The organism is Paeniglutamicibacter sp. ORCA_105 (genome assembly GCF_045798545.1).
GTDB classification, from domain to species: Bacteria; Actinomycetota; Actinomycetes; order Actinomycetales; family Micrococcaceae; genus Paeniglutamicibacter; species Paeniglutamicibacter sulfureus.
The window spans coordinates 1-89,925 of the sequence record NZ_JBIXLM010000016.1; the positions used below are offsets into that span (position 1 = coordinate 1).

The window sequence follows — 89,925 nt, forward strand, 5'->3', positions numbered from 1 at the left end:
CGCCCCCCTGGGGGGGCCCCCCCCCCCCCCCGGGAGCTGAACTCCTGGCCAAGGAACTTCCCCGGGGCGCCAAGGTCCTGGTGGTGGGCAGCGCCCACCTGCGCGATTGCGTCAGCTCCTTCGGAATGGAAATCGTCTCCAGCCACCACGACGGCCCCCAGGGTGTCATCCAGGGCTTCGACCCCGCCGTCGGCTGGAAGGACCTGGCCGAAGCTGCATTCGCCATTAATGGCGGTGCCATTTGGGTCGCCACGAATACCGACCTGACCATCCCGCGGGCCGAGGGCATAGCCCCGGGCAACGGTGCCCTGGTCGAGGCCGTCGCAGCCGCCACCAAGGCCAAGCCGCTGGTGGCGGGCAAGCCCGAGCCACTGCTCTTCCGCCGCGCGGCCGAAACCTTCCAGGCCACCCGACCGCTGGTTGTGGGGGACCGGCTCGATACGGACATCCTTGGCGGAAACAACGCCGCATTCAACACCGCGCTGGTGCTTACCGGAGTCGACACGGTGCGCACGGCCCTGGCCGCCCGCACTGCCGAACGCCCCGATTATCTCCTTGCCGACCTCTCCGGGCTCTACGAGCCTTACCCGGTTGTTGAGGTCACCGGGTTCGGCGTCCGTTGCGGATCCGCCATGGCCTCGGTCAACGGCGACACAATCACCATCGATGGCGATGAAGCCGACCTGGATTCCTGGCGTGCGGCATGTGCGGCCTGGTGGCTCGCCCACCCGCGGCAGGAACACGCCGTGGAACCTAAGCTGAGCTTTTCCCAAATCGTCGGCATCAAGCCATAGGCTCGATGATGATGATGAGCAGCAACCACACCCCACTTCCCAACATCGGCCCCGGCGCAGCGGTCCCCGGGCCACGCCCGGCCGCCCCCGCTGAATCACGCGCATCGACGACAGACCTCGAAATCCTGGAAACCCTGGCATCGACCCCCGTTGCCGAGCACCTGGCCATCTTCGAGGAGCTGCAGGCGTCGTTGACCGCCGATCTGGATGCCACCTCGCAGGAGCAGGCATGAGCCGCCTCGACCAGGAACTGGTCACCAGGTCCCTGGCCCGTTCGCGCACCGAGGCTGCCCGGCTGATCACCGAGCAACGGGTGCTGGTCGATGGCTTGATTGCCGCCAAGGCGGCAAAAAACGTCGACGAAACCTCCGCGATCACCGTCCGCGCCCCCGAGGGCGAGGAATTCGTGAGTCGCGCCGGGCACAAGCTGGCCGGTGCACTGGCCGAGTTTTCACCCATCGAGGTCGCCGGGAAACGTTGCCTTGACGCCGGGGCTTCGACCGGCGGATTCACCGACGTGCTGCTGCGCCGCGGTGCTGACCATGTCGAGGCCGTCGACGTTGGACACGGCCAGCTCGTCCCCGAGCTGCGGGCAGACGCCCGCGTCCACGTCCACGAGGGCATGAACGTCCGCTACCTGGATCCCGCGGACATCGGCGGAACCGTGTCCCTGGTCGTGGCCGACCTGTCCTTTATCTCGCTGACCATGGTCATGAATGCCCTGGCCAGGGCCACGGAGCCCAACGGCGACCTGGTCCTCATGGTCAAGCCCCAATTCGAGATCGGCCGCGAGCAGCTGTCCCGCACCGGGGTGGTCAGCAGCCCGACCCAGCGGCGCAAGGCGGTGGACGCCGTGATGTCCTGCGCGCACGACTCCGGACTGGCCGTTAAGGGGCTGGCCCGCAGCCCGCTCCCGGGCCAGGACGGCAATGTCGAGTTCTTCCTGTGGCTGGGCAAGGACACCGGACACAATCCAGGGGCTTTTGCACATCCCCGCGTCGGGACCGACGCCTGGCCGGACGTTGACTATTCTTAGACTGGTGGCATCTGAATCGATGTCCTAACCTTCGGTCCGCCGAGGAAGGAACTCATGCGCAGGATTTTGGTCCTCACCCACACCGGACGATACGATGCCCTGTCAGCAGCCGTGGACACCTGTTCCCGGCTGCGGGATGCCGGACTCATCCCGGTGATGCGGCGCCTGGAAATGCAGGCAGTGCGCAACACCGCGGAGGGCGAGGACCTCGAGGTTGAGATCCTCGACGAAGACACCAGCCTCGAGAACATTGACCTGGGGGTTGTGCTGGGCGGCGACGGCAGCGTGCTGCGGGCCGCCGAACTGGTCCGCAACGCCGGGGTCCCGCTGCTCGGGGTCAACCTGGGGCACGTAGGGTTCCTGGCGGAAAGCGAACGCACCGCCCTGCAGGAAACCGTGCAGTGGATCGTTGAGAGCCGCTTCACCGTCGAGGAACGCATGACCATCGACGTGCAGGTCTGGCTGGACAACCGCCGGATCGCCCACACCTGGGCGCTGAACGAGGCTGCCATCGAAAAGGCCAACCGCGAACGCATGATCGAAGTGGTCATGGAGGTCGACGGCCGCCCGCTAAGCACCTTCGGCTGTGACGGCGTGGTCATGGCCACCCCGACCGGCTCCACCGCCTACGCGTTTTCCGCCGGGGGACCGGTGGTCTGGCCCGAGGTCGAGGCGCTGGTGATGGTGCCGATCAGCGCCCACGCGCTCTTCGCCAAGCCGCTGGTCGTGGCCCCCACCTCCGTCCTGGCCATTGAGATCCTGACCCGCACCGATGCCGGGGCCGTGCTCTGGTGCGACGGCCGGCGCTCCATCGAGCTGCCGCCGGGCGCCCGAATCGAAGTCACCCGCTCCACCAAGCCGGTGCGCCTGGCGCGGGTGAACCAGACCCCGTTCTCCGAGCGGCTGGTCAACAAGTTCGAACTACCCATCCACGGCTGGCGCGGTCCGGTGGAACCCGGCGAACGCGAGACCGCCACGACCGCGCTGCCGGTCATCACCCCGGCGATGCAGGTCATCGAGCCGCGCCACCACGCGCCCAAGCCCGAACCGGAAACCCTCGCGGACAAAGATCATCGGAGGCAACTGTGATACAGGAAATACGCATCAGCGACCTGGGTGTCATCTCCCAGGCGACCCTGCCGCTGGGCCCGGGCTTCAGCGTCGTCACCGGCGAAACCGGTGCCGGCAAGACCATGGTCATCACCGCGCTCGGGCTGCTGCTCGGACGCCGCGCCGACGCCGGGGCCGTGCGCCACGGCGCCAAGCAGGCAGTGGCGGATGCGACGCTTGTGCTGCCCGCCGCCAGCAAGGTCCTGGACCGCGCCGAGGAAGCCGGCGCCCTGGTCGAACGCTATGAGGACCAGGCCGAACTGATCATCACCCGCACCCTGTCCGCCGAGGGACGCAGCCGCGCCTCCGTGGGCGGACGTGCGGCCCCGGTGGGAGTACTCGTGGAACTGGGCGAGGACCTGATCGCCATCCACGGACAGACCGACCAGTTGCGGCTCAAGGGAGCCGCGGCGCAGCGCGCCTCGCTGGACAAGTTTGCCGGCGCCCCGCTGGCCAAGCTGCTGGCCACCTACCAGGAGACCTTCGACAAGTGGGGCGGTGCCACCGCAGAGCTGGAGGAACTCGTCGCGGCATCCCGCGAACGCATCCGCGAGGCCGAGTCGCTGCAGGCGGCCCTGGAGGAAATCGACGCCGTCGACCCGCAGCCGGCCGAAGACGTGGACCTGAAGCACCAGTCGCTGAAGCTTTCAAACATCGAGTCGTTGCGTTCCAACGCCAACCTCGCCCACGAGTCGCTCAACAGCGAGGACTATGAGGCTCCCAGCGTCATCTCCTTGGTAGAGATCGCCAGGCATGCCCTGGAGCAGGTCGCCGCCGACGACGCGGACATCAAGTCCCTCTCCGAGCGACTCAACGAGATCGGCATCCTTGCCGCGGAGGTGTCGACCGACCTGGCCGCCTACCTCTCCGACCTGGACACTGAGGGTCCCGAGCAGCTTGCGGCGCTCGAGGAACGCCGCGCCGACCTGAACCGGCTGATCCGCAAGTATGCGCCGGACATCGACGAAGTGATCGCCTGGGCCAACACCTCTCGCGCGCGTCTGGCCGAGATCCAGGGCGACGACGGCCGCATCGAGGAGCTGCGTGCCGAAACCGAGGCGCTGCGCCTTGAGGTCGCCGACCTGGCTGCCAAGCTCTCGAAGCTGCGTGCCAAGGCGGCCAAGGACCTGGCAGCCCGGGTCACCGCCGAGCTCGCGGCCCTCGCCATGCCCGACGCGAAGTTCGTGGTCGAGCTCGAGAAACTCGCCGAACCCAACCGCTTCGGCATCGATGCGATCACCATGCTGCTGCAGCCCCACGCCGGGTCCTCCCCGCGGCCACTGGGCAAGGGGGCCTCGGGCGGCGAGCTCTCCCGGGTGATGCTGGCCATCGAGGTGGTCTTGGCTGCCGTGGACCCCGTTCCGACGTTCGTCTTCGACGAGGTGGACGCCGGCGTCGGCGGCAAGGCGGCCGTCGAGATCGGCAAGCGCCTGGCCATGCTGGCCAAGCACGTCCAGGTGATAGTTGTCACCCACCTGCCGCAGGTGGCAGCCTACGCCGACAGGCATGTCCGGGTCATCAAATCCTCAAATGCCAAGGCCGCCGACGGTGCGGGATTCACCGCCAGCGACGTGGTACTCCTGGACGAAGCCGAGCGCGTGCGCGAATTGGCGCGGATGCTGGCCGGCCAGGAAGACTCCAGCACAGCCCAGGCCCATGCCGAGGAATTGCTCGGCGAGGCGCAGCTGCTTGTGAGTTCGCTTTCCTGAACCCCGGATTCCGCCTGCCGCTTCCGGCAAGGCTGTAGAGTCTTTCCCAACCGTCCAACAACGAAAAGGTGATAGGGTAGAACCCCGTGGTGCAACGTAATCTTTCTCGTGATTCCCGGTCGTCTGAAACGACAAAGCATATCTTCGTCACTGGTGGCGTGGCCTCGTCCCTCGGAAAGGGATTGACGGCTTCCAGCCTCGGTCACCTTCTTCGCGCACGTGGTCTCTCCGTCACCATGCAGAAGCTAGACCCGTATCTCAATGTGGATCCGGGCACAATGAACCCCTTCCAGCACGGTGAAGTCTTTGTCACCGATGACGGCGCCGAAACCGATCTCGACATCGGACACTACGAGCGCTTCCTGGACGAAAACCTCACCGGCATGGCCAACGTGACAACCGGCCAGGTCTACTCCGAGGTCATCGAGAAGGAACGCCGCGGCGACTATCTCGGCGACACGGTGCAGGTCATCCCGCACATCACCGACGAAATCAAGCGCCGCATGCGCTTGCCGGCCACCGAGCCGGGCAAGGGCAAGAAGGCCCCGGACGTGATCATCACCGAAATCGGCGGCACCGTTGGCGACATCGAGTCCCAGCCGTTCCTCGAATCGGCGCGCCAGGTCCGCCAGGACATAGGCCGCGGCAATGTCTTCTTCGTCCACGTCTCCCTGGTGCCCTACATCGGCCCCAGCCAGGAACTGAAGACCAAGCCGACCCAGCACTCCGTGGCGGCGCTGCGCTCCATCGGCATCCAGCCCGACGCCCTGGTGATCCGCTCCGACCGGGATATCCCGGACGAGATGCGCGTGAAGATCGGCCGCACCTGTGACGTCGATCCGGAAGCAGTGATCAACTGCGCCGACGCTCCGAGCATCTACGACATCCCCGTCGTGCTGCACGCACAGGGCCTGGACGCGTACATCGTCCAGCACCTGGGCATGAAGTTCAAGGACGTGAACTGGTCCAAGTGGAACAGGCTCCTTGACGCCGTCCACAACCCCAAGCACCACCTGGAAATTGCGCTGGTGGGCAAGTACATTGACCTGCCCGACGCCTACCTCTCGGTCACCGAGGCGCTGCGCGCCGGCGGCTTCGCCAACAAGGCCAAGGTCCAGATCCGCTGGGTTCCCTCCGACGACTGCTCCACCACCGAAGGCGCCAAGAAGGCGCTTGCCGGCGTTGACGCCATTTGCGTGCCCGGAGGCTTCGGCATCCGCGGCCTGGAAGGCAAGCTCGGTGCCCTGAAGTTCGCCCGCGAAACCGGACTGCCGACCCTGGGCCTGTGCCTGGGCCTGCAGTCGATGGTCATCGAGTACGCACGGAACGTCGTGGGACTCGCAGACGCCTCGTCCACCGAGTTCGAACCGAATTCCACGCACCCGGTCATCGCGACGATGGCTGAGCAGCTGCACATTGTCGACGGCAAGGGCGACCTGGGCGGCACCATGCGCCTGGGCCTCTACGACGCGATCCTCACCGAGGGCTCCGTGATCGCCGAGACCTACGGCAAGACCGCCGTCGCCGAACGCCACCGCCACCGCTACGAGGTCAACAACGCCTACCGCGCCCAGATCGCGGAGGCTGGCTTGGTCTTCTCCGGCACCTCGCCGGACGGCAAGCTGGTCGAGTTCGTGGAATTGCCCAAGGACGTGCACCCGTACTACGTCTCCACGCAGGCCCACCCGGAGCTCTCCAGCCGTCCCACCCGCCCGCACCCGCTCTTTGCAGGGCTGGTCAAGGCCGGGTTGGCACACCAGAAGGCCGGCAAGTAACACCATGGCAACAAAAGACGGCGAGGCGCTGGGCGATTCGTTCAGCCCTCGCCGCCTGCTTAAGTCCGAGACCGTCTACGACGGGCGCATCTGGGACGTAGTGCAGGACACCTTTGAATTCGCGCCCGATGCCGCACCGCTGGTGCGGGACTACATCGAACACCCCGGGGCCGTTGCGGTGCTGGTGCTCAACGATGCCGACGAGGTGCTGATGATCAACCAGTACCGCCACCCGGTGCGCATGAACCTGTGGGAAATCCCCGCCGGGCTCATGGACATCGAGGACGAGGCGCCGCACCTTGCCGCCGCACGCGAACTTGCCGAGGAAGCCGACCTGGTCGCCGAGGACTGGGCCGTGCTGGTCGACCTGTTCCTTTCCCCCGGATCATCCTCGGAGGCGATCCGCATCTATCTGGCCCGCAACGCCCACGCGGTCCCTGAGCATGAACGCCACGAACGCACCGACGAGGAAGCCGACATGGAACTTGCCTGGGTTCCCCTGGACGAAGCCGTTGCCGGCGTCCTGGGCGGGCGGATCCACAACCCTTCCGCGGTTGCAGGCCTATTGGCGGCCGTCGCGGCACGCGCGGACGGATACGCATCGCTGCGCCCGGTCGACACCTCGTTCGAAGCCCACCCGCGACTGCGCTCCAACGAGCCAAGGCTCTAGGGGAGCGGCGAAATGTCTTCCGACACGATTGGGCCAGCCACGATCCGGTTGACCCCTGTCGGTTCGGTCCCGGCCACCATCCGGCTGACACCCGTCGAGCCGGCACCTGCCGCTCCGCCGACACCTGCCGCTCCGCCGGCACCTGCCGCTCCGCCGGCACCTGCAGCTCCGCCGGCACCTGCCGGACCAGACCCGGCAACCTTGCCCATGGGCAAGCACCTGGCGACCTACCTGCAGCATCTGGCCGTGGAACGCGGCATGGCCAAGAACACCGTCAGCGCCTATCGCCGGGACCTGTACCGCTACGTTTCCTTTCTGCACACCCAGGACGTGCACGAACCGTCCCAGGTGACCCTGGGCCACCTGACCTCCTTCGCGCAGGCCGTGCGCGACGGTGCCGACGGAGCTGCGCCCCTGAGCGCACGCTCGGCGGCGCGTACCATCGTCGCGGTGCGCGGGGTGCACAAGTTCTGGGAACTCGAGGGGCAGGCACCCACCAACCCCGCCGTCGACCTGCACCCGCCGGCACCCGGGCGCCGCCTGCCCAAGGCCATCAGCGTCGAGCAGGTGACCGCGATCCTGGATTCGGTCTCCATCGAGACCTCGGCGGGCCTGCGCGACAAGGCCATCCTCGAATTCCTCTACTCCACCGGCGCCCGCATCTCGGAGGCAGTGGGCTTGGATGTCGATGACCTGCACCTGGAACGCCCGGCCAGCGGGCCGGCGGTGGTGCGGCTCTTCGGCAAGGGCTCAAAGGAACGCATCGTGCCGCTGGGCTCCTACGCCATCGACGCACTGAACGCATACCTGGTCCGCGGGCGCCCCGAGCTCGTGGCGAAGGGCAAGGGCACTGCCGCCCTCTTCCTGAACCAGCGCGGCGGACGGCTCTCGCGCCAATCCGCCTGGTCGGTGCTCACCAAGGCCGCCGAACGCGCGGGCATCGAACAAGACGTCTCCCCGCACACCCTGCGCCATTCCTTCGCCACCCACCTGCTCGAGGGCGGTGCCGACGTGCGCGTGGTCCAGGAGCTGCTGGGCCATGCCTCGGTGACCACGACCCAGGTCTACACCCTGGTCACGGCCGATACGCTGCGTGAAATCTACGCGGCAGCCCACCCGCGGGCCCACAACTAAGGAAAAGAGCCGCCAGCCATGGAGCATGCATCAACGCAAACCCCCACCCGGGTCGTGTTGTGCCTGCCGGTGGAGCACGGGGCAAACGGCACCCAGGTGCTGCTGGGGCTGAAACAGCGCGGGTTCGGTGCCGGACGGGTCGTTGCCCCGGGGGGAAAGATCGAGCCGGGGGAGAGCCCCGAGGCCGCCGCGGTGCGCGAGCTGGTCGAGGAAACCTCGCTGGTCGCCGACATTGATTCGCTGCTGCCCGCAGCCCGGGTCTACTTCCGCTTCCCCGCGAACCCCGCCGCTGACATGGACTGCACCATCTACCTCACCTCGGCTTTCACCGGCATGGCCATGCCCTCGGCGGAGCTTGCCCCGGAATGGCATCGGGTGGAGAACCTGCCGTTGGAACGGATGTGGGACGATTCCGCGCTGTGGCTGGGGCGGATCCTGTCCGGTGAACGTTTCGACGCCCTGGTGCGCCTTGCCGCCGACAACGAATCGGTGGACGGCTTTTCCACCGTCAACTGGCCGGGAAATGGAATTCCCGCCGCTGATGCAACCGAAGCCGACTTCCCGGACATTACCTAGGCATAAGGGAGCATCCGACATCGGGTGCCGTGAGGGGGAGGGAACCCGTGGGAGCGAGAACCGCGTTGCATGTGGAAGAACTGCACCGGCAGTACTCCCAGCGCGTTTACGGATACGTGTACCGGCGCACCAGCGATGTGCAGTCCGCCCAGCAGATCACCAACGACGTTTTCCGCATCGCCTGGCAGCACCAGAAGGGGCCGTCGGAAGATGTGTTGCCGTGGCTGCTGGTGACAGCGCGGAACCTGGTCGCCAATGAATACAGGGCACAACGCCGCCAACGCAACCTCGTCGAGAAGCTGGGCAGCAGTGAACTGGCCCGCCGCCCGCAGCCGGAGAACGATCCCGGTGCCGCGGTCCGCGAAGTCCTGAACACCTTGCGCCCGCAGGAACGCGAAATCCTCATGCTCGCCTATTGGGATTCACTGAGCCTGGCCGAAATCGCGGCCATTCTCGATTGCTCGCCCGACTCGGCCAAGTCCCGGCTTTTCAGGGCGCGCAAGGCCTTCTCGAAGAAGGCACCGAACCAGATGTTGAAGGGTGGAACCTCAAATGGACAACATTGAACAGCTCCTGCGAGACGCCGACCCGCGCATGCACCGGGACTCCGCCGGGCCCCTTCCCCTGGACCTGGAAGAACCACGCCCGGTCTTTACCCAGCAAAAGGTGCGCGAAACACCCAAGCAGCGGCGCTCCTGGCGCCCCGTGGCAGTGGGCGGGATGCTCACCGCCGCAGCGGTGGCCGCGGTGATCGTCTGGTCGCCGTGGAACGCCCCGCTTCCGGACCCGCTACCGGCCATAACACCCACGCCAAGCCCCACGGCCCCCGTGCCGTCGGAAACCGGCGCGGCCGATCCGACCTCACAACCGGAATCATTGCAGTTGCCCAACGAACTGTTCCCCGCCTACGACGGCGCGCACTTCGCCGACGACGAGGCCTGCAGTGCCCTGTCGCTGCCCGAGATGCAGTTCGCCGACGCCAACGGCAAGCTCAGCAATCCGGGACTGGACGCCGAATCCTTCGCGCTCATTGGTTGCCTGGAGGGATTCGCGGCCTTCACGCCGTCGGATCGGTATCGCACCGAGCTTAACGTCGACGACGTTTCCGGTGGCATGCTGATAGCCAAGTGGGATCCTGAAGCGGGACACTGGGTCAGTTCGCCCCTGAAGATCGCCGAGGACGGCGTGGAGGTGCACCAGGAACACCTCAGCTGGCCCCTGCTGCGTGGCTACACCTACGAAGCGGATGAAACACCCGAGCAACGCATGGACCGGGCCATCAAGGACCAGAAAATACCCAGGCAGGTCGCCGCGACGCTCTTCGGGCCGAATGTGCCTTCGTGGATGGAAGCCGAGAACGGGGCCGAACACGTCGCCTACGGCAACTCCGTCCTGGAAGTCACCCACCCGTCATGGAGCATGTACGAAAACATGCGCGACGAGGACGGCAAGGCCATGGATCCTGCCACGGCGGATCCACGGGTCGCGGCAACCTACCAGTTGATGTTCTTCGATGCGCACGGCAAGGCCGTCTTCAACCTCGGTCTCTTCCCCGACGACCGTCCCGGCCAGGACGGTTCCGAAAGCTGCGGCGACCCGGAGGGGACCTACACGCTGCACGGCCTGAACCCCACCTCCGTGGAGGTCGACGAGGGGAAGCTGGGCCTGGGCCTGGTCACCCAGACCGACGTCTTCGGGATCGAGCGATCCGTGGTCTCGCTGGTCCCGGTCGACAGCGCCACGGAGGGCAAGCTCTGCGACCTGGCCACCACCTTCCACCACCGAGGCAAGATGGTCCAATCGGACGCCTGGACCGGACCCATGGGGTTCAAGGACGCGGCCGAGCGCGACGCTTACCAGGAATCCAGCGAGTACCTGCGGGCCATCGAGGTTGCCGAGTCGTTGAGACTCACGTAGGCACAGGCACAGGCACAGGCACGAACAAGAAAGCGAGGGAGCTGGCCGGCACCCATTTTGGGTCCCGGCCAACTCCCTCGCAACGTGCTGCGGTCCCGAATGATTACAGCGCGCGCTGCTCCGGGCCGTTGTATTCGGACAGCGGGCGGATCAGCGCGTTGGACGCGCGCTGTTCCATGATGTGTGCTGTCCAACCCGTGATGCGCGAGGCAATGAAGATCGGGGTGAACATCTCGGTGTCGAAGCCCATCAGGTGGTAGGTTGGGCCGGCCGGGTAATCGAGGTTCGGCTTGATGGCCTTGGCCTCGTCCATGGCCGCTTCGAGTCCGTCATACAGCCCGAGCATTTCGCTACGGCCGTAGTAGGCGATCATCTTGTCCAGCGCAGCCTTCATGGTCGGAACGCGGGAATCGCCGTGCTTGTAGACACGGTGGCCGAAGCCCATGACCTTTTTCTTGGCGGCCAGGGCCTCCTCCATCCACGTCTTGGCACGGGCCGCGGCATCCTGGCGGGATTCGTTCTTGTCGATGCCGATCTCGTGGAAGGTGTGCATCACTGCCTCGTTGGCGCCGCCGTGCAGCGGCCCCTTCAACGCGCCGATGGCCGCGGTGACGGCCGAGTGCAGGTCCGAGAGCGTGGAGGTGACCACACGGGCGGTGAACGTCGAGGCATTGAACGAGTGCTCCGCGTAGAGGACCATCGAAACGCGGAACGCGTCGACCACCTCCGGTGCGGCCTCTTCGCCGAAGGTCATCCACAGGAAGTTCTGCGAATAATCCAGGTCCTCGCGTGGGTCGATGACGCCCAGGCCGCGGCGGCGGCGCTGGTCGTAGGCGACAACTGCAGGGAACGCGGCAAAGAGTTCCTTGGCCTTGATGAGTTCGGCCTCGGGGGAGGAATCGTCGGCCAGTGCGTGGTTGGCGCCGATGACCGAGACCGCCGTGCGGCCCACGTCCATCGGGTGGCAATCCAGCGGCAGCAGGTCGATGGCGGCCTTGACGTTGGCGGCCAGGGCGCGCCCTGCCCGCTCGGCGGCGACGAAGTCGGTGAGCTCGATTTCAGTGGGCAGCTCGCCGGTCCACAGCAGCAGGGCCACTTCCTCGAAGCTCTTCCTGGCGGCCAGGTCCTGGACCGGGTATCCACGGTAGAGCAGCGAATTCGTCTCCGGATTTACCTTGGAGACCGCCGTGTAGTCGACGACGACGCCGGCGAGGCCCTTCTTGATCTCAGTTTCAGTCATCACTTCGCTCCTGATTCCTACAGATTCGCGTTGTTTGAGTGGATATCCAGATCCGGGACCTGGAAATTGAAGATCCCGGTGTCGAAGCGGTTGTACGCCTCGTAGTCAACCAGCTCGTAGAGACGCGCACGCGTCAACATTGAATCTACCCGAGACTCCTGGGTTCCGTCGGCGGCAATCACATCCAGGACGCGTTCCGCCTCTCCCATGGCGCTGCGCAGCAGCGTCACCGGGTAGATGACCATGGCCACGCCGACATCCGCCAGTTGCTGGCGGGTGAAGAGGTCGGACTTGCCGAACTCCGTCATGTTCGCCAGTACCGGGACGTCGACTGCCTTGCAGACTGCCTCGAACTCGGAAATGTCCTTCATGGCCTCCGGGAAGATGGCATCCGCGCCGGCATCCACCAGGGCCTTGGCGCGGTTGATTGCTGCATCGAGTCCCTCCACGGCGCGCACGTCGGTGCGGGCCATGATCAGGAAGTTCGAATCGCGGCGGGCATCCGCCGCCGCGGCGATGCGCTTGACCATGGTGTCCAGGTCCACGACGTTCTTGCCGTCGAGGTGGCCGCAGCGCTTGGGGTTGAACTGGTCCTCGATGTGGCAGCCGGCCAACCCCGCATGCTCGAGTTCCTGGATGCTGCGGGCCACGTTCATTGGCTCGCCGAATCCGGTGTCCGCATCGACCAACGAGGGCAGGTCTGTCATCCGGGCGATCTGCCCGGCACGGGTGGCCACCTCGGTGAGCGTGGTCAGCCCGATGTCCGGAAGGCCAAGGTCATTGGCCAACACGGCACCGGAGATGTAGACGCCGTCGAAGCCCTTTTCCTCGATCAACCGGGCCGAGAGCGGGTTGAAGGCCCCGGGGAACTGGCGTGCGGTTCCCGGAACGAGCATCTCGCGCAGTGCCGCGCGCTTCTGCTCCGGGGTGGTGGTGGAGTACAACATGTTAGAACAGTCCCTTCGGGGCTGCCGCGAGGTCGATGACGCCCGGGGCTGCAACGATGTTCAGCTGGTCGAGCTCGCCGGCTCCCAGTTTCTCCAGGTTTTCCGCGGCTGCAATGAACCGGTCGATTTCGTCTTCCTCGACCAGGCCGGTGGCCAGGGTGCGGAACTTGTTGATGTACTGCTCGCGGGCGAACGGCCGGGCTCCCAGCGGGTGGGCGTCGGCCACGGCGATCTCGTCGGTGATGACGGTGCCGTCGGCCAGGGTGATGACCACCGAGCCGCCGAAGGCCTTCTCGTTGATGTCCAGCGAGTGGTAGCGGCGGGTCCACTCCTTGTCTTCCTCGGTGGTGACCTTGTTCCACAGTTCCACGGTGTCGGCACGTCCCGCCCGCTCCGGGGAGTAGGAGTCCACGTGGTGCCAGGCGCCGTCCTGCAGGGCGACGGTGAAGATGTACGGGATCGAGTGGTCAAGGGTTTCGCGCGAGGCGGTCGGATCGTACTTCTGCGGGTCGTTGGCGCCGGAGCCGATCACGTAGTGCGTGTGGTGGGAAGTCTTGATCAGGACCGAGGCGACGTTCTTGGCGTCGGCGGCTTCCGGGTGTTCGCGGTTGAGCTTGCGGGCCAGGTCGATCCAGGCCTGTGCCTGGTACTCGGCCGAGTGCTCCTTGGTGTAGGTGTCCAGGATGGCGCGCTTGGCTTCGCCGGCCTCCGGAAGCGGAACCTCGTAGGCCGCGTCCGGCCCGTCCAGCAGCCAGGCGATGACGCCGTCTTCGCCTTCGTAAATCGGCACCGGGGAGGTCTGGCCGCGCATGGCGCGGTCCGCTGCCTCGACGGCCATCTTGCCGGCGAAGGCAGGTGCGTGGGCCTTCCAGGTGGAGATCTCGCCCTTGCGCGACTGGCGGGTGGCGGTGGTGGTGTGCAGGCCCTGGCCCACGGCCTGGAAAATGGTTTCGACATCCAGGCCGAGCAGGGTGCCGATGCCGGCGGAGGCCGACGGGCCCAGGTGTGCCACGTGGTCGATCTTGTGCTTGTGCAGGCAGATCGCCTTGACCAGGTCGACCTGGATCTCGTAGCCGGTGGCGATGCCGCGGATCAGGTCCTTGCCCGAAGCTCCGGTGTGCTGTGCCACCGCAAGGATCGGCGGGATGTTGTCGCCCGGGTGGGAGTACTCGGCGGCCAGGAAGGTGTCGTGGTAGTCGAGCTCGCGCACCGCCACGCCGTTGGCCCAGGCTGCCCATTCGGGGGACACCTTCTCGGTGATGCCGAAGACCGAGGCACCCTTGCCGCCGGTGGACGGGGCATGGGTCAGGGCCTGGGCACGTGCTGCAACGATCGGACCGCGGTTCAGCGAGGCAATGGCAACGGAGGCGTTGTCGATGATGCGGTTGATGATCATCTCGGTGACCTCTGCGGTGACCTCTACCGGGTCGGCTGCAACGGTAGCGATCTTGTGCGCGAGCTGATCCTCGCGGGCAAGGTTTTCTTCACTGCGGTACACGCGTACGGGGTGGTTGATCATGGGGTGTCCTCTCGGGGTCCAGCATGGGTTTTGATGTGTTCAAGACTGTGGTGCAGGTGCAATTGGGTGGCCGCCGCGGCGACCTCCGGGTTTCGGGCCGCGATGGCCTCGGCGATCGCCGCGTGTTCAAGCGCGGACCTCGCCAGTCTTTCGGGGTCGTCCTGGGCCAGGCGGCGGACCCGGGCCAGATGGACCCGCAGGGAGCGCAGGGCCTGCTCGATATAGGGGTTGCCCACTGCGGCATCGATGCAGCTGTCGAGTTCCCCGGCCAACAGGTAGTAAGCCTCGCGGCTTTCGGGACCGGTGGAGCGTCCCGCCTCCAGGAAGCGGGAGCGCAGCGACGCAAAGGTGGCCGGCTCGGCTTTTCGCGCCGCAATGCGGGCGGATTCGACCTCGAGGGCGCGGCGCAGGTCGAAAAGGTCGTCAACGTGCTCGCTTGAGACGTCGGAGACCACGGCACCGCGGCCGCGCTGCTGCACTGCCAGCCCGTCGGCGACCAGCCGGGCCAGGGCCTCACGCAGCGGGGTGCGTGAAACACCCAGGCGTTCGGCCTGTTCAACCTCGCCCAGCACGGCACCGGGACGCAACCGCCATTCGACGATGTCCGTTCGCAGTGCCTCATAAGCCTTGTCGCTTGCCCTCATGCCATCAATTGTATACAGAAAAGCCACAAAGTCACGCGAAGGACGAGAATTTATTCGAAAATATTGCGTTCGTGTATACATTAATCTTGAAATTGTGTGGCGGGAGTCATATGCTCGGTGGGACCCGATCAAGTACCTGATACGAATGGATGGACGGTTCGCATGGCACCGACCTACGCGCAGACCTTTGCCGAAGCCAAGAGCGACCCTGCAGCCTTTTGGCTCAATGCGGCCGCATCAATCGACTGGGAGCAACCGCCCACCGCCGGACTGGATGAGAGCCGCGCGCCGATCTATGCGTGGTACCCCGACGGGGTCCTCAACGTTTGCCACAACGCCCTGGACCGCCACGTTGCGGCGGGCCGCGGGGAGAACACCGCACTGGTCTACGACTCCGCGGTCCTGGGCATCCAGGAACGCTTCAGCTACGCCGAGCTGCTGGCCAAGGTCGAGACGTTTGCAGGTGTCCTGCGGGATGCGGGGATCGGGGTCGGTGACCGGGTGCTGATCTACCTCCCGATGATTCCGCAGGCACACATCGCCATGCTGGCCTGCGCCCGCATCGGCGCGGTGCACTCGGTGGTCTTCGGCGGCTTCGCCCCCAAGGAACTGGCCGCACGCATCGACGACGCGACCCCGGCCGCCATCGTCACCGCGACCGGCGGCATCGAGCCCTCGCGCCGCATCGAATACCTGCCCGCCGTCGCCGAGGCCATCGGGATGGCCGGCCATAAGGTTTCCACCGTCATCGTCCACCACCGTGACGGCTTCGCGCACCAGCGCTCCGAGTTCGCCGGCTCCGCCGGCACCTGGCACGACTGGGACGAGTTGGCCGCGCTCGCCGAACCCGCCGCCGCGGTTCCGGTGCCCGCCACCCACCCCCTCTACATCCTCTACACCTCCGGGACCACCGGCGCCCCCAAGGGCGTGGTGCGCGATTCCGGTGGCTACGCGGTGGCCATGGACTGGTCGATGCGCAACATCTACGGCGTTGGACCGGGCTCCACCATGCTCACCGCCTCCGACGTCGGCTGGGTGGTCGGGCACTCCTACATCGTCTACGGCCCGTTGATCGCCGGGGCCACCACGGTCCTCTACGAAGGCAAGCCCGTGGGAACCCCCGACGCCGGGGCCTTCTGGCGGCTCATTCAGGACCACAAGGTGGATACGTTCTTCACCGCCCCGACCGCGCTGCGCGCGATCCGCAAGGCCGACCCCGCCGCCGAGCTGATGGCCGGCTACGACCTCTCCAGCCTCAGGAACTTCTTCGTGGCGGGGGAGCGGCTGGACCCCGACACCTACGCCTGGGCCGGGGAAAAGCTCGGGGTGCCGGTGGTGGACAACTGGTGGCAGACCGAGACCGGCTGGCCCATTGCCTCGAACTGCGTGGGCCTTGAGGTGCTGGAGCCCAAGGCCGGCTCTCCCACTGTCCCGGTGCCCGGGTACGACGTGCGGATCCTGGACGGGCTCGGCGCCGAGGTGGAGGCGGGCGAAGAGGGCAACATCGCCATCAAGCTCCCGCTGCCCCCGGGCACCTTGGCCACGCTGTGGGGCAACGACCAGCGCTTCATCGAAACCTATCTTGAGCATTTCCCCGGCTACTACGCCACGGGGGACTCCGGCTATCTCGATGCCGACGGCTACCTCTTTGTCATGGGCCGCACCGACGACGTCATCAACGTCTCCGGGCACCGGCTCTCCACCGGCGCCATGGAACAGGTGCTGGGCTCCCATCCTGCAGTTGCGGAATGTGCGGTCATCGGGGTCGCCGACGAGCTCAAGGGCCAGCGCCCCAGCGGATACGTGGTGCTCAAGAGCGGGGCAGGGATCTCCGAGGAGGAGCTGGCCGGGGAACTTGTCGCGATGGTACGGGCGCACATCGGACCTGTCGCGGACTTCCGCGAGGTCCGCATCGTCGCGGCGCTGCCCAAGACCCGCTCGGGCAAGATCCTGCGCAAGACCATGCGGCAGATCGCCGACGGCAAGCCCTACGCGGTGCCCTCCACCATCGAGGACCCGGCGGTCATCGAGGAACTCATCCCGTTCCTGCGCCCGGCGGGCCGGTAGTCCAGGGGCGGCCTACGCCTTGGGGCGCCAGCTGTATTCGTACTCCGGGCGCCCCCGGGTCCCGTGCCGCGGGGCCTTGGCGGCCTGCCCGGTCTCTGCCAGGTGCTCCAGGTAGCGACGTGCGGTGACGCGGGAGAGATCCAGCAATTCTGATACCTCGGTGGCCGAGAGTGCCGCGCTCGCCGAGCGAAGGGCCTCGGCGATGGCGCCGAGGGTCTCGGTGATCAGCCCCTTGGGCAGCGGGGCCGGGCCGACCGAACGCAGAGCGGCAAAGGCGTTGTCGATCGACTCCTGGGAGGCCGACTGGCCGGTGGTGCCCAGGTTGAAGCGGAACATCCGGTAGTTTTCGAGTTTCTCGGAAAATGCGGCAAAGCCGAAGGGCTTGATCAGGTATTGGGTCACGCCCGCGGAGATGGCGGTGCGCACCACGTTCAGGTCCCGGATCGCGGTGATCGCGATGATGTCCACGGTGTTGCCGCGTCCGCGCACCCGACGGGCCACGTCCAATCCGTGCAAGTCCGGCAGGTTCATGTCCAGCAGCACCAGGTCGATGGGCGTGCCGGCCTCCTGAGCCGCATCCAGGGCTGCGAAGGCCTCGTTGCCGCTGTGCGCAATCGCGTGCACCTCGAAGCCGGGGACGCGGCCGACGAACTTGGCATGCGCAGCGGCGGTCGTGGCCTCGTCGTCAACCACGAGAACGCGGAGCAATCTGTGCGGATCCATGTACCTGTGCTTCCTGGGGGTCGTGGTGTGGGGCGGACAAGGGGGCGGGCGCCGGCGGCTTAGGGCGCGGAACGCGCCGGCCGGGAGAGCGGCAGCGTCACGGTGAAAATGGCCCCGGCATCATTATCCACTTCCAGGGACCCTCCCAGGCGTGCCACCGCCTGGCGGACCAGGGCCAACCCCAGCCCGCGCGATCCGCTGCCCGAGGCCACCGGCTTGGAGGAAACGCCCAGCCGGAAGTACTCGTCCAGCAAATCCGGGTCGACGCCAGGCCCGGAATCGGCGATCGAGACCACCACGGATTCCTCGTCTGCGGCGAAGTCGGCCCAGACGCGGCGCTGCTCCGACCCGGCCGCGGCATCGAAGGCGTTGTCCAGCAGGTTCCCGGTGATCGTCACCAGGTCCCTGGCATCCAGCGCGCCGGCGGGCAGCCGGCCCGAGGCTGACATGGTCAGCGTGATGCCGCGTTCGTGGGCCTGCGCGGCCTTGCCCACCAGCAGCGAGGTCAGGTACGGCTCGTCGACGGCCTGCACGAACTCGTCGGTGAGCCGCTGGGACTCCTGCCTGTCCGCCACCGCGAACTCCAGCGCCTCGCGCTCGCGCCCCAGCTCGATCAGCGTGGCCACGGTGTGCAGCCGGTTGGCGTGTTCGTGGGTCTGGGCGCGCAGCGCCTCGGTGAGCGTGGTGAGGGACTCGAGCTGGCCGGTCAGCGCCTGGACCTCGGTGTGGTCGCGCAGCGTCGCCACCGTGCCCAGCGAGCTCTCCACCTGCTTGCGGCGCAGCGTCCAGCGCACCCGTGCCCCGGGATCCGAATCGGGCTGCTCGGCGTTCTGCTGGGAAATCACCAGCACCCGGTTCTGGGTCAGGTGGATCTCGTCGGTGGCGCGCCGGCCCGAGGCAAAGAGCTCGGCAACCGTCTCGGGCAGGCCCACCTGCGTCACCGGCAGCGGGCGCAGCGAACCAGCGGGCGGCAGGCCCAGCAGCTGGGCGGCCTGGTCGTTGTAGAGCACCAGCCGGCCCTTGGCATCGACCAGGACCAGCCCCTCGCGCAGCGAATGCAGCGCGGAAAAGTAGTAGGCGTAGAGCCGGCGCAATTCCTCCGGGCCGTAGCCCAGGGTGGCGCGGTGCAGGTAGCGGGACAGCGCATAGGTGAACACGCCCCCGAGGCCCACCGCCAGCAGCCCCACCAGCAGCGTGGCGGGAATGATGGCTGCCTGGGTGACACTGAGGGACTGCAGGGTCACGCCCACCGAGACCATCGCGATCACGTTTCCGCCGGGGTCGCGGATCGGGGCGATGGCGCGCACCGAGGGGCCCAGGGTGCCGGGGTAGTCCTCCACCTGGCTGGCCCCGGCCAGGGCCCGCTCGACGCTGCCCACGTACTTGCGCCCGATCTCGCTTGGTGTGGGGTGGGTGTAGCGGGTGCGGTCGGTGTCCATGACGGTCACGAAATCCACCTGGGCGTGTTCCAGGATTTGCGCCGCAAAGGGTTGCAGTGCCGCCGACGGGTCGGGAAGCTGCACCCCGTCGATCACGAACGGATCGTGCGACAGCGTCTCGGCGACAGACAGCACCCGCTTGGCGGCGAAATCGTGTGCCTGGGCGCGGGCATTGAGGTAGCCCGCGGCGCTGACCACCGACACCACCAGTGCCACCAGCGCCAGCTGCGCGACGAAGATGCGGGCGGCCAGCGAATACGGGCCGCGGCCGCGCGGATGCGCTGCGGGGGAGCGGCGATCGGCTGTTGGCATGGGCGGCTTCCCCCTCTTCGTGTGGTTCCTCGGTGGCGCACAACGCGCACCTCAAGGGTGGCACGTCAACAAACCGGCCATGACCATTATGAACACAAGAGAGATCTCGATCACTCCGGGCCCCACCATGGATGAAGAGCTCACGGCGCATCCAATCGCCGCCACCCCACACCGCAGCAACATTTTCCAGAAGGAGCCATCATGGCAACGACGCCGGCATCGAGCGGAGTCCTGGACCGGGACCCCATCGGGAACCAGGAACCACCGCGCAAGAAGGACCGCACCCACTGGCTGTACATCATGGTGATCGTTGCCGTGGTCGCCGGCGCCACCATCGGCCTGGTGGCCCCGGACCTCGGCAAGGCGCTCAAGCCGCTGGGCACCGGCTTCGTCGCCCTGATCAAGATGATCATTGCACCTGTCATCTTCTGCACCATCGTGCTGGGCATCGGCTCGATCGCCAAGGCCGCCACGGTCGGCAAGGTCGGCGGGCTCGCGCTGCTCTACTTCATCACCATGTCCACCTTCGCCCTGGCCATCGGCCTGTTCGTCGGCAACCTGGTCCACCCGGGCTCCGGCCTGCAGCTGCAGCCCTATGAGGGTGCCGCCGGCGGAGCCGAAAACGCCACCGTCAAGTTCCTGCTTGAGCTGATCCCGGGCGACATCCCGGTGCTGCCGACCCTGGTCCTGGCACTCTTCGTGGGCTTCGCCCTGCAGTCCATGGGCAAGAGCGGCGAGCCGGTGCTCGGTGCCATCAAGAACATCCAGGCCGTGGTCTTCCGCCTGATGATGATGATCATGTGGGCCGCCCCGATCGGCGCCTTCGGCGCCATCGCCGCGGTCGTCGGCGCCACCGGCTGGGCGGCCATCGGCTCCATGGCCATCCTCATGGGTGCCTTCTACATCACCTGCGCCCTGTTCATCATCGTGATCCTCGGCTCGCTGCTGCGCGCCGTGACCGGCCTGAACATCTTCGCCTTGATGAAGTACCTGGCCCGCGAATACCTGCTGATCTTCTCCACCTCATCCTCCGAGTCCGCCCTGCCGCGCCTGATCGCCAAGATGGAACACGCCGGGGTCTCCAAGCCGGTCGTGGGCATCACGGTTCCCACCGGCTACTCCTTCAACCTCGACGGCACCGCGATCTACCTGACCATGAGCGCATTGTTCGTTTCCACCGCCATGGGCATGCCGATGAACATCGGCGAGCAGATCTCCCTGCTGGTCTTCATGATCGTCGCCTCCAAGGGCGCCGCCGGGGTCACCGGCGCCGGCCTGGCAACGCTGGCGGCCGGACTGCAGTCGCACCGCCCGGAACTGCTTGACGGCATGGGCGTGATCGTGGGCATCGACAAGTTCATGTCCGAGGCCCGCGCACTGACCAACTTCACCGGAAACGCGGTCGCCACGCTGCTGATCGGCAAGTGGACCAAGGAGATCGACATGGAGCAGGCGCGCTCGGTGCTTGCCGGGGACCGTCCCTTCGACGAGCTCTCGCTGACCGCCAACGAGCACTAATCCGGCGCCGCTTGTCCGCGGCACCTGCCACCAGCGCCAGGGACCCCCGAATCCGGGGCCCTGGCGCTGGTGCGTCCGGCACCGAACCCAACGTTGGACTTCAACTTCAAGGTAAAGGCTCGCCGTGACGCCGATTGGGCAAAGGCCGGTGCACAACCTATACCCTTGAAACAAGTAGTCAACCAGATCGCACAACGAACGGAAGCGTGGTTCATACCGTGAGCGAGGAACAGGGCAGCAAGGCGCGAGGCGTGGGGTTGCTCAAGGAGCCCACCCCCATGGGGCCCACCGGGCGCCCGATGACGATTTTCCCCGAACCGCAGCCACTGGAATCCCACGGCCCGGCCCGCGTGATCGCCATGGTCAACCAAAAGGGCGGCGTCGGCAAGACGACCTCCACCATCAACCTCGCGGCGGCCCTGGCCGAATACGGGCGCAAGGTGCTGTTGGTCGACTTCGACCCGCAGGGCGCCCTGTCCGCAGGCTTCGGCACCAACCCGCACGAACTCGACGTCACCGTCTACAACGTGCTGATGGACCGCAAGACCGAGATCCGCGACGCCATCCTGGGCACGGATGTCGAGAACGTCGACCTGCTGCCGGCCAACATCGACCTCTCCGCCGCCGAGGTGCAGCTGGTCAACGAAGTCGCCCGCGAACAGGTCCTGGAACGTGCCCTGCGCTCGGTGACCGACGACTACGACATCGTGCTCATCGACTGCCAGCCCTCGCTGGGCCTGCTGACCGTCAACGCGCTGACGGCCGCCCACGGCGTGATCATCCCGCTGACCGCCGAGTTCTTCGCACTGCGTGCCGTGGCCCTGCTGGTGGAGACCATCGAGAAGGTCCAGGACCGGCTGAACCCCGCCCTGGCCATCGACGGCGTGCTGGCCACCATGTACGACCCGCGCACGCTGCACGGCCGCGAGGTCGTCGGCCGGCTGGTCGAGGCCTTCGGGGACACCGTCTTCGAGACGGTCATCCGCCGGACCATCAAGTTCGCCGACGCCAACGTTGCTGCCGAACCCATCACCAGCTACGCCACCACGCACCCGGGTGCCGAGGCCTACCGCCAGCTCGCCAGGGAATTGATCTCCCGCGGCGGCGCCCCGTAATGACGGCACCCGCCGCCGAAACCACCGCCACCGGCAGAGTCGTCCCAGACGATTCGGCCGGTGGCTTTCGGGTTTCGCTGGAAAACTTTTCCGGCCCCTTCGACCTGCTGCTCTCGCTGATCGCCAAGCGCGAAATGGATATCACCCAGATCGCCATGGCAGAGGTCACCGACGAATTCATCGCCTACCTGAAGCTGCTCCAGGCCCGGCCGGGGTCCAAGGCGCTGGATGAGACCACCGAATTCCTGGTCATCGCCTCCACGCTGCTTGACCTGAAGGCGGCACGCCTGCTGCCGGGCAGCGAGATGGAAAACGACGAGGACATGGCCCTGCTCGAGGCCCGCGACCTGCTCTTCGCCCGGCTGCTGCAGTACAAGGCGTTCAAGCACGCCGCCGGCTGGATCGCCGGGAAGCTGCACGAGGAAGCCGCGAGCTTCCCGCGGCAGGCGGGCCTGGAGGCACACTTCGCCGCGCTGCTTCCCGAACTGGTCTTCAAGACCAGCCCCGAGGCGCTGGCGCAGCTGGCCGCCGCAGCCCTGGCCCCCAAGGCACCGGCACCCACCGAGGTCGGGACCGGGCACCTGCACGGCGGCACCGTTTCGGTGCGCGAGCAGGCAGGCATCCTGGCGGCACTGCTGAAGGAACACCGCTCGCTGAGCTTCACCGCACTGGTCGCCGACGCGGCAAGCCACCTGGAGGTCGTGGCGCGTTTCCTGGCGTTGCTGGAAATGTATCGCGAACGGGTCATCGCCTTTTCCCAGGATGCGCCGTTGGATGCGCTGAACGTGCGCTGGCTTGAACCCGATGCGGACTGGGACCCGGCCGCGCTGAAAGAGGAATACGAACCCGTGGCCGCTGAACCGTCCGAGACATCCACCACGCCGGCACCAGACCCGCAGGGGGAAAATCCATGAACCACACCGCCACACCTGCCGCCGGGGGGCATCCCGAAGCCGCCGGCTCGGCAGTCGACGCATTGCCCGGGGGGCTGGAAGCCGGCATCGAGGCGGTGCTGATGGTGATCGACGAGCCCATCGCCGCCGGCCACCTGGCGCAGGTGCTGGAGGTCAGTGAGGAACGCGTCACAGCGGCCCTTGAAAAGCTGCGGGCACAGTATGATGGTGGGGATACACCACGCGGTTTTGAGCTGCGTGAATTGGCCGGCGGCTGGCGCATCTTCTCCCGACGTGATTTTGCTCCCTTCGTTTCACGCTTCGTCATCGACGGCCAAACGGCAAGACTTACCCAGGCAGCGCTGGAGACTTTGGCAGTGATCGCCTACCGGCAACCGGTTTCCCGCGGCAGGATCGCGGCGATTCGCGGGGTCAACGTCGATTCGGTGGTGCGCACACTCCTGACGCGCGGGCTGATCCACGAAGCACCCGACGACGGTGAAAGTGGTGCCACGTTGTATCAGACCACCTCGTACTTTCTGGAAAGATTGGGATTGGGCAGCGTTTCCGAGCTGCCCAGGCTCTCCCCGCATCTTCCCGGAGTGGGTGACATCGACGACTATGACGTTGATTCGCCCTGGCAATAGGCGAACCACGAAACAACATAAGGACAGATCATGAACCAGGGATCCCGCCCAGGCCGCGGCAACCAGCGCCCACAAGGCTCCGGCTCCGGCAACGGCCGCGGCCGAGGAGCAACCGGTGCTGGCCGTTCCAACCAAAATCCACGCTCGTCCAACCCGCGCTCGGGCTCCGAAGGCGGCAACGAGTCATCTGCCGGTTCCTGGTCCAAGGCACACGGCGGACCCAAGCAGTCCAAGAAGTCGGGTGCCCCGGGCAAGAAGAAGTACACCGGCCCCCAGGCCTTCGGCAAGGAACGCTTCGGCAAGAACCTCGGCCCGGTCAACACCGAGCGCACCAAGCCCACGCAGCGGGCCCAGGCAGCCGCCGCGCACTCCGATCTCGAGGGCGTGCGCCTGCAGAAGGTCATGGCCAACGCGGGTGTGGCATCGCGCCGCGTCTGTGAGGAAATGATCGCCAACGGCCGCGTCGAGGTCAACGGCGTGCTGATCACCGAGGCAGGCATCCGCATCGACCCCGAGCGCGACACCGTGCACGTGGACGGCATGCGCCTGCAGCTGAACGCCGACATGCGCTACTTCGTCTTCAACAAGCCGCGCAACGTCGTCTCCACCATGGAAGACCCCGAGGGCCGCAAGTGCATCTCGGACTTCATCCGCAAGAAGGGCCAGGAGCGACTCTTCCACGTCGGCCGCCTCGACTACCAGACCGAGGGCCTGCTGATCCTGACCAACGACGGCGAGGCCGCCAACCGGCTGGCCCACCCGTCCTACGAGGTCCCCAAGACCTACCTGGTGCAGGTCCGCGGACCGATGGCCGCCGGCATCGGCGCGCAGATGAAGAAGGGCATCAAGCTCGAGGACGGCTGGCAGTCGGTCGATTCCTTCAAGCTGGTCGACTCCACCCCGGGCCACGTGCTCGTGGAGGTCATCCTGCACTCGGGCCGCAACCGCATCGTCCGCCGCCTCTTCGAGGAGGTCGGCCACCCGGTGACCCGCCTGGTCCGCGTCCAGGTCGGCCCGATCCGCCTGGGCGACCAGAAGCAGGGCACCATCCGGCCGCTGGGCAACCAGGAAGTCGGGCACCTGCTGGCAATGGTGGGGATGTAGCCACATGCCCACCACGCACCTGGCCGGACCGATTCTGGTCATCGGCACCGGGCTGCTGGGCACCAGCGTCGGGCTGGGGTTGAGCCAGCGCGGACTGAACGTCTGGCTTGCCGACCCCTCGCCCAGCGCACAAACCGTCGCGCAGGACATCGGCGCGGGCACCATTCACGTCCCCGGACGCCCGCTGGCACCCGAACTGGTTGTCGTCGGGGCCCCGCCGGACGTCACCGCCGCGGTCGTGGCGCAGGCCCTGGTCGACTTCCCGATGTCCACCGTGGTGGACATCGCCTCCGTCAAGGGCTCGATCCTCGATGCCGTGCGGAAGGATCCGCGCATCACCGAGGAACACCTGGGCCGCTACGTGGGCACGCACCCGATGGCCGGGCGCGAACGTTCCGGCCCGGCATCAGCCCGCGGCGAGCTGTTCACCTCCATGCCGTGGGTCGTCTGCGCCCATGCCGGATCGCGCGGCGACTCGGTGAAGACCGCCGAGGCGCTGGCCATCGACCTGGGGGCCACCGTCGCGCGCATGAACGCGGCCGAGCACGACGCCTCGGTCGCGTTGATCTCGCACTTCCCGCAGGTGGCCTCCTCGCTGATTGCCTCCCGGTTGCTGAACGCGCCGGGGCATTCGCTCGCGCTTGCCGGGAACGGGTTGCGCGACACCACCCGGATCGCGGCTTCGGACCCGAAGCTGTGGATCCAGATCCTCAGCCACAATGCCGGCGCCCTGGTGCCGATCCTGCGTGGCATGCAAGAGGACCTTCAGCGGCTTGTCGCCACGCTCGAGGATCCCTCGGCCCCCGGTGCGCTGCTAGACCTCGCCCAGCTGATGGGGGAGGGCAACGCCGGGCAGGCCCGGATCCCTGGCAAGCACGGCGCCCCGCCGCAGGCCTTCGCACTGGTCACCGTCGCGGTCAAGGACAAGCCCGGACAGGTTGCCAGGCTGTTGGCCGACGTCGGGAACGCCGGGATCAACATGGAAGACCTGCGGATGGAACACTCCGCCGGGCACCAGGTCGGCCTGGTAGACATCTCCGTCATCCCCGGACGCCGGGAAGAATTGATCACGGTGCTCAGTGCACTTGGATGGAAGGTAGTGCAGTAATGCGGAAAATCACGGTTGCAGTCGACGGCCCCTCGGGGTCCGGCAAGTCCTCGGTATCCAAGGAAACGGCGCGCCGCCTGGGCGCCGCCTACCTCGACACCGGCGCAATGTACCGCGCGGTGACCTGGCACGCGCTGGATGCCGGCACGGACCTCACCGACGCCGAGGCGGTTGCCGCCGCGGTCAAGGCGGCCGACCTGTTCATCTCCACCGATCCCGACGTGGAACGCGTCACCATCCACGGCACCGACGTGACCGAGGCGATCCGCGAACCGTTCGTCTCCGAGGCCGTATCGGCGGTGGCCACCAACCTTGCCGCCCGGGCCGAGCTGGTCGCCCGGCAGCGGGCCATCATTGCCGCGCACGAACGCATCGTGGCCGAGGGCCGGGACATCACCACCGTGGTGGCCCCGGACGCCGACGCCCGCATCCTGCTCACCGCCTCCGAGGAGGCGCGCCTGCGCCGCCGCGGACTGCAGCTTGGCGGAACCCAGTCGGACGCCGAGCTGCAGGCACAGGTGCTCGTCCGCGACGCCAAGGACTCGACGGTGGTGGACTTCCACGTCGCCGCGGACGGAGTGGCCACCGTGGACTCCTCGGAGATGGACTTCGAGCAAACGGTGACAGCCGTGCTCGAGGCCATCAAGGCCCAGGCCGACTAATAGAACCTCCCGATCCGCCGCCGGCGGATCACCACCCCCGCCCCGGTGCACAGCCAATGCTGCGCGCCAAGGCGGGGTACATGCTTGAATTGATACCGGCTTCCGCGTTTGGTGGAGGCACGCAACGCAAAGGAACCACACCATGAGTGAGAGCCTGCTTCCGGACGAGGGCGCCGAGTACGTCCCGTTCAACAACGAGGACCACATCGCCGACCGCCTGGCCGAAATCAGCGACGAGGATGCCGACGCACGCGCCACCGCGCTGCTGGCCGGCCTCGATGACTACGACCTGGACCCGGAAGACGCCGAACTGCTGGCGCACCTGGGCGATGACTTCGACGACGACGCCGACGAGATCATCCCGCCGGTGCTGGCCATCATCGGGCGACCCAACGTGGGCAAGTCCACGCTGGTCAACCGCATCCTGGGCCGCCGCGAGGCAGTGGTGGAGGACGTCCCGGGCGTGACCCGCGACCGCGTGTCCTACCAGGCCGAATGGGCCGGCCGCAACTTCACCGTCGTCGACACCGGCGGCTGGGAGCACGACGCCAAGGGCATCCACGCCCGCGTGGCCGAGCAGGCCGAGGTCGCCGCCGACATCGCCGACGTCATCCTCTTCGTCGTTGACTCCCGCGTCGGCGCGACCGCCACCGACGAGGCAGTGGTCAAGATGCTGCGCCGGAAGAAGAAGCCGGTCCTGCTGGTCGCCAACAAGGTCGACGACGCCAACCAGGAAGCCGACGCGTCGTTCCTCTGGGGCCTTGGCTTCGGCCAGCCCTGGCCGGTCTCTGCCCTGCACGGCCGCGGCGCGGCCGACCTGCTTGATGCCGTGGTGGCCAAGCTTCCCGAGTACTCCGCCTTCGGCGGGATCATCCCGCGCGGCGGCCCGCGCCGCATTGCGCTGGTCGGCCGCCCGAACGTGGGCAAGTCCTCGCTGCTGAACAAGATGGCCGGCTCCGAGCGCGTGGTCGTTGACACCCTGGCCGGCACCACCCGCGACCCTGTCGACGAGCTCGTCGAACTCGGCGACGAGGTCTGGCGCTTCGTTGACACCGCTGGAATCCGCCGCCGCCAGCACATGGCACAGGGCTCTGACTACTACGCCTCGCTGCGCACCCAGGCCGCCTTGGAAAAGGCCGAGGTCGCCGTCGTGCTGCTGGCAGTCGACGAGGTCCTTTCGGAGCAGGATGTCCGCATCCTGCAGATGACCATCGACTCGGGCCGTGCCCTGGTGCTTGCGTTCAACAAGTGGGACCTGATGGACGATGACCGCCGCCGCTACCTGGAGCGCGAGATCGAGACCGATCTGGCGCACGTGGAGTGGGCACCTCGCGTGAACATCTCGGCCAAGACCGGCTGGCACAAGGACAGGCTCGTTCCCGCCCTGCACACGGCCCTGGAATCCTGGGACAAGCGCATCTCCACCGGTAAGCTCAACACCTTCCTGGGCGAGCTTGTGGCGGCGCACCCGCACCCCCTGCGCGGAGGCAAGCAGCCGCGTATTCTCTTCGGCACCCAGGCCTCTTCGCGTCCGCCGCGATTTGTGCTGTTCACCACAGGTTTCCTGGATCCAGGGTACCGCCGATTCATTACCCGCAGGCTTCGCGAGACCTTTGGCTTCGAGGGAACCCCCATTGAAGTGTCGATGCGGGTGCGCGAAAAGCGCCAGCGTTCGAAGTAGCCCAAAAAATAGGGTAGGGTAATCACGGAGCTTTTCGCAGACGGCACCTTCACGAGAGTGAGGGAGAACGGCTGCGAAAGCAACCGGGCTATGGCGCAGCTTGGTAGCGCGCCTGACTGGGGGTCAGGAGGCCGTGGGTTCGAATCCCGCTAGCCCGACCGGTTAGAACCCCGGCAGTTCAACGAAGTAGCGTTGAACTGCCGGGGTTTTTCCATGTCTCGGTGACTTTCGCTGTTCGTCCCTGGCATTGTGCGACTTCGATAATTGCCGGAGCCTCGACGCGGGAGGATGAGTCGTTCAGGCGCTTGTGAAGCTGACAGCCAAAAGCCGTGGACACGCCGTCTTGCGAACAGGCTTTCACCAGCCTATTGGGGGACGGCGGGTAAAAGACGCCCCCAAGCCAAAACCGGCTCAACGCATGAATGAGCCCCACCTGATAGACCGGTGGGGCTCATTTGCGATGTGGACCTTGGGGGAATCCGCATCGCGGACATGGGTACGTCCGGCGGCCATTGGGGATCCGCCAATAGCGTTCACTGAAAGCTATTGACCAAGACTAAGGTGAAGACGTTGGCCATGTCTAGGGTCGCGGCGAATTGTCCCGGGACTTTCTCTCGGGTGGGTGCGGTAGTGGTTCGCCTGTGAAATGCCCTGCCGGGAGTTGGCCGCACTCCGCAGATGGCGCGTGTCACCTCTTAACCCCCCTGGCGCCCTGTTGAGGCTGCCCGTCCGTGTGGGGGCGGGCAAATGGGGCAGTTCGACCCCGCCCTGTTCAAAGGGCAAGGATCGGGCAGACGCCAACGGCGCCCCGCCAAGCCTCACGCCGGATGGGCGGAGACGCTCGGAGAGGCGCCGCTATATGCCGTCAGGCGGCACAGGGTGTCAGTTGGTGGACTTGCGATGCTCGGGGTGCTCCTTCGGCGACCAGGCCACGGGCCGGGAATCGTCCCGGCTCGATTCGGCAGCCGGGGCGGAAGGCTCGGCGTCCCGTAGTGCGGCCTGGGTCTTCATGTCTGATTTCATGGCCTTCATCTTCTTGCCACGGGAATGCCACAGGTGCCAGAACGCGGCGATGCCCAGGAAAAGCACCAGGGCTGCTCCCGCACCGCCAATGGACCACGACGGGAAATATGTGGCGCTGATGTCGATCATGGACCTGGCTTTGGCGGCAGCACTGGATGAATTCGCGTAGATGCTCAATGTCAGCAAGTTCGGAATCGCGAGCAGGATAGCGACTATGACAATCACTGTCTTCCACGGCCATGACACCTTTTTGTACCGGGCCTGCCAGACAATGAGCAGGGGAACGAAGGTGAAGACAAAGCCATACACGAGTCCAAGGATGATTCCGCTGCTCAGTGACCCCTGGGTTTGATTGCCGATATTCGTGGCCCACCAAACGGGCAGGAACAGGCGGACGACAAGGTAGACGATCGCCAGCAGCACGACCCCTGCTACGCCCAGCCCAATCCGCAGGCCCCATCGGGGCTTGGGCTCGGCCTGCTGGGTGGCCACCGTGGGTGACTGGTCTATTTTCTCGAAATCAGGCATGCCTGCATCCTCCCATGCCGACCGCGCAACTGTGGAGATTAACTGCCTGGTTATTCACGAAAACCGACCGGTGGCTAGTAGGCTAATCTGGTGATAGGACGATTGCCCCATTTTGGGGCCGGGCAACGTCCACAGGGAATTATGAGAAAGATTTTTGGAGGACCGGAAATGGCTGAAGCTCAGGTGCCTAACCAGCAGCACGAGTCGTCTACCGAAACAACGGGAATTGCCTTGCCGCCGGTAACGCGTGAACCAGTTGTCTTCTACGGTCTGAGTGTTGAAGAACGCGCCGCCGTCTCCGCGCTGCCGGAAGGCTCCGCATTGTTGATCGCGCACTCCGGACCGAACCAGGGAGCACGCTTCCTGCTGGACCAGGATATGACCCAGGCAGGACGCCATCCGGACGCCGGCGTGTTCCTTGATGACGTGACTGTCTCGCGAAAGCATGCAAAATTCATTCGTGATGCTTCAGGATTCAGCGTGGTCGACAGTGGTTCGTTGAACGGAACCTACGTCAACAACGACCGGGTGGATTCGGTGCGCCTTGCCAACGGCTCGGAGGTGCAGATCGGAAAATTCCGACTGACCTTCTATAACGCACTGCCCAACAACCCGGCCAACATCCGCGACTAAGCAGGACATCGTAGTGAACCAGGCAGCCCGAAACCCGCGACTGGCAGTTGTTGCCGGCGATACCCAGCGCGCCGTTGCGCTCAATATCGGCGAGGTCCTTTCGGAGCTTCATGATGAGTTTCCGCAGGTCACGGCGTCGAAAATCCGTTTTCTCGAGGAAAAGGGACTGCTGACCCCGCAACGCACCTCGGCGGGTTACCGCAAGTACCTGCCCGACGACGTCGGCCGACTGCGCTTCATCCTGGGCCTGCAACGCGACCAGTACCTGCCACTGAAGGTCATCAAGGACTACCTGGACGCGGTAGACCGAGGCGAACGGCCGGACCAGTTGCCCGGCGGGCACACCCTGGCACCGCGAAGCATCAGCGAACAGATGACCCAGGACCTGGCTGCCCGCACCCGCCCGGTGACCAAGTCCGAATTGCAGGGGCTGTGTGGCGCCAGCCCTGAGCTGGTCAATGACCTCCTGGCCTTTGGCATGATCGCGTCGGAAAACGAGCGTTTCGATGAGCATGCGCAGAAGATTGCCGCGGCTTCAGCTGCGCTTGCGGCGCACGGCATCGAGCCGCGCCACTTGCGGGCCTTCCGCGCAGCGGCCGATCGCGAAGTGGGATTGGTGGAACGTGTCGTGGCTCCGCACATGAGCCGCGGAGATGTGGCGTCGCGTGCCAGGGCGGCGGAGACCGCCCGCGAAATAAGCGATGCCTGCATGGCATTGCATGGTGCCCTGGTCAACGGTGCCATCGCCAAGTTGGACCACTAGGCCGGACAAACGGTCACTGCAAGTTGCAGCGACCCGGGTTAAGGAGCGAACCATGCAAGAACTTGAAGTTGTGGGAGTTCGCATAGAGCTTCCCTCCAACCAGCCCCTTGTCCTGCTCAAGGAAGCCAATACCCAACGCCACCTGCCCATTTGGATTGGTGCCCCCGAGGCATCAGCCATCGCCATGTTCCAGCAGGGCATCATCCCGCCGCGTCCGCTGACCCACGACTTGATGATTTCGACCCTGCAGGCGTTGCACGCGCCGTTGGTGAGAGTGGAGATCGTCTCGGTCCTCAACGCCGTATTCACCGCGGAGCTGGTCTTTGCCGACGACGTGCGCGTCGACGCCAGGTCCTCCGACGCCATCGCCCTGGCACTCCGGGCGGAATGCCCGATACTGTGTGACGACCAGGTGCTAGACGAGGCCTCCGTCATGGTTTCGGAGGACGCCGAAGTCGCCGAGGGGGAGGAGGACCAGGTGCGTGAGTTCCGTGAATTCCTCAACGAGGTCGAGCCGGAAGATTTCGATAAATAGACGACCGTCCGCGACACGCCTCAAGTTAAGCTTGAAGGTCTTTGACGCAGCCCCAATGTAGTCGTACCGTCGAAGCATAAGTTCCCAAGGTTTGCCGTCCTCGGATTTCGGTTTCACTCGCAACGGAGTCGTTCCACACCCGGCAGCCCTCTTTCCCGCACGGGGATGCTTGAGCAAGGAGATTCCAATGAATCCCACGGACGACCAACACGCGGCCTCACCGGCGCACGCCGCGTCCCTTCGCAATACCCAAGGACTCCTCTTCACCGAGGACCTGCCGGTCCTCGACGAGGACGCCGGTTACCGGGGCCCCATTGTCTGCAAGGCGGCAGGCATCACCTACCGCCAGCTCGACTACTGGGCCCGTACGGGTCTGGTGGAACCAGCCGTGCGCGGTGCCAAGGGCTCGGGATCCCAGCGCCTCTATGGCTTTCGCGACATCCTGGTGCTCAAGGTCGTCAAACGGCTGCTGGACACCGGCGTATCCCTGCAACAGATCCGGACTGCCGTCGGTCACCTTCGCGAGCGCGGGGTGGAAGACCTTGCCCAGATCACCTTGATGAGTGACGGGGCCTCGGTATATGAGTGCACGTCCGCAGACGAAGTGATTGACCTGGTCCAAGGGGGACAAGGCGTGTTCGGCATCGCCGTCGGGCGAGTGTGGCGTGAGGTCGAGGGATCCCTGTCGCAGCTGCCCAGTGAGCGTGCCACTGACTTCCCGGAGGACGAGCTGGCTCTGCGCCGCGCCGCGAAGCGCTCCGCCAGTTAGGCCCGCACCAAGACACGAATTCTTGCGGACGGGGTCGGATGCCGCCGCTGCGCCCAGGCGCAGACAGGCAGCGTCCGACCCCGTCCATTTTCATGCCCGCCTTGGGCTTGGGAGAGCCCTGGCATGGTCTAATCCGCCCATCAAAAAACCGCCCTTCGCCGACCGGACATTGGCCAGGCGATTAGCGGAGCGGTTTTTAGGATGGGGACAGTGGTTCGACGATTCGGTGAAGCGAAGGCTAGCTGCGTCCCGGCTTCACAGCGGTATCGGTGATGTTGCGCAGCAACTCGTCAAAGAGCACCGCCGTCTTCTGCGCGGGCCTGCCCGGCCACTGGTGCACCGAGTAAGCGGCTCCCTGGATCTGCTGCCAGTCCGCGAACTCGGGAAGCTCGGGGCTCAGCACGGAGGTGCCAAACATGGAACGCATTTCCGTCAGGCGGAAGCGGTGCTCGTCAGAATCCTTGCGCACTCGGTTGGCGACCACGTCGATGCGGCCGAGATCCGGCGCGTACTCCTTGCGGAACATCTCCAAGGCACGCTGCGTGCGCTCGGTACCGGCCACGGAGAACAACGAGGGTTCGGCAACCAGCAAGATGCGGTCACTGGCGCTCCATGCCATCCGCGTCAGGCCATTGAGCGATGGCGGGCAGTCTATGAGCACGAGCGCGTAACCGGAGGTCTTGGAAAGCAGCTGGGTCAGCCGGCGCAAATCGCGGGCTCGCAGGTCGGGCCGGTCGTAGATGCCGGTGTAGGCGTCGCCGACCGCGACATCCAGCACCGGGACCCGGGTCAGCGAACGCTTGGAGACGGCCTTGGACTGCCAGGAGCTGGAGACGATGTTTTCGGACAGATTCGCCTTGCGCGCGGCCTTCAGCATCCGGCCGATGGTCATCTTGCCGTCGGCGCGCACGCCCAGACCGGTGCTGGCATCGGCGTGCGGGTCCAGGTCGATCACGAGTGTGGGGATACCAGCGGCTAGGGCGGCCGAAGCGAGCCCCAATGTAACGGAGGTCTTCCCTACGCCACCTTTAAGGCTGCTAATGCTCACTACCTGCACGGAACGGACCACGCCCTTTTCTACTGTTAGTTGCTCACGTCTTAACGATTGGTTCCCTCAACATCATAATCGGCTTCTGGTTCCTTTGCCGCCACGGGTTCGAACGACCACCTGACACCACTGTTTCGTGCTTGCCGCAATCTTTTGCGATACGTGCGCCCCGTCACGGTAGTGTGTGACGTTGGGCGCCGAAACACACGTTCTGCCCCGCAAACACGAACTCAGACCCTGAAATTCGTGCGTGTCATTCATCCCTATGTCATTTCGCAGGAGCGCCATGTTTAAGAAGATCTTGGTAGCCAATCGCGGCGAGATCGCAATTCGCGCCTTCCGCGCCGGCTACGAGCTGGGCGCGAAGACTGTCGCCGTTTACCCCTACGAGGATCGCAACTCGATCCACCGCCAGAAATCCGATGAGGCCTACCGGATTGGCGAAGAGGGCCACCCGGTCCGTGCCTACCTGGACGTTGAAGAGGTGATCCGCGTCGCCAAGGAAGCCGGCGCGGATGCCATTTACCCGGGCTACGGATTCCTTTCCGAGAATCCCGACCTGTCGCGGGCTGCCGCCGAAGCGGGCATTAAGTTCATTGGCCCGGCCGCCGAGGTCCTCGAACTGGCGGGCAACAAGGTTGCAGCACTGCGCGCGGCACGCGCGGCGGGCATTCCGGTACTTGAGTCCTCGGAACCCAGTGACGACCTTGAGTACCTGACCGCCGAGGCCGACAAGATCGGGTTCCCGATCTTCGTCAAGGCAGTGGCAGGCGGCGGCGGCCGCGGCATGCGCCGCGTCGACACCCGTGACCAGCTAGCCGAATCGCTCTCGGCTGCAATGCGTGAGGCCGGAAGCGCCTTTGGCGACCCGACGGTGTTCCTGGAGCAAGCAGTCCTGCGCCCCCGCCACATCGAGGTCCAGATCCTGGCTGATGAGCACGGCAACATCGTGCACCTCTTCGAGCGTGACTGCTCGCTGCAGCGCCGCCACCAGAAGGTCATCGAAATTGCCCCGGCACCGAACCTGGACGAGAACATCCGCCAGGCGCTGTACGCCGATGCGGTGAAGTTCGCCAAGGCACTGAACTACCAGAACGCCGGAACCGTTGAGTTCCTGGTCGACACCGTGGGCGAGCGCGCCGGGCAGCACGTGTTCATCGAGATGAACCCGCGCATCCAGGTCGAGCACACCGTCACCGAGGAAATCACCGACGTCGACCTGGTGCAGGCGCAGATGCGCATTGCAGCCGGCGAGACCCTCGAGGACCTGGGCATCCGCCAGGAGGACCTGCAAATCCGCGGTGTCGCCCTGCAATCGCGCATCACCACCGAGGACCCGGCCAACGGCTTCCGCCCGGACGTGGGAACCATCACGGTTTACCGCTCTGCCGGCGGCTCGGGCGTGCGCCTGGACGGCGGCACCATCTACACCGGCGCCGAGGTCTCCCCGCACTTCGACTCGATGCTGGTCAAGCTCACCTGCCGCGGCCGCGACTTCGCCACCGCGGTGGCCAGGGCCCGCCGTGCGCTGGCCGAGTTCCGCGTCCGCGGCGTGACCACCAACATCCCGTTCCTGATGAACGTGCTCGACGACCCGGCCTTCCTGGCCGGGGAAGCCGCCACGGACTTCATCGACAAGCACCCGGAGCTCCTGGCCGGGAAGAAGTCCCAGGACCGCGGCACCAAGGCACTGGCGTTCCTGGCCGATGTCACCGTCAACCAGCCCAACGGCGCCCGCGTCGAGGGCATCGACCCGCGCAAGAAGCTTCCGGCATTCCCGGGGGACAAGTCCACCGAGCCGGAGCGCAGCCCGTTCGACGGTCCCTCGGACCAGGCACCGCCCGCCGGCTGGCGCCAGCGCCTGCTGGAACTCGGCCCGGAGGGCTTCGCCAAGGCGTTGCGCGACTCGACGGCGGTGGCCGTTACGGACACCACCTTCCGCGACGCCCACCAGTCGCTGCTGGCCACCCGCGTGCGCACCCGTGACCTGCTGGCCGCGGCACCCGCCTACGCGCACGTGATGCCACAGCTCTTCTCCATGGAGGTCTGGGGAGGCGCGACCTTCGATGTGTCGCTGCGCTTCCTGGGCGAGGACCCGTGGGAGCGCCTGGCGCTGCTGCGCGCCGAGCTGCCGAACATCCCGCTGCAGATGCTGCTGCGCGGACGCAACACCGTGGGCTACACCCCGTACCCGACCGAGGTCACCGACGCCTTCGTGAAGGAAGCGGCGGCCACCGGCATCGACATCTTCCGCATCTTCGATGCGCTGAACGACGTCTCGCAGATGGCCCCGGCCATCAAGGCGGTCCGGGAGACCGGCACCGCGGTGGCCGAGGTGGCCCTGTGCTACACCGGCAACCTGCTGGATCCGGCCGAAGACCTGTACACGCTGGATTACTACCTGAACCTGGCTCAGCAGATCGTGGACGCCGGGGCGCACATCCTGGCGATCAAGGACATGGCCGGCCTGTTGCGCCCTGCCGCGGCGGCGAAGCTTGTCACCGCCCTGCGCGAGCGCTTCGACCTGCCGGTGCACCTGCACACCCACGACACCGCCGGAGGCCAGTCGGCCACGTTGCTGGCGGCCATCAACGCCGGGGTCGACGCGGTGGACGTCGCCGCTGCATCGATGTCCGGGACCACCTCCCAGCCATCGGCCTCCGCGCTGATCGCGGCGCTGGAGAACACCGAGCGCGACACCGGCATCTCCCTGGAGGCCGCAGCTTCGCTGGAACCCTACTGGGAATCGGTGCGCACCATGTACTCACCGTTCGAATCCGGGCTTGCCGCCCCGACCGGCCGCGTCTACCGCCACGAGATCCCCGGGGGCCAGCTCTCCAACCTGCGCCAGCAGGCCATCGCGCTGGGCCTGGGCGAGCGCTTCGAGGCCATCGAGGACATGTACACCGCGGCCAACGCCATCCTGGGCCGCTTGGTCAAGGTGACCCCGTCCTCCAAGGTCGTCGGCGACCTCGCCCTGCAGCTGGTGGGCATGGGCGTGGACCCGGCCGAGTTCGAGAAGGACCCGAAGTCCTTCGACATCCCGGACTCGGTCATCCAGTTCCTCTCCGGGGAACTGGGCGATCCTCCGGGAGGCTGGCCGGAGCCGTTCCGTTCCAAGGCCCTGGAGGGCCGCGTCGTGCGCCCGCACGTCGAGGAGCTTTCGGCTGAGGACTCGGACGCGCTGAACGCAGATTCGGCCACCCGCCGCGCCACGCTGAACCGCCTGCTCTTTGCCGGCCCGACCCGCGACTTTGCCGCGAGCGTGGAGAACTACGGGGACCTGTCGGTCCTGCACACCCGCGACTACCTCTACGGCCTGGTCAAGGGCCGCGAGCACGTGGTGTCCCTGGGCAAGGGCGTGCGACTGCTGGTGATCCTGCAGTCGATCTCCGAGGCCGACGAGAAGGGCCTGCGCACCGTGACGGTGACGCTCAACGGCCAGTCCCGCCAGCTGATGGTGCGCGACGCATCGGTGGAATCCACGGTGGTTGCCGCGGAGAAGGCCGACTCGGCGAACCCCGGGCATGTTGCGGCTCCGTTCGCCGGCGCCGTCACCGCCCAGGTGGCCGTGGGCGACCGCATCGAGGTCGGCGGTACCGTCGCCACCATCGAGGCCATGAAGATGGAGGCCGGGATCACCTCCACGGTCGCCGGCACCGTGGCCCGCCTGGCGATCGCCGGCACCGCCCAGGTGCAGGGCGGGGACCTGCTGGTGGTCATCGACCCGGCATAGCCACACGGTGCCGGCCATCCCTTGGGGGGGCCGGCACCGCAAACAAGCATGAAACGCGCGCGAGGATGGACCCGCCCGCCCCGATTCCGGGGGCCTGGGACGGGTCCATCCTCACTTGCGTGTTAGGGTGCCAATTGCCAGTGGATGCACCAGCGGCAACGAACAGGCGGCGAACCTAACCCGGAACGCCGTTGGAAGGAGTGGGATCCATGGCCATCAAACGTGCAGGCTTTATTTCACGAATATTCGCGCGGCTGTCACGGTCGGCGCGGACGGAATCCGGATCCGCCGGCGACGCAGCGCCGGCCCAACCCGCCCCTGCCGGTGTACCCACAGCCACACACACAGACGCCCGGCCCGCGGCCAAAACGGGGGATGAATCGGCACAGGAAGCCCCGGCGACCGAGGCACCGGCAGTCGAAGCCCCGGCGCCCTCGGCAGCGGAGACCAACGAACCTGCCGATGCTGACGCGACCCTCCCCGCTTCCGGAGATCTTCCGGAGAACGACGCCGACTTCGACACCCACGCGGACACGGCGCCGAAGGAAGGAACGCCGGAGGCGTCCGCTTCCGCAGCATCCGAGGCCCCCGAACCCACCGCAGCCCCGGCACCGATTTCCCGCGACCACAAGGTCATCACGGTGCTCTCGCTGGTCGAGCATGCCGGCGCCGCGACACTGGCCGCAGCCCTCGAGCGCCGGACCGAGGGCAAGGGATGGCGGTTCCGGACTGCAGGTCCCGGCCTGGCCCGCGCCGCTTTTGCCGGAATGCTGGGTGACACAGATGCGCTGGTGCTCGTCTGCCCGCCGGACCCGGGCATGACCGCGGAACTGGGGGAGAAGCTGCGCTGGCTTGAGGCCAACGGCAGGCCGGACCTGCCGGCGCGCACGCTCTTCGCGATCAACATCGGAGCGGCGGAGGGTGGGGAGCTGCAGCTCCCGGCGGACCTTGACCGGCCGGTGACCCTGTTGCCCTTTGACCCGGCGTTGTCCCTCCCCGCGACGGTGTCAAGGGCCCCGCGCCGGGCGGCACGGCAGGCAATCGACCAACTTGTCCACGAAATTTCCACCATCGTTCAGGAGCACTAGGCACCCACCATGGCACATTACGACCTGGCAATCATCGGATCCGGATCCGGCAACTCGTTGATCACCGAACACTGGGACGGCAAGCAGGTGGCGATCATCGATGCCGGCACCTTCGGCGGCACCTGCCTGAACGTCGGCTGCATCCCCACCAAGATGTTCGTCTACCCGGCACAGCTGGCGGCTTCCGTCGCCGAGGCCAAGCGCCTGGGCGTGTCGATGACGTTCGAGGGGGCCGACTGGGCCGGCCTGCGGGATCGGATCTTCGGACGCATCGACTCCATTTCCGAATCCGGCAAGAACTACCGGGCCCACGAGCTGGAGAACGTCACGCTCTACACCGAGCACGTTTCCTTCATCTCGCGCAACGAGTTGAACACGGCCGGCGGTCAGAGCATCACCGCGGACAACATCGTCATCGCCACCGGATCGCGCGCGGTCCTGCCCGAGGTCCCCGGCATCGATCTGCCCGGCGTGCACACATCCGACACCGTCATGCGCCTGGACGAGCTGCCTCGGCGCATGGTGATCCTGGGCGGCGGCTACATTGCCAGCGAATTCGCAGCGGTCTTCTCCGCGTTGGGCAGCGAGGTCATCCAGGTGAATCGCTCCGGCGCCCTGATGCGCCGGCAGGACGCCGACATTTCAGCTGCCTTCACCCGGGCCGCCACCAAGCGCTGGGGCGTGGAGCTCAACGCGGCGGTGCAGGGCATCGAGAAGCACGGGGACGGACTGCTGGTCCGTCTCGAGCGTGACGGGAAGCCCCTGGAGATGGCAGCCGACGTGGTGCTGGTGGCCACCGGCCGGACGCCGAACACCGACCGGCTCGGCGTGGCCGACCTCGGGTTCGACCTGCGGGATGACGGCTCGCTGGTGGTCGACGAATACCAGCGCGTGCTGGCTTCCGGAGAACCGGTGCAGGGCATCTTCGGACTGGGCGACGCGGCGAACACCGAGCAGCTCAAGCACGTGGCCAACCGCGAGGCGCGCGTGGTGACCCACAACCTGGAGAACCCCGACGCCATGCGCCCCATGGACCGCCGGGCAGTGCCCGCAGCGGTGTTCAGCAACCCGCAGATCGCCTCCGTCGGTGCCACCGAGGCCCAGGCCCGGGCGGAGCACGGGGACGAGGCCGTGCTCTCGGTCATCCAGCCCTACGGCTCCACCGCCTACGGCTGGGCCATGGAGGACGAAGAGGGCATCGTGAAGCTGCTGGCCCGCAAGGACACCGGACTCCTGCTGGGAGCGCACATCATGGGCCATGAGGCCTCGCTGTTGATCCAGCCGCTCATCCAGGCGATGGTCAGTGGCATGTCGGTCAACACCATGGCCCGCGAGCCGTTCTGGATCCACCCGGCGCTGAGCGAGGTCGTGGAAAACGCCCTGCTTGGCCTCGGCGTGCCGGTCGGCGATTCGGACCCGTTGTAGGAGCAGCCGGGCAAGGCAAAAGACGCGCGGCTTGGAGCCCGCGTAGATGTCCTCGAGCACCGCCTCGTAGTCCTTGAGCACCTGGGCGCGCTTGATCTTCAGCGACGGGGTCAGGTGCCCCGAGTCCTCGGTGAAGTCGGTGGGCACGATGCGGAACTCCTTGATGGCCTCGGCGCGCGAGACTGCGCCGTTGGCCTTCTCCACCAGCGCGGCAATCGCGTCGCGGACCTGCGGCAGCTCTGCGGCCTGGGCCACCGTCGTCTCGGCCGGAAGGTGGTGACGCTGCAGCCAGCCCGGAAGCGCATCCGCGTCCAGGGTGATGAGCGCGGCGATGAACGGTCGGGCATCGCCGACCACGACGCACTGGGAGACCAGGGCGTCGGCACGGATCTGGTCCTCCAGCAGTGCCGGGATCACGTTCTTGCCGCTGGCGGTGACGATGATTTCCTTCTTGCGTCCGGTGATGCGAAGGAAGCCTTCCTCGTCCAGCTCGCCGATGTCCCCGGTGCGGAACCAGCCGTCGGCGAAGGTCTCCGCTTCCAGGTCCGGGCGGTTGTAGTAGCCGCGCATCACGCAGAAGCCCTTGGCCAGGATCTCGCCGTCCTCCGCGATCCGCACCGCGTTGCCGGGCAGCGGGCGCCCCACGGTGCCGATCTTCAGGTTCTTGGGGGTGTTCACCGTGATCGGGGCGGTGGTCTCGGTCAGGCCGTAGCCCTCCAGCACCGTGAGCCCGATGCCGTGGAAGAAGTGCCCCAGTCGTTCGCCCAGCGGGGCGCCGCCGGAGACCGCGTGCACGACCTTCCCACCCATCGCGGCGCGGATCTTGCCGTACAGCAGCACGTCGAAGAGCTTGTGCTTGAGCTTGAGGCCCAGCGGGACCTTGCCCTCCTGCTCGGCGCGGGAGAAGGCGATGGCGGTGTCGGCGCCGGCGTGGAAGATCTTGCCCTTGCCGGCGTCCTCGGCCTTGAGCATCGAGGAGTTGTAGACCTTCTCGAACACGCGCGGCACGGCGAGGATGAAGTTGGGCTGGAAGGACTGCAGGTCGGGCAGCAGGTTCTTCACGTCGGCGGTGTGGGCCACCTTGACCCCGCCGGCCACGGCGAGCACCGAGATGTAGCGGGCGAAGACGTGGGCCAGCGGCAGGAACATGATGGTTGCGGCGCCCGGGTAGACGACCTCGGGAAGCTCGGCGGCGGCGTTGTCGCTGAGCTCGACGAAGTTCGAGTGGGTCAGTTCGCAGCCCTTGGGCCGCCCGGTGGTGCCGGAGGTGTAGATGATGGTGGCCAGCGAGTCCAGCCCGGCGGCCGAGCGACGCTCCTCCAAGGCCGCGTCGTCAACGTCCTTGCCGGCCTCGCGCAGGGCATCGAGCCCGTTCCCGTCCATCTGCCACACATGTTCCAGCTGCTCCAGGCCTTCCTGGTGGGCGGCCTGGCGCACGACGGTCTCATGGCGCGGGGCCTCGACGACGGCGGCAACGGCGTGGGAATCGCCCAGGATCCAGGCGACCTGGCTGGGGGAGGAGGTCTCGTAGACCGGAACCGTGACGCAGCCGGCGAACCAGATGGCGAAGTCGACGAGCGTCCACTCGTAGCGGGTGCGGGCCATCAGGCCGATGCGTGCCCCCGGGGCGATGCCGGAGGCGATGAACCCCTTGGCCAGGGCGGAGGCCTCCGCCGCGAACTCCGAGGCCGGCATGTCGATCCAGGTCCCGTTCGGGCCCGGCTTGGACAGCAATGCCGGGTCGGCGGCGGACCGGGCATGGCGCAGGAGCAGGTCGGTGATGTTGGTCTGCGGCGGGTTCTCCACCAGCGGAGGGACGGCTAATTCCTGCATTTGGAGCTCCTTCGGTTCCGGGGCGGTGTTGGGCGTGCCCGCCAACCCCTCTTCCCCCATGTCACCCATCATAGTGGTTCGGGTCACACATTGTTTACTGACAGGTAACTTACGGGTATTTGGCACGCTTCGCAACAAATTCCGGCGCGGCTACACGCGGGCACCGTCGTCGCCCTCCTGCCGGTGGCGCGGCAATCGGGCGAAGAGGAACACCGCGGCGGCCACCGCCACCACGACCAGCCCGATCCACAGCGGCATGGGTGCCCGTCGCCAGAAGATCGCCAACAGCAGCAGTGCGATCGGGGCACCCGCGGCGCAGAACCAGGCCAGGGTCAACAGCGGGTTTCCCGATCCCAGGGCCGGTGGATCCTCCGGGACAAAGGAGCCTTCGTCCTCGTCGGGCAGGTCGTGGTCGCGCGGACCGGACAGCGCCGGGTGCATGCTGAAGAGCCCCGGGTCCACACCGCGTGGGGCGGCGGTGCCCGGCACCGGGGGCGCGGGGGAGTCGCCGGAAACGGGTTCCGTGGGATCGCCGGGCGTCGCCTCCAGCCGGCGGACCAGGTCTTCCCACACCGAATCGTCGGAATCGCCGGATTCGGCCGGCTCGTGCATGGGGTTGGTCATGGCTTGCTGTCTTCAACTTCCTGGAAGAACGCGATGGAACGGGCGAAGATCGACTCCGCCTCATAGTCAAGCGTGGCCACGTGGCGGCTGCGAGTCAACCGGTTCACCTCCAGGTGGACACCGGCATCGAGCCGGGCGCACAACACGTCCAGGCTGGATTCGGGCACTACGTTGTCGGTGTTTGAGCGGAACACGAGGACCGGGGCCTTGACCTGCGGCAACCGGCTGATGGTCTCCCTGAAGAGCTTGCGCAGCTCATGCACCCCCGCGACCGGGGTGCGGGCGTAGGCGTGCTCGTCTCCACCTGGCTTGGCGATGTCGTTGGCGATCCCCGCGACGGTCGGGGACAGATGGCGCAGTACCCCGGTGAAGGGCGCCAACGGGGAGGCCAGGGTCAGCCCGGGGTTCACCAGCGCGAGCCCTGCCACCGCATGGGTCGATGCCAGGTGCAGGGCCAGGGCGCCGCCCATGGAAAGCCCGGCGACGTACACGCGCCGGTGCGTGGCGGCCAGCGTCGCAAATTCCTGTCGCACGGCATCGATGATCGCGGTGTGCTTCGTGGCGGCCAGGTCCTGCCAGCGCGTGCCGTGACCGGGCAGCAGCGGCAGGCTGACGGTGTATCCGGCATCCGCGAAGGCCCCGGCCCAGGGCAGCAGTCCCGCCGGGCCGGCCGTGAATCCGTGGAGCACCAGGACGGCCGCGCCGTTTGTCCCGGCATGGTGGAACGGAGCGTTGGGGCCGGGGGCCGCTGGCGTCTCTGGCATGGGGAGCGTGCTCCTGCGAGGATCGGAGGGGGCTGGGACACCTGATTCGGACGTCACCGCGTCGTGCCAAGTGTGACCCATGGCGTAGTTTTGCCTACAGTTAGAGCCTAACCGAGAACCACGTGATCAACACCAGGTCTCCGGGCATGTCCCGGTGCGCCGCGCGCACGGTTTCTCGGTGGGTTCCCGCACCACTCTCGGCCCGGAAGGCGTTCCAAGCATGTTCTACCAATTTATGAAGCGGTTCATCGTGGGGCCGCTCGTAAACGTGTTCTTCCGCCCGTGGGTCAAGGGGCTGGAGAACATTCCTGCCTCCGGCGGCGCGATCCTGGCCAGCAACCACCTCTCGGTCTCCGACTCGATCTTCCTGCCCGTGGCCGTGAGCCGCCCGGTGATCTTCCTGGCGAAGATGGACTACTTCACCGGCAAGGGCCCCAAGGGACGGGTGACCGCCTGGTTCTTCCGGATGATCAACCAGCTGCCGATGGACCGCTCCGGCGGGGCGGCAAGCGCGAACTCCCTGGGCGCCGGGGCCCAGGCGCTTGTCGACGGAAGCCTGCTGGGCATCTACCCCGAGGGCACCCGCAGCCCCGACGGGCGCCTGTACCGCGGCAAGCTCGGGGTCGCCAAGCTCGCCCTCGAGGCCGGGGTTCCTGTTATCCCGATCGCCATGATCGGCACCGACAAGGTCCAGCCCATCGGCAAGCGCGTCCCGAACATCCGGCGCGTCGGCATGATCATCGGCGAGCCCCTGGACTTCTCCCGCTACGCCGGAATGAGCGAGGACCGCTTTGTCCAGCGCTCGGTGGTCGACGAGATCATGTACGCGATCATGCGACTCTCCGGACAGGAATACGCCGACACCTATGCCGCCACCGTCAAGGCGCAGCTGGATGCCGAACGTCGCGAGGCGGGAAAGAAGAAATAGCTTCCTCCCGCCGCAGGGCCCGCCACTGTGAACCCGTCGACTCCGAGGGTTACGCGCTGAATGCCCCGCGGACCCGGAACGCGGTTTACCCTTAGAGGGTGACTCAGCTATCTTCGACTTCCTCAATGTCCGGACGATCCCCGGCCGGTCCCGCTGCCGACCCCGCACTGGACATCTGGCGCACCCTGCCCATCGCCCAGCAGCCGACCTGGAGCGAGCACCCGCACTATGCCAAGTCCGTGTCCGAACTCGGCTCACGTCCGCCGCTGGTTTTCGCCGGCGAAGTCGACGTGCTGCGCGAGCGCCTGGCCGAGGCCGCACAGGGGCGGGCCTTCCTGCTCCAGGGCGGCGACTGCGCCGAGACCTTCGACGGCGCCACCGCCGACAAGATCTCCGCACGGGTGAAGACCATCCTGCAGATGGCAGTCGTGCTGACCTACGGCGCATCGATGCCGGTCATCAAGATGGGGCGCATGGCCGGGCAGTTCGCCAAGCCGCGTTCCTCCAACGACGAGACCCGCGACGGGGTGACCCTGCCGGCATTCCGCGGCGACATCGTCAACGGCTACGAATTCACTCCCGAGTCCCGTGCCCACGACCCGCGGCGCATGGTGGAGGCCTACAACACCTCCTCGGCCACGCTGAACCTGATCCGCGCTTTCACCCAGGGCGGCTTTGCCGACCTGCGCTCCGTGCACTCCTGGAACGCGGGCTTCATGGCCAACCCGGCGCACACCGCCTACGAGCAGCTTGCCGGCGAAATCGACCGTGCGGTGCGCTTCATGGATGCGTGCGGCGCCGACTTCGAGGCACTGAAGCGCACCGAGTTCTTCGCTTCCCACGAGGCCCTGCTGCTTGACTACGAGCGTGCGCTGACCCGCACCGACTCGCGCACCGAGCTGCCCTACGACACCTCCGGCCACTTCCTGTGGATCGGTGAGCGCACCCGCCAGCTCGACGGCGCGCACGTCGACTTCCTCTCCCGCGTGCGCAACCCCATCGGCGTCAAGCTCGGCCCGACCACCTCGCCTGAAGACGCCCTGGCGCTCATCGACAAGCTGGACCCGAACCGCGAACCGGGCCGCCTGACCTTCATCACCCGCATGGGTGCGAAGAACATCCGCGAGAAGCTGCCGAACCTGGTCGAGAAGGTCACCGCCTCCGGAGCCCAGGTCCTTTGGGTCACCGACCCGATGCACGGCAACACCGTCACCAGTGAAAACGGCTACAAGACCCGCAAGTTCGACGACGTCATGGACGAGGTCCGCGGCTTCTTCGAGGTCCACGACGCGCTGGGCACCTACCCCGGCGGCCTGCACGTGGAAATGACCGGCGACGACGTGGCCGAGTGCCTCGGCGGCGCCGACCCGATCCGCCAGGAACAGTTCGACGACCTTTACGAGTCGGTCTGCGACCCGCGACTGAACCACAAGCAGTCCCTGGAAATGGCCTTCCTGGTCTCCGGGGCACTGGCCAAGCGCGGGGTCCGCGGCTAGCCGCAACACGCACCGACCACAAGACAATGGCCGGGTTCCTTCACCCTGATACACAGGGAAAGGAACCCGGCCATTGCTGTTTTCCGCGGGTGATGGATCGCTCTGAACACCGGCAGTGACGGACGCTGAGCGATCAGAGTCAGCGGGAGCCCGGGGCTGCCGGTGCTAGACCACGACCAGCTTGACGGTCGAGCCCTCCGGAGCGCTGCCGCCCTCAGGAGTCTGGAACCTCACGGTCCCGAAGAAGCCGCCGAATTCCTCGCGAACCTCCACCTGGAATCCCAAGCCTTCTAGGATGCTGCGCGCTTCGCCGATCTGCTTGCCCTGCATGTTGGGTACCTCGATCATCCGCGGCCCGCGGGAAACCACGTATTCGACGGTGGATCCGCGCTCGACCTGGCCGCCGGAAGGCTGCTGCGAAATGATCGCACCTTCCGGCACCGAGGTGCTGTATGCCTTGCCGGAGGACTTGACCTTCAGCCCGGCCCGTTTCAGTTCGGAATCCGCCTGCTTGGGGGACATGCCGGCAAGCACCGGGACGTCGACCGGGGCCGGTCCACGGGACACTGTCAGCCCGATCTTGGTGCCGCGGCGCAGCTTTTCCCCTGTTTCCGGATCATGGCCGAGCACCACGCCCTCGGCGACTTCCTCGGAGTATTTTTTCGAGACCTTTCCGGCTGCCAGGTTAGCGGCCTTCAGGTCCTTCTCGGCCGCGGCCTGCGTGCGGCCGGTCAGGTTCGGGACGGAGAAGAGCTCGGGACCCTTGGAGACCAAAAGCTGGAGCCCTTGAAATCGGCGGATCGTTTCCCCTGCGGCGGGTTCACTTCCAACCACGAGGCCACGCTCAAGCTTGTCGTCGAATACTTCGCGGGTGCCGGCCTGGACGCCGGTCTCCGACAGGCGTTGCACCGCCTCGCTGCCGGCGATGCCGGTCAGTGTCGGAATCGTGAAGGGGGCCCCGGGGCCCATGCCAAAGAACAGGCCGACGGCGGCAACGAGTGCTGCCAGCAGTGTCAGCATGACCCCGAAGAGCCACTTGCGGCGCGTCGGGATCCGGGAATCCAGCTGGCGGGTGGGGATCTGCGCGTCTTTTCGCCACGCAATGTCGGCTGCCTTGGCGTTCTTCTTGGCCTGCCGCGCGGAAACCGGTCGCTGGGGCTGAACTTGCAGCGCCTGGGTGTGGCCCTGGTCCGCTTGCTGGGTGGCGGAGAATGAACCGGCCAGCACCTGTGTGTGGTCCGAACCGCTTGCCAGCACGGTGGTGTCGTCCGTCGAGGGAGTAGCCTCGTCGCCGGAAGCGGCTGACAACGCCATCGTGGCGGCATCGCCGGAAGCCCGGCCGGCGGCCGCGGAGTCGCGGTATTCCTGGGCCAGTGCAAGGCGGTCGTGGACAGTGGTGTGGGCGGAAGTCGCCGGCGGAATCAGGTCCTTGAGCCCGCCCAGGGTTTCGGAGCCCAGGTCGAGCTGGTTCGGAGTGAGCGAATCGTGGATCTGCTTGAGGTCGCTGAGCAGGAACGACGCGTTCTGCGGCCGGTCCTCCGGGTCCTTGTTGGTGCAATAGGCCACCAACTCGTCGATCTCCGGGGAAAGTCCGGGCACGATCGCCGAGGGCGGCGGGACGTCGTCGTTGATGTGCTTGAAGGCCAGCCCGTAGGCGCTTTCCGCGGTGAAGGGCTGGCGCCCGGTGAGCAGCTCATAGGCGATGATCCCGACGGCGTAGATGTCGCTACGCTCGTCTGACGGTTCACCCTTGGCCAACTCGGGGGAGATGTACGCAGCGGTGCCGAAGAAGTTGGTGGCGTTTGTGTGGGCCGAGGCGGCGCGCGCCAGCCCGAAGTCGGCGACCTTGATGCGACCCTCGTCGGAAATCAACACGTTGGCCGGCTTCATATCGCGGTGCACTATGCCTTCCTCGTGCGCCACCGACAAGCCGGTGCAGATGGCCTGCAACACCACCAATGCCTGGCGCGGGGTGTAGCGCCCGCGGGAAGCGAGCGACTCGCGCAGATTCAGCCCGCGCACGTATTCCATGACCAGGTAGGCGGTGGTGCCCGAAACGTGGTGGTCGCGAATGCCCACGATGTTGTCGTGGGTGAGCCCGGCGGCAATGATTGCCTCCGAGGCGAATCGCTCAAGGACGACGGGGTCGGAAGCCAGATGCGCGTGCAGGATCTTCACAGCGACGGTGCGGTGTAGCCTCACGTCCATGGCGCGGTACACGGTGGACATTCCGCCGTCGGCGATGCGGGCATCGAGCCGATAGCGTTCATCAAGCGTCGTGCCTATGCGGGGGTCGGTGTGTGGCTCTGTCACTTATCGATGGTAACCAGTGCTAGGGGGTGGGTGGAGGCCGCAACACGGGAACAGCGAGGTTCTTGCGCTGCCCGTGTTGCCCGGCTTGAAGGCGAAATGCAGGTGAGGGGCCGGTTCCCGTGGAACCGACCCCTCACCTGAAAGTGCTGTGATGCACCGATCGGCCTAGGAGGCTCGACGAGCCCGTGCTGCCCGGCGTTTGAGCGCCCGGCGCTCGTCTTCGCTCATACCGCCCCAAACACCTGCATCCTGGCCGGATTCGATGGCCCAAGCCAAGCAGGTGTCCACTACGGGACACCGTCGGCAGACACTCTTGGCTTCTTCAATCTGGAGCAGGGCCGGTCCGGTGTTTCCTACCGGGAAGAAAAGTTCCGGGTCCTTGTCCAGACAGGCCGCGCGGCTACGCCAATCCATGCTTGATGATGCTCCTTGTGTCTAGGAAAAGTGAGGGGATTGCCCAGCATAAAAAGCCGGGACAAAAGCAGCGCGGCGGGAAAAATGCCTTACCCGAACGACTGCCTAACAAGGTTTTCATGTTACGTTCACGTAAACAAGAGTCCCGTGTTGCAAATACCTCCACAACCTTGAGTGCTTGGTCACAAGCACCGGTTTTACGGTTCCGACTAACAGGTTTCCACCGCCGTGACAAGGGCATTTTTTGCCTCATTGTGTGGTCGTTTGTCACACCCGGGCAGGCTCCGGCTTTGGCCTCGGGGGCGCTGCGCATACTAGATTTGGGGAGTGATGAACCAGCCAGCGCCAAAGCCCGTCCGCCCCGAGATCCAGCGCCGCCCGATCTCGGTGCTACTCGTTTCCGGGCTTTTGGTCCTCGAGGGCCTCGCCGTCCTCTTCTATGCTTTCACCTACGCCATGGCGCTGGGCCAGGCCGGTGCACTGGGCATGGGAGCCCGCATCTTCATGCTCGTTTTGATCGCAGCAGCCGGCGTCTGGCAGCTGCTGGTGGCGCATCACTTCTTCCGGGCGCGGGCCTGGACGCGTGCGGCGGTCCTGATGTGGCAGGTCTTCCAGATCATCCTGGCGATTCCCTACTTCCAAACCGGAGATGCGCTCATGGCTTGGCTGTGGCTGGTTCCCGCCGCTCTGATTATCGTCCTCATCTTCGACCCGCGCACCACCGCGTTCCTGGGCGATCGCCCCTCGTCCGACGCCGAGCCCGAAGGCTGACCGGCGATACTTTCCGGGACCGGTCCCGCTCGGATGGATCACGCTGTGCGATTCACGCACTGGATCTGCCGGATCGTTCCTCGATCCATGGCGAAGGCCCGTCCCGGCACGCTCGTGGCCGCGGTTTGAAGCCGAAACCCGCTGGGGTCGGCGTCCGCACCGAATTGCGGGTCAAGCACCAAAAATGAGCGTTGGTCCCGCACCACCGATGAAAGCCCCAGTTCGAAGAGCAAGCGAGCCGAGGGCTCGGCGCTAAGGATCACCTGGACGCGGGCTGCAAGTAACACCTCGGCGGCCCGGGAGGCCTGGGCCACACGCAGGTCGGCACGGTCCACCAGCACGCGTTCGGCTAGTGGGTGCAAGTTGAGAAACTCTTCGGCATGGGCGGGCAAATCGTCGTCCGGGCCAAGGCGCACGGTGTGCCGGTGACCCGAACCGGCCAATCCGGCGAGGTGTTCCAGCAGCGTCCGCTTGCCTGACCCTTCGTGCCCAATGACCAGCCCGCAGGGGCCCGGGGACCAGATGAATGGCCGGTTGTCCGGCCCGCAGACCCCCACGGACAACGACGACGGGTTCACAGCAGCACCACGACTTCCCTGGGCCTGTCCCCAGGCGGCGGTTTCCAGGTCCGACGATGACAAGACCTCGGGCAGCGGAAGTGAACGGAGCCATGTTTCTGGCATCTGGCCCACGGGCATCGGCATGGAGGCGGCCCCGTCGAGCAGCTGGAATTCCGTCCCACGCGGTGGCCCCTCGGGGTCTAACAACACGCCACGGCCCACGTGGGAGGCAACCTTGCGCAGTTGCGGCCATCCCATGAGTACCTCGGGGCCGGCACCGCGCGGAAAATACCAGCGGGTCTCGCAGAGCGATGCGCCCCGCGAACTTGTCAGGTCCCGGTCCCCGCACACCACCAGTGCACGTCCCAGTTCGGGTGCGGTGCGTGCAAAGCCTGCCAGCATCGCCTCAAGGGCCAGGAACGTATTGCCCTCCAGCGCCTGGGCCCAGCCGCCGAGTCCGCAAACGACCAGCAGCAACGGTTGGCCGCACTCTGGGTCCCCGAGTTGCAGCAGCAGCTCGTTGATGCGCCAGGCGTCGCCGGGGCCGAGATAGCCCGACACCGCCGGATGGTCGCGCAGCGCGCCCAAGGTGCCGTTGCCGTCGAGTACGATGGACGGCATTCCAAAGGACCCCCGGTTCACGGCATGGACCAGCAATTCGGGCACCCGCTCGATGCCGGAGCCCGGCAGGCCGCAGACCATGAGCCGGGACGTGGACTGAGGGGTGAAGACCAGGGGACCCGCCTGCGGCAAGTGGGGACGATCCAGCATCCCGACCACCCCCTGGTGCCCCGATACCTGCCTGAGCACCGAGCGGGGGATCGCGGGCAGGTGCCGGGGGAGCGCTGCGGAAAACGGGTTCGGGGCAGGCTCGACGTCGCGGTGCCTCTCGCGGATGGATTCCACCTGCGCGGTCAACTCGGAACCGGGCACGGTCTGCCCGGGGGCTTCGTCCACCGCTGCATTGGATGCGGCGCCGGCTCGGGCGGCGGGCACCTCCTCGTCGAAGAGCACTTCGTCCAGGCAGGGGCCGAATCCCCGCAACCGCGCCGGGACGCTCGGACGGGCGTTGACGCGTGCCCGGAACTTCACAGGCGAGCCACCCCCGCGCCGGAAATATGCCAAGCCGGGGGCCGATGCATCCAGCCGCGCCGCCGCGGCGGAGCCGATTAAGTCATTGGATTCGGATTCGCCGATGGTGCGCAGCGCGATGACCGAGCCGATATTGGCGCGCAATGGTGCACTGATGGTCCCGGCCGGCCGTTGGGTGCTGAGCACCAGGTGGATCCCCAGCGAGCGGCCGACAGTGGCGATGTGGACAACCCGTTCCAGTGCCTCGGGCAGCTCGGTGGCGAAAACGCGAAATTCGTCGATGAGCACCACGAGCTTGGGCAACGGCGGGTCGGCGGCGGTGCGCGATCGCAGGTAGTCCCGGTGGTCGGTGGCCGCATGCTGCGCCAGGAATGCCTCGCGCCGGTGAAGTTCGTGCCCCAGCAGTTCAAGGATCCGTTCCCCGGCGGCAGCATCCAGGTCGGATACGAAGTCCTGGACGTGCGGCAGCCCGGACAGCGGGGCCAGCGTGGCACCTCCCTTGAAATCGACGAGCATGAATGCCAAGGCGTCTGGGCCGGTTCCCGTGGCCAGGCCCAGCACCAGGGAGCGAAGCAACTCGGATTTTCCCGAACCGGTGGTTCCGGCGACCATCAGGTGTGGCCCGTCGGCGTCCAGGTCCAGGTGCAGTGGCCCTTCGGCGGTGTCCCCGATGAGGGCTCCCGTGCGGTGGGTGAAGCCCGTCGGGGTCGCAGAGGTTGCTTCGTTGACCGGATCCAACCCAGCCGCATCCAGCGGCACCAGCCGCCGGATGGCACGCGCAAGGGTGTCGAACCCGATCCCCTCCAACTCCACGGGAAGGGATCTGTCCGGGAGATCGCCGTCTTGAACCGGTCCCGGTCCGGGGTTTTCCGCCGATCCGGAGCCACGAGTTGAAGCCTGTCCCGGTGATCCGGGCGCGTGACCCCCTGCTATCCCACGCGCCGGGGGCGCGGGCCACAGCCATGGATTGTGTTCCCGGCCCGAAGGCTGCAGGACCAACCGACCGGACCGGCAGTCGATGTGCGCCTCGGCACCGGCGACCGGTGCCGAACCGCCGCAGTGGAACCACACTGTCGGATCGGCATCGGTGGTTGCGGGGGGAACCGCTGGGGCGTGCTGTGTACTCCGGACTCCGGTGCACAGCACGATCCTGGGGGTGTGGGTCGAGGGCAGATTTGCATCCGCGGAGAGCACCCGGACACCGGGCAGCATCGCGAATTCGGCGGGCAGAAAACCCGCCGGGCCCAGCACCACCACCTCCAGGGTGCCCGCGGCCAACAGCGGAAGCCACCGCACCAACACGCCGCGCAGCACCGGGCCCCATCCTGATTCCAGCCCCGGGAACCACACAATCGCCCCGGCGTGCAGAAGCAGCGGGACGGGGGAATCTTGCAGTATGCCGAGGTTAGAGGGATCCGCGTTTCCGGCGTCGGTTCTCGTGGCCCGGAAGTTGGCGAACGCGTTGGTGCGCCGTCGGTTGTACGGTCCCGTTGCCGTTCGGGATTTTCCGTGTGCGAGCCGCGGGGCGGGCGGATCGGCGCCGGATCCGCTGCGCAACCATGCGGCCAGGCGGCCGTGCCCGATGACCAGCGCCGGGAAACCGGCCCCGTCCACGATGCCGGCGCCGGCAAGGCCTGCCGCCACCGCCCCCAGGGGAGGAGCCAAGTCCTCGCGCCGCTTCGCATCCGCCGCCGTTGCCTGTGCCCAGGCCCGACGGAAGCGGGCCTTGGCCCGAAGCAGCAGCAACGCGGGCAACCCTCCGGTGAGCAGCGAAATGGCGGAGAAGGCCAGGAAGAACACGCTGCGTGTCATCAGGAACAACCCCAACCCGAGACCAAGCGGCGCAAGGGCCCCGATGAGCAACATCGCCAGCCTGCTGCCTGGCTCGTCCTCGGCGAGGGGGACTGGTTCCAACGGCCATTGCACCGGACCCGGTGAAAGCCCGCGAGCCGGGAGCACCGCGAAGTCGCTCCCTCCGGCGCTGAATGAATCACCGATGAGCAGTCGCCGCTCAAGGATCGGCGTTTGGGCGAACCACACGCCGTTGGACGATGCTTCGTCACTGAGCACGATGGAAGTGTCGGTCACCCGTAGCAGCGCGTGACGGCGCGAAAGCCCCAGGTCGCCGATGCACAGGTCGACTTCGCCGCGGCCCAGTGCATAGACCCCGCGACGAAGAGGCAGGGCTCCGCCGGGATCCGGACCCCGCATCACCACCAGCACGGCGGGATCGTGTCCGTCCGAGCGAGGTTGCCGGTGGGGTTCGGGCCCCACCGGCGAGTCGGAGAGAAGGATCCTTCCCGACAGCGGCAGCCGCGGGACATCTTTGAGTTCTTTTCCCGCCAAATGCCAGATAATGCCGGGCCAGCGTGGGGCCAGGACACCGGCCAGCCGTAAGCCGCTGAGGGGTTCTGCGGCCGCAAGTTCGAGCAGCACCGGCTGGTCCAACGCGGGGGAATTGAGCCGGATGTGGAGTTTCCCTGCCACGTGCGCCGCCTTTCGCTGGTTTAGGCCCTTGCACCGTTGTCGGACTGTGCCGGAAGCCGTAGTCGGCAACATTCTCGGCGCCGGGCGGCTGGCCCCCAATCTAGGGAATCCGGAGGCTCGCAGCTACCGCGACCTTGGCCGTCTGTGGACGGGGGGACCGATCCGTAGTCATTTGTCCACAGATTTGGCAGGAGCCTTGAAGCGGGCACGGCGAGCGGGATAGGGTCGCCATATTGCGTCTAGCAACTAACTGGATACCGTCGCTCACCAGCACAAAGGGATGCCGAGCATGGCCACCGCCAGGCAGCGCCTCCCCGCGCGCTTCGGCGAACGGCGCCGCTCCCGGCAGAGTCCGGGACGGGTCACGGTAGGGAAGCACGATGGCTGACGGACTGGCGATAGTCGAGGATGAGGTACGCGAGCTCATCCGCAGGCATGGGCTTGACCCATCCACCCAGGTGGGCGAGGTCCGGCGTCTGGTTGACGAAGTGGTCCGCGACTACGACGAACGTTCTCTGCTCGGCGTGCTGCCGGCGCTGGGGGAACTGGGCATCGCCCGCCGACGGGTCATGGACGCTGTTGCCGGTCTCGGCGCCCTCCAGCCCCTGCTCGATGACCCGGACGTCGAGGAAATCTGGATCAACGGTCCGCACGAGGTTTTTGCCGCTCGCGGAGGCACCTCGGAGCTGACTTCGATCAGATTGCTCGAGGCCGAGATTCCGGCACTGGTCGAGCGCATGCTCAAGTCCTCCGGGCGCCGCCTGGATCTTTCCCAGCCCTTCGTTGACTGTCAGTTGCCAGACGGCTCACGACTCCACGTCGTCATCCCGGATATCACCAGAAGACACTGGGCCGTGAACATTCGCAAGTTCATCGCTCGGGCCAGCCGGCTTGACCACCTGGTGGAACTCGGCTCGATGTCCCGGCAAGCGGCGTACTACTTGGATATCGCCGTCGGAGCCGGGTTGAACGTGCTGGTTTCGGGGGCCACGCAGGCCGGGAAGACGACGATGCTCAACTGCCTTGCCTCCTCGATAGGCAGCCGCGAGCGCGTGGTGACGATTGAAGAGATTTTCGAACTCAAGATCAACCTGCGCGACGTGGTGGGACTGCAGACCCGGCAACAGAACCTAGAGGGCAACGGCGAAATCAACATGCGGCGGCTGGTCAAGGAAGCACTGCGCATGCGTCCTGACCGGTTGGTCATTGGCGAGGTCCGTGAGGCGGAGGCACTTGACATGCTGATCGCTCTCAACTCCGGGCTGCCAGGACTCTCAACAATCCACGCGAATTCCGCGCATGACGCGTTGACCAAGATCTGCACCTTGCCGTTGTTAGCAGGAGAGAACATCTCGCCGAACTTCGTCATGCCGAAGGTTGCTTGACGACCTGTATCAAATATCCTCGTAAACCCACCCCCAGTCATGACACAGACAGTACCGCGTGTGTGCTACGCAGCACAGCGTCATCGCCTGCTAGTCGCTGGCGATTGCGCGCCACTTGGCGGCATCAGGCTCGAACTCCGGACAGAAGTGCTTGGCCGAGACATGAAGGACGCGACTGGCCTCATCCTGCTCGATCTTTTCTTCCTGGGTCATGGTCGCCGTGACCACCAGCAGTGCCGATGACTTGCTGGCCGGCAGCTTCAGCCGTAGACGCTCGCATGCAACCTGGGCGTTGAGCTTATGCGCCTCGACGTTCCCGAGCTGAAGCCCTTGCGCTTCGCTCATGTCGTTCATGAACGCGGCGTCTGCCGGGGCCAGGTCTACGTATGGATCGGACGCCGAGCACCCAGCGAGAGCAAGGATCGCAGTGGCCATGACAAGGCTCACTAGAAGTTTCTTCAATTTTCCCCCAAAATTTTCATCCCGAATAAAAAGCGACACAATATACATAGCGTAGACGCGCTAAAGGGGGTAAGGGGGTTTGAAGTCCTTTAAAGACTTAAGCGTTCCTAACGTCCTATACAGGAACCCGTAAGGGTTCTCTTTGACGCTTATACGTGTTGAAGATGTTTAGGGCTTTAACGGGAGTTCGGAGAACTCTTCTCTTGGTCTAGGCGCTTTCGCCTTATCACGGCCACCCTAGGGAATTTCAAATGGTGGTGTCGGTGCGAGGGGCTAGACTTAATTCATCGCCAAGGAAACCACTTGGCCGCACAAATTTCATATCTGGCACGCGGATACCACGGGCAGTAAACGAGTCAAGCCGACTCGCGCCAACGTCAACGCCACCCATGCACCTACTCGGTGTGTGGGTTTTTTATTGCCGCAATTGGCAATGTGAATCCATCTCAACCCACCTGAAGGAGGGCTATCCCATGCCACGACTAAACGGCGAGCAGCACCACCAATCCAAGCTCACCGAACGCGAGGTGCTCATGATTCGCCAGCAGTACGTACCTGGCCAAACCACCATGCTCGCTATCTCCGAAGCCTTTGGAGTGAGCCGCGAAACCATTTCTCTCATCGTGAATCGCAAGACATGGCGCTGGCTGCCCGAAGACGATTAGCACTCTCCCAAGTACGCAAGCATCAACAAATCTCGTTTACCAGAAAAGGAACCACCCAGAATGATTTCCATCGAAGCCGCCCGCATCAACTTGACCGAAGCAACCGAAGCGCTCGACGCCGTACAAGCCAAGGTTAAGAGCATCGCCGCTGACCACCGCGCCGCCGTCGCCGAAGTGGAGCGCTTGACCGCGCTCATCACGGCAGGTGACCGGAAGGCCATGGATCAGATCACTGACGCCCGGGCACAAGTGGACGGCCTGCATACCTTCCTCACCGACCTGCGCAACGCACAGACCGGAGCACGGCAGCGCCACGCGCAGGCAACCGCCCAGGAGCAGCGGGCGCGCGCTGAACAACTCGACGTCAAGGGTCTGTTGACTGCCGATGAAATCGCCACCATGTGGGAAGAACTCGGGGCCAAGGTCGATGCCCTGCACTTCCCGATCCTCGACAAGCTCGACGGTCACAAGGCGGCACTCCAAGAACTCGGCGCCCTCGTCTCCGCGTCCGATGCCGTACTCGGCGGCAGCTCCCACAACGTAACCCGCGAAGGCGGGGCAATGGCGGCACCCAGCGCCCTTGTCGAAGCCGTGACGATCAACGGCCACCGCCTCCACGCGGGCTACCCAAGCCAAGACTCAGACGATGCCGTGAAGAAGTCACGCGACCGATACGAAGCCCAGCGAATCGCCGTACTCCGCGCCGCCGCCTACGCCGAGCAGGAACGCCAGCGCGCCGACCTCGCCCGCGTCGAAGCATCCACCGTGCACCGCACCTTCAACAAGCCCAGCAGCAAGCCGGTAGACGGCATCCAGACCGCCGCGCGCTAACCCCCGATCCGATCCAATCTGATCCGCTCCCCGGGGCCAGTGTCCGTTACATGGATGCTGGCCCCGAGGATCACCCCACAATCCTAGGAATCCTCTTGACCAAGCCACGCACCCCGGATGCCCAGTACGCCCACGACTTCAAGCGCTTCTCCAAGTTCGTGGTTCCCGGTGGCACGTTCGGCAACTGCTGGATATTCACCGGCAGCACCCGCGACGGATACGGACAGTTCCGCGACGGGCGCCGCATGCTCCAAGCCCACAGGTTCGCTTACAGGACCGTTGCAGGACTTGACCTATCGGCACACCTCGACCTCGACCACCGATGCTATGAAACGCTCTGCGTCCGCCCCTCCCACACACGCAAGGTCGGACGCTCGCAGCATCTCAAAGACACGTGGCATGATGCCCGAACAAAGGTGCAGGCCGAGGCGGAACGCGGCGAAGCACTGGGCTGGAACGCGGGTAACCCGAAGCCGCTCAGCATCAAGGAACTGAACTTTGGAATCGTCAATCGGTTGCCCGTCAACCTGTTTGGGGCTGACGTCGATCACTCCAACATCAGCATTGACGACTAAGACAACCCAGCATGAACCCGACAGATCACCTTGTGCTCAGCGCCCTGCACCACTTCGCAGATGCCCAAGGAACCGTCACGGAATCAACGAGAGCCATCGGGGCGCACGTAGGCAGGTCGGCACCTGCCGTCGCAACATCGCTGAAGCGACTCACTGAAATGGTTTACGTCCAGCGGTTGCCAAAGACCAGCGTTCGGTCTGTTGGGCGCTTCAAGATCATGGATGTGACCGCTTCCGAAAACCGGGGTAAAGGCTTTCTAAAAACGTGGCCCCTTTCCGGTCTGGAATCCGCATTGCCTGACATGTTCCGGTCACCCGCTTTGCGCACCGCTGGCGTGCTTCACCGCGCCGCTGCCAAGGGGCAGAAAACGACCGTCAGCGAACTGTTGGAACTCGGAGTAGTCCGCACGCCCAAGACCCTGAGGAAGACGCTAAACCAGCTCTCAGACCTGCCTAGTCCGCTGGCTTCGGAACACGCCGACCCCCTGCACAAGCAGCGTGCTGTCTGGATCATCCACCCGCTCACGGATGAAGCCGAGGCAATCAACCTGGCGTGCCTGAATTTGATTCCCGGCGCCGAGCCGAAGACCCGGGCACAGCACCAGCAGGAGAACGCGGCGGCGACGCGGAACTACATGCAGTGGTTCGGCGGGCACGATAACCCGGCACTAGCCTACGAACGCGACATTGCACCATTTGTTGTGTCAGACCCCGAGAACATCGGATGCGAAATCTGGACTGGAGAAGTCAATGAATCGGGATACTCGATGCCTTACCCCGGGCGACCGAACTTCACTGGCCACCGTTTGAGCTGGCTCGCATTCGTCGGCTACCTTGCCCCGGGGCATGCCCTCCATCATTCATGCGCGGTGCGGCGTTGCGTCTATCCCGGGCATCTTGTCCCCATGACGCCCGAACAGCACCGCGCCGTCCACGCACCGTAGATTTGAAGACCTCCACAATCCGTACACGACGGCGTTAGCTAGCCACGGGCGGTGAGGAGCGCCCGGGCATGGGGGGTGCCCCCCACCCCTTCTACGAGTCAGAGAATAAATGTCGATGGTTTTTGAGTATCTCGCTGAAAGCTGGAATGATTGGCGGTCCTCCGTGCATGGAGACTCCCACGCCGCAGCCGAACGATACGTTGTTTGTCATGGTCAAAGTCTCGAACGCGCTCGCTTTTTCCCGTAGACGGATTTTCCACCGAGGAATATGTATATTGACGGCGGCAGTAACCAGAGGAAAATGTAGGTGTTTGGCAAGTGCAACCATTGGCGTGTGCATTGCGAAGAAATCGACCGGACTCTTCCACTCACGGAATTTTACGTTCAGCGTAGTTCCATCGGCATACTGAAGCCCAAGCTCATGGCCGCTCGGCGGCGATATAACATCGACCGGTTGGCCCTCAACACGCCAGTCATTATCGTCGAGTAGGTGACTCCATCCACCTTCCCCCGTGGGGAGCCTGACATTGAGCAAAGCGTGACCATCATCGTCACGGTTATACCAAATGACTGCAGTCTCATTCAGTTCTAGTATCACTGGGCAATCGAGATAGTAATTCCCACCCGCTATAGCGAGAACCTGTCCGCGCATCCATTCGAAGCGTCCGGCAACTCGACGGTTTGGGTCAACGGCTTTGAGCTTGAGATGACGAACTTGTTCTATTGTCCAAGCGTCAGCCTTTGCGTGGTGAACGCTACAAAGAGCAATCATCCCCTCAGGTCTATGGTGATTCTCGATGTGCCAAGGAGGGTCGAAGTGATGGTACTCCAGATAGGGCACACTACAACCGGGCACCGGGCAACCGAAGCCAACCTCGGAACGCAGTTCTTTGCGCACGTGCGTGGGCGGTTTTCTGCCTATCGTATTAATTTTCGCCAATTTGCCCCTTGAATGAGTGGAACCAATAGCATTAGCTACATGCGCGATAAGATCTGGGCCTTCTGAGCCTGGAACTCCTCATCCGTAAGGATTCCTTTGGCATGCAACTCGCCCAAGCGCTCAAGTTGTGCCATTGGATCTTGCGGTGACGGTCTGCTGTCAGCGGCGGGTTGTTCCTTAAGCTGCCGGAATGCACGCGCGATTGAGTCCGCTTGACCGTGTCCCATGCCCGAGATTAGGGCGGTAGTTCCAGAATGGGTGATGGAGAGAGTCTCGCCTCCCATCTTCTTGCCGATCGACATTGCCCCAATTGAATTAAGGGAAAATTCGGTAAGGCTTTCAGATCCGAGCATGCTCTTTTCCAAGAAAATTAGCCTCTTGTTCGTGATGGCAACGGCGCCCATCTTCTTGGAGAATAGACCGACCCCCATCGCAAGGACGAGCTCGCCTCTATCGAGAAGGTTGGCCAGATGCCGAATTTCCTTACGTCCAAACATCTTGTTGGACAGCTTATCGACAGCATCGGGAATGCCGTGGTCGAAGAGCGTGCCGTCGGGCAGTTGATCGGCAATAGTTACGAGATGCTCGTAGTGCTTATCGCCAAGGCCTTCTACAGTCCAAAGGATTTCAGTGCCTTCAGCAATGGCGGTTATCTTGCCGTTGATTTTGGCCGCCCACCGATTCTTGACGATGGCGCGAGGTACGTCGATGACTATCGATTGCTGATTAATATCGGTCAGTGCAAAGTCGGTCTTGCTCACGGCGTCCTTCACGCGGCTCAGAGCTTCGGAGACACCGCAGAGCAGTGTCCAGCTTACGGACCGTGAGATTGTCGCCATGATCTTCCTCCTTGAGGATCGCCTCGCTTCTTGTGCTTCTGTCAGCACCATACCCCGTTAATCAGCTTTTCATTAGGAACCCAAGACGACCGGCGCACTTTCCTGAAGTTAATACCCGAGATCTTTTCGAAAACCATTTGGATGGTCTTCATAAATTATTGTCCTCGATGACTCCACATCTAAGTTCTCCGGGAATTTAGTGTCGGTGTCCCAACATGCCGCACATTCAATTTGTTCGCTAGTTAGGCCAACAGTTCCGGAAAGGTCCGCACGGCTCAAATCCGCGTTCAAGAAGGTGGCTCCCGTTAGATCCGCTTGACCAAACTCGGCACCTTCTAGCTGGGCGTAATTGAAGTTCACCGCCCTGAGGTCGCCATCCAAACTGACGCTATTCAAAAGGCTCCCGCGTAAACTTGCGCCCGATAGATTGGCACTCTCCAAATCGATATGTCTCAAGTCGGCGACTTCGATTTGTGCGTTTCTAAGGTTTGTATGGCCAAGATCGGCGTGATGCATGAAAGCGCCGTTCAGGAACGCGCCCTCCAGATTGAGCTCGTGCATCGTCTCGAATCCTCGGCCGCCGCTATCTGGAAGAACCAGGTCAGTGATGAGGGAAAGAGCTTCTATAGCCGCCAAAGTCGTTGCGGGGGCACTGACTGCGGAGATCTCCCACCGCTTCGTTAGCAAGCTCGCACGACCCTCCCAAAAGACTTCAACAGACTTGAAACGGTGTGCCTCAGCATCGACTTCTTGCCCGACAATATAGGAAGCGAGCAATTTCGCAATTGCTTCACGATCGAGAGGTGATTCGCGAGCAATTCGGAGTAGAGAAAATATGGCGCCAATCTGTTCGACTTCTGATTTGCGACCAAGTTGCTCCAACGCGGACGAATATCGGTTCGTTGTATTGGTATCGCGTTCAAGCTCGTGGTTCTTCAGAGACAAGCGATAGTCACTGCGAACTACTTCGTCACGACGGAAGGTCAACAGCAAGGTAAAAACGGCCAATATCCCGCCAAGGAGCCAGAGAACCGACTGCCGCTCACGCGCAACCAGCGAGCGGTATGCGTCAACGGTCATTCCATGAGGAGCTGGGGACGAGCAGGACCAATTAACGGGGGAGGGAAATTGTTTGGAAACCAAGCATTCGGGTAGTGCGCCGAAGCTCCACCCGGCTAAGGTCAGGAATCCGATGCCTAGTACTAAGGCGAATCGTTTGCCAGCAGGGGTCATAGTTTTTACTGAATCTGCCACGTGTCGCGATTTTCGACGTTCTTCCAGAAGGTGGCGCCTGCCGTAACCATTGGTGCGAATCATGGACAGCACCCATCTCATACGACGCATGCCACCGTCAGATGTTCGAATCAAAGCAATGAGACTGAGGATGGTCACTACGCATAACGGTGCTAATTTGACCGCTGGAAATTCCCACTTGAGTGGATCAACGCGGATTACCCAATAAAAGCCCAACAGGGTGGTGCACATCAAACTGATCAGAATGAGTGCCAAATGGCGTTGGTGCGAGTGTGAACGCCCTGTCCACCAAGCGTAAGTTTTCATTGCGGACAAGAACAGTACTAGCAAGAGGGCAAGTATGAGCAAGTGTTTGGTGAACATACCAGGACGAAAAATATGCGTCGTTGCTAGCGCGGCAATGACAAGGAATGGCGGCACCCAAAGCATCGGGTGTCGAAGGAGCCTGCGCTGAACAAGAGCGCGGATGCTCGAATACGTAGAGGATTGCAATCTGGAACCAATTCATTCGTGAAGGTTATGGAAGGCGAAGCAGGAAGTTACTGAAGCGGACTCTCAAGTTCCCGAAGCTAAGGTTTCAAGCGTCAATGTTCGCCGCGAATACTTTGTGCGGATCGTAGACCTAATTTGAATGCAACGTTGATGCTTCATCTAGCTCCGTTTTTGAAGATCCAAATGCAGCTCTCATAAGTTCTACCTGGTAGGCATGCCCTTCGGCTTCGGTATTTTCCCTCCAGTGTCCTTGATGGTTGCTCCACGTTATGTAACTACCTGTCATTATTCCTACATGGACTTTGGTGTGTCCGAGAGTCAACCATTTTTCCTGAGTATCTAGTTTTCCTTCAACGCGGAAGTTGATGGGTGCCCCGGGAGCGAGACGAGGAAGATCGGAAGATTGAAAAGCTATGAATCGTGAGTCAACGCCGCGCCCTTCAACGACATACGCGTGAACCATGTCCTTAGTGTCATCGGCGCCTGACCTAGGGTTTAGCGACCTACTAAAAGTTTGAGCTTCTAAGGTCAGTGGGACTAAGTTCCCATCCACGGCCACCAACCGCAGGAGTCGAACGATACGAGGTTTAGCGCCCGTGTTCCGGATCAAGATCGGGAGTCGAAGGGTGATTCCCCGTTGGCCGACGTAACCCCCGAAGGTATCCACGGGCAACATGAGCATCTTTCCCTTACGTGCATGAATCCACCAGAAGGAACCCACGGTAAAAAGGAGAGCGCAAACCGATATTGATAAAGTCGCGTAATCACTGATTGCAGTAGCTACCTTTTCGTGAGCAGTCATCATGCTGTCAATCTAGCAATGTTTCAGTGAGCCACTTCAACAATTGCCTACACGAATAGATTTGCTTGGCCGGCCGACCTAACGTGCTGTCTGTTCGATCAACAGAATGGCGAAGGGCACGACGACGGCTGCCCCTGCCAACAGAACAGCTGCCCATGACATGCGCTTATTGAACCTCTGCTGAATGTCTTCGCGCGCCGCAGAGCGACGCCGCTCGCTCGCCAAGTCTTCACTTAGCGTGCGCATGGCGGCAAGTAGTGCCGTTTGCTGAGAAGCGTGAAGAGCAGTCTCAGCGGCGTATCCTGCGCTCGTTTCAGCCAGTAGGCGCGCTTCTTCATCCAAGCGTCTTTGCTTTGTCCTCTCCCGTCTCTCGTCACGCTGCGCTCGCGCGGAAGCCATTTTTTCTTGCTTAGCTATTCGCTCGATATTGGTTCGATGGCGTTGTTCTTGACGTTCGCTCATTGACTGATTCTAGGAGGATGGGGACGGTCGTGAGGACGTGGACGACTCACATGGGGTATGTCTTGCAACTGAAAAGATGAAAGACACCTCAGCGAGACACCATCGAACCCGCATGATTCCGGCACTCATAGTGTCTCGTTTGCTTGTCTTGCAACTAGCTGTTACGTTTTTAGATATCAACCTGAGTTGCGAGACACTTTCTGAGGAACCCCGCAATCATCCATTGGGCCAGCGAGAACGGACTCTAAGACCATGACAAAGCTAATCGGATACGCCCGTGTCTCCACCAAATCGCAGGACACGGACCGCCAGGAAACCGACCTACTCAGCGCGGGCGTACGCAGGGATGACCTCTACATTGACCACGGCGTAAGCGGGGCACGTGACAAGCGCCCGATGCTCGACGCCGCACGCGAGGCACTCCACCCCGGGGACACGCTAGTAGTTGCCACGCTAGACCGCCTTGGACGCTCCACCCAGCACATGCTGGCACTCGCTGAAGAGCTGAAGGCCAACGGCGTAAACCTGCGCATCCTCAACCTTGGCGGCGGCGACGTAGACACCAGTAGCCCAATGGGAGCAATGATGTTTACCGTCATGGTCGCCCTCGCCCAAATGGAACTCGATATCAAGACTGAGCGCATCCAAGATAGCGTTGCCAAGCGTAAGGCCAAAGGCGGCGACCTTGGCGGGCGACGGGAAACCATCGGTGATGCAACCATCCGAAACGCTATGACGCTTATCGACACTGGCAAGCCAGCTGCCAAAGTCGCACGAGAAATGGGGATCAGCCGCGCCACCCTCTACCGGCGCATGAACGCCCTCAGCGCATAACCCCGGCCAAGCCCAGAACCCCCAAATCAATGAAGGTTTGGGGGTTCTTCTGCGTCCTGCACACAACGTGCTCTGGCCGCGCGTAACGGTCTGATGAGCGTGCGCTCAAGAACTGGACACTGAGCCCGGGCAAGGCGCTTAGGCGAGCGTATACACCCGACGCGAACCGTTCACCTGCACACGGTGCCCCGGCATCAACACCACACTATGCCCGCCAACATGTAGTTCAACCTCCGGCGTCTCATCGTAGTAAGTGACTGCCGACAGCGCCCCCACAATCCGTGCCCCGTTAGCCGCTGGCACATCCAAAACTTGGCCGATCAATCCAATCAGCCCATCAAGGTTCACCGTCACAATTTCCAGCTCTCAAACACAGGTCAGCGCCATGCTCTCGCCGACAACGAAACGAACGAGCACCACCCTATGCCGAACGCATTGGACCGCGAATCATTGTCTCGCCCCGGGTTGACATGGCCAGGCAAACGGCTTGGCATGTCATGCGAGGGCTAGACTAACCAACGCCATTGTTACGGCGATGCCTCTAGTCGGATGTCTCAGCGGCGCGCACCATCGCCGCCGACACGTGCGCCGATGCTCGCCCACGATCAAAGCCGCCGCCCTCCCGATTGAGCCGCCACCGATTCAAAATGTCTAGGCCAAGAGCGGGGGACTCGGCAAACGGCATACGCTCCAACGTTGCCAACTGCTGAGCATCAAACATTGACCCTAGATCGCCAGGCGAACGCGGCACAAAGCTAACCGTCTCAGGGTTGAAGTAGCGGCCACCGCGCCCCGGCAACAGCACCACATGAAAGTTTGCCTTGATGAAATTGCGGCGGTCATCAATCGACAGCTTCAACCACTCCCTAAAACGGTCATCGGCAACCTGTCTCGTCTCCGCTGAGTCGGTCATCATTCCCGCACGCACAACATGCGTTCCCAGTGCGCTCAGAGCCGTCTCCAACTCGATGCGCTTAGCCTTGATCGACTCATTGAACGCCGTCAACTGTTGGAACGTCATCACGCCACTGGCCAAAGCCTGCCCCGCTTCAGCTTCACGAGTGGCAAGGTTCGCCAACTCAGCTTTCAGCTCGACAACACGCGCCCGAAGCTCTGGGGAATCAGATTCCCCACTGGCCCCATTCATGAATAGCCGCCACACCCAGACTTCGGCCATTTCATCCACGCGCGCCATGCGCTTAGACACGTGCGGAACGCCGCCCTTGCCAATGTCCCGGCATTTGTAGATCAGTGCCTTAGGCGTCTCCGGATTCTTTCCGTCCTTCACTTTCCCCGCCTGCATGGCAGCACCACACGGACACTGAGCAATGCCGGACAATAAATGCCGGGTCACAGAGTTCTTACTCGTGCGCCGGTTCGGATTGGTGAGCACGGCACACACCGCGCGCCATACTTCCTCAGAAACGATCGGCGGCACCACATCGCGGCTCATGATCTGATCCTTGTAAACGAACAGGCCAGCGTTACGCGGACGCATCAGCGCGCGTTTCAACGTCTCAGGAATCCACGGCTTACCAAAAGTTGACAACACCACGCCGCCCGGGCGCTCAGGGTTGCTCCACTCATTAGTGATCGAACGCAGGGAACGCCCCTCCAAAACATCATGCGACGCCTGCGCTATCAGCGCGGCTTCATCCTCGTTCAAAGCCCAATCAGAGCCTTTAGGATTCCATCCGAATGGGCGCGGCCCACCCATGTAACGCGACTTAGCGGCCAGCTCCACACGCTTACGCGTCATGCGATCGGCCATTTGTTCGGTTTCCTTTTGGGCGACGGTGCCCATGATGCGCGCAACCATACGCCCCGAAGGCGTGGCCAAATCAAACTGACCCGAGGTGACAGAATGAACGGTCACGGAATTAACTTCCAAAGCTTCGATGAACCGTTCAAGCTCGTTCATCCGACGCGTGAGACGGTCATTGTGCCAGCACAAAATCACGTCCACTTCAGCCAGCCGTGACAACATGGCTTCATAGCCCGGGCGCGCCTTCCCACTCGAAGCGCTCAGGTCGTTGTCAACGAAGACGTGAGCCACCTCAACCCCCAGATCGCCGGCCAACGCGCGGCAATCTTCCTCTTGACGCGCCACGCCCAAACCCGCGCCGGTGCGGTCTTGACTAATACGGCAGTAGATGAAAGCTTTCTTGTACATAGGGTCAGTCTAGGTAACATCGCCCTCAAGCAATACTCGGCATCCCGACGGTGGCGGCCTGCATCGACCTGGTGGTGCATTGCCGGCGCGACTCGGCGGGAAAACGCTTCGTGGGGGAGATCATGGCGCTGGGCCGGCGCGTGGAAAATGGTGCGATCGAAACAACGACGCTGTTCGAGCACATTGATGGGGTGCTGGAACTGCAACCCGCAGCGGACCTGGCACACCCGAAATTGCTTGACGCCGGCATCGACGTCGCGGAACTGGGGAGGCTGGTGGCGTGAGCGTGTTCCTGGGACTCACCCTCGGCTTCGGGTTGCTGCTGGTTTATCGCTCTTTCACCTCTGTGGCGGGAACGGGATCGCGGGCCGGCAATGGACATATCGAAACCCTGCTGCTGCATGCCGGGCTGGACAAGGTGACCCGGGGCGGGTTCATCACCGCTTCGATCACCGCCGGGGTCATCGTCGGACTGGTGGTTCTCATCCTGACCGGAGCGCCGCTGATCGCCCTGACCTTTGCCGGGTTCGGCGCGGGCGCCCCGTGGGTGCTCGTGGCGCACCAGGCCACCAAGCGCGCCGCGAATCTCCGGGAACAGTGGCCTGACGTTGTCGACCACCTGCGATCGGCAATCAGAGCCGGGATGTCGCTGCCTGAGGCGCTCACCCAGCTGGGGCAACAGGGGCCCGAGGCGCTGCGTCCGGCATTCACAGAATTCGGCCTGGACTACCGGGCGACGGCACGCTTCAACGATTCGCTCGAACGCCTCGCTGCACGCTTGGCCGATCCGGTCGCCGACAAGATCGTAGAGGCCCTTCGCATCACCCGCGAAGTCGGAGGCACGGACCTGGGAGAGATGCTCGGCACCCTCAGCTCCTTCCTGCGCGATGCTGCCCGGACTCGCGGAGAGCTCGAGGCCCGGCAGTCCTGGACGGTGTCGGCTGCCCGGCTTGCCATCGCCGCCCCGTGGGTCATCCTGTTGCTGTTGGCCGGGCAGCCGGCGGCGGTCTACGCGTACTCCACGGTCACCGGGATGCTGGTGCTCGTCGGCGGCCTGGCAGTGTCCTTCCTTTGCTACCGGGCGATGATGCGCATCGGACGCCTGCCCGAGGAAGAACGGGTGTTTCGATGAGCACCACAACGATCCTGGCATTGGTGTTGGGTCTGTGTCTGGGCAGCGGACTATGGCTCGTGCTGGTCCGGATCCCGGCGATGCGCCCCGTGACTTTCTCCCAGCGTCTGGCTCCCCACCTTCGCGCCGGCAGGAGCGGTTCACGAATCCTCGTCGAACCGCTCGCCGCGCAAACCCCCTTTGGGCCGCTCGGGCGCATCGTGGGTCCGGTCCTGGCCGATGTGGCACGGATGTCGCAGCGGCTGAATCCGAGCAACGAGGCCCTGGCACGGCGACTGGCGCGTGCAGGGCTGCGGATCGGCGTGCTGGATTTTCGCGCCCAACAGCTTCTGTGGTCCGCCGGGTTGACGTTGCTCGGGGCCGCCCTGATCGGCCTGAACATTGTGGCCGGTCGCTTCAACCCGATGCTGGCACTGGTGGTCCTCGTCTTTTGTGCGGTGGGTGGCTACCTTCTGCGCGACTGGTACCTCGGGGAGCAGACCACACGCCGCAGCAAGCGAATCCTGAACCAATTCCCCACGATCGCCGAGCTCATGGCGCTGGCCGTCGCCGCGGGGGAAAGTACCGTGGGCTCGATTGAACGGGTGGCGCGCACATCCAGAGGTGCACTCAGCGAGGAATTTTCCCTCACCCTTGCCCATGTCCGCGCCGGCGCGACACTGGCAGGTGCCCTGTCTGACATGTCCGACCGCATTCAGCTCACGGCAATGACGCGTTTCGTCGACGCGATCATCGTGGCAAGTGAGCGCGGGACACCCATCGCCGCGGTCATGCGGGCGCAGGCCCAAGACGTGCGTGACGCTGCCAAGCGGGAGCTGATGGAGACCGCGGGCAAAAAGGAAATCGGCATGATGGTACCGATAGTTTTCGGCATACTGCCCCTGACCATCGTTTTCGCGGTGTATCCGGGACTTTCGCTGATCGACATGAACTACTAAGGAAAGGTGCAGAAGCAGGGCAAGCAGCGGAACCCGGACGGGATCCCAAGGTGTCCGACTGTCGCGGGAACTCGGCAGGTACGGAGCGGCACCAAATTCATGGCTAGCAGCACCAAGCACTCGCGCCGGCGGACGGCGCGGGAACAAACCGGCAAGGAGAAATGACATGAGGATCGCACGGCAGTTTGGATTGTTGATGTTCGGCATGGGCATGTGGGCAGGTACCCGTGCCTTGGAGATGGCCGATCGCGTAAAGCGCAATGAACGTGGCGACGTGCCCGGATGGGTGATGATCACCTTGATGAGCGCGTTGTTGGTTGCAGCGCTGCTGGCTATCGCCGGTCCCCGGCTGGAAGAGCTGTTCAACCAGGCGATCAACCGGGTTTCGGGCCTGGGCTAGAGGGACGGGCATGCCAGGGTTCGCCGTGCCCTCGATGAAGGAAATACGGGGCAACCAGCGCGGATCGGCCGTTGCCGAATTTGTGATGGTCTCCGCGCTGCTCATCGCCGTGTTTCTGGCCATCCTGCAGCTCACTCTTGCGCTTCACGTCAGGAATACCTTGATGGATGCCGCAGCGGCCGGGGCCCGATATGGCACGTTGGCAGACCGCGGTCCCGGTGACGGTGTGGGTCGCACGCAGGACATCATCCGCGGAGCACTGAGCGATCGCTTTGCTTCCAATGTGCAAGCCAATGCCATCAGCATCGGGGGAACTCCCGGCGTGCGGATCACCGTCCGGGCGGGAATTCCACTCGTCGGCATGATCCCGTTCGCAGGTGAGTTCGTGGTGCACGGAGAGTCGGTGCGATATGGCTAGCCCGCCGCAGGACCGTCGCGAGGCACCCGGGCCTCAGAGTGGTTCCTCCATCATCGAATTCATCTTCCTGGTCGTATTGCTTCTGGTGCCGCTGGTGTACCTCGTGGTGGGCGCCGCACAGGTCCAAGCGGCAAGCTACGCTGCGGTCGGCGCGGCTGACCACGCCGCGAAGGTCTTCGTCACGGCGCAAAGTGAGGGCCAGGGACGTGCCCGGGCGGCGGATGCCGTTCAACGGGCAGCCGCCAACATGGAGATCGGGCCTGGACGCACCAATTTCAATTACAGCTGCCAGGGGACATGTCTCTCACCCGGAAGCACCGTGACAATCAATGTGTCGGTCGAGACCGTCCTGCCGATGCTTCCCGAAGGCTGGAACTGGCGCACGGGCAACGTGGGATCCAAAGCCACCCAGCGGGTCGATCGATATGGGTAGCCGCGGCGGGGCCGCTGGACGCGTCATTGACACCGCAACAATGCCCGCCACCCGGTCAACTTCCCCGTCCAGAGCGGAAAGCGGGCAGTCGATGATTTTGATCATCGGCATGGTCGCCATCTCGCTGCTGGCCATTAGCGTGGTGCTTGCGGCCACGGCTGTAAACGTGCAGGCACACAAGCTCCTGTCGGTGGCAGACGGGGCTGTCGCCGCGGCTGCCGACAACTTTGAGCTCTCGGCAGGCGGCGGAGAGATCGCCTCGCTTCGGTTGCAGCCGTCCGAGGTCCGAAATGCAGCGGAAAAATACCTTGCGGACATTGACGCCCGGGCAGGTTTTTCGAACCTGCGAATCGTCAGCGCCGGCGTGGAACCCGACGGAGTTACGGCGCACGTGCGCCTGGGCGCAGTGGTGCATCCCCCGATTATCGGCTGGGTGGTCCCGCGCGGGGTGTCTATCCATGTCGAATCCCACGCCCGCACGCTGCTCTCACGTTGAAAACCGGAATGCACCTGGCCAAGGCTGCCAGTGGGAACGGGTGGATCCGCCCTCGCCGTTGACTGGACCACGGCGTCCATCCCGGATCACTGGTGGGGATCCATCTGTCTTAACCAAGCCCCGAAGCAAATTGTGGCGCCTTATATGTCGTAGGCTGGAAACTACCATGGCTTCAACTGACTTTTCTGCCGAAATCAAATCACTGCGTTCCACCTACGCCTCCATCGAAGAGGTCTCCGATGTGCCGCGCATCCGCGCCGACATCGCGATGCTCTCCGAGGAAGCGGGTGTTCCCGATCTCTGGGACAACCCGGCCGCGGCGCAGGTGGTCACGTCCAAGCTCTCGCACCGCCAGTCTGAGCTTGAGCGTCTGACGAGCATCCGCACCCGCATCGACGACTTGGAAGTGCTGGTGGAACTCGCCGAGATGGAGGCTGACGCCGATACCTTGCAGGAAGCGGAAACCGAGCTAAAGTCGGTGCGCAAGGCATTGGAGAACCTGGAAGTAGTGACGCTGCTCTCCGGTGAATTCGACGCACGCGAGGCGGTTGTGACAATTCGTGCCGGTGCCGGAGGCGTGGATGCCGCCGATTTCGCAGAAATGCTGATGCGGATGTACATGCGCTGGGCCGAAAAGCACGGCTACTCTACGCGGGTCATGGACACTTCCTACGCCGAAGAGGCTGGCTTGAAATCCGCCACCTTCGAAATCAACGCGCCCTACGCGTTTGGCACGCTCTCGGTTGAGGCCGGAACCCATCGCCTGGTGCGCATCTCGCCCTTCGACAACCAGGGCCGACGCCAGACGTCATTTGCCGCTGTTGAGGTCATACCCCTGATTGAGCAAAACGATTCCATCGAGATCCCGGAAAACGAGATCCGCGTCGACGTATATCGTTCCTCGGGTCCGGGTGGACAGTCAGTGAACACCACCGACTCGGCCGTGCGCATGACGCACATCCCCACTGGCATTGTGGTGTCTATGCAGAACGAAAAGTCGCAGATCCAAAACCGTGCGGCGGCCCTGCGCGTGCTGCAGTCGCGATTGCTGCTGGTGAAAAAGGCCGAGCAGGACGCACAAAAGAAGCAGATGGCCGGCGACGTCAAAGCCTCGTGGGGCGACCAGATGCGTTCCTACGTGCTCAACCCCTACCAAATGGTCAAGGACCTGCGCACCGAACACGAGGTCGGAAACACTTCCGCCGTGTTCGACGGCGAGCTTGATGACTTCATCGACGCCGGGATCCGTTGGCGGGCGGCACAGCGCCGTCCACAGTCCTAGGCATTCACTCCGGCCGAACACCGGCCCGGCGCCGAGCCGCACAGCGGACGAAGACAAGGGAGGTTCCTCGGGCACGTTCATCGCGTGCCTGAGGGGCCTCCTTGTTCGTTTGGAATACCTCCTGCAACGGCGCAAGGCACATCGGTCCAAGAACACGTTGCTGGAACGATTGCGTCCGGATGGGTGAATTTCGCCAGTGGACGTCCTACGATGTGGCTACAGGGTAGTCGCAAGCCGGGGACCAATTCCTCCACGCGATAAGCCTGGTGCAGACAGACCCGCGGTCTAGCCGCACCGTCCACCCGCAATCCCAGGAGTGCAGGAATGCTAGACAAGACCTACGAATCAGCAGACGCAGCGGTGGCGGACATTCCGGAGTCGGCGTCCATCGCCGTGGGCGGTTTTGGGCTTTCGGGCAACCCCAATGTACTGATCCAGGCGCTGCTAGAGACCGGGGTCGGCGACCTGAAGGTCGTCTCGAACAATTGTGGAACCGACGACCACGGGCTGGGGCTCCTGCTGCGTTCCGGGAGGATCTCGAAGATGACGTCTTCATACGTCGGCGAAAACAAGGAATTTGCGCGCCGTTATCTCAGCGGCGAATTGGAGCTGGAGTTGACCCCGCAGGGAACGCTTGCCGAGAAGCTGCGTGCCGGCGGTGCTGGCATCGCTGCCTTCTACACGCGCACCGGCGTAGGCACCCAGGTGGCCGATGGAGGACTGCCCCAGCGCTACGGTCCCGACGGCGCGATCGTCCAGGCTTCCGAGCCGAAGGACCAGCGTAACTTCGCGCCCGGCGGCGAGCCGGGGACCTTCGTGTTGGAGGAAGCCATCGTTACCGACTACGCCCTGGTCCACGCCGCATACGGAGATCGCCATGGGAACCTGGTGTTCAACAAGGCTGCGCGGCAATTTTCTCCCGTGGCCGCTATGGCGGGCAGGATCTGCATTGCCCAGGTTGAGCACTTGGTGGAGCCCGGCGAGCTTGATCCCGATGCGATCCATTTGCCCGGGGTTTTTGTGCACCGCGTGGTGGAGGTGGGGCCCGATGTTGAAAAACCGATTGAAAAGCTGACGGTCCAGTCGGCCGGTGCCGCGTCCAACGACACACCATTTGCAAAGGAGGGCTAGCCAATGCCTTGGTCACGCAATGAAATGGCGGCCCGTGCGGCGCTTGAACTGCCCGACGGTGCCTATGTCAATCTCGGCATCGGCATGCCCACGCTGGTGCCGAACTATGTTCCCGCGGACCGCACGTTGGTGCTCCAATCGGAGAACGGGATCCTTGGGGTCGGCCCATACCCCTCGGAAGCCGATGTCGATCCCGATCTGATCAATGCGGGGAAGGAAACGGTGACGGTGCTTCCGGGCGCCAGCTACTTCGATTCCTCCACGAGCTTCGCGATGATCCGCGGCGGGAAGATCGATGCAGCGATCCTCGGTGCAATGCAGGTGTCTGCCGGCGGAGACCTTGCCAACTGGATGATCCCCGGCAAGATGGTCAAAGGCCCGGGCGGTGCCATGGATTTGGTCCAGGGAGCCAAGCGCGTCATCATCCTGATGGAGCATGTGGCAAAGGACGGTAGCGCGAAGATTCTCAGGGAATGCACCTTGCCGCTCACGGGCCGTGCGGTGGTGCAACGCATCATCACGGATCTCGCCGTAATAGACGTCACAGCCGGCGGCCTGCAGCTGGTCGAATGCGCCCCCGGTGTCACTCCCGAACAGATCAGGGCCGCAACGGACGCCCCGTTGGCGCTGCCGTAGGAGGCCTAACCGGGCGTTGGCCGGTCGGAAAAACCCGAGGCCAATCGATGGTTGCGCCGTGGCCCGGGCGGAAGATGGTCCCATGTGGATCGCTGACTGGAGGGGAATGCAGTGAGCCGGGAATCGGTCACGCAGGGTGCGTTCACCTGACTCACAGTTTCGTGACACACCCGCCTTTTGTACCGACCGTGTGCCGCCGGGACGGATAGAGTGCAAGAGCTGGCTTTGCAACTTCCTTCAACAAAGTCCCGTGCCTGGATCATGCGCCGGCGATCCCGCGGGCAGAGCTGCGATGATTAGATTCGAAAACGTCACGATGGTCTATGACCAAAAGTCGCGCCTTGGTTCGGAGAATGCGCGCCCTGGCCTCGACGACGTAAGCATTGAAATTGACCGTGGTGACTTTGCGTTTCTTGTTGGTGCCTCCGGCTCCGGCAAATCCACCTTCCTCCGGCTCATCCTGCGTGAAATCGTCGCCACCGGCGGTTCCGTCCATGTCGCCGGACAAAATGTTGCACGCATTCCCTCTTGGCGCGTCCCCAAGCTGCGTCGCGGCATCGGTGTCGTGTTCCAGGACTTCCGTCTTCTACCGCAGAAGAACGTTTTCGAGAACGTCGCCTTTGCCATGCAGGTGGTGGGGGAGAGCCGAAGTGCAATCCGCGACCACGTGCCCGAGGTCTTGAAGCTCGTTGGACTGGAGGGCAAGGAAAAGCGCCAGCCAGATGAACTTTCCGGCGGCGAACAGCAGCGTGTGGCCATTGCCCGCGCAATTGCCAACAAGCCGCAAATTTTGCTTGCCGACGAGCCGACCGGAAACTTGGACCCGGCCACGAGCGTCGGGATCATGAACGTCTTGGACCGCATCAACCAAAACGGCACAACGGTCCTTATGGCCACGCACGACGATGGAATCGTCAATTCCATGCGTCGACGCGTCGTTGAGCTTTCCTTGGGCAGGATCATGCGCGATGAGAGCTCTGGCGAGTACACCTCGATGATCCCGGTGATCAATCAGGACGGAACACGCGAATTACGGCAGGCCGATCACAGTACGTGGCAGAAACCGTCGAATCGCAGCCAGGCCTTCGCGCCGTTTGACACTGAGGACGACACGCCATGAAACTCGGATTTATTCTCGGCGAAGTAGGCGCTGGCCTCCGCCGAAACCTCTCCATGGTGGTCTCCGTAGTCTTGGTCACCTTCATTTCGTTGACCTTCGTGGGTACCGCGGCGCTCATGCAGATGCAGATCTCGCAGATGAAGGGCTATTGGTACGACAAGGTCCAGGTGGCCATTTATCTGTGCGGTGAGCACAACGAAGGAACCAACTGCACCGAAGGTGCGGTAACCGAGGACCAACGCGGCGAAATTGATTCGATGTTGGGCTCCTCGGCGGTGAAGCCATACGTCGACAGCTTCGAATACGAATCGAAGGAACAAGCCCTCACCCACTTCCGCGAACAGTTCGAAAACTCGTCCATGAGCGAAACCGTAACTGCCGACCAGCTTCCGGAGTCGTTCCGGGTTTCCTTGGTTGATCCTGAAAAATACCAGATCATCAAGGAACTCTTCTCTTCGATGGACGGAGTCGACGTGGTGGTCGACCAGCGGGAGTTGCTCGAGAAGATCTTCTCTATCATCAACATCGCATCTTTCGTTGCCATCGGCATTGCCGGCGTAATGATCCTTTGCGCGGTGTTGCTCGTTGGAACAACGATTCGCCTGTCCGCCTACTTACGTCGCCGCGAAACTGGCATCATGCGCCTGGTGGGGGCCTCGAAATCCTCGCTCCAGTTGCCCTTCATTTTGGAAGGCGTCATCTCGGCATTGATTGGCGCGTTGTTGGCCGGTGGCGTCTTGTGGGCGGCGGTAAGGTTCCTTATCGACGGGAAGCTTGCGCTCGACTATAAGGACACTGCCTTCATATCCACCGGCGAAGTTTTCCTGGTGGCACCGTGGTTGATCCTGCTGGGCGTGGTTTTGGCTGGTGTATCGTCGTTGGTAACCTTGCGGCGCTACTTGAAGGTTTAGGGCGCCGCCTACCTATGAATAATTCAGTTCACCGAGGACTCAAAGGACATTTATGTTAGCCAAAGCAGTATGGTGCCGTATGGCGCGTTCGGGAGCCGTGGGCGCATTGTCGATCGCCCTCTTGGTTTCCGGGGGCGTGGGTGCCCACGCGGATGAGCTAGATGACCAAAAGCGCCAAGTTGAACAGAACATCGATCACCTCTCCGAGGACTTGGAAGTCCTCGATGACGATATCAAGGTCACCGATGCGAAGCTTCGAGGACTGCAGGCACAGCTTCCCGGGGCTGAACAAGCCCTGGCAGATGCACAGGGCAGGGTGCGAAGGGCCGCCGATGAGGCGGCCGATCTCGCCCGGAGGGTCCAAGCGGCTCGCGAAACGCGCGATCAGCTGAACGTGAAAATCGCCGAGGGCAAGGCGAGGCTTGAGGATTCCAAGCAAATCATCGGACAGATTGCAACGGAAGCCTATAAGCGGGGCGGAGTCTCCTCGGACCTCTCACTGCTCATGAACGCCACTTCCGACGGCAATCTGGCCGCGGGCATGGATCTCGCAGACCAGGCCATGCGGTCGCAAAATGCCGCGCTCGATGCCTTGTCCGAACAGTCGGCGACCGACGCCAACGCGAAATTGCGTCTGGCTGCAGTGGAAGCTGAAATTACCGACCTCAAGTCCGCCGCCGATGCAGCGCTGGCGCGCGAGCAAGTCGCCCGTGACGATGCCGAGTCCAAGAAACGTGAACTTGATGGGATCATCTCTCAGACGGACGCGCTGAGTGCCGAACTCCTCGCCCAGCGTCCGCGCATTCAGCAGAAGCTGCGCGCCGAAGAGGCCGACCAGGTCAGGATCAACGGGGAAATCAAGGAACGCCAGGAGCGCCTGATTCGTGAGGAAGCCGAGCGCAAGCGCAAGGCTGCCGAGGCTGAGCGCAAGCGCAAGGCTGAGGCCAAAGCGAAATGGGAACGTGAAGAGGCAGCTCGGGCCAAGGAGGCCAGGGAAGAAGCCGCTCGACAGAAGAAAAAGAACACGTACGTTAAACCCAAGTACGTTGCACCCGCTCCGCAAGCGGCTCCGCCGGAAAGAAGTTCATGGGGCTTGATCAAGCCGGTAAGCGGCGGACGGCAGACCTCGGGCTTCGGTTGGCGGCCCACACCTGCGGGAACGATCGACTACGGTGGGCGAGGTGGTTACGTGCATGCCGGGGTCGACTGGGGCTTCGGCGGACAATGCGGCTCTCCCGTGCACGCAGCTGCGGACGGAGAGGTTTGGATGGCCGGCTGGGGCGGAAGCTCCGGAAACAAGGTCACCATCAGCCATGGTGTGGTGAAGGGCCGGGCACTGGCAACGAACTACCATCACATGCAGCGGATTGTGGTCGGCGTCGGCGAGAACGTGAAGCAGGGCCAGCTCGTCGGCTACGTCGGAACGACCGGCAACTCCACCGGCTGCCACATGCACTTCGAGACGATTCTTAATGGTGCGGCCGTAAACCCATTGGGACTTCTCTAGCGGTAAGCTATAAGCTCGCCAAGTGACGAAACCACTCGCGGAGAGGAGTTGCCAACGTGTCTAAGAAAGACCCGGAACAGCGGATTATTGCCAGCAACCGCAAGGCCAGACATGACTTCGAGATTCTCGATACCTACGAAGCCGGAATGGTGCTCAGCGGGACTGAAGTGAAATCCCTGCGTGAGGGCAAGGCTTCGCTGGTTGATGGATTTGGCCAGTTCTACCGCAATGAACTGTATGTGGAGAATGTCTACATCCCGGAGTACCTCAATGGCTCGTGGACGAACCATGCAGCCCGGCGGCGACGCAAGCTGCTCCTGCACCGCCAAGAGCTGCTGAAAATTGAACGCAAGATCAATGAATCCGGTCTGACGATCGTGCCGCTGAGCCTGTATTTCAAGAACGGGCGTGCCAAGATCGAAATTGGCGTTGCGCGGGGTAAGAAGGAATACGACAAACGCCAAAGCCTGCGTGAAAAACAGGACAATCGCGAGGCGCTTCGCACCATGCGGGAACGTAATCGCGGAGCTCGTGAGTAGTTGTCGCATCCTCGGGTCGGGAACCCACCGGTTCTCTCCACTCCGATGGCCGCAGTCCAACAGGGAATAGACGTGAGGCGATTGTGCGTTAGACTAGATATGCACGGTTAATCCGTGTGGTTGGGGCAACGCAAGTTGCTCATTGACAACAAAATACGGGGATGATCGGTTTCGACGGTGTGAGTCGCGACATGTGAAGCGGGCCGAGGATGCAAAGTTATCTCGTAAACGCTCTTTGCAAAACAATAAGTGCCGACTCAAAGCGCACTGACTTCGCTCTCGCTGCCTAAGCAGCCAGACAGTCCGTAAGCCAGGGGATGCTATCGCCCCTGTTCCTTACGTCATTTAGATAGCCACTGCGGGAAGTTTTCGTTACCGGAACGACCTGCATAATTTAGGTAACTGTGCCCGGATCAGCCGCTTGTTTGCATGACGGCTGGGGCAGAGAAAATCCAACGCAAACTGCGCCCGGAGAAGACCTGGCAACACCACATCGGACGGGAGTTCAATTCTCCCCATCTCCACAATGAACGCCCTGCGGATCTCTGGATCCGCAGGGCGTTTCTTGCGTTAACGAGTAATCGTCTATTCAGGGTCCCACCTGCTTAAAACAATGTTGGGTTGGTTATGCGTCGACGTTGCCAGTGGTCATTTCGACGTGGAATCTGTTCCGGGTCCATGTACTTGGGCAGCATGACTCCAGGCAAGCCGTTGATGTCCCGGACCAATTTAAGTTTCCCAGAATGGAAGTCATGGTGGTGGGCACTGCAGCCCGGACCAGAATTCTCGGCGCTGGTCACGCCTCCGTCCTGCCACGCATCGATGTGGCAGATTTCGCAATGCTCCGGCGGCACCGTGCAACCCGGAACCAGGCAGCCGCCGTCCCTGGCAAGAACGGCCTGTCGAATATAGTCCGGAACGAAACGTTGTTCCCGCCCCAGATCCAGGATTTGGCTCTCGGCGTTGAAAACGATGGGCAGGACCCCGGCATCGCATAGCAGCCGCCTAAGTTCCCCTGGACTGATTTCGAGCCCGTGGGCGGTGACGCCGGCCTGTTCCGCCAGACCTAAGAGGGTTTCTAGCCTGCAGTGGACCACCAAGGTTGCCCGGGCCAGGCCTTTGTCGCCATTCCCGTTGCGTCCCCCGATGCTTTTCAGGGCGTTGAGGATCGAGTGGAGGCGACGCCGTGCAGGCGTCAGCCCGTCATCTGCGGGAATGCCCGACTGCCAGTTCTCCGTTGTAGGCGCTCCGGCTGCAGAACCCTGTGCCAATGAATCCAATGTGTGGTCTGGGGTGGCCGCCAACCCCAGGTCGGTGTATGCGGTCCGGGGGAGTCCTTCCACGGGTGTTCCCGGATCAGCCCATGAGGGGATGCTGGGTCCTTCGTCTCGTCCCGGCTGTTCAGCGGCATCGTCACTGGCCTTCTTCATAGCATCGGCGGCAGCTTGGGCGAGTCGCTCTCTGTTGCCGGCTGCGGTACGCGGGTTGTCCGCGTTGGCGAAGTGCGCCAGGAACACCTCGGCCTCGAGATTGAGCATGCACAGACTGAAATAGGAAAAGTGCTCGGTGCGCCGGGTAAGGAAGATTCCGGTCTTGGCACCTACTTCTTCTGCGCTGGGTTCGCCGCGGTGCTCTTCAACCATCGATCGGTGCCAGGCAGTGATCAACTTGCCGGTTGCCTGCGGCCCCTGGGTGCGCAACGATTCCAGGATCTGACGTTCCATGGTGCCGGTCAGTTGCGCTGGGGCGGTTTGCTTCTTGATGATGGGTGCGGCCTTGTCGAGCTTTTTCGCTGCCTGGATTGCATGCTTGGGGTCGATCCGTCCAGCCTGCGCGTCGGCAGAAAGCTGCGGGTAGCGGGCCGGGTGCGTGATCCCGTTGATGTCCGTGTGGGAGAGCAACGCAGGGGCGGCGTTGATGCGGTCGCGCACCTCGAAGAATCCGACCCCCAATAGATGCTGAAGTAGGTCGGCTGTGTCCTTGTGGGGCAGGCGTCCGGTTGGTGCCGTCGCGGGATCCTCGGGTAGTTTCAAGCCCCCGTCGACGAGAGCCGCCGGTTGGGCGATCGCGGCGGAGAGCTGTTCGAGTGAGTCAAGCGACAGTTCGTGGGCGAGGGTGCGTTGGGCGCCCTGTGCCGCGAGGATCTGGATGAAAGCAGTGCGTCGTTCCGCGCGTTCCACGACCAGCGCCAGTGCGGCTGCTTCGGTGGGGGAGGTGGTCTGGATGGCCAGTTCGGTGGCGGTGGCGACGAAGAATTCCTCCGCGGCGAGCAATGAGCGCAGGCGATCGACCCCGGCCACTGCGTGGCCGGGCCTGGAAGGGTGGCCGCCGTGCCCGGGGCCGTTCCTCCGGTTCTGGTCGAATTGCTCGATATGCATGCCATTGAGCATGGCTGATGTGTCGACCCCGTTTCCAGAGGCAGCGAAAATCTGTGGACAAGCCGCTGGCGAGCCATCGCGGTTGGCTTCCAGAACCTCAAGAGGGCCCTCCCTTGTGCGGGGGAGCGCCCTGCCCCGTTCGCGGGATTCATGCGTCCGAACGAATCTCGGCTCCCGTCCCCGGACAGCCTAAAGGGGACGGACGGCGGCGGGGCACCGGATCGATGCCGGTGCGCTCCGCCGCCGTCCGCCCCCCTCAATCGGCAGAGCGCGGGCTGCCATGGCGGGTGGTGCCGGTGAAGGCTACTCGCCGGCGCCCGTGGTGATCGACGGCGCGGACTTCGGTGACTTCAGCGCCGCCAGACGTGCCTCGATCTCGGTCTGCTCGCCCAGGTCCTCCAGTGAGTTGAACTGGGCGTCCAACGACGAGGAAGCGAGTTCGGCGGCACCGCGCACTCGGGCTTCTTCGCGACGGATCTTTTCCTCGAAGCGGCTGACTTCGCTGGTGGGATCCATGATGTCGATGCTCTTCACGGCTTCCTGCACCTGGTTCTGCGCCTGGGCGGACTTGGCGCGGGCAACGAGTTCGTCGCGCTTGGAAAGGAGCTGCTGGCGCTTGGACTTCATGGCGTCCAGGCCCGACTTGAGCTTGTCAACGATGTCGCGCTGCGAGGTGATGGTTGGCTCGGCGGACTTCGCCTCCGACTCGGACTGCATCTGGCGCTGGATGGCGACCTTGGCCAGCGAATCGAACTTGTCGGCATTTGCGCCGTCGCCGGCGGAACGGAACTCATCGGCCTTGCCGGAGGCGGCCAGTGCCTTGTTGCCCCAATCCGAGGCGGCCTGGACATCCTCGGTGTAGTCTTCCTCCATCATGCGCAGGTTGCCGATGGTCTGCGCCACGGCGGTTTCGGCCTCGGCGATGTTGTCGGTGTAGTCGCGCACCATTTGGTCGAGCATCTTCTGCGGATCTTCCGCGGAATCGAGCATGGCGTTGATATTGGCCTTGGCCAGCTGTGCGACACGACCAAAAATAGACTGCTTTACCACGGTGAGACCTTTCGTTGACTGTCTTGTTGAACTTTTCCCTGTCGCGCTTCCGTGTGCCGGAGCTGCGTTACTGCAATCAAGGGGCGGGGCCGGCCTAGAAGTTGCCCCCGTCGCCACCGCCGAAGCCGCCTCCGAAGCCGCCGCCTCCGCCGCCGCCGAATCCACCGAAACCGCCGCCGCCAAAGAGGCCACCGCCGGAGTCGCCGGAATGGGAACCGCCGCGCAGGATGGAATCAATGAGGATGCCGCCGAGGATGGCACCGCCAAGACCGCTGCCGCCTCCGCGCCCCCCGCCAAAGCCGCCGCCGCCGAAACCGCCGCCGAAGCCATCGACATCGTTTTCCGCCTCGCGTGCGGCCTGGTCGGCCAGTGCAGAGGCATGCTCGGCATGGGACAGGGCGGTGGACGGGTCCGAGGGGGCCAGACGCAGGGCCTCCTCGACGTTGCGCTGGGCCTCGGCGAGGCGGGTGCGCGCGGTGGCGCCGACGCCGCCGCGCCTGGCCCTGATGAAGTCGTCGGTGCCGCTGATCTTCATCTGAGCGGTGCGGATGGCGGACTGCAGGGACTCGGCCGCGCGGTTGGCGCGTTCCCGCGCGTCGCGGATCTGGTTCAGCTGCTCATTGAGCGGGCGAAGACCGGCATCGACCTCCGAGACGAGCGCCACCGGATCCACCAGGCCGCTGCCGACCTGGGACTGGACCGAGGACAGCGCTGCCTCTAGGCGGGCGACGGAACCGGCAAGCTCGGGGTTGGAACCGTTGGCGACAAGGGCGCGGCCCTGCGCAAGGTCCTTCGCGGCGGTGGAAACCAGGGATTCGAGGTCCGCCCTGGCTTTGTCCAGGTCGTCTCCGGCGTGGGCGATCGCTTCAAGCAGCACGGTTGCCTGGTGCACGGCGTCCTCGCCGGCCCGCACGGCCACGGCGGCCTCTGAGGTCTCGGACGAGGCGATCTTCGCCTCCGCGGTGAGCACCGCGGTGTTGGCGAAGTCAAGCCGGTCGGTGGCCTCGGCAATGTTCGTGTGGACCTGGTGCAGCGCGCCCTCGGTGTAGCGGGTGGCGAGTTCGGCGAGATGGTCCTTCACGGTGCCGACACGTTGGCGCATGGGCTCGATCTGCGCCTTGAGCGAGGCGGCGGCGGCAGGTGCGTTCTGTTCCAGTTCGCGCAACGAGGTGAACTCCTCCGTGTGCAGCTCCAGTGTTTCGTTCACTGCCTCACAGCGGCGGATGATCTCCCCGAGCCAGGAACGCTGGTCGGCTTCGGTGTCAGGGATGTGGTCGTCCAGCTGCTGCTGCAACTTGAAGGACTCGGACATGTGCTCCTTGGCGGCAGCAATGTCCTCGGCGAAGGGCTTGATGGCGGCCTCGCCGAATTGGGCCTGCGCGAAGCCGACCTCCTGCTCGGAGGAGCGAATGGCGTCGTCGGCGGCAATCAGCAGGCTGCCGGCCTTGGTGCGCAGGTCAGGGATGCTCAGCGATGCCAGCGGATCCAGCGGCTTGCCGTCGGGGCCCGCGGCCACCGGCGGGGGACCTGCGGGAAGCTTCTTGCGGCGTGCCAGCGCCCAGGCGGTCGCACCGCCGACCACCGCGACGCCACCGACAAGGATCCATCCGGCGCCGCCGCCGGAGCCACCGGATTCGTTCGAAGCGGGCTCGCCACCGGTGGGCGACAAGCCGTTGGCCACGTTCTCGATGCCCGTGACCGCTCCCAGCGCCGCGGCCGCCCAATCTTGCTGGGACAACTGCGGGGCGACCATCCTGTTGTAGATGGTGCTGCTGTCTTCGGCGGAAATGTCACCGTCCTCGTGGGCGACGAATTTCGCGTTGCGCTGTTCCACGGCGATGGCCAGGACCGCGTCGCTGGTGCCCATCTGCTTGGACTCGGCAACGGCGTTAACCCATTCGTCGGGGTCGGCCGGATCGGAGAAGGTATCCACGAAGATGACGAAGAGCGACTGCCCGGTGTCCAGGCGCAGCTGGTTCACCGCGTCGGTCACTTCGGTGGCGTCGGACCCCAGAACCCGGGCCTGGTCCACCACGAACTCGCCCGGGGGAATCTGCACGGGGGAATCGGCCGAGGCCGGTGGTGCAAGCATGAACAGGGACAAGATTCCTGCGGAGGCAACAAGTGCCATCCGCCGGGGGAGCGACTTCATATTATTCCTTCACCCTTGCATGGTCGGCCGCGGAAACGTCGGGTCGGATGCGTGGATACTCGCAACTTTCCGGTTTCTGCTGTCGATGTTGATTCTATGGGGGCGATGCACGCGAGTCCACAGAATCGCCGGAGCATCCGGATGCTGATGGCGAATAACGCATTCTCACAGCTAACACTCAGGTGCCCCTTTTCGCCGCCACAGCCCAAAAGGGCATAGTTGTAACCAGGAAATGCAGGATTATCCACCTTCAGGATGGGAAAAAAGCCATGAGCGAGAACGAGTCACAGAACCCGGGAACCCCGGCCGACGGCCGGTCGCAGCCCGAATCCGGCGCCGTGCCGCCGCGCCCCGTGGCACCGCCAACCACCCCCGCCAGCGGTCCGGACGCCGCGCAGCCGGCTGCCAAGGAGCAGCCCGCCGCGGACGAAGGGCGGGCTCCGGTGGACAAGATCGAGGGCGCCGCGGACCAGACGCAGTCAATGCCGCGCCACACCGCCGCGCAGCAGGATGCCGCCGGCCCGCAGCAGCCTGCCTACGGACAAGCCTGGAACGCGCAGGGGCAGCATTCCGCCTCGCCCTACGGGTCCCCGACCCCCGAGGACCACGCCGCGGCCTTCGTCGCGCCCCCATCCCAGAACAATTCCCCGAAGAAGTTCACCTCCGGCGCCCTGATCGTGGGCATGGTTGCAGCAGCACTCGTGGGCGCCGGCGGCGCGGTGGGCGCCAATTACGTGATGTCCTCCAATGGAACCACCGTCTCATCGAGCACCCAGACGCCGCGGGGCGACGTGGTCATCAACAACCCGGAGAACGTCACCGCTGTCACCGCCGCAGCCGCCAAGGCCAGCCCCAGCGTCGTGACCATCGACGTCTCCGGCTCCGGCTCGGCCGGCTCGGGGTCAGGCATCATCCTGGACACCGCCGGACACATCCTCACCAACACGCACGTGGTGACCCTGGGCGGCACCACCGGCGACCCGTCGATCTCGGTGCGCACCTCGGACGGGAAGGTGCACAACGGCTCCCTGGTGGGAACCGACCCGCTCTCGGACCTGGCCGTGATCAAGATCGATGCACCGTCCCTGGTTCCGGCGACGTTGGGCGCCTCGTCCGACCTGAACGTGGGTGACACGGCGGTCGCCATCGGTGCACCGCTGGGCCTGAGCGGCACCGTCACCGACGGCATCATCTCCACGCTGAACCGCACCATCTCCGTGGCCTCCTCGGCGGTGCCCGAACAGGACGAGAGCGCGGAGGGAGACGGGGACGGGAACCAGTTCAACTTCCGGTTCCCCGGTGTCCCGGAGCAGCAGTCCGGGTCCGCCGGCTCGATCTTCATCAACGTCATCCAGACCGATGCAGCCATCAACCACGGCAACTCGGGCGGCGCACTGGTGGACGTCAACGGGGACATCATCGGCGTGAACGTCGCGATCGCCTCCTCCGGTTCCGGTTCCGAGGGCTCCTCGGACAGCGGGTCGATCGGCGTCGGCTTCGCGATCCCGATCGACTACGCCAAGCGCATCGCCAACGACATCATCGCCGACGGCTCGGCCTCGCACGGCATGCTCGGGGTCGAGGTGCTGGCCAAGCCCGCATCCGTGGAGAGCGGCGGATCGTCTTCCTTCAGCGTCGGCGCCGAGGTCAAGAAGGTCGTTGCCGACAGCCCGGCGGCCGCCGCCGGCCTGGAGGTCGGGGACGTGATCACCGGGGTGGATGCCCGCACCATCTCCGACAGCACCTCACTGACCGCCGCGATCCGAGAGCTCCCTTCCGGTGGAAAGGCGGAAATCCACTACACCCGCGGCGGGAACGCTGCCACGGCGAATGTGACGGTCGGGGAATCCCCGGCCAGTTGATTCCGGGCCCGCCCGCAACACGGGGTAACACGGCCGGTCCCGCCGGCCGCAACGCGGCGCAACACGACGCAATCCGGCGAAATGTCACGGGACGCGGCGTGCCTGCAAGAAGGACCACGCCCTCTTCCTGCAGGCACGCCGCGTTTGGTGCGTCGGAGCCGGGAACGGGCAGCTCGCGGGGCCCGGGCAATGCCATCGGGCGGTGCCCGGCACCGATACGATATACGAGGGGGAAAGGGCCGGTCCCGCCCGCCTTTGGCGGAAGCCGGTGAGCACCGGCCGCCGTTTCCACCCAGATCTGTCCACGTTTTCAGAAAGGCAGCAATGAGCCAGAACACCGGCACGCCCTTGAACATTCTCGTGTTGGTCAAACACGTGCCAGATGTCCAATTCGAGCGCCAGCTGACCGGTCCGGGCAACAGACTGGACCGCAAAGATTCCGTCCTGTCGGAACTCGACGAATACGCCATCGAGGCCGCCCTGGCGCTGTCCGAGTCCCGCGGCGGGGACAAAGCCGGCAACACCGTCACGGCGATGACGATGGGCCCGGACGCGGCGGCGAACGCCGTGAAGAAGTCCCTGCAGATGGGTGCCGCGAAGGGTGTGCACATTTCCGATCCCGCGCTGGCGGGCTCCGACGCCGGGGCCACGTCCCTGGTGCTGGCCACGGCCATCAAGCACCTGGGCGGCTTCGACGTGGTGCTCACCGGCATGGCCTCGACCGACGCGGAAACCTCGCTGGTGCCGGCGCAGCTGGCCGAACGCCTGGGCATGGCGCAGCTGACCAACCTGTCCAAGGTCGAGCTCGACCCCGGATCCAACACGGTTACGGCGGTGCGTGAGGGCGAGGACGGGGCACAGACCCTGGAAGCCGGGCTGCCGGTGCTGCTCTCGGTCACCGACCAGGCCAACGAGCCGCGCTACCCGAATTTCCGCGGGATCCTGGCAGCCAAGAAGAAGAAGGTCACCACGCTCACGCTCGCCGAGCTGGGCCTGGCCGAATCGGCAGTGGGCGCCGCCGGGTCCGCGACCCGCGTCCTGGGCGCAGATCCGCGCCCGCCGCGCGCCGCCGGCGAAATCATCACCGACTCCGGCCAGGCCGGCATCGCGCTGGTTGACTTCCTTGCCGACGCCAAGCTGATCTAGCACCTACCCAAGGGGATACACGCATGATGAAGATATTGGTTTACATCCACGCCCCCGCCGGCACGCCATCCAAGGGCCAGCGCGAGCTGCTGGCGCTGGCGGCCCGGCTGGGCGATGCAAGCGCGGTGCTCGGCGGCCCGGCCGACGATGCCGCACTGGCGGGGCTTGGCGCAGCCGGCGCCAGCGGTTTCTATGCCGCTGCCGGCGGCCTGGACGCCGGCGGGCTCATCGCCCCCGCCGTATCGCTGCTGGAGGCAGCGGTGCGCGCATCGGGTGCCTCGGCGGTGCTGTTGCCCAACAGCGTCGAGGGACGCGAAATCGCCGCACGGACTGCGGTGCGCCTGGACGCCGGAGTCATCACCGACGCCATCGACGTGGACGCCGAGCTGACGGTGACCAAGCCGGTGCTCGCCGGCAGCTGGACCGTGAAGGCACAGGCCACCCGCGGACCGGCGCTGATCACGCTGAAGGCCAACAGCATCGAGGTGCCCGAGGCGGCGCCCGCCGTCGGCGCAACTGCGCCGGTGCACGAGCTCGAAATCGGCGACACGGCCCCGGCTGCCCGCATCACCGCCACCGCACCGCACACCGCCACCGGGCGCCCGGAACTCTCCGAGGCCCGCTTCGTGGTGGCAGGCGGCCGCGGCGTCGACGGGGATTTCGGCCCCGTCGAGGACCTGGCCGACGCGCTGGGCGCGGCGGTGGGCGCCTCGCGCGCCGCCACCGACGCCGGCTGGATCGACCACTCGGCGCAGGTCGGGCAGACCGGCACCACTGTCTCCCCGCAGCTGTACATCTCCGCCGGGATCTCCGGGGCCATCCAGCAAAAGGCAGGCATGCAGACGGCCAAGACCATCATCGCGATCAACAAGGACCCCGATGCCCCGGTCTTCGAGATCGCGGACCTGGGCATCGTGGGGGACCTTGCCACGGTGCTGCCGCAGGCAGCCGCCGAGATCCGCCGGCGCAAGGGCTAGCGGGCGTGGGCATCTTTGACCCCGGGACCGAGCCGGTCAACCGGGTGCTGTGCTTCGGCGCGCACCCCGACGACCTGGACTTCGGGGCCTCGGGCACCGTGGCGGCCTGGACCGCCGCCGGCGTGCAGGTCGAATACTGCATCATGACCGACGGTGACGCCGGGGGATTCGATGCGCGCACCGCGGCGGAGATCACCGCGACCCGGCACAAGGAGCAGCGCGCGGCCGCGGCCCTGGTGGGAGTGGACACCGTGCACTTCCTGGGGGAGGCCGACGGCTTCCTGGAGCCCAACCACCGCGTCATGAAGCAGGTCGTCGCGCTGATCCGCGCGCTGCGCCCCGACGTGGTGGTGGCCATGCACCCGGAACGCAACTGGGAGCGGATCCAGCGCTCGCACCCCGACCACCTGGCCTGCGGCGAGGCGGTGACCCGCGCCATCTACCCGGCGGTGGAGAACCCGTTCTCCTACCCGGAACTGCTCGAGGCGGGGCTAGAGGCGTACAAGCTGCCGTGGCTGTGGCTCTACGGGGCACCGGCCGAGCGCGAGAACCACCGGGTGGAGATCACCCAGGTGTTCGACCTCAAGCTCTCCGCGCTTCGCCAGCACCTGAGCCAGCACCCCGACGTGCCGGCCATGGAACGCTATGTGCGGGCCCAGAGCGCGGACCAGGGAGCCAAGGCGGGCCTGGCCCCCGGCGCCCTGGCGGAGGCCTTCCACGTGGTGGCGGTCAACGCGGCTGACACCATCGCCGGTTTCTAGCGTTCATCGGACCAGAGCACAGTGGGCCGTCTTCCCTGCGTAGGGGAAGACGGCCCACCGTCGTCTGCGGCGCGGGTGCGCCGATGCGTCGCTACTTCGGCTCGGGAAGGTCAAGCACGGCAAGCGGCGCGGAGCTCGGGGCGGTGCTGCTGCCATCGGCCGGCTCCAGCGAGACCATGACGGAGGCGATCTTCTCGACGCCGTTGAATCCCTCCTGCGCCGGTTCCTCCCCGGGAACGACGTTGGCCAGCAGGGTGGGCCTGTCGGTGGAGGCCTCGATGAGCCACACCGAGTAGGTCTCGCTCGAGCCCACGTCCGGCAGGCCGGTGAGCTCGATCATGCCTGCATCGGCCTTCGCCGAGGTGGTGAGCACGGCGTTCCCGCCGCCTTCCAGTTCCGCCTGGACGACGACCTGGTCGGAGGCGCGCTCGACCTTGGAGACGTAGTTGGTCGGGACCAGGGTCGACAGGCCCGCGATGAGGCCGATCAGGAGCACTGCCAGGCCCGCAACCACGAGCACCCACCTCTTGAGCGGGCGTCGGGCCGGGCGCTCGGCGTCGGTGGACACCTGGTCCACCAGATCCATGCCGAGGTCCTCTTCGTTCTCGTCGCCGCGATGCGCGGGGGTGGCGGGATCGGTGCCGGTCATGAGTTGCCGTCCTTTGGAAATCGAGTTGGGGTGGCCGGGGAATGCCACGTGTAAGCATAGGCGAGAAGCCTAGGTGTTTAGTGTGTGCCGGCCGGATACCGGCCGCATGCACCGGGTGCCTAGCGCGCGCCGGTGCCGGTGCCGGTGCCGGCGAAGCCGTGCTGTCGCCAGGCCTCGTACAGCGCGATCGAGGCGGAGTTGGCCAGGTTCAGCGAGCGGCGGGCCTCCAGCATGGGCAGGCGCACCGTGGAGGTCACGTGCGCGTCCTGCTTCACCTCGGTGGGCAGGCCGACGGATTCGGGGCCGAAGAGCAGCACGTCGCCCGGCTCGTAGGCCACATCGGTGTACATGGTCCCGCCCTCGGAGGTGAAGGCGAAGACGCGTGTGGGGGCCAGGGCAGCCCACGCCGATTCGAGGTCCTTGTGGACGGTGACCACTGCCAGGTCGTGGTAATCGAGGCCCGCCCGGCGCAGCTTGGAGTCCTCGAAGTCGAAGCCCAACGGCTCAACGAGGTGCAGCTCTGCGCCGGTGACGGCGGCCAGGCGGATGGCATTGCCGGTATTGCCGGGAATTTCGGGAGTGTAAAAAAGGATTCGGAACACGCCCCCCAGTTTACGGTGCCGGGGCCCCGACGCCCGCAGGGGCCCGGTCCATGGCGCGGCCCCTGGCCCGCCCGGGCGGGAAGCTGTCCCGCGTGGTTAGTACATTCCGCCCAGCAGGCGCGCCAAAATGGTGCGATCCACCACATGCGGGGCCGGCCCGGTGCCCAGGAACATCTTCATTTCCCGCACCAGGTTGATGGCGTTGACGACATTCAGCGCGTTGATGGGGCCGGGTTCGGCGCCGCGGGCGTAGTCGATGACTGGTTCGTGCAGGTTCCCGTCCGGGGACAGGATGACCGTCCAGCCGGTGACGTTCAGCTCGGGGAAGAGGCGCTGCATCTCGTGCACCAGCGGGGCAATGCGCGGCGGGTCGATGTGCTTGCCGTCGCGCAGCAGCGAGGCACCGTCCCAGCGGTAGACGCCCTTGGGCAACATCATGGAGTGGATCAGCGCCAGCCGGTAGCCGCCCAGCAGGACGTGGTCGATGTAGCCCCCGCCCGGGGCATGCAGCCCGTTGACCAGACGCGTGGAGGGCAGCGACGGCAGCACCCTGCGGACCAGCAGTTGGACCGTGCGGTTCTCCCGCGCCAGCCGGGCCTGGGCACCGAAGATCCCGCGCTTGCGCGGGGTGCCATGCACCTGGCGGACCGAGGTTTCCCGGTCAATGGCACCGGGGACATCGAGCGCCGGGAGGTAGGTCGTGGCGTCGGTGGCCGAGGGGCGGGCATTGTCGGTCCCAAAACGCATCGAGCCTCCGTCGGACGGGCTTCCGCCGGCCTCGGGGGCTGGCGCCTTGCCGCGCCGGTAGCTTGATTCGGTGCCGTAGCTGCGGTCATAGCGGGTGCGGGCAGCGGGGTCGATCAGCGTTTCGTAGGCCAGCGTCACGGCGGCGAAGTCCCGGGCGTCTCCGCCGTGGTCCGGATGGGTCATGCGGGCAGCCTTGCGGTAGGCGGACTTGATCTCGGTGGCGCTGGCGGTGGGGGCAACGCCCAGGACCTCGTAATGGGTTTTCCGCTGGGCCACGTGGCTGCCTTTCGGATCGGGAATGCAGGCATCGATGCGCGATGTTGCTCAAGCGATCTTACCGGTTGCCGATGGACGTTTGCCCTGCAGGACCGCTCCCGTGCGCCCGGCGGTATTCGGCCAGCAGGCCGCTATCCTCCTCGAGCAGAAGGTGCAGGGACATCACGCGGGACACATCCGTGGGGGTGCCGCGGGCAATCCGGCGCGAGTCCCCGCCCACCAGCAGCGGGGAGAAGGTCACGCAGAGGCTGTCCACCGCATCGGCCCGCTGGAAGTCGCCAAGGAGCGTGGGCCCGCCCTCGGAATGGATCACGCGCAGGCCCTTGCCGTGCAGCGTCCGGATGATCCACCGGGGGTCGATGACAGGCCCCGGGTCCCCGGAAGCGATGACCTCCGCCACCGCGCCCAGGGCCGCCGCCCGCTCCGGATTCGCGGCGCCCGAGGTGAGGACCAGGATCTTGCCGGGGTTCGTGGTGAACAGTTCGCTCCCGGGATCCAGGTCCAGGTGCCCGGAGACCACCGCCAGCAACGGGCGCTCGGGCATGCCGCGCGCC

At 64.7% G+C, this 89,925-nt stretch carries 79 protein-coding genes, 1 tRNA gene, 1 other RNA gene and 2 pseudogenes; 56 read left to right on the plus strand and 27 right to left on the minus strand.

The annotated features are described in order from the left end of the window. Positions 1-83 precede the first annotated feature (83 nt). The 11 genes from ACIPUB_RS09675 (at position 84) to ACIPUB_RS09725 (ending at position 10,721) form a co-directional block, all read left to right on the plus strand. Positions 84-794: an HAD-IIA family hydrolase gene (locus tag ACIPUB_RS09675; RefSeq protein ID WP_407607183.1), complete on the plus strand. Its 711-nt coding sequence runs from the start codon at positions 84-86 to the stop codon at positions 792-794. A gap of 14 nt (positions 795-808) precedes the next feature. Beyond that, positions 809-1,027, plus strand: coding sequence for a hypothetical protein (locus tag ACIPUB_RS09680; RefSeq protein WP_407607184.1), 219 nt, complete (start codon positions 809-811; stop codon positions 1,025-1,027). Continuing rightward, positions 1,024-1,830, plus strand: coding sequence for a TlyA family RNA methyltransferase (locus tag ACIPUB_RS09685; protein WP_407607185.1), 807 nt, complete (start codon positions 1,024-1,026; stop codon positions 1,828-1,830). Before ACIPUB_RS09680 ends, ACIPUB_RS09685 begins: the two co-directional genes overlap by 4 nt. Positions 1,831-1,884: 54 nt before the next feature. Then, on the plus strand, positions 1,885-2,919 hold the full coding sequence (locus ACIPUB_RS09690) for an NAD kinase (protein ID WP_407607186.1): 1,035 nt from the start codon (positions 1,885-1,887) through the stop codon (positions 2,917-2,919). Continuing rightward, complete coding sequence (gene recN, locus ACIPUB_RS09695) at positions 2,916-4,649, plus strand: DNA repair protein RecN (protein WP_407607187.1); 1,734 nt, start codon at positions 2,916-2,918, stop codon at positions 4,647-4,649. The genes ACIPUB_RS09690 and recN overlap by 4 nt, the downstream gene beginning before the upstream one ends. A gap of 86 nt (positions 4,650-4,735) precedes the next feature. After that, positions 4,736-6,424 carry a CTP synthase gene (locus tag ACIPUB_RS09700; RefSeq protein WP_407607188.1) on the plus strand — a complete coding sequence of 563 codons (1,689 nt, stop codon included), beginning with the start codon at positions 4,736-4,738 and terminating at the stop codon, positions 6,422-6,424. 4 nt (positions 6,425-6,428) lie between these two features. Beyond that, the gene (locus ACIPUB_RS09705; RefSeq protein ID WP_407607189.1) at positions 6,429-7,094 is read left to right on the plus strand and encodes an NUDIX domain-containing protein; all 666 of its coding nucleotides are present in this window, start codon (positions 6,429-6,431) and stop codon (positions 7,092-7,094) included. 12 nt (positions 7,095-7,106) lie between these two features. Next, positions 7,107-8,228: a site-specific tyrosine recombinase XerD gene (gene xerD / locus ACIPUB_RS09710; RefSeq protein WP_407607190.1), complete on the plus strand. Its 1,122-nt coding sequence runs from the start codon at positions 7,107-7,109 to the stop codon at positions 8,226-8,228. A gap of 18 nt (positions 8,229-8,246) precedes the next feature. Then, on the plus strand, positions 8,247-8,804 hold the full coding sequence (locus ACIPUB_RS09715; RefSeq protein WP_407607191.1) for an 8-oxo-dGTP diphosphatase: 558 nt from the start codon (positions 8,247-8,249) through the stop codon (positions 8,802-8,804). 47 nt (positions 8,805-8,851) lie between these two features. Then, the gene (locus ACIPUB_RS09720) at positions 8,852-9,370 is read left to right on the plus strand and encodes an RNA polymerase sigma factor (RefSeq protein WP_407607192.1); all 519 of its coding nucleotides are present in this window, start codon (positions 8,852-8,854) and stop codon (positions 9,368-9,370) included. After that, entirely contained in the window at positions 9,357-10,721 is a 1,365-nt protein-coding gene (locus ACIPUB_RS09725) for a hypothetical protein (RefSeq protein WP_407607193.1), read from the plus strand. Before ACIPUB_RS09720 ends, ACIPUB_RS09725 begins: the two co-directional genes overlap by 14 nt. A gap of 103 nt (positions 10,722-10,824) precedes the next feature. Here the strand turns inward: ACIPUB_RS09725 and ACIPUB_RS09730 are convergent, their stop codons facing one another. Genes ACIPUB_RS09730 through ACIPUB_RS09745 form a run of 4 tightly spaced genes read right to left on the minus strand, consistent with a single transcriptional unit; the run spans position 10,825 to position 15,071 of the window. Continuing rightward, complete coding sequence (locus ACIPUB_RS09730; RefSeq protein ID WP_407607194.1) at positions 10,825-11,961, minus strand: bifunctional 2-methylcitrate synthase/citrate synthase; 1,137 nt, start codon at positions 11,959-11,961, stop codon at positions 10,825-10,827. A 17-nt stretch (positions 11,962-11,978) separates the two neighbouring features. Next, positions 11,979-12,908, minus strand: a complete 930-nt coding sequence (gene prpB / locus ACIPUB_RS09735) for a methylisocitrate lyase (RefSeq protein WP_407607195.1) — start codon at positions 12,906-12,908, stop codon at positions 11,979-11,981. Position 12,909: 1 nt separating this feature from the next. After that, on the minus strand, positions 12,910-14,427 hold the full coding sequence (locus tag ACIPUB_RS09740; protein ID WP_407607196.1) for an MmgE/PrpD family protein: 1,518 nt from the start codon (positions 14,425-14,427) through the stop codon (positions 12,910-12,912). Then, positions 14,424-15,071, minus strand: a complete 648-nt coding sequence (locus ACIPUB_RS09745) for a GntR family transcriptional regulator (RefSeq protein WP_407607197.1) — start codon at positions 15,069-15,071, stop codon at positions 14,424-14,426. The genes ACIPUB_RS09740 and ACIPUB_RS09745 overlap by 4 nt, the downstream gene beginning before the upstream one ends. Positions 15,072-15,233: 162 nt before the next feature. Between ACIPUB_RS09745 and ACIPUB_RS09750 the strand changes: the two genes are divergently transcribed. Beyond that, complete coding sequence (locus ACIPUB_RS09750; protein WP_407607198.1) at positions 15,234-17,138, plus strand: AMP-binding protein; 1,905 nt, start codon at positions 15,234-15,236, stop codon at positions 17,136-17,138. 12 nt (positions 17,139-17,150) lie between these two features. Here the strand turns inward: ACIPUB_RS09750 and ACIPUB_RS09755 are convergent, their stop codons facing one another. Both ACIPUB_RS09755 and ACIPUB_RS09760 read right to left on the minus strand, forming a co-directional pair. After that, positions 17,151-17,861 (minus strand): response regulator, encoded by a 711-nt coding sequence (locus ACIPUB_RS09755; RefSeq protein ID WP_407607199.1) that lies wholly within the window; start codon positions 17,859-17,861, stop codon positions 17,151-17,153. A gap of 59 nt (positions 17,862-17,920) precedes the next feature. Beyond that, on the minus strand, positions 17,921-19,612 hold the full coding sequence (locus tag ACIPUB_RS09760) for an ATP-binding protein (protein ID WP_407607200.1): 1,692 nt from the start codon (positions 19,610-19,612) through the stop codon (positions 17,921-17,923). 201 nt (positions 19,613-19,813) lie between these two features. Between ACIPUB_RS09760 and ACIPUB_RS09765 the strand changes: the two genes are divergently transcribed. From ACIPUB_RS09765 to ACIPUB_RS09805, 9 genes are all read left to right on the plus strand, one after another. Beyond that, complete coding sequence (locus tag ACIPUB_RS09765; protein WP_407607201.1) at positions 19,814-21,130, plus strand: cation:dicarboxylate symporter family transporter; 1,317 nt, start codon at positions 19,814-19,816, stop codon at positions 21,128-21,130. Between the two features lie 218 nt (positions 21,131-21,348). After that, positions 21,349-22,245, plus strand: coding sequence for a ParA family protein (locus ACIPUB_RS09770; protein WP_372342937.1), 897 nt, complete (start codon positions 21,349-21,351; stop codon positions 22,243-22,245). Continuing rightward, positions 22,245-23,159 (plus strand): segregation and condensation protein A, encoded by a 915-nt coding sequence (locus ACIPUB_RS09775; RefSeq protein ID WP_407607202.1) that lies wholly within the window; start codon positions 22,245-22,247, stop codon positions 23,157-23,159. Before ACIPUB_RS09770 ends, ACIPUB_RS09775 begins: the two co-directional genes overlap by 1 nt. After that, positions 23,156-23,785 (plus strand): SMC-Scp complex subunit ScpB, encoded by a 630-nt coding sequence (gene scpB / locus ACIPUB_RS09780; RefSeq protein WP_407607203.1) that lies wholly within the window; start codon positions 23,156-23,158, stop codon positions 23,783-23,785. The genes ACIPUB_RS09775 and scpB overlap by 4 nt, the downstream gene beginning before the upstream one ends. Before the next feature lie 30 nt (positions 23,786-23,815). Beyond that, on the plus strand, positions 23,816-24,889 hold the full coding sequence (locus ACIPUB_RS09785; RefSeq protein WP_407607204.1) for a pseudouridine synthase: 1,074 nt from the start codon (positions 23,816-23,818) through the stop codon (positions 24,887-24,889). Between the two features lie 4 nt (positions 24,890-24,893). Next, positions 24,894-25,997: a prephenate dehydrogenase gene (locus ACIPUB_RS09790; RefSeq protein ID WP_407607205.1), complete on the plus strand. Its 1,104-nt coding sequence runs from the start codon at positions 24,894-24,896 to the stop codon at positions 25,995-25,997. Continuing rightward, positions 25,997-26,659: a (d)CMP kinase gene (gene cmk, locus ACIPUB_RS09795; protein ID WP_407607206.1), complete on the plus strand. Its 663-nt coding sequence runs from the start codon at positions 25,997-25,999 to the stop codon at positions 26,657-26,659. Before ACIPUB_RS09790 ends, cmk begins: the two co-directional genes overlap by 1 nt. A gap of 142 nt (positions 26,660-26,801) precedes the next feature. Then, the gene (gene der / locus ACIPUB_RS09800) at positions 26,802-28,340 is read left to right on the plus strand and encodes a ribosome biogenesis GTPase Der (protein WP_407607207.1); all 1,539 of its coding nucleotides are present in this window, start codon (positions 26,802-26,804) and stop codon (positions 28,338-28,340) included. Between the two features lie 84 nt (positions 28,341-28,424). Continuing rightward, a tRNA-Pro gene (locus ACIPUB_RS09805) sits at positions 28,425-28,498 on the plus strand. 724 nt (positions 28,499-29,222) lie between these two features. Here the strand turns inward: ACIPUB_RS09805 and ACIPUB_RS09810 are convergent. Then, positions 29,223-29,891, minus strand: a complete 669-nt coding sequence (locus ACIPUB_RS09810; RefSeq protein ID WP_407607208.1) for a hypothetical protein — start codon at positions 29,889-29,891, stop codon at positions 29,223-29,225. A gap of 168 nt (positions 29,892-30,059) precedes the next feature. Here ACIPUB_RS09810 and ACIPUB_RS09815 point away from each other — a divergent pair, with 168 nt between their 5' ends. The 4 genes from ACIPUB_RS09815 (at position 30,060) to ACIPUB_RS09830 (ending at position 32,591) form a co-directional block, all read left to right on the plus strand. Beyond that, the gene (locus ACIPUB_RS09815; RefSeq protein ID WP_407607251.1) at positions 30,060-30,524 is read left to right on the plus strand and encodes an FHA domain-containing protein; all 465 of its coding nucleotides are present in this window, start codon (positions 30,060-30,062) and stop codon (positions 30,522-30,524) included. Positions 30,525-30,537: 13 nt separating this feature from the next. Continuing rightward, positions 30,538-31,287 (plus strand): MerR family transcriptional regulator, encoded by a 750-nt coding sequence (locus ACIPUB_RS09820; protein WP_407607209.1) that lies wholly within the window; start codon positions 30,538-30,540, stop codon positions 31,285-31,287. A gap of 52 nt (positions 31,288-31,339) precedes the next feature. Further along, on the plus strand, positions 31,340-31,822 hold the full coding sequence (locus ACIPUB_RS09825) for a bifunctional nuclease family protein (protein WP_264270761.1): 483 nt from the start codon (positions 31,340-31,342) through the stop codon (positions 31,820-31,822). A gap of 187 nt (positions 31,823-32,009) precedes the next feature. After that, a complete protein-coding gene (locus tag ACIPUB_RS09830) occupies positions 32,010-32,591 on the plus strand; it encodes a MerR family transcriptional regulator (protein WP_407607210.1) in 582 nt (193 codons plus the stop codon). A gap of 238 nt (positions 32,592-32,829) precedes the next feature. Here the strand turns inward: ACIPUB_RS09830 and ACIPUB_RS09835 are convergent, their stop codons facing one another. Continuing rightward, positions 32,830-33,648, minus strand: a complete 819-nt coding sequence (locus tag ACIPUB_RS09835; RefSeq protein WP_407607211.1) for a ParA family protein — start codon at positions 33,646-33,648, stop codon at positions 32,830-32,832. A 277-nt stretch (positions 33,649-33,925) separates the two neighbouring features. On the opposite strand from ACIPUB_RS09835, the gene ACIPUB_RS09840 reads away from it, so the two are divergent. The 3 genes from ACIPUB_RS09840 to ACIPUB_RS09850 all read left to right on the plus strand — a co-directional run bounded on the left by ACIPUB_RS09840 (position 33,926) and on the right by ACIPUB_RS09850 (position 39,888). Continuing rightward, positions 33,926-37,375, plus strand: a complete 3,450-nt coding sequence (locus ACIPUB_RS09840; protein ID WP_407607212.1) for a pyruvate carboxylase — start codon at positions 33,926-33,928, stop codon at positions 37,373-37,375. Positions 37,376-37,584: 209 nt separating this feature from the next. Further along, positions 37,585-38,463 (plus strand): hypothetical protein, encoded by an 879-nt coding sequence (locus ACIPUB_RS09845; protein WP_407607213.1) that lies wholly within the window; start codon positions 37,585-37,587, stop codon positions 38,461-38,463. Between the two features lie 9 nt (positions 38,464-38,472). Next, positions 38,473-39,888 carry a mycothione reductase gene (locus tag ACIPUB_RS09850; RefSeq protein WP_407607214.1) on the plus strand — a complete coding sequence of 472 codons (1,416 nt, stop codon included), beginning with the start codon at positions 38,473-38,475 and terminating at the stop codon, positions 39,886-39,888. A 30-nt stretch (positions 39,889-39,918) separates the two neighbouring features. On the opposite strand, the pseudogene ACIPUB_RS09855 reads toward ACIPUB_RS09850, so the two are convergent. The 3 genes and pseudogenes from ACIPUB_RS09855 to ACIPUB_RS09865 all read right to left on the minus strand — a co-directional run. Continuing rightward, positions 39,919-41,721: pseudogene (locus ACIPUB_RS09855) on the minus strand (AMP-dependent synthetase/ligase); the annotation flags it as partial. A gap of 150 nt (positions 41,722-41,871) precedes the next feature. Continuing rightward, the gene (locus tag ACIPUB_RS09860; RefSeq protein WP_407607215.1) at positions 41,872-42,345 is read right to left on the minus strand and encodes a hypothetical protein; all 474 of its coding nucleotides are present in this window, start codon (positions 42,343-42,345) and stop codon (positions 41,872-41,874) included. Continuing rightward, on the minus strand, positions 42,342-43,109 hold the full coding sequence (locus ACIPUB_RS09865; protein ID WP_407607216.1) for an alpha/beta hydrolase: 768 nt from the start codon (positions 43,107-43,109) through the stop codon (positions 42,342-42,344). The genes ACIPUB_RS09860 and ACIPUB_RS09865 overlap by 4 nt, the downstream gene beginning before the upstream one ends. 220 nt (positions 43,110-43,329) lie before the next feature. Here ACIPUB_RS09865 and ACIPUB_RS09870 point away from each other — a divergent pair, with 220 nt between their 5' ends. Beyond that, on the plus strand, positions 43,330-44,037 hold the full coding sequence (locus ACIPUB_RS09870; protein WP_264270752.1) for a 1-acyl-sn-glycerol-3-phosphate acyltransferase: 708 nt from the start codon (positions 43,330-43,332) through the stop codon (positions 44,035-44,037). A 125-nt stretch (positions 44,038-44,162) separates the two neighbouring features. Next, entirely contained in the window at positions 44,163-45,533 is a 1,371-nt protein-coding gene (locus ACIPUB_RS09875) for a class II 3-deoxy-7-phosphoheptulonate synthase (protein WP_407607217.1), read from the plus strand. A 165-nt stretch (positions 45,534-45,698) separates the two neighbouring features. Here the strand turns inward: ACIPUB_RS09875 and ACIPUB_RS09880 are convergent, their stop codons facing one another. Beyond that, positions 45,699-47,846, minus strand: a complete 2,148-nt coding sequence (locus tag ACIPUB_RS09880; RefSeq protein WP_407607218.1) for a protein kinase domain-containing protein — start codon at positions 47,844-47,846, stop codon at positions 45,699-45,701. Positions 47,847-48,011: 165 nt separating this feature from the next. Further along, entirely contained in the window at positions 48,012-48,260 is a 249-nt protein-coding gene (locus tag ACIPUB_RS09885) for a WhiB family transcriptional regulator (protein WP_007271814.1), read from the minus strand. Between the two features lie 327 nt (positions 48,261-48,587). Between ACIPUB_RS09885 and ACIPUB_RS09890 the strand changes: the two genes are divergently transcribed. Next, on the plus strand, positions 48,588-49,031 hold the full coding sequence (locus tag ACIPUB_RS09890) for a hypothetical protein (protein WP_407607219.1): 444 nt from the start codon (positions 48,588-48,590) through the stop codon (positions 49,029-49,031). A gap of 38 nt (positions 49,032-49,069) precedes the next feature. Here the strand turns inward: ACIPUB_RS09890 and ACIPUB_RS09895 are convergent, their stop codons facing one another. Further along, entirely contained in the window at positions 49,070-53,170 is a 4,101-nt protein-coding gene (locus ACIPUB_RS09895; RefSeq protein WP_407607220.1) for an FtsK/SpoIIIE domain-containing protein, read from the minus strand. 380 nt (positions 53,171-53,550) lie between these two features. On the opposite strand from ACIPUB_RS09895, the pseudogene ACIPUB_RS09900 reads away from it, so the two are divergent. Beyond that, a pseudogene (locus tag ACIPUB_RS09900) lies at positions 53,551-54,552 on the plus strand (CpaF family protein); the annotation flags it as partial. 93 nt (positions 54,553-54,645) lie between these two features. Here ACIPUB_RS09900 and ACIPUB_RS09905 read toward each other — a convergent pair. Continuing rightward, on the minus strand, positions 54,646-55,002 hold the full coding sequence (locus ACIPUB_RS09905) for a hypothetical protein (protein WP_407607221.1): 357 nt from the start codon (positions 55,000-55,002) through the stop codon (positions 54,646-54,648). Positions 55,003-55,490: 488 nt separating this feature from the next. Between ACIPUB_RS09905 and ACIPUB_RS09910 the strand changes: the two genes are divergently transcribed. The 4 genes from ACIPUB_RS09910 to ACIPUB_RS09925 all read left to right on the plus strand — a co-directional run bounded on the left by ACIPUB_RS09910 (position 55,491) and on the right by ACIPUB_RS09925 (position 58,032). Further along, positions 55,491-55,682: a hypothetical protein gene (locus tag ACIPUB_RS09910; RefSeq protein ID WP_407607222.1), complete on the plus strand. Its 192-nt coding sequence runs from the start codon at positions 55,491-55,493 to the stop codon at positions 55,680-55,682. Positions 55,683-55,742: 60 nt separating this feature from the next. Beyond that, the gene (locus ACIPUB_RS09915) at positions 55,743-56,513 is read left to right on the plus strand and encodes a hypothetical protein (protein WP_407607223.1); all 771 of its coding nucleotides are present in this window, start codon (positions 55,743-55,745) and stop codon (positions 56,511-56,513) included. Positions 56,514-56,608: 95 nt separating this feature from the next. Continuing rightward, positions 56,609-57,088, plus strand: coding sequence for a hypothetical protein (locus tag ACIPUB_RS09920; protein WP_407607224.1), 480 nt, complete (start codon positions 56,609-56,611; stop codon positions 57,086-57,088). A gap of 11 nt (positions 57,089-57,099) precedes the next feature. Further along, on the plus strand, positions 57,100-58,032 hold the full coding sequence (locus ACIPUB_RS09925) for an HNH endonuclease (RefSeq protein ID WP_407607225.1): 933 nt from the start codon (positions 57,100-57,102) through the stop codon (positions 58,030-58,032). Between the two features lie 91 nt (positions 58,033-58,123). On the opposite strand, the gene ACIPUB_RS09930 is transcribed toward ACIPUB_RS09925, so the two are convergent. From ACIPUB_RS09930 to ACIPUB_RS09945, 4 genes are all read right to left on the minus strand, one after another. Then, a complete protein-coding gene (locus tag ACIPUB_RS09930) occupies positions 58,124-58,930 on the minus strand; it encodes a hypothetical protein (RefSeq protein ID WP_407607226.1) in 807 nt (268 codons plus the stop codon). 77 nt (positions 58,931-59,007) lie between these two features. After that, positions 59,008-59,733, minus strand: coding sequence for a PH domain-containing protein (locus ACIPUB_RS09935; protein WP_407607227.1), 726 nt, complete (start codon positions 59,731-59,733; stop codon positions 59,008-59,010). 186 nt (positions 59,734-59,919) lie between these two features. Continuing rightward, positions 59,920-61,320 (minus strand): pentapeptide repeat-containing protein, encoded by a 1,401-nt coding sequence (locus tag ACIPUB_RS09940; protein ID WP_407607228.1) that lies wholly within the window; start codon positions 61,318-61,320, stop codon positions 59,920-59,922. 1,117 nt (positions 61,321-62,437) lie between these two features. Next, positions 62,438-62,821 carry a hypothetical protein gene (locus tag ACIPUB_RS09945; protein ID WP_407607229.1) on the minus strand — a complete coding sequence of 128 codons (384 nt, stop codon included), beginning with the start codon at positions 62,819-62,821 and terminating at the stop codon, positions 62,438-62,440. Between the two features lie 252 nt (positions 62,822-63,073). On the opposite strand from ACIPUB_RS09945, the gene ACIPUB_RS09950 reads away from it, so the two are divergent. After that, positions 63,074-63,655 carry a recombinase family protein gene (locus ACIPUB_RS09950; protein ID WP_407607230.1) on the plus strand — a complete coding sequence of 194 codons (582 nt, stop codon included), beginning with the start codon at positions 63,074-63,076 and terminating at the stop codon, positions 63,653-63,655. Between the two features lie 541 nt (positions 63,656-64,196). On the opposite strand, the gene ACIPUB_RS09955 is transcribed toward ACIPUB_RS09950, so the two are convergent. Continuing rightward, a complete protein-coding gene (locus tag ACIPUB_RS09955) occupies positions 64,197-65,828 on the minus strand; it encodes a recombinase family protein (protein ID WP_407607231.1) in 1,632 nt (543 codons plus the stop codon). A gap of 50 nt (positions 65,829-65,878) precedes the next feature. Here ACIPUB_RS09955 and ACIPUB_RS09960 point away from each other — a divergent pair, with 50 nt between their 5' ends. The 15 genes from ACIPUB_RS09960 (at position 65,879) to ssrA (ending at position 77,298) form a co-directional block, all read left to right on the plus strand. Then, the gene (locus ACIPUB_RS09960) at positions 65,879-66,112 is read left to right on the plus strand and encodes a hypothetical protein (protein WP_407607232.1); all 234 of its coding nucleotides are present in this window, start codon (positions 65,879-65,881) and stop codon (positions 66,110-66,112) included. Next, positions 66,109-66,960 carry a type II secretion system F family protein gene (locus tag ACIPUB_RS09965; protein WP_407607233.1) on the plus strand — a complete coding sequence of 284 codons (852 nt, stop codon included), beginning with the start codon at positions 66,109-66,111 and terminating at the stop codon, positions 66,958-66,960. The genes ACIPUB_RS09960 and ACIPUB_RS09965 overlap by 4 nt, the downstream gene beginning before the upstream one ends. After that, the gene (locus ACIPUB_RS09970) at positions 66,957-67,898 is read left to right on the plus strand and encodes a type II secretion system F family protein (protein ID WP_264270745.1); all 942 of its coding nucleotides are present in this window, start codon (positions 66,957-66,959) and stop codon (positions 67,896-67,898) included. The genes ACIPUB_RS09965 and ACIPUB_RS09970 overlap by 4 nt, the downstream gene beginning before the upstream one ends. A 205-nt stretch (positions 67,899-68,103) precedes the next feature. Next, the gene (locus ACIPUB_RS09975) at positions 68,104-68,298 is read left to right on the plus strand and encodes a hypothetical protein (RefSeq protein ID WP_407607252.1); all 195 of its coding nucleotides are present in this window, start codon (positions 68,104-68,106) and stop codon (positions 68,296-68,298) included. 10 nt (positions 68,299-68,308) lie between these two features. Continuing rightward, positions 68,309-68,716 (plus strand): TadE family protein, encoded by a 408-nt coding sequence (locus ACIPUB_RS09980; RefSeq protein WP_407607234.1) that lies wholly within the window; start codon positions 68,309-68,311, stop codon positions 68,714-68,716. Then, positions 68,709-69,149 (plus strand): hypothetical protein, encoded by a 441-nt coding sequence (locus ACIPUB_RS09985; protein ID WP_407607235.1) that lies wholly within the window; start codon positions 68,709-68,711, stop codon positions 69,147-69,149. Before ACIPUB_RS09980 ends, ACIPUB_RS09985 begins: the two co-directional genes overlap by 8 nt. 91 nt (positions 69,150-69,240) lie before the next feature. Further along, complete coding sequence (locus tag ACIPUB_RS09990; RefSeq protein WP_264270742.1) at positions 69,241-69,645, plus strand: hypothetical protein; 405 nt, start codon at positions 69,241-69,243, stop codon at positions 69,643-69,645. 166 nt (positions 69,646-69,811) lie between these two features. Further along, complete coding sequence (prfB, locus tag ACIPUB_RS09995; RefSeq protein ID WP_264270741.1) at positions 69,812-70,927, plus strand: peptide chain release factor 2; 1,116 nt, start codon at positions 69,812-69,814, stop codon at positions 70,925-70,927. Between the two features lie 324 nt (positions 70,928-71,251). Continuing rightward, a complete protein-coding gene (locus tag ACIPUB_RS10000; RefSeq protein ID WP_407607236.1) occupies positions 71,252-72,058 on the plus strand; it encodes a CoA transferase subunit A in 807 nt (268 codons plus the stop codon). A 3-nt stretch (positions 72,059-72,061) separates the two neighbouring features. Continuing rightward, positions 72,062-72,694 carry a CoA transferase subunit B gene (locus ACIPUB_RS10005; protein WP_407607237.1) on the plus strand — a complete coding sequence of 211 codons (633 nt, stop codon included), beginning with the start codon at positions 72,062-72,064 and terminating at the stop codon, positions 72,692-72,694. Between the two features lie 292 nt (positions 72,695-72,986). Further along, positions 72,987-73,814 carry a cell division ATP-binding protein FtsE gene (gene ftsE / locus ACIPUB_RS10010; protein WP_407607238.1) on the plus strand — a complete coding sequence of 276 codons (828 nt, stop codon included), beginning with the start codon at positions 72,987-72,989 and terminating at the stop codon, positions 73,812-73,814. Further along, a complete protein-coding gene (gene ftsX / locus ACIPUB_RS10015) occupies positions 73,811-74,725 on the plus strand; it encodes a permease-like cell division protein FtsX (protein WP_407607239.1) in 915 nt (304 codons plus the stop codon). Before ftsE ends, ftsX begins: the two co-directional genes overlap by 4 nt. A 52-nt stretch (positions 74,726-74,777) precedes the next feature. Continuing rightward, on the plus strand, positions 74,778-76,232 hold the full coding sequence (locus tag ACIPUB_RS10020) for a peptidoglycan DD-metalloendopeptidase family protein (protein ID WP_407607240.1): 1,455 nt from the start codon (positions 74,778-74,780) through the stop codon (positions 76,230-76,232). Positions 76,233-76,288: 56 nt separating this feature from the next. Continuing rightward, the gene (gene smpB / locus ACIPUB_RS10025) at positions 76,289-76,771 is read left to right on the plus strand and encodes an SsrA-binding protein SmpB (protein ID WP_310288261.1); all 483 of its coding nucleotides are present in this window, start codon (positions 76,289-76,291) and stop codon (positions 76,769-76,771) included. A 157-nt stretch (positions 76,772-76,928) separates the two neighbouring features. Continuing rightward, positions 76,929-77,298, plus strand: a transfer-messenger RNA (tmRNA) gene (gene ssrA / locus ACIPUB_RS10030). A gap of 78 nt (positions 77,299-77,376) precedes the next feature. Here ssrA and ACIPUB_RS10035 read toward each other — a convergent pair. The 3 genes from ACIPUB_RS10035 to ACIPUB_RS10045 form a co-directional block, all read right to left on the minus strand. Continuing rightward, complete coding sequence (locus ACIPUB_RS10035) at positions 77,377-79,149, minus strand: DUF222 domain-containing protein (protein ID WP_407607241.1); 1,773 nt, start codon at positions 79,147-79,149, stop codon at positions 77,377-77,379. A gap of 303 nt (positions 79,150-79,452) precedes the next feature. Then, positions 79,453-80,199, minus strand: a complete 747-nt coding sequence (locus ACIPUB_RS10040) for a PspA/IM30 family protein (RefSeq protein WP_407607242.1) — start codon at positions 80,197-80,199, stop codon at positions 79,453-79,455. Between the two features lie 94 nt (positions 80,200-80,293). Beyond that, complete coding sequence (locus ACIPUB_RS10045; protein ID WP_407607243.1) at positions 80,294-82,351, minus strand: TPM domain-containing protein; 2,058 nt, start codon at positions 82,349-82,351, stop codon at positions 80,294-80,296. A 269-nt stretch (positions 82,352-82,620) separates the two neighbouring features. Between ACIPUB_RS10045 and ACIPUB_RS10050 the strand changes: the two genes are divergently transcribed. The 4 genes from ACIPUB_RS10050 (at position 82,621) to ACIPUB_RS10065 (ending at position 87,097) form a co-directional block, all read left to right on the plus strand. Further along, a complete protein-coding gene (locus ACIPUB_RS10050; RefSeq protein ID WP_407607244.1) occupies positions 82,621-84,213 on the plus strand; it encodes a trypsin-like peptidase domain-containing protein in 1,593 nt (530 codons plus the stop codon). 324 nt (positions 84,214-84,537) lie between these two features. Then, entirely contained in the window at positions 84,538-85,359 is an 822-nt protein-coding gene (locus ACIPUB_RS10055) for an electron transfer flavoprotein subunit beta/FixA family protein (RefSeq protein ID WP_407607245.1), read from the plus strand. Between the two features lie 23 nt (positions 85,360-85,382). Further along, positions 85,383-86,336: an electron transfer flavoprotein subunit alpha/FixB family protein gene (locus tag ACIPUB_RS10060; protein WP_407607246.1), complete on the plus strand. Its 954-nt coding sequence runs from the start codon at positions 85,383-85,385 to the stop codon at positions 86,334-86,336. A gap of 5 nt (positions 86,337-86,341) precedes the next feature. Continuing rightward, the gene (locus ACIPUB_RS10065; RefSeq protein WP_407607247.1) at positions 86,342-87,097 is read left to right on the plus strand and encodes a PIG-L deacetylase family protein; all 756 of its coding nucleotides are present in this window, start codon (positions 86,342-86,344) and stop codon (positions 87,095-87,097) included. A 91-nt stretch (positions 87,098-87,188) separates the two neighbouring features. On the opposite strand, the gene ACIPUB_RS10070 is transcribed toward ACIPUB_RS10065, so the two are convergent. From ACIPUB_RS10070 to ACIPUB_RS10085, 4 genes are all read right to left on the minus strand, one after another. Continuing rightward, complete coding sequence (locus ACIPUB_RS10070; RefSeq protein WP_264270728.1) at positions 87,189-87,746, minus strand: anti-sigma factor; 558 nt, start codon at positions 87,744-87,746, stop codon at positions 87,189-87,191. Positions 87,747-87,865: 119 nt separating this feature from the next. Beyond that, positions 87,866-88,348: a tRNA (cytidine(34)-2'-O)-methyltransferase gene (locus tag ACIPUB_RS10075; protein ID WP_407607248.1), complete on the minus strand. Its 483-nt coding sequence runs from the start codon at positions 88,346-88,348 to the stop codon at positions 87,866-87,868. Positions 88,349-88,444: 96 nt separating this feature from the next. Then, on the minus strand, positions 88,445-89,371 hold the full coding sequence (locus tag ACIPUB_RS10080) for a J domain-containing protein (RefSeq protein ID WP_407607249.1): 927 nt from the start codon (positions 89,369-89,371) through the stop codon (positions 88,445-88,447). Between the two features lie 58 nt (positions 89,372-89,429). Beyond that, the coding region (locus ACIPUB_RS10085; RefSeq protein WP_407607250.1) for a dihydrofolate reductase family protein at positions 89,430-89,925 on the minus strand (496 nt) is incomplete at its 5' end.

Bases quoted from the DNA above. Each gene is read 5' to 3' on its own strand.
- ACIPUB_RS09945 (WP_407607229.1), bottom strand. From the start codon at position 62,821: ATGAGCGAACGTCAAGAACAACGCCATCGAACCAATATCGAGCGAATA.
- prpB (WP_407607195.1), bottom strand. From the start codon at position 12,908: ATGTTGTACTCCACCACCACCCCGGAGCAGAAGCGCGCGGCACTGCGC.
- prfB (WP_264270741.1), top strand. From the start codon at position 69,812: ATGGCTTCAACTGACTTTTCTGCCGAAATCAAATCACTGCGTTCCACC.
- xerD (WP_407607190.1), top strand. From the start codon at position 7,107: ATGTCTTCCGACACGATTGGGCCAGCCACGATCCGGTTGACCCCTGTC.
- scpB (WP_407607203.1), top strand. From the start codon at position 23,156: ATGAACCACACCGCCACACCTGCCGCCGGGGGGCATCCCGAAGCCGCC.
- ACIPUB_RS09765 (WP_407607201.1), top strand. From the start codon at position 19,814: ATGGCAACGACGCCGGCATCGAGCGGAGTCCTGGACCGGGACCCCATC.
- ACIPUB_RS10020 (WP_407607240.1), top strand. From the start codon at position 74,778: ATGTTAGCCAAAGCAGTATGGTGCCGTATGGCGCGTTCGGGAGCCGTG.
- ACIPUB_RS09970 (WP_264270745.1), top strand. From the start codon at position 66,957: ATGAGCACCACAACGATCCTGGCATTGGTGTTGGGTCTGTGTCTGGGC.
- ACIPUB_RS09705 (WP_407607189.1), top strand. From the start codon at position 6,429: ATGGCAACAAAAGACGGCGAGGCGCTGGGCGATTCGTTCAGCCCTCGC.
- ACIPUB_RS09680 (WP_407607184.1), top strand. From the start codon at position 809: ATGAGCAGCAACCACACCCCACTTCCCAACATCGGCCCCGGCGCAGCG.
- cmk (WP_407607206.1), top strand. From the start codon at position 25,997: ATGCGGAAAATCACGGTTGCAGTCGACGGCCCCTCGGGGTCCGGCAAG.
- ACIPUB_RS09825 (WP_264270761.1), top strand. From the start codon at position 31,340: ATGCAAGAACTTGAAGTTGTGGGAGTTCGCATAGAGCTTCCCTCCAAC.
- der (WP_407607207.1), top strand. From the start codon at position 26,802: ATGAGTGAGAGCCTGCTTCCGGACGAGGGCGCCGAGTACGTCCCGTTC.
- ACIPUB_RS09755 (WP_407607199.1), bottom strand. From the start codon at position 17,861: ATGGATCCGCACAGATTGCTCCGCGTTCTCGTGGTTGACGACGAGGCC.
- ACIPUB_RS09785 (WP_407607204.1), top strand. From the start codon at position 23,816: ATGAACCAGGGATCCCGCCCAGGCCGCGGCAACCAGCGCCCACAAGGC.
- ACIPUB_RS09985 (WP_407607235.1), top strand. From the start codon at position 68,709: ATGGCTAGCCCGCCGCAGGACCGTCGCGAGGCACCCGGGCCTCAGAGT.
- ACIPUB_RS09975 (WP_407607252.1), top strand. From the start codon at position 68,104: ATGGGCATGTGGGCAGGTACCCGTGCCTTGGAGATGGCCGATCGCGTA.
- ACIPUB_RS09690 (WP_407607186.1), top strand. From the start codon at position 1,885: ATGCGCAGGATTTTGGTCCTCACCCACACCGGACGATACGATGCCCTG.
- ftsE (WP_407607238.1), top strand. From the start codon at position 72,987: ATGATTAGATTCGAAAACGTCACGATGGTCTATGACCAAAAGTCGCGC.
- ACIPUB_RS09915 (WP_407607223.1), top strand. From the start codon at position 55,743: ATGATTTCCATCGAAGCCGCCCGCATCAACTTGACCGAAGCAACCGAA.
- ACIPUB_RS09830 (WP_407607210.1), top strand. From the start codon at position 32,010: ATGAATCCCACGGACGACCAACACGCGGCCTCACCGGCGCACGCCGCG.
- ACIPUB_RS09685 (WP_407607185.1), top strand. From the start codon at position 1,024: ATGAGCCGCCTCGACCAGGAACTGGTCACCAGGTCCCTGGCCCGTTCG.
- ACIPUB_RS10060 (WP_407607246.1), top strand. From the start codon at position 85,383: ATGATGAAGATATTGGTTTACATCCACGCCCCCGCCGGCACGCCATCC.
- ACIPUB_RS09790 (WP_407607205.1), top strand. From the start codon at position 24,894: ATGCCCACCACGCACCTGGCCGGACCGATTCTGGTCATCGGCACCGGG.
- ACIPUB_RS09990 (WP_264270742.1), top strand. From the start codon at position 69,241: ATGATTTTGATCATCGGCATGGTCGCCATCTCGCTGCTGGCCATTAGC.
- ACIPUB_RS10055 (WP_407607245.1), top strand. From the start codon at position 84,538: ATGAGCCAGAACACCGGCACGCCCTTGAACATTCTCGTGTTGGTCAAA.
- ACIPUB_RS09980 (WP_407607234.1), top strand. From the start codon at position 68,309: ATGCCAGGGTTCGCCGTGCCCTCGATGAAGGAAATACGGGGCAACCAG.
- ACIPUB_RS09775 (WP_407607202.1), top strand. From the start codon at position 22,245: ATGACGGCACCCGCCGCCGAAACCACCGCCACCGGCAGAGTCGTCCCA.
- ACIPUB_RS10035 (WP_407607241.1), bottom strand. From the start codon at position 79,149: ATGCATATCGAGCAATTCGACCAGAACCGGAGGAACGGCCCCGGGCAC.
- ftsX (WP_407607239.1), top strand. From the start codon at position 73,811: ATGAAACTCGGATTTATTCTCGGCGAAGTAGGCGCTGGCCTCCGCCGA.
- ACIPUB_RS09740 (WP_407607196.1), bottom strand. From the start codon at position 14,427: ATGATCAACCACCCCGTACGCGTGTACCGCAGTGAAGAAAACCTTGCC.
- ACIPUB_RS09745 (WP_407607197.1), bottom strand. From the start codon at position 15,071: ATGAGGGCAAGCGACAAGGCTTATGAGGCACTGCGAACGGACATCGTC.
- ACIPUB_RS09715 (WP_407607191.1), top strand. From the start codon at position 8,247: ATGGAGCATGCATCAACGCAAACCCCCACCCGGGTCGTGTTGTGCCTG.
- ACIPUB_RS09750 (WP_407607198.1), top strand. From the start codon at position 15,234: ATGGCACCGACCTACGCGCAGACCTTTGCCGAAGCCAAGAGCGACCCT.
- ACIPUB_RS09815 (WP_407607251.1), top strand. From the start codon at position 30,060: ATGGCTGAAGCTCAGGTGCCTAACCAGCAGCACGAGTCGTCTACCGAA.
- ACIPUB_RS09925 (WP_407607225.1), top strand. From the start codon at position 57,100: ATGAACCCGACAGATCACCTTGTGCTCAGCGCCCTGCACCACTTCGCA.
- ACIPUB_RS09810 (WP_407607208.1), bottom strand. From the start codon at position 29,891: ATGCCTGATTTCGAGAAAATAGACCAGTCACCCACGGTGGCCACCCAG.
- ACIPUB_RS09730 (WP_407607194.1), bottom strand. From the start codon at position 11,961: ATGACTGAAACTGAGATCAAGAAGGGCCTCGCCGGCGTCGTCGTCGAC.
- ACIPUB_RS09850 (WP_407607214.1), top strand. From the start codon at position 38,473: ATGGCACATTACGACCTGGCAATCATCGGATCCGGATCCGGCAACTCG.
- ACIPUB_RS09865 (WP_407607216.1), bottom strand. From the start codon at position 43,109: ATGCCAGAGACGCCAGCGGCCCCCGGCCCCAACGCTCCGTTCCACCAT.
- ACIPUB_RS09840 (WP_407607212.1), top strand. From the start codon at position 33,926: ATGTTTAAGAAGATCTTGGTAGCCAATCGCGGCGAGATCGCAATTCGC.
- ACIPUB_RS10005 (WP_407607237.1), top strand. From the start codon at position 72,062: ATGCCTTGGTCACGCAATGAAATGGCGGCCCGTGCGGCGCTTGAACTG.
- ACIPUB_RS09950 (WP_407607230.1), top strand. From the start codon at position 63,074: ATGACAAAGCTAATCGGATACGCCCGTGTCTCCACCAAATCGCAGGAC.
- ACIPUB_RS10070 (WP_264270728.1), bottom strand. From the start codon at position 87,746: ATGACCGGCACCGATCCCGCCACCCCCGCGCATCGCGGCGACGAGAAC.
- ACIPUB_RS10000 (WP_407607236.1), top strand. From the start codon at position 71,252: ATGCTAGACAAGACCTACGAATCAGCAGACGCAGCGGTGGCGGACATT.
- ACIPUB_RS09860 (WP_407607215.1), bottom strand. From the start codon at position 42,345: ATGACCAACCCCATGCACGAGCCGGCCGAATCCGGCGATTCCGACGAT.
- ACIPUB_RS09845 (WP_407607213.1), top strand. From the start codon at position 37,585: ATGGCCATCAAACGTGCAGGCTTTATTTCACGAATATTCGCGCGGCTG.
- ACIPUB_RS09725 (WP_407607193.1), top strand. From the start codon at position 9,357: ATGGACAACATTGAACAGCTCCTGCGAGACGCCGACCCGCGCATGCAC.
- ACIPUB_RS10045 (WP_407607243.1), bottom strand. From the start codon at position 82,351: ATGAAGTCGCTCCCCCGGCGGATGGCACTTGTTGCCTCCGCAGGAATC.
- ACIPUB_RS09910 (WP_407607222.1), top strand. From the start codon at position 55,491: ATGCCACGACTAAACGGCGAGCAGCACCACCAATCCAAGCTCACCGAA.
- ACIPUB_RS09760 (WP_407607200.1), bottom strand. From the start codon at position 19,612: ATGCCAACAGCCGATCGCCGCTCCCCCGCAGCGCATCCGCGCGGCCGC.
- ACIPUB_RS09885 (WP_007271814.1), bottom strand. From the start codon at position 48,260: ATGGATTGGCGTAGCCGCGCGGCCTGTCTGGACAAGGACCCGGAACTT.
- ACIPUB_RS09870 (WP_264270752.1), top strand. From the start codon at position 43,330: ATGTTCTACCAATTTATGAAGCGGTTCATCGTGGGGCCGCTCGTAAAC.
- ACIPUB_RS09875 (WP_407607217.1), top strand. From the start codon at position 44,163: ATGTCCGGACGATCCCCGGCCGGTCCCGCTGCCGACCCCGCACTGGAC.
- ACIPUB_RS09955 (WP_407607231.1), bottom strand. From the start codon at position 65,828: ATGTACAAGAAAGCTTTCATCTACTGCCGTATTAGTCAAGACCGCACC.
- ACIPUB_RS10050 (WP_407607244.1), top strand. From the start codon at position 82,621: ATGAGCGAGAACGAGTCACAGAACCCGGGAACCCCGGCCGACGGCCGG.